The organism is Micromonospora sp. DT62, assembly GCF_049847285.1.
In the GTDB taxonomy this organism is placed as follows: Bacteria; Actinomycetota; Actinomycetes; order Mycobacteriales; family Micromonosporaceae; genus Micromonospora; species Micromonospora reichwaldensis.
The window spans coordinates 166222-278158 of record NZ_JBNCOB010000001.1 but is presented as its reverse complement, the minus strand read 5'-3'; the positions used below and the strand labels follow the sequence as shown (position 1 = coordinate 278158).

Sequence of the window (111937 nt, the reverse complement as noted above, 5' to 3'; positions counted from 1 at the left end):
GGGGGGGGGGGGGTGTGGGGGGGGGGGGGGGGGGGGGGGGGCCCCGCGGGCCCGGGCCCGGGGGGCCCTTTTTTTCCCCGGGCGCGGCCCCGGGGGCCCCACACCCCGTCGGTGCCCACTCTCGCGTCCGTCCGTCGGGCTCCTCCCGGAGATCTTGGTACGAAACGGCCCCTCCAGGGGCCCTCCCGTACCAAGATCTCCACCGGTGCCTCGGTGACCCGGTGTCCGGGGCGGCCCCGGTGACCCCAGTTACCGGACTCACTCTCAAGTGACTCATGTGACCCGGCTTATCCGGTTAGCCCCGGTGAGCACGTAAGCCGGGTGGCCGTGAGCCGGATGAGCCGGGTGACAGCCGAATGAGCCGGGTGAGCCGTGGACCCGGGTGTGACCGGGTGTCCGGTTTCGTGGTGGCTGTCCGGTGCGGCTTGAGCCGGTGAGTCGTCAGTGGTTGGCGTGACGGTGCCGGGTGTGCGGTTTGTGGGTGTGACCGGGGGCATCGTGGGGGCGGAATCGTGGCCGGGGCGGGGTCGTTACACCCTGCGTACGACCGAGCAAGGCCACCCCGCCAGGGCACGCCGCCCGATGGGATGGCGGGCCCGGGGCCCCGGAATGATGGCGGGCCGGCGGTGGTTACACATGGTCCGGCCGACGTGAGGGCGTCCCCCCGCCCCGCGCGACAGCCCGGCCCTCGCTGGATCCCCCTGAGTTCGCATGAGCGCCGACGGTGCTTGCACCCGCGTGAAGCCGATCCCCCTCGGTGTGCGGGTGCCAACCCCCGAATGGAGCGTTTCTGATGAACACGATCATGCGTAAGAGCGTTCTCGGTATCGCTGGTCTCGCGTTCGCCGGTGGCGTGGCCGCCGGTCCGATGACCGACACCGCCCACACCAGTGCCCCGTCCGTGGACGCCACGGCGGTCGCGGTGGCCGTGCAGGCCGACAAGCCGTCGGTCGACAAGGCCACGCTGATCCCGCACGGTGTGCAGGGCGCCCAGTCGCACGTCGACCTGTCCGACGAGCAGGTCGCCAACGTCAAGGCGATCATCGCCGCGACGAAGAAGGCCGGCATGGACGAGCGCGCCGCGGTGGTGTCGATCGCGACCGCGTTGCAGGAGTCGAAGCTGGAGAACCTGGGTCACCTGGGTGACCGCAACGACCACGACTCGCAGGGCCTGTTCCAGCAGCGTCCGTCCAGTGGGTGGGGCACGGTCGAGCAGATCACCGACCCCGAGTACTCCACGACGGCGTTCCTCAAGGGCCTCAAGCAGGTCGACGGGTGGCAGGACATGCCGCTGACCAAGGCCGCCCAGACGGTGCAGGTGTCGGCCTACCCCGACCACTACGCCCAGTGGGAGCAGCAGGCCGCCGACCTGGTGGCCGAGCACTGGAACAGCTGACAGCACTAGCCGACCGCCGCTGGCCGGCACCCGCAACCGGGGTGCCGGCCAGCGGCGTCTGTGGCGGGTGGACCCCGTCAGCGGGGAGTCGTGGCGTGGACCCGGATGATCACGACGGTGGCGTTGTCGTCGCCGCCGGCCTCCAGGGTGCCGTGGAGCAGGTCGCGCACCGCCTCCTCGGGTCGCGGTGCCGCCAGGAGTTCCCGCATCAGGTGATAGTCGACCTGGTCGCTGACGCCGTCGGTGCAGAGCAGCCAGACGTCGCCGGGGCGCAGTGACACCGCGAGCAGGTCCGCCTCCGGCTCGTCCGGGTGGCCGGCGTAGCGGGTGAGCTGGTAGCGGGCGCGATCGGCGGCGGGGGAGCCGACCGGGTACCAGCCGTGCAGTACGCCCAGCCAGGCCGCCGTGTGGTCGACGGTGAGGAGTTCCAGCAGGCCGTCGCGCAGGCGGTAGGCGCGGGAGTCGCCGAGCTGGACGAGCCAGCCCTGCCCGCCGTCGGGCTCCACGAGCAGGGCGGTCAGGGTGCAGCCGGTCAGCTCCGCCAACTGCGCGCCCGCGGCGCGTACGGCTGACTGGACGCGGGCCGCGGCGGCGCGCAACTGGCGGGCGTCGACCGCGGGCCAGGTGGCCCGGACCTGCGCGACGAGGGTGCCCATGGCCGTCGTGCCGGCCCGGCGGCTGCCCTCGCCGGCGCCCATGCCGTCGACCACCGCGGCGAAGGGCAGGGCGGGGTCGACGTGCAGCACGTCGAAGTTGGCCGGGTAGCGGTTGCCGACCACGCTGCCGCCGGCGAACTCCAGCGTCATCTCGCCGAGCGGGAGACGCTGCACGTCACCGGGCACGGTGACCTCGGCGCGGCGGCCGGCGGAGGAGGGGCACCGGCGGATCGTACTGGGGATCCCCGGCGCAGGTGGTCCGGGTCGCCCCGTTCGCGGGCACTCAGTCGAGACAGAACTCGTTGCCCTCGACGTCCTGCATCACGAGGCACGACTCGTCGTAGCCGTCGGCGGTCAGTAGTCGCACGCGCACCGCGCCGAGCGCGACCAGTCGTGCGCATTCGGCCTCAAGCGCGGCCACGCGCTCTGCGCCCACGAGCCCGGTGCCGACCCGTACGTCGAGATGCAGCCGATTCTTGACGACCTTGCCTTCGGGAACGCGCTGGAAGAACAGTCGCGGGCCCACCCCCGAGGGATCGCCGCACGCGAACGCGGATCCCTGGCGCTCAGGCGGCAGCGCGCGGTCGAAGTCGTCCCAGGTGGCGTACCCCTCCGGTGGCGGCGGTACGACGTATCCCAACGCCTCGCACCAGAAACGAGCGACGCGCTCAGGTTCTGCGCAGTCGAAGGTGACCTGGACCTGCTTGACCGACGCCATCGATCCACCATAGAGGCGGGGTCTTCCGTCGTCTCCCCGGTTTCGCTGCGGACCCACGCCTGGCAGCCGGCGGCTCGGACGAAGGTGTCAACATGGGTTGACACGGTGGCGATGTCAACGTAAGTTGACGACATGAGTCAGGCAACGGAACTCGCGGCGGCAGCCGGCAGCACCGACCCCCGGGTCGGGCTGCGCGCCGTCCGCGCGCTGCGCCGGTTGCTCGAACGGCTCGAGGTGGTCCAGGTGGACAACGCCCGTCGACAGGGCTGGTCCTGGCAGGAGATCGCCGACGAGCTCGAGGTCAGCCGGCAGGCGGTCCACAAGAAGCACGCCGGTCGTCCGGCGGTCGGATCTTCCTGGGAGGCGTGATGTTCGAACGGTTCACCGACCGGGCCCGCACGGTCGTGCGGTACGCCCGGGACGAGGCCCGGACCGAGGGCGAGCGGCCCGTCGGGACCGAGCACCTGCTGCTCGCCCTGCTCTCCGACGGCGACAACCTCGCCGCCCGGGTGCTCGCCGAGGCCGGCCTCCGCGCCGACGACCTGCGGGCCCGCGTCCGCCAGCACACCGTGCGGGGAGCCACCGGCCTCGCCGACGCCGACGCCGCGGCCCTGCACGAGATCGGCATCGACCTGGCCGCCATCGTGGCCCGGATCGAGGAGTCCTTCGGCCCGGACGCGCTGCGCGAGGCCGCGCCGGCGCCGCGCCGCCGCTGGGGTCGCCGGCGGTACGCGGGCGGCCCCTTCTCCCCGCGCGCCAAGAAGGTGCTGGAGCTGTCCCTGCGGGAGGCGTTGCGACTGCGCCACCGCCACATCGGCACTGAGCACATCCTGCTCGGCGTGCTCCGCGAGGGCCACGGGCTGGGCGCACGGGTGCTCACCGAGGCCGGCGCTGACCTCGACGACCTGCGCCGTCGCGTCGAGACCGCCCTCCGCACCCCCGCCTGACCAAACCCCCACCCCACTTCCGGCCCGGCCCACCCACGGCCCGGTGATCGTGAGGTTGGCGAGGATGTCGATCTCAAGCGCCGCCGTCGACCTCATGATCGGCCGGTCGACGGCGGGCCGCCAGCGGGGTGGGGAGGTGGGGGGACGGTCGGGGCGGGCGCAAACGCGTTTGCGCTGCGCGTAACATCACCGCGCCGCCGGGTCGCTGCCGTGCCGGATGTGCTGCACACTGGCGCCGTGGACCCTCGACAGGACAAGCGACGCGCGGCACCCGACGGCGGTGGCCTGCGCTCCGCCGTGGTGGTCAACCCGGTGAAGGTGGCCGACCTCGACGAACTGCGTCAGACGGTCCACGACGCCCTCGCCGCGGCCGGCTGGCCCGAGCCGCTGTGGTTCGAGACCACGGTCGAGGACCCGGGCCGCGGCCAGACGCAGGAGGCGGTCGAGGCCGGCGTGGACGTCGTCTTCGCGTGCGGCGGCGACGGCACCGTGATGGCCTGCGTCAGCGGCCTGGTCGGCACCGAGGTGGCGCTTGCCGTGCTGCCCCAGGGCACCGGCAACCTGCTCGCGGCCAACCTGGGCCTCTCGGGTGACCTGGCCGCCGGGCTGGAGGTCGCCGTCGAGCGTGGCCGCCGGCTGCTCGACGTCGGCGCGGTCGAGGACCACTACTTCACGGTGATGGCCGGCATGGGCTTCGACGCCCAGATGCTCGCCGACACCTCGGAGACCACCAAGAAGCGGATCGGCTGGCCGGCGTACGTCGTGGGGGCCGCCCGGCACCTGCGCGACCGGCCGATGCGGGTCTCCATCCGCATCGACGACCAGCAGCCGATCCGCCGCCGGGCCCGCTCCGTCCTCGTCGCCAACGTCGGTCGCCTCCAGGGCGGGGTGCGGCTGCTCACCGACGCCGAACCGGACGACGGCTACCTCGACGTCGCGGTGCTCACCCCGCGTACGCTGCGGCAATGGCTGGCGCTCGGCTGGGCGGTCGTACGCCGGCAGGACCGCGTCCCCCGCATGGAGGTCTTCAAGGCCAGGCGGGTGGAGATCACCAGCAACCGGGCCCAGCCCCGGGAGCTCGACGGCGATCTCATCGAGCCGGGTCGCACCCTGAAGGCCGAGATCCGGCGGCGGGCGCTGTGGCTCTGCGTACCGCAGCCGGCACAGGATCCCGACCTGACCGAGGACGCGCAGGCGGCCGCCGAGCGTGGTGAGCAGCTGATCGAGGAAGCCCGCCGTGAGTAGCACCCGGATCGTGCCGGAGACCCGGCTGATGTCCGACGAGGAACTCAACGCCGACGACGCCTGGCACACACTGCGCCGGCAGGGCGGCTGGCACCTGCTGCGCGACGCGTTCATCCGGTTCCGCTACGGCGACGGGTTCAGCCACTCGCGCGCCTTCGCGCTGCAACTCTGCCTCGCCGTGGTGCCGTTCCTGATCGCGCTGACCGGCCTGATCAGCGAACTCGGCGTCGAGGAGGGCGGCCGGGTGGTCGCCGACACCGTCCTGGCCCTCACCCCCGGGGCGAGCGAACCGATGGTGGCCGAGCTGCTCGGCGAGGGGGACCGCACCGAACGCGCCGGGGAGCTGGCGCTCGGCCTCGGCATGCTCACCGGCCTGGTCGCGCTGACCACCACCATGGCCCAGATCGAGCGCGGCGCCAACCGGATCTACGGCGTGGAACGGGACCGGCCCGCGCTGTGGAAGTACGTCCGCGCGAGCGTCCTCGCCCTCACCGCCGGCGTGCCGGCGCTCACCGGGTTCCTGATCCTCGTCGGCGGCGGCCCGATGGGCGACTCGGTGCAGCGCCACTACGCGTGGGGCGAGCTCGCCAACGGCATCTGGAACGTGGTGCGCTGGCCGCTCAGCCTGGGCCTGACCGTCCTCGCCGTCGCGGTGATCTTCCGGCACGCCCCCCGCCGCAAGCAGCCGGGCCTGTCCTGGCTCTTCTTCGGCGCCGGCATCGCCACCGCGCTGTGGTGGCTGGCCAGCCTGCTGCTCGCCGCGTACGTGCGGTTCAGCGGCGGGTTCGGCCAGACGTACGGGGCGCTGACCGGGATGATGGCGTTGCTGCTCTGGGCCAACCTGACCGGCATGGCGCTCTTCGGTGGACTCTCCTTCGCCGCCCAGCTGGAGGCGCTGCGCATCGGGGTGCGCGAGCCCGCCCAGCCCGACCTCTGGGAGCCCGAGGCCGAGCGCCAGGAGATCCACGACACCGGCGAGATGAGCTCCCTCTAGCTCCGCATCGGACATCCCTCGGTGTACGCGGAGCGCCGATCGGGTAATGCGGCACGCCAGAAGCGAGAGGGAGGCTGCCGTGGGCGCGGTCAAAGAGGCGTTGCGACGACCCTTGGGTCACTTCACCGAACGGACCCTTGCCGGCCTGGCGATCGTGCTCGGCGCCGGGGTCGGTTTCGGGGTGCTCCTCGTCCTGGTCCGGACCCGGTGGTCCCCGCTCTACGACGTCGACCACGGCATGGCCGCCTGGCTCAACGACCTGGTCGCCCCGCACGGGCCGCTGGTGACCGTGCTCAACGCGCTCACCGACCTCGGTGGACGGGCGGTCATCATCTGGCTGGTGTCGGTCGCCGTGGTCGGGCTGCTGATCCGCAAGCAGGGTCGGCTCGCGGTGTTCCTGATCGTCACCGGCGTCGGCGCGCTCGTCCTCGACCCGGCGCTCAAGACGCTGGTGGACCGGTTGCGCCCCGAGGTGGACGTGCCCATCGGCACGTACGCCGGGGACAGCTTCCCCAGCGGACACGCGCTCGGCTCGATGGTCGCGTACGGGGCGCTGCTGCTGGTCTTCCTGCCGGCCATGTCGCGCCGCTGGCGTAAGCCCGCGATCGCCCTGGTCGCCCTCGTCGTCTTCCTCATCGGACTGACCCGGATCGCGTTGGGCGTGCACTTCGTCTCGGACGTGCTGGGGGCCTGGCTGCTCGGCGCCGCCTGGCTCGGCGTCACCGCGTACGCCTTCCGGCTCTGGCGGTTGGAGCGCGGCCGGCCGGTCCCGGCGTTGACCGACGGGCTGGAGCCGGAGGCCGCGCACGACGTGGCGCCCGCCCCCGACGAGGCGCACCTGCTGCCGCACCCCCGGGCCGCCGTGTTCGAGCTGATCGTCGGCTGGGTGCTGATCCTCGGCGCGCTCTACGGCTTCGGCATGTTCGTCAGCTACCACGCCGGCGGCACCTTCTTCGCCACCCTGGACACGGACGTGCCGAGGTGGTTCGCCGAGCACCGCACCCCCGGCCGGGACGACTTCAGCTACTGGTGGAGCAAGGTCGGCGACACCCACGCCATCCTGCTCATCTCGCTGGTCTTCTGCCCGATCGTGCTGGCCGTGTGGCGGCGTTGGCGGCCGGTGCTCTTCGTGGCACTGACCATGTTCGGCGAGCTGAGCCTCTTCCTCGCCTCCGCCGCCGCGGTCGACCGGCCGCGCCCGCCCGTCGGCAACCTCGACGGACCGATGCCGACCTCCTCCTTCCCGTCCGGCCACATCGCCGCCACGCTCTGCGTCTGGGTGGCGATCGCGGTGATCGTCTTTCCGCGTACCGACCGGTGGTGGCGGTGGGTCTTCGTGGCGCTGGCGGTCGTGATGCCGGCCGGCGTGGCCATCAGCCGGATGTACCGGGGGATGCACCACCCCACCGACTTCATGGGCGCGATCATCCTCACCACCCTCTGGATCGGGCTGCTCTACTGGGTGATCCGCCCCAACGAGGACGTGCGCGAGGGCAACCGGCCCAGCATCGAGTCCGAGGACGTGCACACCCTCGACGACGAGCTGGCCAAGGCCGGTCGGACGGACTGACGCCGCCGATGCTGCGGGCGATGACCTGGAACATCCGGACCGGCGGACGGGACTCCGGCGGCGCCGACCGCCGGGACCTGCTGGTCCGGGTCGTCGCCGACCAGCGGCCGGACGTGCTGGCGTTGCAGGAACTGCGGCACTTCGACTCCGGCACCGTGCTCGCCGACTTCGCGGGCCGGGTGGGGATGCGACCCCACCTGGCCCGTTCCTGCTTCGGCCAGCCGGTGGCGGTGCTGCTGCGCCCGCCGCTGCGCGCCCTCGCCGCGACCCGGGTACGCCGGCCGTTCCACCATGCCGCGCAGCGGGTCACCGTGGCGACCACCGCCGGCCCGCTGACCGTGCTGAGCGTGCACCTGGACCCGTATTCGGGGCTGCGGCGGCGCGTCGAGGCGGGCTGGGCCGCCGCCGCGCTGCGCCGCGCGCCGGGGGAGCTGGCGCTGCTGGCCGGCGACCTCAACACCCTCGACCCGGTCGCCGAGCACACCGACCGCATCGCCCGGCTCCCGGCCGCGTACCGCCGCCGTCACCTGCGCCGGGACGGGCGGACGGTGGAGACCCGCGCGGTGGCCCGGCTGCTCGCCGCCGGCCTGGTCGATCTGTACGCGACGGCGGGGGCGCCCGACGGCGGGCTGACCGCGCCCACCCGGCACGGCGGCGGGGCGGAGTTCTCCGGCATGCGGCTGGACTACCTGTTCGGTACGGCGGCGCTCGCCGGCCGGGTGCGCGACTGCCGGGTGCTGCGGGGCGGCGAGACCGAGTACGCCTCCGACCACTATCCGGTCGTGACGGACCTGGACCTCGACCCCGCCTGACCGCCCTGCCCTCGCGTGCCCGCCCGGCCTGGCCGCTCTGCCCGCGCCTGACCGCCCGGTCTGGCCGTTCTGCCCTTGCGTGCCCGCCCGGCCCGACCGCTCTGCCCGCGCCTGCCCGCCCAGCTCGCCCTCACCGCCCGCCCCGTCCGATCGCCCGCCCCGCCCGGCCTGGCCGGGCGACCCCGGTCCGTCCCCGAGGGCCGGGGAGGCGGCGCGTTGCCGGTGCTGACTACCGTGAGCCGGTGATCGACTCGCCGAGCGCGGACCCGGGGAACGCCGGGTCCCCACCCACCCCGCTGCTGGTCGCCGTCGTCCGGGGAATCGCGCTGGTCGTGGTGGTGCCCGTCCGGCTGGCCTGGGAGGTGGTCGCCGCCGTCGGCCGGTGGCTGCACCGCTGGCTGCTCGCGCCGCTCGGTCGGTTCCTGGACCGCTGGCTGTTGCGCCCGCTGGGCTGGCTGCTGCGGATCCTGGTGTGGGTGCCGCTGAGCTGGCTCGGCCGTGGGCTGGCCTGGCTGCTGCGCTGGCTGGGCCTCGGCCTGTCCTGGCTGCTGCGCACGCTGGTCTGGGTGCCGTTGGTCTGGCTCGCCCGGGGCTTGGCCTGGCTGGCCCGGACGGTGGTGTGGATACCGCTGGCCTGGCTGGCGTACCACCTGATCTGGGTGCCGCTGCGCTGGCTGGCCCGGCTCCTCGCGCCGCTCGGACGCCTGCTGGCGGCGGGGCTCGTGGCGCTCGGCCGGTGGCTGGTGGCGGGGCTCGCGGCGGTCGGGCGGTGGTTGGCGGCGGTGGGGCGGGTGCTGCTCGGCGCGCTCGGCTGGGCGTGGTGGGCCGCCGGCCGGCTGCTCTGGTGGTGCTACGCGCTCACGCTGCGGCCCTTCGTGCTCGGGGCGGGCTGGCTGTGGCGGCACGCCGTCCGCCCGGTGGGCCGGGCGGTGGCCGCCGCGTGGCGGGCGACCGTGTCGCCGGCCATCCGCTGGGTGCGCCGCGCCGTCATGGACCCGGTTCGCCAGGCGACCCGTGAGGCGCTGACCGCCCTCGGCCTGCGCGGCTGACCCGCGGACGCCGCGACGACGGCGGAGGGCACCCGATCAGCGGTGCCCGACGCGCGCTGCCCGAAGCGCGGTGCCCGAAGCGGGGTGCCCGGGAGAGATCTTGGCAAGAAACGGCCCCTCCAGGGGCACTTCCCTACCAAGATCTCGAAGCCGAAGCCGAAGCCGAAGCCGAAGCCGAAGCCGAAGCCGAAGCCGAAGCCGAAGCCGAAGCGGGAGCCAGAGTCGGAGCCAGCGGGAGCCGGAGCGGGAATCGAGTCCGAGCCGAGCCGAGCCGAGCCGAACCCGGCAGGGTTACAGGAGCAGGTTGAGCACCACGGTCAGGACGACCGAGGCGACGATCGAGAAGAGGATCATCAGCAGGCAGCCCAGGCCACCGCCGGCCGGACGGATCTCCGTGTTGCCGATACGCATGTCGTCACCTGTTCGTGAGTGTGGGGGACAGCAGGGCGCGGACCGCGCCGGCGACCTGCGCCGGTGCGGTGGTCACGACGTTGTGCGCGGCGCCCGGCACGGTGACCGTACGGGCGTGTGGCACCAGCCGGCCCACCTGCGCGCGCCAGGCTGGCGGCACGACCGGGTCCCGGGAGCCGGCCACCACCAGGGTGGGCGCGGCGATGCGGACCAGGTCCGCCTCGATGCCGTTGCGCACCGAGTGCGACAGCGTCGCGTGGACCCGCCAGGGGCGGGCGTCGAGGACGTCCCGGAGCAGGATCGGCGCCTGCAACGGCGCCTCCCGCAGGGTGTCCACCAGCCAGCGCCCGAACTGTCCCCGCCGGGACCGGGCGGCCGGGTCGCTGGTCGGGCCGGCGAGCACCACCGCCGCGACCGCGTCGGGGTGCCGGGCGGCGAGCGCCGCGACGACCTCCGCGCCGAACGAGTGCCCGAGCAGGCAGACGGGCGGCATCCGGTACGCGGCCAGCCAGGCGGCCAGGTGCGCGGCGTGCTCACGGACGTCGTACGCGTGGCCGGGGCGCTCGGTCAGCCCGAAGCCGGGCAGGTCGGGCGCGTACACCGGGTGGGTGTCGGCCAGCGCGAGGGCGAGCGGGGTCAGGTAGCGGTGGGACACGGCCAGCCCGTGCACCAGCACGACCGGGGTGGCGGCGGTGCCGGGGTCGCCGGCGCGGCGGGTGTGCGTACGGATGTCGTCGACCAGCCGCCACTCGCTGGTCAGCCCGGCGGCCGGCTTCGGGGCGGCCAGCGCGAGGCGCAGCTCCGCCGGACCGAAGCGGCCCGGCGGGGTCACCCGGGGACGCCGGACCGGTGCCGCCCTCACAGCTCGCGCAGCCTCGGCAGGAGCTGCTCCTGCGCCCAGTCCAGGAACATCGGCTGCGTCTCGCCGCCCACCTGCACGATTGCGACGTGGGTGAAGCCGGCGTCGACGAACGTGCGGAACGCCTCGACGTGCCGGTCCACGTCGGGCCCGCAGGAGATCCCCTCGGCCACGTCCTCCTCGCGGACGAACTGGGTGGCGGCGGCGAACGACTCCGGTCCGGGCAGGTCGGCGTTGACCTTCCAGCCCATCCCGAACCAGCGGAACTGGTCGTGCACGATCTTGCGGCACTCCGCCTCGTCCGGGCCGTAGCAGATGGCCACCTGCCCGTAGCGGGGCTGCCCGGCGCCGCCGGCCTCGTCGTACATCTCGATGATGTGCGGGTCCGGTTCGGTCGTGACGAGGCCGTTGCCGTACTCGGCGGCGAGGGTGACCGACTGGCGGCCGGAGGCGGCGACGGCCATCGGCACCGGGCGGGCCGGCCGGTCCCACACGTAGGCGTCGGGTACGTCGTAGTGGTTGCCCGAGAAGGTCAGCGTCTCCCCGTTGAGCAGGGGCCGGATGATCTGGAGGGCCTCCTCGAACATCTCGTGCCGCTGCTGCACGTGCGGCCAGCCGCCCACCACGTGCTCGTTGAGGTTCTCGCCCGCGCCGAGGCCGAGGGTGAACCGGCCGTCCGAGAGCACCCCGATCGTGCTGGCCTTCTGCGCCACGACCGCCGGGTGGTAGCGGCGGATCGGGCAGGTGACGAAGGACATCAGCTCCGCCCGGCTGGTGGCGTGCGCGACCGCGCCGAGCACCGACCAGGCGTACGGGGAGTGGCCCTGGGACTCCAGCCAGGGGTAGTAGTGGTCGGAGATGACGAGCTGGTCGAAGCCGGCCGCCTCCGCCCGCACCGCGTGGTCGACCAGTTGCTTGGGACCGGCCTGCTCGCACATCAGGGTGTAGCCGACGTTGACCATGGGTGTCTCCTTCCGACCCGGGCGGATCATCCCCGGATACCCCTGCCAGGTCGGGTCAACCCTCGCGTCCGGTGCCGGCGGTCCGCTGCTTAACCGGTTCATTGCGTGACCGGCCCGACCGGCCTACGCTGATCCCTGCGCCGCCGGGAGCCGGGCGGCGGCTGTCGGGCTGCAGCCGCCATCCCCTGTGACGTCCCACCCCCACCTGGGCAGCGGGGGTCCTCCCTTTGAGGAAGGCCATGAAGAAGAGACTCTCCGCCGCCGGTGCGGCAGTGCTCGCGTTGCTGGTCGCCGTGTTGGCGTTCGGTCAGCCCGCGCGGGCCGCGACCGGCTTCTCCGTCGCCGACGGCAAGCTCTACGACGCCAACGGCAGCGAGTTCGTCATGCGTGGCGTGAACCACGCGCACACCTGGTACCAGCAGCAGACCAGCTCCTTCGCCAACATCAAGGCGCTGGGCGCGAACACCGTGCGGGTGGTGCTCGCCAGCGGCCAGCGGTGGGCCAAGAACGACACCGCCGACGTCGCCAACGTCATCTCGCTGTGCAAGGCCAACCGGCTGATCTGCGTGCTGGAGGTGCACGACACCACCGGCTACGGCGAGCAGAGCGGGGCGGCCACCCTGGCTCAGGCGGTCGACTACTGGCTCAGCGTCTCCAGCGCCCTCGCCGGCCAGGAGAAGTACGTCATCGTCAACATCGGCAACGAGCCGTACGGCAACCAGGGCTACGGCACCTGGGCGACCGACACCGCCAACGCCATCAAGCGCCTGCGTACGGGCGGCCTGACGCACACCATCATGGTCGACGCCCCCAACTGGGGTCAGGACTGGTCGTTCACCATGCGCGACAACGCGGCGTCGGTGTTCGCCGCCGACCCGCAGAAGAACACCGTCTTCTCCATCCACATGTACGGCGTCTTCGACACCGCCGCCGAGATCAGCGACTACCTCGGCCGGTTCCGCGCCGCCAAGCTGCCGATCGTGGTCGGCGAGTTCGGCTTCGACCACTCCGACGGCAACCCCGACGAGGACACGATCCTCTCCTACAGCCAGGCCAACGGGATCGGTTACCTGGGCTGGTCGTGGAGCGGCAACGGCGGTGGCGTCGAGTACCTCGACATGGTCACCAACTTCAACCCCGCCGCGCTGAGCACCTGGGGCCAGCGCATCTTCAACGGGGCGAACGGGATCAAGGCCACCGCCCGGGAGGCGACGGTCTACGCCAGCACCCCGCCACCGACCTCCCCGCCGCCGACGACGCCCCCGCCCACCACTCCGCCACCCACGACGCCCCCGCCGACGCCCCCGCCGCCGGGCGGCTGCACGGCGACGTACACGGTGACCAACCAGTGGCAGGGTGGCTTCCAGGGTGAGGTGAAGGTGACCGCCGGCTCGGCGGCGATCACCGGCTGGACGACGAAGTGGACGTTCGCCAACGGCCAGACCGTCAGCCAGTCCTGGAACGCCGCCCTGAGCAGCAGCGGATCGGCCGTCACGGCCCGCAACACCGACTGGAACGGCCGGCTGGGCGCCGGAGCCAGCACCAGCTTCGGCTTCATCGCCAGCTGGAACGGCACCAACGCCACGCCCGCGGTGACCTGCACCGTGAGCTGACAACTCACGTCCCACCGGTGGCCGGGCCCGCAGGGGGCCCGGCCACCGCTCGTGTCGCCCGTCGAAACGTCGCAACTCCGCCGCGCCCCCGACCGCGCCCGCGATCTTGCGCGTTGTGCTGTGGAAATACGAGGAAGGCCCTGTTTGCCGGGACGGAAATTGCAAGATCGCGGACCGAAGGGCTGGGCAGGGCAAGGGCTGGGCGGAGCTGCCCCATCTGTGCGGGCAGCTCGACAGTGTCCGCGCGAGCATGCCCCACGTCGCGTCGGGGCCCGTCAGGCTTCGGGCGCCCCGGTGGCCAGCCGGGCGGCGCGCATCGTCAGGTACCGCTGCTCGGGCACGCTCGTGGTCAGGTCGGCGGCGGCCCGGTACGCGGCCACCGCCCGCTCCCGGTCGCCGGCCATCTCGTGCAGGTGCGCGCGGGCGGCGGGCAGCCGGTGGTGCCCGGCGATCCGGGGGTCGGCGTCCAGCGCCGCCAACGCGGCCAGGCCGGCGGCCGGGCCGTGCACCATGGCGGTCGCCACCGCGCGGTTGAGGGAGACGACGGGACTGCCGGAGGCACGTTCCAGCACCTCGTACAGGGCGAGGATCTGCGGCCAGTCGGTCTCGGCGGTGCTGGGTGCCTCGTCGTGCAGCGCGGCGATGGCCGCCTGGAGCTGGTATGGCCCGACCGGCCCGCGGGGCAGCGCCCAGGTGACCAGGGCGACCCCCTCGTCGATGGCCGCGACGTCCCACCGGCTGCGGTCCTGGTCGGCCAGGGAGATCAGCTCACCCGAGGGCCCGGTGCGTGCGGCGGCGCGGGCGTCGGTGAGCAGCATCAACGCGAGCAGCCCGGCGACCTCGGTGTCGTCGGGCAGGAGCGCGCGCAGGGCCCGGGTCAGCCGGATCGCCTCCTCCGACAGGTCCACCCGGCGCAGGTCGTCGCCCAGGCTGGCGGTGTGCCCCTCGGTGAAGATCAGGTAGAGCACGTGCCGCACGGCGGCCAGCCGGGCCTCCCGGTCGGCGGGCTCGGGCATCCCGAATGGGACGCCCGAGGCGCGGATGCGCTGCTTGGCGCGGCTGATCCGCTGGGCCATGGTGGCCTCGGGCACGAGGAAGGCGCGACTGATCTCGGCCGTGGTCAGGCCGCCGACGGCGCGCAGGGTCAGCGCGATCGCCGACGCCGGCGTGAGCGTCGGGTGGCAGCAGAGGAAGAGCAGCGTCAGGGTGTCGTCCCGGTCGGCGGTCAGCTCCTCGTCCGGCGGCGGCGCGGCGCGTCGGTCGTCCGGCTCGCGGCGGGCAACGAGGTCCTCACGCCGCCGCCGGGCCGTCTCGCCGCGGATTAGTTCGATCATCCGCCGGTACGCGACCTGGATCAGCCAGCCGCGCGGGTTGCCGGGCGTCCCCTCGACCGGCCACTGGGTGGCGGCCGCCAGCAGCGCCTCCTGCACGGCGTCCTCGGCGGTGGTGAAGTCGCCGAAGCGGCGGGTGAGCACGCCGAGGACCTGCGGCGCCAGCTCGCGCAGCAGGTCCTCGACGGATGGGTCGACGGCGGCCAGTCGTCACATCTCCTGCGGCGGCGCCGACATCACGGGGCGCACCTCGATCGGCATGTTCAGCGGCCGACCGCCGGGGCCGGGCGCGGTGGAGATGTGCGCGGCGAGCGCGACGGCCCGCTCGGGGCTGTCGCAGTCGACGATCCAGAAGCCGGCGAGGAACTCCTTGGTCTCGGCGAACGGCCCCTCGGTGACCACGGGGGTCCCACCGGCGCCCGCTCGGACGATCTTCGCCTGGGCCGGAGCGGCGAGCCCTTCGGCGCCGACCAGTTCGCCGTCGGCGATCAGCTTCCCGTTGACCTCGCCCATGAACGCCACGTGCGCCCGGATCTCCTCGGGCGTCCACGTCTCGATCGGGGGGAAGTCCGTGCCGGCGGCGCTGAACTGCATGAGCAACATGTACTTCACGTCTGGCTCCTCACGACTGCGCACCATCATCGGTGCTCTCACCCGTCGGTAGAAGCCGGCACCCCGGTTCTCGACACCCCACCGGAGATTCCCCGGGAAATCTGCCCGCCCCTCAGTCGACGGCGGTGACCTCCAGCAGCAGGGTCTGCTCGGGATGCAGCGCGGGCATCTGGAGCCCGACGGTCGCCAGCACCGCGCCGCCGAGGGTCACGCCGCCGTCGGCCAGCCAACCCGGGGCGGCCCGCTGGATCGTGGCGGGCTCCGGCACTCCGGCGGCGGGCCGCACCGCGTACCGTCGGTCAGGGTCCAGGCCGGGGAGCCGGACCGGTCCGGGCGCCTGGGTCACCGAGGTGGCCAGCTGGGCCACGGCGTACAGCGCCTGGGAACCGTCGTGGGCGACGACGCCGTGCGCCCAGACGGCCGGGTCGGGATGGTCGACCCGGACCACCCGGCCGGCGTGCAGCAGCGGGCGGAGCCGCTTGTGCAGCGCGACCCAGGCGGCCAGTTCGCCGCGCTGTGCCGCGTCGATCGCGCCGATGTCCCACTCGATGCCGTGGTGGCCGAAGAGCGTGGTCGCCGCCCGGAAACCCAGGTCGTGCACGCGGTGGGTGGTGTGCGAGCGCTCCGGCCCGATGTGGCTGCCGACCAGCTCGGGCGGGAGCAGCAGCCCCGTCCAGCGCTGGATGGCCAGCCGCTCCAGGGCGTCGTTGCAGTCGCTGGCCCAGACCCGGTCGGTGCGTCGCAGGATCTCCAGGTCCACCCGGGCACCCCCGGACGCGCAGCTCTCGATCTCCACGCCCGGGTGGCGGCGGCGCAGCTCGTCCAGGAGCCGATACGCCGCGAGGGTCTGCCCGTGCACGCCGGGGCGGCCCTGGTGCCCCGCCTCGGTCAGGTCCCGGTTGTGGTCCCACTTGAGGTAGCCGATGCCGGGATACGCGGTGAGCAAAGCGTCCAGCCGTTCCAGCAGGTACGCGTACGTCGGGGGGTGGGCCAGGTCGAGCACCTGCTGGTGCCGCCAGGCGGGCGGCAGCCGGCCCGGCACCGACAGCACCCACTCCGGGTGGGCCCGGAACACCCCGGAGTCGGGGTTGACCATCTCCGGTTCCACCCAGAGCCCGAACTGCATCCCGTGCCCGCGTACGTGGTCGATGAGCGGGTGCAGGCTGTCCGGCCAGACGGTGTCGTCGACGTACCAGTCGCCGAGGCCGGCGCGGTCGTGGCGGCGGCCCCGGAACCAGCCGTCGTCGAGCACGAACCGTTCCACCCCGACCTCTGCGGCATGGTTGGCCAGGGCGCGCAGCCGGTCCAGGTCGTGGTCGAAGTAGACGGCCTCCCAGACGTTGAGGGTGACCGGGCGGGGCGTGGCCGGATGCTGCGGCCGGGCGCGCAGGTGGGTGTGCAGGACGTCGCTGAGTCCGTCCAGCCCGTCGGCGGAGAAGACCGCGTACAGCAGCGGGGTGGCGTACTCCCCGCCGGGACCGAGCACCACCTCGCCGGGGGTGAGCAGCTCGCCGCCGCCGAGGGTGGACTCGCCCGTCGGCCGCCGCTCGGCGACGGTCACGTGGTCGCCGCTCCACGCGGTGTGCACCGCCCACACCTCGCCGTGGCCGAACCCGAACCCGGCCGTGCCGGCGACCAGCAGCAGGGTGGCGTCGTGCCCGGTGCGGCCGTGCCGGCCCTCGCGTACCCAGGCGCCCATCGGCCACGGGTGCCGCTGCGGGGACCGCTCCCGGCACCACCGGCCGGTCAGGTCGAGCAGTTCGGTGGCGACCGCCGGCACCGGCAGGACCGGCGTCAGCTCCCGCAGCTCGTACGCCGTGTCGCCGTCGTTGCGCAGCCGGTGCCGCAGCAGCACCAGGCCGGTCGGGTCGAGTTCGATCTCGACGGTCAGCGACAGCCCGGCCCCGCCGTCGGCCGCTCGGACGGTGACCCGGGCGGAGCCGGTGCCGTCGTCGGCGACGTCGAGACCGGTGAGCCGGAAGGCGGTGGACCAGTCCCGGCGCTCGCGGTGCCCGGCGAGCGCCGGCCGGCCGCCCCAGCCGGCGGACGCCTCGGGCAGCAGGGACAGCACCGTCGGCGCGTCGAAGCTGCTCGGTACGACCGGCGCGACGGTGGCGTCGACCAGGGCGGGCAGGTCGCCGTCGGGGACGGGGCCGAGGTCGGTCCCCCAGTGCGCGACCCGTGGCAGCCCCGGGTCGCGCGCGTCGAGCACCAGGCTGGTCCGGGCGCGGCGTAGGTGGACGATGGTCATCCCTTCGACGCTCCCAGGGTCAGGCCCCGGACGAACTGCCGCTGGAGCAGGAAGAACACCACCAGGGTCGGGATGGCGACCAGCACCGAGCCGGCCGAGACGAGGTTGTTGTCGGTGAAGAACTCGCCGCGCAGGTTGTTCAGCGAGCTGGTGACCGGGAACTTGTCCCCGGTACGCATGAGCACGGTGGCCCAGAAGAACTCGTTGTAGATCCAGGTCACCTCCAGGGTGGCCAGCGCGGCCAGGGCCGGCCGGCACAGCGGCATGGTCACCTGCCAGTACTGCCGCCAGACGCTCGCCCCGTCGACCATCGCCGCCTCGTAGAGGTCGCGCGGCAGCGCCTTCATGTAGTTGCTGAGCACGAAGACGCAGAAGCCGCACTGGAAGGCGACGTTGACCAGGATCAGCCCCCAGTAGCTGTCGTAGAGCAGCTCCGAGTCGCTCATGAACGCCGGCAGCGGCACCTGCGTGAAGAGCCGGAACAGCGGGATGAGCAGGGCCTGCTGGGGCAGCAGGTTCGCCGCGGTGAACAGGCCGAGCAGGACGATGTTGGTCTTCCAGCTGAACCGGGCGATGACGAACGCCACGCACGAGGCGAGGAAGAGGGTCAGCAGCACCGCCGGCACCGTGATGTAGACGGAGTTGAGGAAGTGCTTGCCGAACTCGGCGGTCCGCCAGGCGGTGACGTAGTTGTCGAGGGTCCACCCGCCGAGCGAGACGTAGCCGTTGGTGGCCGTGTACTCGTAGGAGCGCAGCGAGGTCAGCACGGCCCAGAGGATCGGGAAGAGCCAACCGATCGCCACCGCCGCGAGGAACACGTGCAGCACCACCCGGGCCGGGCGCGGCGGCGGGCGGCGTTCGGGCGCGGGGGCGGTCCGGTCCTCCCGGGGCACGGTCGCGGTGCTCATCGGCGTCCCTCCCGCAGCACGGTCGCCAGGTAGACGGTGATGAAGACCAGCGAGACGACCAGCATGATGGTGGCCAGCGCCGAGCCGAAGCCGATCCGGCTCGCCTCGCCCACCACGTTCTGGGTGACCAGCGCCGAGATCAGTTCAAGGCCGTTGCGGCCCTTGTTGATGACCCAGACCAGGTCGAACGCGCGCAGCGACTCGATCACCGTCACCACCAGCACGATGATGTTGATGGGCCGCAGGACCGGGAAGATCACCTTGAAGAACGTCCGGCCCTCCGACGCGCCGTCCACCGCGGCGGCCTCCCGCAGCGACGGGTCGACGCCCTTCAGCCCGGCCAGGTAGAGCAGCATGATGTAGCCGACGTGCCGCCAGCCGGCCGCCACCAGCACGGCCCAGATGTTGACGTCCGGGTCGCCGTACCAGTCGACGTCGGTGCCGAGGACGGCGTTGACCAGGCCCTGGTCGCGGGAGTAGAGCAGCTGCCAGACGAAGCCGATCAGCGCCAGGGAGAGCACCACCGGCAGGTAGAGCGCCGTCTGGTAGAAGCGGGTGCCGCGCAACTCCTTTTCGAGCAGGACGGCCAGGAACATGCCGAACGGGGTGGCCACCACGAACAGCGCCGCCAGCCAGAGCAGGTTGTTCTGCACGGCCGGCACGAACGGCGGGTAGTTCTGGACCACGTCGGCGTAGTTGCGGCCGCCGACCCACTCGATCTCGGAGACCGGGCCGATGCCGTCCCAGTCGGTGCCGGAGAGCAGCACGGTGGCGCCCGCCGGCAGCCAGACCAGGCCGACGACGAGCAGCAGCGGTACGGCCACCATGAGCGCGACGACCACGCGGTCGGTGCGGGACAGCAGCCGTACGCGCCGGCGGCGACCACCCGTGGAGGTGGTCGCGGCCGGCGGCGGCGCGGCGCGATCCGCTTGGATCAGGGGCAGGTCGGACACGGTGCCCTCACCCTCTCGCCGTCAGTCGGTGAAGATCGACTTCTTCTGGTTCTCGATGCTCGACGTCAGCCCGTCGATGTCCTTCGGGTCCTTGATGAACTGCTGGAGCGCCGGGATGATCACCGTGGAGGCGAAGTCCGGGCGGGTGTCGCGGTCCAGGAACTGGGCGATCTCGGTGGCCGAGCCGACCAGCTCGGCGGCCTTCTTCTGCAGGGCGCTGTAGCCGCTGGTGTCGGCCTCGCTGTTGGCGACCAGCGTGCTCGGGTCGCTCTTGACGGTGGTGTCCGCGGCCGCCTTCGAACCGACGTACTCCAGCAGCTTCCTGGCGTTGGCCTCCTGCTTCGGCTTGCGGGCCAGCATGTAGCCGTCGATGGGCGCGTCCAGGGCCTTGGCGCCGATCGCCGGGTCGATCTCGGGGAAGGTGAAGAAGTCGAGATCGGCCAGGTCGGCGCCGTCGAACTGCTGGCCGACGAAGAGGCCGAGCAGGTACATGCCGCTCTTCTTCTGCTGCAACGACTGGGCGGCCTCCTGCCAGGTCCGGCCGAGGCTGTCGGGCTGGTGCAGGGGCAGCAGGCCGCGCCAGGTGTCGAAGACCTTCTTCACCTTGTCGGAGGTCCAGGACTCCTTGCCGGCCATCAGGTCGATGTGGAACTGGTAGCCGTTGATCCGCAGGTTGAGGATGTCGAAGGTGCCCATCGCCGGCCAGCCGTCCTTGTCGGCGAAGGCGATCGGGGTGAGCCCGTCCTTCTTCATCTCCCCGGCGAGCGCGGTCAGGTCGTCGAGGGTCTTCGGCACCTGGTAGCCGTTCTGCTGCCAGACCGACTTGCGGTAGAAGACGGCCCACGGGTAGTACGACGACGGCACGAAGTACTGCTTGCCGTCGTCGCCGGTCGACGCCTTACGGAAGGCGTCGGACATCCCGGAGAGCTTGCCCCAGACGTCGCTGAGGTCGCCGGCGAGGCCCCGGGCGGCGAAGAAGCGCATCCGGTAGCCGGCGAACCACATGAACACGTCGTCCGGCTTGCCCTGGAGATAGTTGTTGATGTTCTCCTGGAACGTGTTGTGGTCGACCGTGTTGACGGCGACCTCGAGGCCGGACGAGGTCCGGAAGCCGTCCATGACCTTCGCGACCACCTCCTTGGGCTTCGGGTCGGACTGGTTGGAGCCCAGCGACACCGTCTTGGCGCCGGAGCCGCCGGAGTCGGAACCGCAGCCGGCGAGCAGGCCCGTGCCGAGCAGCGCGGTGGTGCCGGCCGCGCCGGCCAGCAGCGAACGACGGTTGAGGCCGGCCACAGAGGGGGGTACGAGCCGGGCGAGGTATTCGGCTCGGGTGCGGGGACGGGACATGGTGCCTCCTGCGGATGAAGAGGTGCCCGAGGGCCGTCGGTGGCGGTGTCCCGGCAACCGTGAACACACACCCGGATCCATCGCGAATCCACATTGGCGAACACGAATTGCCAGTGGCGCCTCAAGCTACTCGTCCTCCGGACGGTGTCAAGGGGGCGGCAAACTCCCGACAACCCGGTCGTGACAAGGCCGTTGGGAGGTAAACGTTGTAAAGATGATCGATGTTGGAACGTGTTGACTTGGCTGCCTCGGCCGGGCACGCTCTGCATCCATGCGGCGATGGCAGGGTGACGACATCTGGTTCGGTGCCGACTACAACCCCGAGCAGTGGCCCGAGTCCACCTGGGCCGAGGACGTCGCGCTGATGCGCCGGGCCGGGGTCAACCTGGTGTCGGTGGGGATCTTCTCCTGGGCGCTGCTGGAGCCCGCCCCCGGCGCGTACGAGTTCGGCTGGCTGGACCGGGCGATCGACGTGCTGCACGGCGGCGGGATCTCGGTCGACCTGGCCACCGCCACCGCCAGCCCGCCCCCGTGGCTGGCCCACCGGCACCCGGAGACGCTGCCCCGGCGCGCCGACGGCGCGATCCTCTGGCCGGGCGGCCGGCAGGCGTACTGCCCCAGCTCGCCCGTGTTCCGCGAGCGGTCGCTGGCCCTGGTCGAGGCCCTCGCCACCCGGTACGCCGACCACCCCGCCGTGGTCATGTGGCACGTCTCCAACGAGCTGGGCTGCCACAACGTGCACTGCTACTGCGACGTCAGCGCCGAGGCGTTCCGCCGCTGGCTGCGCGAGCGCTACGGCGACCTGGACGGGCTCAACGACGCCTGGGGCACCGCCTTCTGGAGCCAGCGCTACGGCGACTGGGCCGAGATCAACCCGCCGCGCACCGCACCGACCTTCGCCAACCCCACCCAGCAACTGGACTTCCTGCGCTTCTCCTCCGACGAGCAGCGCGCCCAACTGCGCGCCGAGCGCGAGGTGCTCACGCGCCTGGTCCGCCAGCCGGTCACCACGAACTTCATGATCGGCACCGGCATCAAGTACCTCGACTACCACTCCTGGGCGTCCGACGTGGACGTCGTCGCCAACGACCACTACCTCACCGCCGCCGACCCGCGCGCCCACGTCGGGCTCGCCCTCGCCGCCGACCACACCCGGGGCGTCGCCGGCGGCGACCCGTGGCTGCTGATGGAGCACTCCACCAGCGCCGTCAACTGGCAGCCGCGCAACGTCGCCAAGGCCCCCGGCCAGTTGCGCCGCAACAGCCTGGCGCACGTGGCGCGCGGCGCCGACGGGGTGCTCTTCTTCCAGTGGCGGGCCTCCCGCGCCGGGGCGGAGAAGTTCCACTCCGCGCTGCTGCCGCACGCCGGCCCGGAGACCAAGGTGTTCCGCGAGGTGTGCCGCCTCGGCGCGGACCTGCGGGCCCTCGCCGAGGTGCGCGGCAGCCGCGTCGACGCCGAGGTGGCGATCCTGTTCGACTACGAGGCGTGGTGGGGCGCCGAGCTCGACTCGCACCCCACCGTCGACGTCACGTACGCCGACCGCCTCGGCGCGCTGCACGACGCGCTGTGGCGGGCCGGGATCACCGCCGACGTCGTGCACCCGTCGGCCGACCTGTCCCGCTACCGGCTGGTGCTGGTGCCCACCCTCTACCTGGTGCGCGACGCGCACGCCGCGGCGCTGCGCGCGTACGTCGAGGCCGGCGGGACCGCCCTGGTCACGTACTTCAGCGGCATCGTCGACGAGCACGACCACATCCGCCTCGGCGGCTACCCGGGGGCGTTCCGGGAACTGCTGGGCGTCCGCGTCGAGGAGTTCTTCCCGCTGCGGGCGGGGGAGCGGGTCACCCTCGACGACGGCTCGGTCGCCGACGTGTGGACGGAGTGGCTGCATCCCGAGGGCGCGCAGGTGCTCGCCGCGTACGCCGACGGGCCCCTGCCGGGCGTGCCGGCGCTGACCCGGCACCCGGTCGGCGCGGGCGCGGCCTGGTACGTCGGCACCCGGCTGGACCCGGCGGCGACGGACCGGCTGATGGCCCGGCTGGTGGCCGAGTCGGGGGTACGCCCGGCGGCGCGGGTCCCCGCCGAGGTGGAGGTGGTCCGGCGCCGCGCCGGCGACCGCACCTGGCTCTTCGTCATCAACCACACCGGCGCCGACGCCCGGCTCGACGCCACCGGCGTGGAACTGCTGACCGGCGCGCGCTGCTCCGGCGACCTGGTCGTGCCGGCCGGCGAGGTGGCCGTCATCCGCGAGACGCCGGCCGCCGCCGCCACCCGCACGTCCGCCGACCCGGCCCGCTCGTCCGACGACCCGGCGGCCCGCTCGTCCGCGGCGTGACAGCGCGAAGGAGGTCCTCCGGATGCTGGCCCGACAGCGACAGGCCGCGATCCTCGAGATGATCCGGCAGCGCGGCGGCGTGCGGGTCAGCCAGCTGGTGAGCCGGTTCGGCGTCTCCGACATGACGATCCGGCGCGACCTGGAGGTGCTGGCCGAGCGGGGGCTGGTCGACAAGGTCCACGGCGGCGCGACCCTGGTCGGCCCCGGACCCGGCGACGAGCCCGGCTTCGCCGCGAAGTCGCTGCGGCAGCGGGCCGAGAAGCGGGCCATCGCCGAACGGGCCGCCGCCCTGGTCGAGCCCGGCATGGCCGTCGCGCTCTCCGCCGGCACCACGACCGCCGCGCTGGCCACCCTGCTGGCCGACGTACGCGGCCTGACCGTGGTGACCAACTCCATCCCCGTCTGCGAGGCCCTGCACCAGCACCCGGGCGCCGACCAGACGGTCGTGCTGACCGGCGGGATCCGTACCCCGTCGGACGCCCTGACCGGGCCGGTGGCCGAGGCGGCGATCAGCGCCCTCAACGTCGACGTGCTCTTCCTCGGCGTACACGGGATGAGCCCGCGCACCGGATTCACCACGCCGAACCTGCTGGAGGCGGGCACCGACCGTTGCCTGGTCGGCGCGGCCCGGCGCCTGGTGGTGCTGGCCGACCACACCAAGTGGGAGACGATCGGGATGGCCACCATCGCCCCGCTCTCCGAGGCCGACGTGCTCGTCACCGACGCCGGGCTGCCCGAGGAGGCGCGCGACCAGCTCGCCGGCCAGGTGGGCGAGCTGATCGTCGTCGGAGTCGACTGACCGGCCCGAGCCCGTGGTCACGGCACGGCCTTGCGGTTCGCGCGCTCGATGCCGCGCCGGACGAGACCGCGCACACCCGGCAGGGTCATCGCCCGGATGGTCACGTCGCCCATCCACACGTGGAACCGGCTCGGCGGCGCGTACTGGAGCATTCCGCGACGGGCGAGCGCCTGCCGTCTGGTGGCTTCCGGGCGCAGTCCCGCCTCCCACTCGGTCAGTGCCGCCGGCACGTCGTCGTGCCGTTGCAGGGCGGCGCCGAGCTGGTCCGCGCCGGCGAGCGCGAGGGTCGCCCCGTGTCCGGCGAAGAGCGTGACGCACCAGGCCGCGTCCCCGAGCAGCACGATCCGGCCGGTGCTCCAGCGTGGCATCACCACCTGGCTGATCGCGTCGAAGTAGGCGCCGGCCGGGTCCTTCCCGAGGTGGCGGATCGCGTCGGGGACACCCCCGCCGAGATCCCCGAACGCCGCGTCGAGCGCCTCCACCGCTCCGCGCCGCAGGTCGGCGGCCGGGTCCGCGCTGCGGTACGTGAAGAACGCCGACGACCGCCGCGGGCCCAGGTTGACGATCGCCGCCGTGCGTCCCGGGCCGATGAACGTGGTGGCTGAGGAGTCCGGCACGCCCGCCACCGGGTGGGCCAGGGGAAAGGCGCCCACGACGTACGGCAGATCGACCTGGAAGCCGGAGCCGAACGCGGCCGTCCGCGTGGCGGAGTGCACCCCGTCGGCACCGATGAGCAGGTCGGCGTGTTCCACGGTGCCGTCGCTCAGCACCACCCGTACCCGCTCGGGGTCCTGCTCCAGGGACGTGACGGTGGTGCCGAAGCGGATGTCGGCGCGGTCGCGCACCGCCTCGTACAGCGTCGACTCCAGGTCGCCGCGGAACACCGACACGGCCCGGTTGCCGAGGGCGGCCTCGGCGAGGCTGGACGGCACCGTGAACTTGGGCCGTCCGTCGGCGCGGACGAGCACGGTGGTGAACAGACCCAGGTCGTACGCGGACAGCGCGGTGAGCAGGCCGAGGCGCTCGGCGGCGTCGTAGCCCGGGCCGATCAGGTTGACCATGTAGCCGCTGCTGCGTCGGGCGGAAGCGCGTTCCACCACGACCGTGTGCCACCCGTCCCGTCCGAGTTGCAGCGCGGTGGCCAGCCCGGCTATGCCCGCTCCCACGATCACTGCACGTTTCATCCAGTACTCCCGGGTCAGAATGAGCGTTTGCTCAAACTAGTATGAGCGCCTGTTCATCCTGGCGCAACGAGGGGCGGCGGCACCGCCTAGACTTCAGACATGCCGCGCGGAGTAGCCATCCCGGAGATTCGGCAGCAGCTCTTCGCCGCCGTCGAGCGGCTGATCGTGCGAGACGGACCGAGCCGCCTCACCAGCAGGGCCGTGACGCGCGAGGCCGGCGTCGCCACCGGGCTGCTCTACGCGCACTTCGCGAACTTCGACGACTTCCTGGTCGGGTACTGGATCGACCGGTCCTTCGTGGTCTCCGGCGAGGTGGCCGGCCTCCCGGAGCGCGCCGGGTCCGGCACGGTCGCCGGCAACCTCAACCAGGCCATCCTGGCTACGCCGATGGAGACGCTGCTGGCACTGGCCCGGCTGATGGCCTTCCGGCCCGACCTGGTGACACAGGTCGAGACGGTGTTGGGCGGTGGGACCGCCGGCCTGCAGGCGGTCGAGCACGCCGTCGCCGGCTACCTCGCCGCCGAGCGGCAACTAGGACGGGTGGCCGTTGGCGCCGACGTGGAGGCGCTGGCCCTGGCGGTGGTCGGCGTGCTGCACCACGTCGCCCTCACGGGCGGCACCGATCCAGCGGCCCCGCTTCGGATCCAGCGGGCAGTGGCCGCACTCACCGGAGACCTTCCCGCCATCGCCGCCTCGAAGGCATGATCCGCATCTGTCATCCCAGATCCGCACCCTGACCGTCCCGCTCCTGCGGCTGCGCGGGCCACCAGACGGCCCGGCGCTGTCGAGCTGAGCCGGCTACGACATCAGCGCGACGCGCTCCGCTGCGCGGGGAGCTGAATCAGCGGGCCACGCCCGCGAGCAACCAGCGTCGTACGGGGATCTCCAGCAACACCCGGAAGCTCTCCGGGGCGACCGGCTTACGGATGTCCCACCCTCCGTACTTGGTCGCGAAAGCCTCGACGATCGGGTCCGGAAAGTCGGTTCGGCGCACCCGGGCGAGACCCTCGGCCACGACGGGGGCCTCCCCGCCCTCCAGGGCCAGCGACACCCGTGGATCGGCCACCACGTTGCGGGCCTTGACGCTCCCGCCACCGCAACCGATCCACCACGTGTCATCGACGTGGACGAACCAGACCGGCGTCACGTGCGGCGAACCGTCGCGCCGCAGGGTGCACAGCCAGACTCTCAACTCCCGGACCAGGCGAGCCGCGACCTCCGGTGGGACCGCTGCCTGCGGCTCAGGCAGACCCGTACGCCCGATGCTCGCCCCCACGCCCGAGACCTCCACGCCCAACCCCCTGCCCCCACCCGCCGCATGCCCGAAACGTGCCTGACCCCGACGGCCTCTCGCGGCGGGGCTGTGATGCCGCACTGCCGCCCCCGTCCACGACGTACTGCTCGAATTGTCCGGCCAGTCGTTGACGCAACCCCCAACGCCGCCACCCACCACGGCCCGTCCAATGATGATCAGGGCGCCATGGACGTTATCCCGCCGTTTTAGGGTCCATGGCGTCCTGATCACCGGGACGCTCGTGTCGTCACCGTGCCGGGCGGCCGTCGGGCGCTGTGGCGCCAGGCGTGCGGGTGGGTGGTGGGCGATGGGCGGTAACAGACGGTCGGTCACTCGTCGGGCTTTGGTCTTCTCGAACTGCGACGAGTCTTCATGCTGAAGCGGGCTTGAGGTCAAGCTGTCCCCGGCAGCTGGTTCCTGGCACGCTGGGCCCGGCATGCCGTCACCGGCTGGGCCCGGCATGCCGTTACCGGCTGGGCCGGCGGCGACCAACGAGCGGTCGTCCGGCGGGACGCCGGTCCACCAACGACCCGGTCGTCCGCGGGGATGCCGGCCCACCTGCGCCGTTCCGCCGTTGTGGTGCACTCTCACAGGCACTTCACAGCGCTTCCGCGTAGGGTCCCGACCAGTCAGCGACCGGCTCCAGGGTGGAGTGCGGTGTCTTTGCACGGGAGTTCCGATGGTCTTCAAGAAGATGTTGAGCGCGTTCGGAGTGGGCGGGCCGAGCGTCGACACCGTCCTGACCAACCCGAACACCCGCCCCGGTCTGACCCTCGAGGGGCAGGTCAACCTGCAGGGCGGGGACGCCCCGGCCAATGTCGAGCAGGTCGTCGTCAGCCTGGTCACCCGGGTCGAGATCGAGGGCGGTGACACCGAGTACGCCGGCGTGATGGAGTTCCACCGGCTGCCGGTCAGTGGCGCGTTCCAGCTCGCCCCGAAGCAGCAGCTCTCCCTGCCGTTCCAGCTCCCGGTCCCGTGGGAGACGCCGATCACCGACGTCTACGGCCAGCGGCTGCGCGGCATGACGATGGGGCTGCGCACCGAGCTGGCGATCGCCCGGGCGGTCGACAAGGGCGACCTGGACCAGGTCAACGTGCACCCGCTGCCGGTGCAGGAGCGGATCCTGGAGGCGTTCCAGCGGCTCGGCTTCCGGTTCAAGCACGCCGACCTGGAGCGCGGCCACATCCGGGGTACGCAGCAGACGCTGCCGTTCTACCAGGAGATCGAGTTCTTCGCCTCGCCCCAGTACGCGAGCACCATCAACGAGGTCGAGTTGACCTTCGTGACCAGCCCGCACGGCGTCGAGGTCATCCTGGAGTGCGACAAGCGCGGCGGGTTCCTGACCCCCGGGCACGACGCCTTTGGCCACTACCGGCTCTCGCACGCCGACGCCGACACGACGGACTGGGTCCAGGTCGTCGACGGCTGGCTGCGGGAGACCACGTCCCGCTACGGCAGCCTGCGCGGCGCCCACGGCTTCGGCGGCCACGGTCACGGCCACGGTCACGGGCACGGCCACGGCCGCGGCGTCGGCATGGGCGGCGTCGTCGCCGGTGCCGCGATGGGAGCCGTCGGAGGCATGATCGTCGGTGACATGATCGGCGACGCCTTCGAGGGTGACGGCGAGGACTTCGGCGGTTTCGAGGAGTAGGACCACACACGACGGTGGCCCCCGGGACCGTAGTCCCGGGGGCCACCGTTGCCGTGGTGCGTAGCCCGGTCAGTGCCGGGCCTTGCGCTCCTCAGCACTGCGCCAGTTGCTGCCGGCCTTGGCCAGACCACGGCTACCCAGGTACCCGATGGTCAGCAGCGTGATCATGAACCAGGCGTTGTTGGCCCGGAAGATGTCCACGCCGGCCGAGTTCCGGCCGACCAGCTGCGAGGCGGCCAGCACGCCGATCACGGCCGCGATGTAGACCCAGAACTCGGTCGTACGCAGCGCCGGCTTGGTCTCCGTGCCGGGTGCCTGCATGGCCTCCCGGTGCCCGTCGTGCATCATCGGCATCGGGCGGGTGGGTGTCTCCTGCATCGCCCGGTCCTGCATGGCCCGGTCCTGCATCGCCCGGTTGGGCGCGTCCTGCGTCGGCCGGTTCATCGGCCTGGTGGAAGCAGCCTGCGTGCTCATCTTGTCCTCCTCAGGATGCGATGAGTCGTACCTGCGTTCCCTCGCCCCGCTACCGCGTGTCGGCCACGGCACGGTTCGCGTGCATGGCGGGGGCACCCGCCGTCTACCCGACCCGACGGGGGCAGTAACACCCCCGGCACCCCGGATACTTGCCCCCGCTCCGTGCACCCCCCACCGCCGGGTGCGGGCGGGACGGCGGGGCGGCGGGTGGGGCGGGTTTGTTGGTCAGGGTGGCGGGCACGCATGTCGGACCGACCACTCCTGTGAGGTGATGGACATGCGTGAGGACGACGTGCGACAGGACGCCGCCCGGCAGGCCGAGGAGCGGATCGCCGGTGGCGTGTACGGCGAGGGCGTTCTCGACGAGGTGACCGTGCCCCCTACCGACGTGCAGCGGGTCATCCAGGACGAGGACCCGGACGACCCGGCGCACGTTCCGGTCGACCCGGAGGTGCTGCGCGACGGTGGACCGACCCGGGGGCAGGGCGCCGTCACCACGACCGGCGGCACCGCCGGCCCGGCCAGCGTGCGCCGAGTGGCACGCCAGCCGGAGCGGCACCCCGGCAAGGTGGCCCCGACCACCACGGGCGACGCCACCACCGGCGGCCTGAGCACCCCGGCGGGCGGCTCCACCAGCGACCAGTCCGGCACCGCCAGCCAGGTCGGCGACTTCACCCCGGAATGACCCGCCGACCAGGCCGCAGGGGGCCGGCGGGCGCAACGGTGCCGGCGGGTCAGGTGGGGCGGAGGATGCCCAGGCGTTGGGTGGCGCGGGTGAGGGCGACGTAGAGGTCGCTGCGGCCCCGGGGCGACTCCGCCACGATGCGGTCGGGGTCGACCAGGAGGACCGAGTCGAATTCGAGGCCCTTGGCCTGGCCGACGGTGAGCACCACCACGCGGCTCTCCAGCTCCGGGTCCTCGCCGATGGCCGCCTCGGGCAGTGCGGCGGTGAGCGCGGCGCCCAGCTCGTCGACCAGACCGGCCGGCACGATCACCCCGAGCCGACCGTCGTCCAGGCCGGCGGCCTCCCGGGTGGTGGCGACGACCAGCTCCGCAGCCAGGCGCTCCGCCGCCACCGCGTGGTCCCACGGCGGCACACCGCTGGAGCGTACGGAGCGGGGTGGGCGCAGCGCCGGGTCGATCTCGGTGAGCACGTCGGCGGCGACCGCCATGATCTCGGCCGGGGTGCGGTAGCTGACGGTCAGCTCCTCCAGCCGCCAGCGCTGCGCCACGTACGGCTCCAGCGCGTCGGCCCAGGACGGGGTGCCGGACAGCGCACCGGTCTGCGCCACGTCGCCGACGATGGTCATCGAGCGGCTCGGGCAGCGGCGCATCAGCAGCCGCCAGGCCATGGGCGACAGCTCCTGCGCCTCGTCGACGATCACGTGCCCGAACGCCCAGCCCCGGTCGGCGGCGGCCCGCTGGGCGGTGGTCAGCCGGTCCGCCTCCTCCTGCCGCTCCAGCAGCCGGTCAGCGTCGATCAGGTCGGTGACGCCGAGGATCTCACCGCCGTCGGCCTCGTCCTCCACGTCGATGGAGCGGGAGCCCCGGGCGATCTCCAGCACGCCTTCGGCGTACTCCCGTTGCAGGGCCCGGATCCGCTCCCGGCGGGCGGCGGCGGCGCGCTCGTCCTCGCCGAGCAGCTCGGCCGCCTCGTCGAGCAGCGGCACGTCGGCCGGCGTCCAGCCGCCCGGCTCGCGGTGCAGCATGGCCCGCTCGGCCTCGGTGAGCATGGGCGCGGCGACGGCGATCCGGTCGGGGGAGGCGTACAGGTCGGCGAGCAGGCGCTGCGGGGTGAGCACCGGCCAGAGCCGGTCCAGCGCGGCCCGCACCTCGGGCTCCTCGCGCAGCTCGCGGCGGATCTCCGCCACGTCGGCCTCGTCGAGCAGGTTCTCCCCGCCCAGCGGGTCCGCGCCGATCCGCTCGGCGACCTGGGCCGCGAGGGCGTGGACGATCTCGACGTCGAAGAGCGCCCGGGCCAGGTTGTGCGGCCGCTCGGAGCGGCGGACCCGGTCCCGGGCGGCACGGACGGTCTCCGGGTCGAGCAGCAGCACCTCCTGCTGCGGCAGCTCGATCTCCAGCGGCTCGTCGGGCACCCACTGCCGGTCCCGTACGGCGGCGGCCAGCACCTCGACCAGCACCGCGCGGCCCTTCAGGGCGGCGGTCGTGGCGGGCTCGGCCCGGCGGGCGCTGACCCCCGGGAAGAGGTCGCCCTGCGTCCGCAGGAGCACGCCGGTCTCGGCCAGCGCCGGGAGCACCTGGGAGATGTAGCGCAGGAACGTGGCGTTCGGGCCGACCATGAGCACGCCCCGGGTGGAGAGCTGCTCGCGGTGGGTGTAGAGCAGGTACGCCGCGCGGTGCAGCGCGACGGCGGTCTTGCCGGTGCCGGGGCCACCCTGCACGACCAGTACGCCCGGCAGGTCGGCGCGGATGATCCGGTCCTGCTCGGCCTGGATGGTCTCGACGATGTCGCGCATCCGGCCGGTGCGCCCGGCGTTGAGCGCGGCGAGCAGCGACGCCTCGCCGGTCAGCTCCTCGTGCGCGGTGGGGGAGGCGGTGTCCAGGTCCAGCACCTCGTCGTTGAGGGCGATCACCTTGCGTTCCCGGGTGCGCAGGTGCCGGCGGCGGCGCACTCCCTGGGAGTTGGCCGCAGTGGCGAGGTAGAAGGCGCGGGCCGCCGGGGCACGCCAGTCCATCAGCAGCGGGTCGTAGTCGCCGCCGGTGTCGAAGATGCCGATCCGGCCGATGTAGTGCGGGCCGCCGTCGTCGGTGTCGAGCCGGCCGAAGCAGAGGCCGCTCTCGACGGCGGAGAGCTGCTCGACCTGGTCGGCGTACATCCGCACCGCGCTGTCGCGCTGGGAGCGGGCCTGGAGGGTGCCACCGGTCGCCCGCAGCTCCTCGGTCAACCGTTGGGACGCCTGCTCGCGCTGCTCGTCCAGCCGGCGGTAGAGCATCGAGACGTATTCCTGTTCGCGGCCGATTTCGTCATCGGACTGCAATTCGGCGGAATCGGCGGAATGCCTTGACAAGCCGTCTCCCATTTGGTTAGCATCTCTCTCGGAACGGCTTTCGATGGCCGTTCTTTTTTGTTGCCTGAACTGAGAAAGATACCGTGCGCCGGCCGTCGCGACCAAGCGCGCCGGGCCATGCCACAGGCCGCCCCGCACAGACAGCGGGGGCCCGCCGCGTGGCGGGCCCCCGGACTGCCGGTCCTCAGCCCCTGGCGACCTCGTAGAGCCGCTCCGGCGTCACCGCTCCGGCGATGAGCCGACCGTCGTCGGTGAGCAGCGCGCTGAACAGCTTCCCGGTCAGCAGCCGGCCGCTGCCCCAGTCGCCGCTGACCTTCGGCAGCGTGCCGAGCAGCGCCGCCGGGTCGCCGGTCGACCCGTTCCCGGACCGGTCGGCGGGCGCGCCGGCGCCGCCGAGCCGCGCGACCACCACCGTGGCCCAGCTCTCGCCGACGGTACGCACGTCCGGCCGCTCGCCGTGCGCCGGCCGCTCGCCGTGCGCCGGCCGCTCGCCGTGCGCCGGCCGCTCGCCGTGCGCCGGCCGCTTACCGGCCGCGTCGGCGGGCTGCCTACCGGCGGTCTCCTCGGTCATCTTCACCCCGGGCGGCGGGTTGAAGGTGAACTGCTCGGCGTCCGGCCGGGCGTACGACACCTGGGTGAAGGCCATCTCGAAGGCCGGCTTGTCGCTGCCGTCGGCGAAGACCTCGAAGCGCAGCGGCACGTGCTGGCGCGCGTCGATGGCGATGCGCACCTGGTGCACCAGCGAGGCGGCGTCGCGCGGGGCGAGCACCAGCTCGTACGCGTCCCGGCCGGCGACCGTGGCGGACCGGCCGACGCTCACCTCGGTGCTCGGGGCGATCGCCGCCAGGGCCCGGTCGGCCGCCTCCCCGGGGGTGACCGGCAACTCCGGGGTCTCGGCCCCGGCGGCACCCTCGGGCAGCGTGCGGTGGGTGGCGGTGTTGGACCGGCTGTTCCAGACCCACACGTCGCGGCCGTTGCGGATGACGTCCCGCTCGCCGAGCGTGTCCACGAGGGCGATGCGCTGCCGATCGGGCCCGGAGTGCCAGACCCGCAGCGTGTGCGTGCCGGTCAGCAGGCTGGCCGGGCCGTCGCCGGCGACCAGACCGGCCAGCGGCGGCAGGCCCAGGTCGGCGCGCTGCACGACCGTGCCGGAGAGCCCCTCCAGCCGGGAGGTCTGCAGGTCGACCAGGAGTTGGGCGGCGGTACGCGGCGGCAGGCTCGGCTCGGCCTGGGCGGCGAACGTGCCGAGCGCGGCGCCGCCACCGATGACGGTCACGACGGCGGTCACCGGGACCAGCCAGCGCAGGACGGGACGGCTCTTCAGGACGGACATGTGACACCTCCTGCCGACATCCTGCCTCCTCGACGCTGTGAGGGCGCTGAGGACGACCGTACGACCGCCCGCACGGGTGGCACCCTTGACTCCGTGCGGTTGCTGGTGGTGGAGGACGAGTCGCGGCTGGCATCCGCCCTGCAACGGGGTCTGCAGGCCGAGGGGTTCGCGGTGGACGTGGCGGCGACCGGTCCGGCGGGGCTCGACGCGGCCCGGCACGGCGGGTACGACGCGATGATCCTCGACGTGATGCTGCCCGGCCTCTCCGGCTACGAGCTGGTGCGCCGGCTGCGCGCCGAGGAGCACTGGCTGCCGGTGCTCATGCTCTCGGCGAAGGACGGCGAGTACGACCAGGCCGACGGGCTGGACTGCGGGGCCGACGACTACCTCACCAAGCCCTTCTCGTACGTCGTGCTGCTGGCCCGGCTGCGGGCCCTGTTGCGTCGCGGCGCCCCCGAACGCCCCACGGTCCTCGCGGTAGGCGACCTCCGGCTCGACCCGGCCCGGCGGCGGGTGACCCGGGCCGACGCCGAGGTCGCGCTGACCAGCCGTGAGTTCGCGCTGCTCGACTACCTGATGCGCCGCCCCGGCGAGGTGGTCTCCAAGACGGAGCTGCTCGACCACGTCTGGGACGCCAGCGTCGAGACGGCGCCCAACGCCGTCGAGGTCTACATCGGGTACCTGCGGCGCAAGATCGGCCGGGAGCGTCTGGAGACGGTCCGGGGCGCCGGCTACCGGCTCGCCCCGTGACGCGGGGGGCGCGCGGGCGCCTGCGTGCCGCGCTCGGGCTGCGCGGGCGCCTGATGGTGGTCGGGGTGCTCGGGGTGTCGGGGGGACTGGCCGTGGGCGGGCTCGTCCTGCTCGCCGTGCTGGGCTGGGCCCTGCAACGCGCCGTGGACACCGAGGCGTTCCAGACCGCCGACGCGGTCGCGCTGCTCGCCGCCGAGGAGGTCCTGCCCGATCCGCTGCCGGTGGCCGGCGGACAGGTCCGGGTGCAGGTGATCGACGCCGAGGGCCGGGTCCGGGCCGCCTCGATCGACGCCGACCGGTTGGTGCCGATGGTGTCGCCGGAACGGATCGACGCCGGCGCGCGGCAGCGGCTGACGGTGTCGGGGGAGCGGGTCGGCCTGGCCGGGCCGGTGCGGGTGGTCACCGTACCGGCGGGCACCGCCGCCGACCCGCGCACCGTCCTGGTGGCCCGGTCGCTGGCGGACGTACGGCACAGCGCGCACGTCGTACGGACCATCCTGCTGGTGAGCTTCCCGCTGCTGGTGGCGGTGCTGGCCGCCGTGGCCTGGCGGGTGGTCGGCGCGACCCTGCGCCCGGTGGAGGCGCTACGCCGGAGCGCCGAGGAGATCACCGGGCGGGACGGGGGCGGGCGACTGCCCGTACCGGCGTCGCAGGACGAGATCCACCGGCTGGCGGTCACGCTCAACGGGATGCTGGGCCGGCTGGAGTCCGCCCGGGACCGGCAGCGGGCGTTCGTCGCCGACGCCGCCCACGAGCTGCGCAGCCCGCTGGCGAACATCCGTACCGAGCTGGAGGTCGCCCGGCGGCTCGCCGACCGGACGGACTGGACGGCGGTGTCGGCGAACCTGCTCGCCGACACCGAGCGGCTCGGCCGGCTCGTCGACGACCTGCTGCTGCTGGCCCGGCTCGACGAGCGGCCGACGGCGCGGGCCACCGGGCCGGTCGAGTTGGGGGCCCTGCTGGCGGCGGTGGCCGCCCGGTACCCGTCGCCGCCGGTGCGCCTCGACGCGCCGGCGGCGCCGCTGTGGACCGAGGGCGACCCCGACGAGCTGCGCCGGATCCTCACCAACCTGGTCGACAACGCGGTCCGGCACGCCCACGGCGAGGTGGTGCTGACCGCCGGCCCGGGCGCCGGCGAGGCGGGCGGCGCCGGCGGGACGGCCGACGGGAGCCGGGGCGGCGGCGGGACGGTCGGGCGGGGAGCGGGCGGCGGCGGGACGGTCGGGCGGGAAGCGGCGGACGGCGGGCTGGCCGGCCGGGGAGCGGCGGACGGCGGGACCGCCGGCCGGAGAGCGGGCGGCAGCGGTGCTGGCGCCGGGGCGTACCACCTGGTGACGGTGACCGACGACGGGCCCGGGATCCCGGCCGCGGACCGGGAGCGGGTCTTCGGGCGGTTCACCCGGCTGGACGACGCCCGCGCCCGGGACGACGGTGGCGCCGGCCTCGGGCTGGCCATCGTGCGCGAGCTGGTCCGCCGGGCCGGCGGCGGCATCGTCCTGACCGACGCCCACCCCGGCCGGGACGACGGTCCGGGGCTGCGGGTACGGCTGCTGCTGCCGGCCCTGCCCGACCCGGAGCGGCCCTGACGGACCGGGCCACGCCGGGCGGTGGCCCGGCCGGACCGCCCGCCGCACCCGCGATCGGCGCCGCGCCACCCGGGACCCGCGACGACCCGTCAGTCGCAACGGCCCGTCAGTCGCAACGGCCCGTCAGTCGCGACGGGCCGTCAGCCGCGGCGGGTGCAGACCTGCCGGGCGCGGGCGATCGTGTCGGTCGACCACACGACCGCGACCGTGAAGCAGTAGTCGGTGCTGCGGTTCAGTCCGTAGACGACGAAGGCGGTGGTGCCGGCGGGCAGGTTGGCGAAGGCCGTCTGCGCCTGGCCGACCCGGCCGCCCGAGATGACCACCGGGCCCTCCCCACCGGCCGGGTACGCCCAGCGCAGCGCCACGTTGTCGCGGTTGTCCCGCAGCGTCACCGAGCCCGGCGGGCTGCCGGGGGAGGCCACGGCCCCGGCCGTCGGGCCGGCGGCCGACGGGGCGCCCGTGCCGGTCGACCCGCCGGCCGGCGTGGAGGCCGGTGCGCCGGTGGCCGCCGGGGGCGCCGGGTCGGGAGCACCGTCCATCCCGGCCACCCCGGTGATCACCGCGACCGTGCCCAGCAGCACCACCGCGACGCCACCGACGGCGAGCGGCAGCAGCCGGTTGGCGCGCCGGGCCGGCGCGCGGTGCACCGGCACCGGCAGCAGCCGCGACGGCTGGTAGGGCTCCTCGGGCGCGGCGAGCTGGCGGACCCGGTGCACCCCCTCGGTCTCCTCGGTGGCGCCGCCGGCCAAAGGGACGACCGCCGGCGGCACGGCGCTGTCGGCCGGCCCGTCCCCGGCGTCGGCCTCGGGGGGCCACCAGCCGGGCGGCGGGTCCTCCGTCGGCTGCCGGGGCGTCGGCACCACGTGCGGCGGCCCGGCGTACGGGTCCGGCTCCGCCGGGCGGTAGCCCGCCTGCGAGGGATGCTGTGCCGTCGCCGGCCCGTCGCCCGGGGGCGGGGTGCGTGCGGACGGCACGATCGGACCGTCCCGGCCGACGGGTGCGGTGTCGGCGCAGACGTGGTCCGGGTTGGCAGCCGCCCTGGACAGCCCCGCCACCTGCGCGGCCAGCGGGTCGTCCGCCGGCAGGTGCTGTCGGCACAGCTCCCGGGCCAGCGCCAGGTTGTCGTGCGCCTCGGCGAACTGCCCGCAGTCGCGCCGCATCGCCCCGAGCCGGGCCAGCATCTTGATGCCGCTGGGGTGCCCGTCGCCGTAGACCTCGCGGTGCAGCTCCCAGGCGTCCAGCAGCCGGTCGCGGGCCACCTGGCACTGGCCGCGCGCGTACTCCACGGTGGCCAGGTCGGCGTGGGCGGCGAGCACCCGCAGCGACTCGGGACCGTCGAGCGCGGTCAGTTCGATGATCACTTCCTGGTAGAGCCGGGCGGCGCGGGACCAGCTGCCGACCCGGTGCAGCACCGCCGCGAGGGTGGCCGCGGCGGCCACCGTGCGCTGGTCGGAGCGCCCGTGCAGCCGGGTGGCGGCCGCGTACGCGAAGGCGGCCCAGCCCCGGGCCGAGTGCGGCTCGCCGAGGGCGACCAGCACGCGGGCCTGGAGGCTGGCGGCCTCGGCCAGCTCGGGTGTGGCGTTGGCCGGACGCGGGTCGGCGTCGGTCAGCGCGTCGGCGAGCAGCCGTTGGGCACCGGCGAGGTCGCCGGAGGACACCAGGTAATGCGCCTGGTCAGTCAGTTCACCGAAGCCGGAAGGCACGCCCCATCGTGCTCATCCGACGACGGTAAGTACAAGACCCGAGCGGGAGTGTATTGGTCAAGAACCGGTCAGGTGTGCGGCGAGCGTCTCGCTGATCCGGCGCAACTGGTCCACCTGGGCCGGGCTCAACGCGTCGAACAGGTGCCGGCGTACCCCCTCGACGTGGCCGGGCGCGGCGGCGGCGAGGGTGGCGAATCCCTTGTCGGTGAGGACGGCGATCTGCCCGCGCCGGTCGGTGGGGCACTCCTCGCGGCGGACCCAGCCGGCCGCCTCCAGCCGGGCCACGGCGTGCGAGAGCCGGCTGCGCGAGGAGCCGCTGGCCTCGGCGAGGTCGCTCATCCGCAGCCGCCGCTGCGGCGCCTCGGAGAGCCGGACCAGGATCTCGTAGTAGGCGTGCGGCATCCCGGCGTCGCGTTGCAGCTCCCGGTCCAGCGCCTCCATCAGCGCCCGGGAAGCGGTCAGGTACGCGCGCCAGGTGCGCTGCTCGTCGGGGTCCAGCCAGCGGGTCATGACGCCCATCATACGCCAGATAGTTGAACGTTCAACAAAACCGCGCTAGCGTTGGTGGCATGGGAATCCACCGCCTCAACCACGCCGTGCTCTACGTCAGTGACCTCGCCCGCAGCGTCGCCTTCTACCGCGACGTGCTGGGCTTCCGGCCGATCCCGATGACGCCGGACGGCTTCCGGGGCGCCGCCTTCCTCCAGGCGCCCGGCTCCACCAACGATCACGACCTCGGCCTGTTCGAGGTCGGCGCGGGCGCCGGCCCCTCCACCGCCGGCCGCGGCACCGTCGGGCTCTACCACCTGGCCTGGGAGGTCGACACCCTCGACGAGCTGGAGGTGACCGCCCAACGGCTCGCTGCCGCCGGCGCCCTGAGTGGCGCGTCCGACCACGGCACCACCAAGAGCCTCTACGGCCAGGACCCGGACGGGCTGGAGTTCGAGATCGTCTGGCTGGTGCCCGCCGACCGGCTCGACGACGCCGCCCTGGCCGCCCGCAAGCGGATCGGCCGGCTCGACCTGGACGCCGAGCGGCGGCGCTACGGCGGCCAGACCCGTGGCGGCGTGGGCGTCTCCGTTCCGGCCTGACCCGAGCGGGATCCGAAGGCGTCCCGTCCCGTCCTGACCGGCCCGGGGACGGGACGCCGCCCCGACCGCGCGCCGCGCCGTCCCGTCCGGATGGGGGGAGCTGTGCCCGGCCCGGGACGGGCGTGCGGTAGAACGGCAGCATGCCGACCGACGCCGTCCTGCGCGAGCTGCTCGTCCGACACCTGGAGACCTGGCTGCCGGGGGCGCTGCACCGCGCCCGGCGGGCCACCGTGGCCCTGGCGTACGCCGGCGGCGACGCCGGCTCCGCGGAGGCCGCGCTGCGGGTGGTCGCCCGGCACGCCGACCGGCTGCGGGGTCGTCAGCTCACCGTGCTGGTGCTCGCCGCCGGCACCGAGGAACTGCCGGCCCGGCTCGGCGCCGTGGAGGCGGAGCTGCCGTCGGGCGTCGCCGTGCACCTCGTGCCCGGCGGCCCGGCCCGGCTGCCGGTGGCGGTCAAGGCGGCCGGTGCGGCCGGCGCGCCCCTGCTGTCCGTCGTGGACGACGACGCCGCCGATCCCGCCGTGCTGACCGCGGCGGCGATCGGCAAGCCGGCGGACGTGCTGCTCGCCACCGCCGCCGGCACCCCCGCACGCGCCGCCCTCGCCGACGCCGGGTTCCCGCTGACGACCGAGCTGGAGCTGGTGCCCGCCGACGGGGCCCCGGCGCGGCTGCTCGCCTTCGCGACGGGGTCGGACAAGAGCCTGGAGGCGTTCAAGGAGGCGCTCTGGGCGGTCGACGGCGCCGCCGGCGTGCGCTACCGCGACCCGGCGGGGCGGCTGCTCGACGTCGTCGCGGCCCCGGAGCCCGGTCCGCTGCGCCGCGAACTGCTGGCGGAGCTGGCGCGCTCCGGCCCGCGTACGGTCACCGAGCTGCGCCGGCACGCCCTCACGGCGACCGTCTACCGGTCGTCCGACGCCGTCCGGGCGCTGACCGGCCTGCTCGACGCGGGGGAGGCGACCCGCGACCCGGAGCACGGCCGGCTCGGCGGCGACGTGGTCGTCTCGGCGCGCGGGGACGGGCCGGCGTCCTGACGCGAACGTCGAGCGGGGTGCCGGTGGATCACCGGCACCCCGCTCGACCTCGGGACCTCACGCCCGGGACTTGTCCTGCTTCCAGGACAGCGGACCCGGCAGGTCGACCCGGTGCGCCTTGGCCCGCGAGTTCCAGGACCAGCGACCGATCTTGATGCTCCAGGAGGAGAAACCGTTCTCGGTGAAGTTCAGGATGATCGGACCGTACTTCTTGCGCTTGCGGAACATCAGACCCATCGTCGGGCTCCCTTCGAATCCCTTCCCTGCCCTGTCGAACCCGAACATGCCCGGATCGCCGAATCGTGAAACCCCCCGCCCGTCCGCTCTGGACGGTGTCGAGGGGCGGTGACGATCCCTTGCGTCCGAGGGGGCCGAACCCCACCCACCGGCATAGGGGTTCGGGGCCGTGTCGGCCGACGTCGATCCCGCCCCCGATAGGGGCATTGACCGGGACCCCGGCCCCCGGCAGCATGGGGCGATGACGCAGCGGGACGATCTTCTCCACTCGGCTCGCCTGCCCGTCGAGGGAGGGCTGCCCCGCACCTCCGGCGCCCACCCGACCCCGCAGCCGGCGTGACCACCGTGGAGTGGTCCCGGCAGGGCGATGCCGACCTGCTGCCGGTGGACCGGGACCTGTTCCGGGCGCTGCTGCGCCGGCAGGCCGCCACCGTCACCGTCGTCACCGCCGTCGCCCCGGGCGCCGCGCCGGGCCACCCGGACGCCTCCGGCGGGCCCGTCCGGGCCGGCTTCACCGCCACGTCGTTCACGTCGGTCTCGCTGGACCCGCCGCTGGTCTCGTTCTGCCTCGGGACCGCCTCGTCGAGCTGGCCCGTCTTCGCCCGGGCCGAGCACGTCGCCGTGCACCTGCTCGGCGCCCACCAGCGGGAGGCCGCCCGGGTCTTCGCCACCGGCGGGATCGACCGGTTCGCCGCCTATCCGCACTGGACGCCGGGGCCGTTCGACGTGCCGCTGCTGACCGGAGCGCTGGCCCGGCTGCTCTGCCGGGTCGCGCACCGGGTGCCGGTCGGCGACCACACCCTCTTCGTGGTCGAGCCGCTCGCGCTCGGCGGCGGCGAGGACGGGGACCCGCTGGTCCACCACCGGGGCGGCTACACCACGACGGGCCCGCTGGCGCGGCCCTGACCAGGCCGGGCCCCGCCCCACGGTGCGCTCGGCGGCGCCGGTGACCGGGGGCGGCGTTCAGGCAGGGGAGCGGTCGACGACGAGCACGCGGGTCACGCTGCCGTCGTCCTCGGCGATGTCGCGTTCGTGGACGAAGCCGATCCTGCCCAGCAGCGACAGCGAGGCGTGGTTGGCGTCGGCGACCGTCGCGTACACGCGGGGCAGGCCGAGGGTGTCGAACCCGTAGCGGACCAGAGCCCGGGCCAGCTCCGTGCCGAGACCGGCGCCCCAGGCCGGCTTCGCCAGCGCGTAGATGATCTCGTGACCGTCGACCTGGTCCGTCCGCTTGATCTCGGCGTGCCCGACGTAGCGACCGTCCCGGCGCACCGCCCAGACGTCGAAGAGGTCCTCCGCGTAGACCTTCGTGAAGACCCGCCCGAAGAGGGCGCCGGCCGCCTCGGCGCTCAGCGGGCCGTCGCCCATGAACCGGCCCACCTCCGGGTCGGCGAGCAGGGACACGGCGTCCTCGGCGTCGTCCGGCCGGTAGGGCTCCAGCAGCAGACGGTCGGTGTGCAGGACGGGGGTGGGCATCAGCGCGGCTCCCAGGCGTCGGGCAGAGCCGTCAACCTACGGACGTGGGCGGGCAGCCGGCCACTGACTATCTCCGCGAGGCTCACCTCGTCGACCACCCGTCGCACGGCGGCCCGCACCGCGACCCAGAGCCCGGGCAGGTTCTCCGCCGCGCCCTCGTAGCTGGTCTCCTCCGGGCGCAGCCCGCGCACCCCGGCCAGCGGACCCTCCACGGCGCGCAGCACCGCGCCGACGGTCACCTCGCGCGGCGGCCGGGCCAGGGTGTAGCCGCCCTCGGCGCCGCGCTGCGCCCGGACGATGCCGGCCCGCCGCAGGTCGGCCAGGACGGCCTCCAGGAACTTGCGCGGCATGTCCTGCTCCGTGGCGATGGCCTGGGTGGACAGCAGCCCAGGGTACGCGGTGGCGAGGCTCAGGGCCGCCCGTACCGCGTAGTCGCCGCGCGCGGAGATCTGCACCCCGACATCATGCCCCGCGCGGTCGGCCGGTCGCGTCGGCGGGCGGGCGGGGCCGGACCACCGGCCCGGGTACCGGCCGCTCGCGGGCCGCACGGAACGCGCCCGGGCTCACCCCGACCTCCCGGGTGAAGAACCGGCCGAAGTTCGTCGGCTCGGAGAAGCCCAGCCGCCGGCCGATGCGGGCGATCGGCTCGTCGGTGGCGGCCAGCAGCCGGCTCGCCTGGAGGGCCACCCGCTCGTCGACCACCTGCTTGGCGCTGCGCCCGGTCACCGCCAGGCAGGCCCGGGTGAGCGTACGCACCGAGCAGCCCAGCCGGGCGGCGTAGTCCTCGACCCGGCGGGTGTGCTGGTAGCCGCGTTCGACCTCGCGGCACAGCCGATGGAAGGTGGCGGCCTCCGCCCGGGTCGCCGGGTGGGCGCGTTCGGGCAGCATCGACAGCCGGAGCAGCAGCACGGCGAGCTGGTGGCGGAGCAGTCCGCGCGCGACGGCCAACCCCCGGTGCCGCTGGCAGTCCACCGCCAGCTGGCTCACCTCGTTGATCACCGCGTCCTCGTCCTCGCCGGCGAGCTGGAGCCAGGCCGGGACGGCGTCCGGGTCGACGTCGAGCCCGCGCAGCGCCGCCGGATCCCAGCGCACCACCGTCGCGTCGAGCTGCGGGCCGGCGCAGCGCAGCACCTGGCCGGCGCGCACCCGCAGCAGCGTGCCGGGGCGGCAGGGCAGGGCGCGGAAGTCCAGCTCGGCCGTGCCGTGTCCGCCCGTGGTCAGCACGAGCAGGTCCTTCTCCAGCAGCACCGGACGACGCCAGCGCGGCTCGGGGGCGAGGTCACCGAGGGCGACCGTGTCGATCTCGGCGGGGGCGGTCGCCGGGTTGCCGGGCGGAGCGGGGGAGAGCTGACCGGAAGAGACCATCGCCTGCGACGGTAGCCCGGGGCGACGGTCGACGCATCCCGGAAAGGCCGCCCAGGCCAGCGACCGGCCGGTCGCACCGTGGCTCGGCCCCGCCGGCCGGGCGGTGCGCCGGGCCGCGCGGGCGCCCGGCGGGGGTTGTCGAGGTCGTCGGGGGCGGGCTACGTTACCGAACGGTAGCGCCGTCCGGTGGAGGCACGGCCGGAGCCGGTCCGCGCCGGCCGGGCCGCCCCCGCCCCGGCGGCCCCGGCCGACTCGCGATGGGATGGGCATGACGGATCTGTTCTCGGTCGAAGGCAAGACGGTCCTGGTCACCGGCGGCTCGCGGGGGATCGGCCTGATGATCGCCCAGGGCTTCGTCCGGGCCGGCGCACACGTGATCATCTCGTCCCGCAAGGCGGACGTCTGCGAGGCCGTGGCCAGGGAACTCTCCGCCGAGGGGCGCTGCGAGGCCATCCCCGCCGACCTCGGCGACGACGCCGGCGCCGGCGCCGAGAGCCTGGCCGCCGCCGTCCGGGAGCGGTTCGACCGGCTCGACGTGCTGGTCAACAACGCGGGCGCGACGTGGGGCGCGCCGCTGGAGTCGTACCCGGAGAGCGCGTTCGACAAGCTCTGGGCGGTCAACGTCAAGGCCGTCTTCCGGCTCACCACCGCGCTGCTGCCCGCGCTGCGCGCGTCGGCCAGCGCCGACGACCCGGCCCGCGTGATCAACATCGGCTCCATCGACGGCATCCGGGTGCCGATGATGGAGGTGTACGCGTACTCGGCGACCAAGGCCGCCGTGCACATGCTCACCCGCAGCCTGGCCCACCAGCTCGCCGGCGAGCAGATCACCGTCAACGCGATCGCGCCGGGGCCGTTCGAGAGCAAAATGATGGCGTTCGCGCTGGACGACCCCGCGTCCCGGGCCGCCATCGAGGGGCAGGTGCCGCTGGGTCGGATCGGTCGGCCGGAGGACATGGCCGGCACCGCGATCTACCTGTCGTCCCGCGCCGGCGCGTACCTGACGGGTGCGGTGATCCCGGTCGACGGTGGCATCACCACCCACGGCTGAACTCGGCGAAGGGCGGGAGGCGGTGCGCGTACCCCCTGGTGGGCCGGAGCCGCGCGGACTCGGCAGATCCGCGCGGCCCCGGACGGCCGGTGTGGCCGGTGGTTCAGCGGCCGGCGAGCAGCCGGGTCACCGCGGTGTCGACGTCCAGGTGCTCGGCCTCGCGGCCGCGCGGGACGACGACGTAGGTCCGCCGCAGGAAGCGCACCAGGACGCTGCGCGGCACCTCGAACAGGGCGTTGCCGTCGGGCGACGACAGCGCCAGCGCGACGAAGTCCCCACGCGGGGTGGCCCAGGGCCAGACCCGCACGTCGCCGATGCCGGCCGGCTCGTCGAGGCCCGTGACCAGCAGCTCCCGGGCGAACGACCAGCTGACCGCCTCTCCGCCGGCGGATTCGGCGTGGAACAGGACATGGACCGCATACGGATCAGCAGGGTCGTAACGCAGACTGGCACGCACCGGCAAGGCGGTGGCGTCAGGTGCGACGAGCCTTAGCGACGTCTCGACCTCTACGGTCGTCGGTCGGATGACACTCATGGACGATCTCCCCCCGGCACCGCTGCGGAACGCGCGTGTCCCGCTTTTCCCATACTCAGGTGCTACTCCTGGCTACGCTCCGCCATACGCTGACTTCACCCAGTGGTGGGAAGGGGGTCGGAAAGGCCGCGTGAATGTGAATATTCATCTAGGATTTCCGGTTCTGCCCAGTGCGTGATCCCGCCCGGCATCGGGTGGTTCAGTCGTCGACTTACTCCGGTAACGTCCAGTCGGCCGTTGCAGTGACGGGCGCGAGCCACACTGGGGGAGGAAATGGTTACGAAACGATCCTCAGTGGATCCGATGGCAGTGCCGGGCCCGCCGAACGTCGCGGCCCGAGCAGCCGAAAGGCGGGGGTGCGGGGTGCCGACGGAGCAGCACGACCGGCCCGGTCCGCCGACGACCGGCCGGGATGGCGCAGGCGGCACGACGCTGGCCGAGCGGCGGCAGCGACCCCGCTGGCGGCAGCGGCTGAGCACCACCCTCGACCTGATCCGGGCCAACCCGACCGGACGGGTCACCCTCAAGATCTTCATTGCCATCGCCGGCGCCCTCGTCGTCACCATCGGCATCGCCCTCATCCCGCTGCCCGGGCCGGGCTGGCTGCTGGTGATCGCCGGCCTCGGCATCTGGGCCGTCGAGTTCCACTGGGCCCGCCGGCTGCTCGGCTTCACCCGTCACCACGTGCACAGCTGGACCCAGTGGGTGAAGGACCGCTCACTGGCCGTACGCTTCGTGCTCGGCTCCGTCGGCCTGGTCTTCGTCGGCTCGGTGGTCTGGCTGTCCTTGAAGTACAGCTTCGGCATCGACGTGGTCGCCGAGGCGCTGCACTACCTGGCGACCCACTGACCCGGACCGACCCGGCGCTCTGCCGGTCGACCGACCGCGGCGCGGCGCGCGGACCCCGGATTTCCGGTCCGGTCCCTCGATCAGGTAGAGTCAGCGGCGCTGAGGGCGATTAGCTCAGCGGGAGAGCGCTTCGTTCACACCGAAGAGGTCACTGGTTCGATCCCAGTATCGCCCACCATCGAAGTAACGCAGAAGAGCCACCCTCGGATGAGGGTGGCTCTTCCTGATTCCATCGTCAGTCGTCGCTGGGCGTCAGCGGATCGTCAGCGAACGCCTCGCGGATGCGTAGATCCCGCCCGTCGGATCCGCCAGCCACCGACCCCAGGCAAGCCGAGCTCACCACAAGCTGTACGGGTGCGCGCGGATCGCGGTGCCAGATGAGTTATGCGTTTCAAGGCTGCTCGGGCAGGAACGGCGCGAAGTGCTCGGCCACCAGGTCGGCCACCGCTTCGGCGTCGCGGGATCCGTCGACCTCGATGACGCGGACCCCCAATCGGTGCGCGTTGCGGACCGCGTCCGCGGCTATCAACCGATCTCGCTCGACGCGGTTGCGTTGAGCGAGTTGCGGGTCACTGACCTGATGACCGACGGCGCCTGCACGGGGTAGCCGGGCGATCTGGCGTTGCCTGAACTCCTCGGTCGCGACCATGACCACCATCTGGCCGATAGAACCGGCGACCGGCGCGACCAGTTCTGGGCGTAGCCCCCAGCCCTCAGCAAGGATGGGCCGAGGGGAGACGAGGGCACGCAGGTCGTCTTGCACCCATTGGAAACGGTCCGGGAAGTCGGCGATGACCTGATTGGCCATCTCATCTGGCGTTGCTTGGATCCAGATTGCCTCCCAGTCCGGTCCGGTTGGGGACTCGCCGCGGCGGATCCGCTGTGCTACCCGCCGATCATCATGACCGCGAGCGTCGTGGTAGTCGTAGTGGTAATGGGTGAGGCCGCAGCGCTCAGCGAGAATGCCAGCGACAGTGGATTTGCCGGCCCACTGACCGCCTCCGATCCACAGGGCGCGTTGGAGGGTGATGAAGGGGTCCCATGTCATGTGTCACAGCGTGGAACCCCCGCGCTACAAGATCAAGTCTTGTTCTTCGTCCGAGGACCTGATTATCTGAAGATAGGCCGGGCGGCACTTGATGCCACGTGACGGAAGAGTCGACAGCGTTTCCCTGCCATCCCAGCGACATCCGCGAGCGCTGAACCCTCCGGCCGAGAGTCGAGGCGAGCAGATCCAGGCGGCGGAGCGAGAGGCTGCCCGAGAACGGATCCTCGCGCAGGCTGAGGCGGATCGAATACCGGCCGAGGAGACGACCCGGGCGGTACCGGAGCGACGGTGGCGTCGTGGACAGCAGTGAATTGTTGCCGGTCGGTCGGCGGGTGGCGTACTGGCGGGGGCGGCGTGATGTGCCACCTGTGCTGCTAGCTTGGCCGCGGCGGCGGGTTGCAGCCGGTCAAGGCGAAGGCTTGGATGAAGGCTCGCAGGGAGGCCGCCGCCGCCGTGGCGGCGTAGGCACAGCGAAGCGCCCCCGCCGTCGGGGGCGCCAGCCGGAAGCGTCGGCCATCCGACGACCGGTCGGCGAGATCCCCGCCCGGCAATACGGTGCCTGGCATGCGCTTCACCCGCCACCTCACCGCCGGCCTGGTGCTGGCCGCCACCGCGCTGACCGGCTGCGGCAGCCACCCCGAGCCGGCCGCCGCGCCGACAACGCCCGCCCCGGCCACCAGCGCCGCTCCCACCCTGACGCCGAGCGCCAGCCCAAGCCCGTCCGTCGACCAGGACGCGCCCCTGCCGTTCGGTAAGAGCATCCGCACCGGTGGCGGCTACGTCACCGCGACCGTGTTCGGCTACCGGCACAACGTCGCGAAGACCGCGCCCCGCCCCGACGAGCAGGCCGGCTACGTGTGGGGCGCCGCAGACGTGAAGGTGTGCGCGAACAAGGACATCGACGAGCCGTCGGTGGGTGTGTCGAACGGGCCGTGGGTGCTGGTGTTCGCCGACGACTCGGTGATCCAGCCGTCGAGCACCGGCTACGGCTCGTTCCCGGAGCCGGAGTACCCGTGGTCGGAAAAGGCGCTCGCACCGGGCCGGTGCGTACGCGGCTGCATCACGTTCCCGGTGCCAGGCAAGACGCGGCCGGTGTTCGTCGAGTACGCGCCGGAGGGCGAGCACGTGACGCCGCGCTGGGCGGTGAGGTAGTCCAGGCAGCACGAAGTGGCCCGCCCACCCGGAGGTGAGCAGGGCCGCTGGGTGGGCGGGCTAACAGGATGAAACACAACGCGTTCCCCGGAGCCGGGCGAGACTACCCCCGAAGGCTCCTGACTTGGATACTCAGCGGGTGCAGTTGATCTGCGCCAGCACCGAGTAGAGGCCCGGCCACGGCTGCGTCGTAAAGCTTCCACCGTGGCTGCACTGCGTGTCCGGGTCGAAGCCGTCGGCGCTGGCAAGGGAGCGCGCAGCGTTGTTGGCGTTGGCCAGCGCCGTGAAGTAGTTGTTGTTCATTCCCCTGCCGTAAAAGGACTTGGTTTCGGCGGCGACCGCAGGCCCGGAGAGCAGGACGGACGCGGACACCGCCCCGACCAGCGCTGTGGCTGCGACGACCCGACGAAGTGCAGACATGCGAGCTCCACTCTGTTCGATCCGAATGCCGAGCCTGCCAGAGAAATTGACGTACATCAACTACAGCACAAAACGGGTCCCCCGGCCCTCCCGGAGGAGAGCGAGGGCCGCTCGCGCGTCGATGGTGCTGACCGGGGCACCGCGCCAACGAGCCTATTGGCGGCGAGCCAGCAGCCGGGGAGCGGCGGTGACATCGCAAAGGCTTCCGGCAGCGGCTCGGTCCACTACTGACCTGCAGACCTGTTGAGGATGCGCGGAGGCGACTTGCCTCCGCGCATCGTTGCGTCGGCGGAACGCGTCAGGGGGCGGATGGCGTCATGATCGACAATCTGGTCAGGTTGGCAAGGTCGGCTGTTGGCGTAAGCTCCACCGTGGTCGCGCCTGCCGCCTTGTCCGCAGACGCTCGCCCGATCGTGACAGCGCCAACCTGACTGCTCCGCTGGGACGGATCCGGCATCAAGACACGGTTGGTCTGGTAAACCTCACCGTCTGCGGGAACGCCTTCCATGACCAGCTTTCCGCCGGTGCCACGTACGAAACCCGGAACATTACTGATATTCGTGTACACCTGGCCGGTGAAGCCGGTGCTGGTGACGAGGTCGACAGTGGCTTCGCCGCGGGCGGTATCGACTGCCGCTACGCGGCCGACCAAACCTTCGGCGGTGACGGCTAGTTGTCCTTGCCGGACTCCCTGGTTCTCTGGGAGCGCCACGATTATCTGTTGGCCGTTCCTGCCGAGTACCTCAGCGGGTACGGCCCGCGCGTCGCCGTCCACACCGTCCTCACCAGGTACCTCGAACACCTTCGTGAGGCTGGCGAACGGTCGCTTCGGCTTGACGAACCCCGCGATCGCCGTCGTCTGCGCGGTCGCAGAGATCGGGAGTTCTTTCACCACAAGGCGACTGGTGGGTCCGTCCGGTTCTTGGATCATTTCATTATCGACTGCGGTACTCGACACCCGCACCGCTGTCACGCCCGGCATGGCGAGGGCAATGGCATAGGTACCCCAGGGGTCATCACTGACCTCGCCGGCGGCTCCGGACAACCGCGAACTGACCAGACTTATCACCTGAGTCTTCACCGGGTCGGGCACCGGCCGATCAACCCGCATCCGCAAGGCGTCCGCCGCACCAAGATCACCAGTGAAGAACGCCAACCGCGCGCCGCCCTGCTTGTCGTACCCCTGCAGCACGACCACCGTCGAGCGCAGGCGTTGATGGCGCGTCGCGACAAGGGCCCGCACATCAGTGTGCGGGCCTGCCGAGTTGGCACGGTCCCAGACGCTGGTGGCCTCACGCACCAGGCCAGCGTCCACGTCTCCCACCGGGGACCACCCCAGAAACGGGCCATCCGGCGGCGGTGCAGCGAGTTGCGGTGCGGGCCCGAATCCGACAACCCGAAACATCGTGACCAGCACCGCCACGCACACCGCAGCCGCGGCTGCGGCGGCGATACGCCGCCGCCCGCGACGCCGGCCTGCCCGCCGCATGATCTCGCCTTCATAGCCCTCGGTCGGTGCCACCGACTCGGCCAGATCCGCCAGGCCGTCACGCAACTCGGTCGTGTCACGCATAGCGCACCTCTTCATCAGCAACAGCGTCGGCCTCAACCCACTGCTTACGCAGAGCCTGCAGACCCCTTGATGAAAGACTCTTGACCGTGCCAACCGAACAACCCAGTACGTGCGCCGTGTCCTGCTCGGACAGGTCCTCGTAGAAGCGCAGTACGACGGCGGCACGCTGTCGTGCCGGCAGCCCGTCCAACGCCCGGCGAATCAAGTCCCGCTGTTCCACCCCCACGTACTCGTCGCGCGCCTGACTCTCCACCAGCCGACCCAAGGGCTGCTCCCACCAGGATCGGCGCCGCCTCCAGGACACGAACGTGTTGACTAGAACGCGCCGAACGTAGTGATCGACGCCTTCCGAGCGTTGCAGTCGAGACCACGCCACAACCGTCTTGGCCAACGTCGTCTGGACCAGATCCTCAGCTTTCCCTCGGTCCCCGCACAGCAGGAAGGCGGTCCGGAGCAGCGATCCGTAACGCGCCCGCACAAAGGCTGTCACCTCCCTATCCTCGCGATCATGCATCAGCCACCCGCACCCTCAGTTCCAATCTCACGGCCACTACTTACGCTCTCGACCCCAGCAAACGTTGCCGTGACTCCGGAACTTTTTGACGATCGACTAACTCGACCCGCGGGTCGGTAAGGGTGACGATCAGCCCGGCTTCCTTGGTCAGCTCCCGGGCCCGCCGCGTCGGCCGCGGTCTTCGCGCCCGGCTCGATGTGGCCGTCGGGCAGCGCCCACCCGCAGCCGTCGCGGCGCTCGATAATAAAGATCAAGCGGCGAGCTGGTCCCGCCGTGCCTGCAGTTGCTTGAGGGTCAGGGCGAGGGTCACCATGCGGATGCCGCCGCCGGCTTCCGGGCTGAAGCCGTGCTCGTACTCGAAGTCGGACCAGGCGATGTACCGCTCGTCGTTCTCCTTGGGTCGGTAGGCGCCGGGCGCGTCGGCGAAGTCGTCAGCGGTGATGGTGGCGGTGAGCGCGTCGTGCAGCTCCCGCATCTGGGTGGGGTTGAGGTCGAAGTCCACCGTGTCGGCGCCGTCGCCGATCTCCAGGTTCCGCCCGCGCCGGAGGTCTGCACCGAGTCCAGGTACCGGGCGTCATCGCCGTCACGGGGGTGCAGCGCCCCTCGGGCCGCATCCCGGGCGCCGGTGGGGAAGCCCGACGGCTACGAGTGTCAGTGTTCCCGTCGACGGCGGATCTTGATGTTGTCGAGGTCGGTCGACACCGACTTGAGGTCTCGGTAGTCGGCACCGATTCCCGAGACGGCGGCTGCCGCGAGCGCTTCCGCCTTGCCAATCACGATCGCTTCCTTGTCCTCCTCGGTGGCCGAGACCAGGCAGCGGAAGGTGAAGGCGAGTAGGGACCGCTCGTAGGTAATGGTCCCTTCCTCGGTGAACTTCGCCCGGAACACGTCGTGTTCGTCAGCCTTGGCGAGCAGCGCGGCCCGCTGCTCGTCATCGAGTGGCGCGAACTTGCCACGCACGATGACTTGATATGTCTTGCGGGCCATTGCTGGGGCCTCCGATTTTGGCTGAGATCACGACATCGGTCGGCGGGCCGGTGCGGCCGGAAGGGCAGATCGCGGTCGCCAGGCCGCTGGCCGACCACTGCGGCGGTGGCGACCCTACCCGGAGGAACACTGAGACGCATGGGCATTTCACAGCGGGTGAGAGACCGTCAGGGTTTCCGGGTGTAGCTGACGGTCGGAGCTTGCGTCTTGTCGCGCGCGCCGAGGACCTCGTTGACGAAGTCGTCCTTGTTGCGTGCGTAGGCCATCAGGTCAGCGCCGTGAGCGTGCGCAAGATCGCGCTTGAGGCGCTCGTACCGGGACCGGTAATCAGCTCTGCACCGCAGCGCATCGCGGAACACGACTCGTCGCCGCCACAGCAGGGAGGTCGGCTCGGTGAGATGAAGCTGGTAGGTGCGCTCCCACCTGCCTCTCATCGTCCCTTCTCCTCATAGAACCCCGTCTCGACGGCTGTCAGCCATCCTGCTACGACCGGGTCAGGCCGTCTGAACGCCCCTTCCCGGAGCGCCCCTCTTCCGCCTCGCTGGCCGCGATCGTGGATCGCGGCCCCGCGAGGGATCTACTCACCGCGGACCTGCACGTCATGGTGCGGTACGGCATCGAGGAAGCGTCGGGCCGCGGCGGGGGTCCGGATGCCGAGGATGCACCCACATGCCGCGGCACACGTTCGTGACGACGACGCGTGACGCCAACGTCAGCCTCCGCGACGTGCAGATCGCCGCCTGCCGCGCCGACCGAGAACCACGATGCGCTACGCCCGAGCACGCAAGAACCTCGACCGCCACCCCAACTACGTCCTCGCCGCGTACATGGCCTTCGGGACAGCGCTCACGGATCTGCCGAGTTAAGTGCATTTGATCAAGCCAGAAGGCGGTAGACGGCAACGAACGGATGTGGTCAAAAGTGGGGACATGGCGAGCCGCCCTATGTCCCCACTTCTGATTCCCGCTGTATGCGTATGTTGCCTGGTAGGGCTGTGACTCCCGCCGTTGAGAGTGCAGATCAGTTCATCGAGTCCCCCATCACCACGACGAAAGTGAATCCGGCGCTCGTCGGACGGCGCAGGGAAATGTCACACTTGATCCGGCGCAGTACCTCGTTTCTGCTGAGGCGGAGCCCTTGCGCGATGAGCCGCTCCGGGCGGACCGGCACCGGATCCTCGAAGTCAACCTTCACCTGCAGTGGCCACGCCTCGTCGAGCTGGGCCGGCGGGGTGTCCAGATGCCAGGCCCCCTGCCAGTTCAGGGTGTACCGGTTGCGCCGGGCGAGCAGCGGATCCAGCAGCGTGGCCGCCACGAGCTCCGGATCGTTGGCGTGGTAGCCGTCGAGTAATACCGGATCGAAGGATTTGACCGGCGCTCGCTCGTGCACGGTGAGTTTGCTCGTCCGATTGCAGGACACGCAACGGACCAGCAGCCACACGTCCAGCAGCTTGCCGTTGGCGTTGACGCGGAACCTGCCTTCGCCGGTGGTGGCTGACTCCGACCGGCAGTCCACGCACCGCAACGACAGCAGAGGCAGCCTGGTCCGGCGAACGATCCAGGGCAGCACAGTATGAGGTTGTGAAGACACGATGATCTCTCTGAAGACCTGACACGAGGCCGATTGCGCGCGGCCTCAAACGCTGCATGAACGGGCGCACGCGGGCAGCCCGGCAGAACCGACGGGAGGGTCGGCCTGTAGATGCGCGGAAGAAGGCGTCAGGTCTAAAGAGCGGGCGGGGTCACGCGGTTTGTCCTCTTGTCCTCGCTGCGACGGGGCATCGGCAACCTACGGGAACGCGGAAGTAGGGCTCAAACGGTTTTCCGGCTCGAAGAGTGATCCGCCTGCGGGGGGCACGTCGGGATCTCGTTGGACCAGGAGCGTGCCTTGCTCACGGTGGCGGAGAGCGGCGACAGCGAAGCCGTGGCCGAGGTCGTCGAGGAGCGTTTCCGCGGACAGCCTGAAGGCCAGGTCGGCCGTCCGCTCATGCTGCGATCAGCGCGCCGCGCCAGACCAGCGCGGCGCCAGGGAAGGGGCGCGCCGGGACCGCGCGGCAAGGCCCGAGCATGGGGGCGGTGTCCGCCGAGGGGTGCGGTCCGTGACACGGGAGCCGACTCAGTCTGTTCCGACAGCGGCCGTACGAGCAGTCGAGGCCCGCTTGACGTGGCGGGACGAGCAGCCGGCCTGCTCCCTCGAAGGGCGGGTCGGTGGTCGAGATGAAGCTGCCTACTTCACCGTCTTCATCGGCTGCCCGGTCAAGGCGCTGTAGCCGACAGCAACCAAGATCATTACTCCGGCCACTGCGAACACCACGCCCACCACCCGTTCCAGCAGGATGAAGCGCGCTAGACGCTCCTCGTGCGGGACGTCGGGTAGCGAGCGCCACGGTGGAACTTGCCGCAGCACGCTCGCCGCGGACATCGATCGCCGCACATGCCACTCCGTCACCCCGCGAAAGTTGGTGGCCAGGGCGGCGCCTACGAGGCTCACAGCCGGGCCGATGATGACAGCCGCCAGGACACGCCAGGTCTCCATCTGCCCCCTCTCGGTGTGTGACGGCGGGCGTGGGCGGCGCCGGACGCCTTTGGACGCCGGTGGGCCGTTCGAACAGCTCAGCCCTGCTGGTGACGCAGCTCAACGACGGCCAGTGCTTCCTGGGGACAAAGCAGCCACGAGAGTCTACGCGGGGCAGCAGGACTGGCGGCCCGGATCGCACCCCGGGTCCGCCCATTACCGTGCGTTCGCCCCTGCCGCCTGCCGGCCAGTCATCCACGCCTGGTGTCTCCTGTTGCTGTCGACCGCATCGGTGACAGCAACCAGCCGGGACGAGGGCAGCCGCTGGCGGCCGAGCGCGATCCATCGCCCGAGGGCGCGTACGCGGATGGACGTTGACGCACGGAGCTCACAGGACTTACCTGCGAGGAGCAATTGTCAAATCCTGTGGTTGACCCGAACTGCGTGTAGCCATTGATCGAGGGCTGCGAAGTCGTCGTCGGTGAGGCCTCGCGATGCCACGACGTGATGGAGGAGGGCTTGGCCGGAATGGTGCGCGGACACCCAGTCCCGATCGGCGTCGCTGATCTCGTCGTCGACCCAGGCGAACGGGCGTCCATCCGCCCACGCCACCACGGTCCGGGTCTTCCAGTGAAGTCCGAACCACTGGTCCTCACGCTCGTGCTCGTCGGAGGCCTCCGGCCAACGCACGACTGGTAGGCGTGGCAACCCGATCCGGGGCGCGATCTCGGTGTTCGCCTCCTCCTCCCAGGTCGTGGCCCAGACCAACGCACATGGCAGCGCCGCCAGACGCTGCCCGACTTGTGGATCGAGCCGCGCCAGATGCGAGGTCGACACGGCGCCTGACAGTTCGCGCTGCGGACCGTCCCCGAACGGAAGGAGCGGCCCATCGACATCGAGGAACAGCAGTGGACTCTCCGCATGGTCGGTCATGCAGCGGCGAGCTGTTCGCGCTCGACGAGCACGCCCTTGTCGAATCGGGTCCCGGCGCGCACGAGAGCGACCAGGTGAGGAGCGTCGACCGCGCGCCAGCGTTGCTGGGCGGATGCGATGAGCTTGAAGGTCATCGCAAGGGCGGCTGCGCGGGATCCGGCACCGCGTGACCTTGGTGTGCAGCCGCACGCCGATGGGGTGTCGGCCGCGGGGCAGGGAGTCCCGGCCGTCACCACTCTGATCATGTCACCGCAGTTCACGCGACTGCCCGTCCATGCCCGCCCCTGTTCGGCGTCGATGAACACCAGGTCAGAAGCCGTCGGTGCCGCCAGACACCAAAGAGGTCACCGGTTCGCTCGGTATCGTCCACCGCATTTATACAGGTCAGAAGCCCGTCGCTGGTTCAACCGGTGACGGGCTTCTCTGCTATTGCCCCATGACGGCCGCTGCACGGCAGATCCGGATGCCGGTGGACGTCACCGGCCCGACGCTTCGTCGATGCCGTACCGAACCATGACGTGCAGGTCCTCGGTGGGTAGATCCCTCGCGAGGCCACGATCCATGAACGCTGCTAACGAACGGCCGATCTCGTCTCCTGCCACGTCGGCCAGTTCCTCATCGTGTGCGGCGCGTCGGAGGGCATCCAGCGCGCGCGGGTCGTTCCAGTTCGCGAGGTCGACCGCGGCCTGGCACCGGAGATCTGGGTCTCCCGACTGGTCCAGCAGCACCGCGTGTAGGCGCTCGGCGCGCCAGTCCCACCGCGGTCGCTCGGCTGCCTGTAAGCCGTCGCACAGCTCCCTGGGTGGCCGGTATCCGTGCTCCTCAACGTAATGCAGGATCATCATCGGCGCGGCGTAGATCTTCCCATCGGGCAGATAGTAGCGATACTCGCCGTTGCCCTTGAAGGCCCCGCAGAAGTCGCAGTCGTGCCAGCCGAGCGTGATGCTGCCGAGCCGCTGGGAGGCGGCCCTGAGCCGCTCCAACTGGGCACCAGTCATCGGCGTCGCGCTGGCGCCCTGCACTCCGTGGCGGCGCCCCAGCCACCCGACGGCCCGCATCGGCAGTGGAAAGCCGAGGTAGTCGTACGGCGACAGGTCAAGGTATTCCACGCCACGATCATCCGGCACGTGGGACCGAGACCGGCCCCGAGCACAGGGGCGACGGCACGTGACGGTGACTCACAGAACGCGCCGTCCGATCGCCGCCAGACGGCGGGTCTCCTGTCGGCCAGGCTGCTGTCATGAACAACGCACTTGAGGGCAAGGTAGCTCTGGTTACTGGTGGTGGTCGTGGCATCGGCGCCGCGGTGGCGTTGCGCCTGGCGGAGGACGGCGCCGATGTGGCGTTGACGTTCCAGCAGAATCAGCAGCGCGCCGATGACGTGGTGGACCAGATCAAGGCTGCGGGACGGCGGGCCATCGCCGTGCGGGCGGACAGCGCCGACCCGGCGGCGGTGGTCGGCGCGGTCGACCGGGTCGCCGGCGAGCTGGGTCGGTTGGACATCCTGGTCAACAACGCCGGTGCGTTCCTGCTCGGACCGCTGGAACAACTCAGCCTGGAGGAGTTCGAACAGACTGTCGCGGTCAACGTCCGGGCACCGTTCGTCGCCTCCCAGGCCGCGGTGCGCCACATGTCGGCCGGTGGGCGGATCATCAACATCGGCAGCAACATGGCCGAGCGGGCGGTCTTCCCCGGCTTCTCGCTGTACGCGATGAGCAAGACCGCCCTGATCGGCCTGACCAAGGCACTCGGACGCGAGCTTGGCGGCAGAGCGATCACCGTGAATCTGGTCAACCCTGGGGCCACCGACACCGAACTGAACCCGGCCGACGGCCCCAACGCCGACACGATCAACGGGTTCACCGCCCTCGGTCACTACGCGGACCCGGCCGATGTGGCTGCTGCGGTGGCGTTCCTCGCCAGCGCCGACGGGCGCTACGTCACCGGGGCGACGATCAACGTGGACGGCGGCTTCACCATCTGATCACCACCTTCCCAGCCACCCTTACAACACCGCTACGGCCCGTTCCTCCGTCGGGGGACGGGCCGTAGCCATTGCCGGTCGTTCAGCGCCCGAGCCGGACCACCTCGATTCGGCACGTAGGAAGCCGTACACCGGTGAGCCGATCAGTGTGCGCCGGATCTGCGCCTCGCACCCGCAAGCCGTAGGTCGGCGGTTCAGGCCACGAGCAGGCGGAGGCCGAGCTCTGCCGTGTCGAGGGCGAGGAGATCGCGGTTGCGCTCGGCCCACCGGCCTGAGGCGAGGTCTTCGCGGAGATTGCGGACTGCCCGTTGCTCAGCCTGCGGTCCGACTCTGGTCCACACCGAGACCGCGCGGCGGACATGTTCGTCAAGGTACGCCTCGGGCCGGCGCCAGTGTGCCTCGAAGAAGCCGTCGGCGCAGTCCCACGGGACGAGCAACGGCTCCGCGCGGCCTCCGATCGCGCTGGTCAGGTCGGCCAGTGAGGGCCAGCCGACGAGAAGGTTCGCGAACTCGGGCAGGTAGTCGCGGGTGAGCCAGAACCGTTCACGCCAGCCGGTGTCATCGGCGTCGTACGTGAACACCACCACGCGGCGGGCCACCCGCCGCATCTCACGCAGCCCGGCGACGGGGTCCGGCCAGTGGTGGACGGTGCTGACGGCCATCGCGGCGTCGAAGGACTGGTCCTCGAACGGCAGGTTCTCCGCATGGGCGGCCACGCACGGCGCCGCACCCACGGGACGCTGCGCCCGCATGACCGCCGACGGTTCCACCGCCGTGACGTCCCGGTCGGGTGGTTCGTAGGAGCCGGTGCCAGCCCCGACGTTCAGCACCGTTCGTGCGTCCCCCAGCGCATCCCAGATGCGTGCGGCGATCCGCGGCTCGGTGCGCCGCGTCGCCGGGTAGGCAGATCCGATGGCGTCGTACAACTGTGCGCCGAACACCTTCAGCTGCTCCTCCGGCGTCGTCCTGATCCCCATCGCCCGTGCCTCCAGTTCCCTGTCAATGGCCGTCACCATGGCGGCAGCGCGGTCGCGCTGGTCCACCAGCAGGCCGCGCAGCCGGCACAGGTGCGCGACCGCGTCGGTGGCCGGGTCGTCGACCAGATCCGCGATCTCCCGCAACCCGAAGCCGAGCCGCCGGTAGGCGAGCACCTCCCGCAGCCGCTCCACGTCACCCGCCGAGTAGGCCCGGTGCCCGGCGGTGGTCCGCGTGGACGGCTCCAGGAGGCCGATCTCGTCGTAGTGATGCAGGGTGCGGACGCTGACCCCGGCCAACTCCGCCACACGCCCCACCGTCAGGTGCTCCGCCACGCCCCCGACTATGTGGCATGACGTCGCGTGAGGAGCAAGCGCTTCGCCGCCGGCGCGTGGTGGGCGGCGACTTGCACGTCGCGGCCACCGCCGCATCCGGAACGACCGCCACCACCTCGACGACCTCGCCCAGCTCCGTGCCGTTCTGCCTCGGCGGTGAGTCCCGACGGGATCGCGGAAATTCGCGGCGTCCTTGCCCGACTGTCGGGCCAAGATGGAGGGCTTGTGCCCGCCGCCGTGGCGCGGAACGGCGCAGTCCGTCCGGTCTGAGGAGGCCCCTTCTTGTTCACCCTTCCATCGACGCGCGTGTTACGGGAGCGCGACTTCCGGCTGCTGCTCGGCGGGCGCATCACCTCGCAGCTCGGCAACCAGATCACCGTCGTGGCCCTGGCCTTCGGGGTGCTCGACCTGACCGGTTCCGCCTCCGACCTGGGGCTCGTGCTCGCCGTGGAGGCGTTCTCCCTGGCGCTGTTCCTCGTGATCGGCGGCGCGGTCGCGGACCGGATGTCCCGGCGCCGGCTCATGATCACCGCCGACCTGGTGCGGTTCGCGTCGCAGGGCCTGATGGCGGCGCTGCTGATCTCCGGCCACGCCAGGATCTGGCACCTCCTGCTGTTGCAGGTGGTGTCCGGAATCGTCTCGGCGTTCTTCATCCCGGCCGTCAGCGCCCTGCAACCTGAGACGGTGCCGGCGGAGCACCACCGGGAGGCCAACGCGCTGCGGGGGCTGATGATCGCGGCTGCGGGGGTGGTGGGGCCGGCTCTGGGCGGGCTGCTGGTGGTGGCGGTCGGCGCCGGTTACGCGCTGGCGTTGGACTCGCTCTCCTTCCTGCTCAGCGCCGTGCTCATCAGCGCGATCCGGGCCGGCGCCGCGCCCGTCGCCAACTCGGGCAAGAGCGTGCTGCGTGACGTTCGGGACGGCTGGCAGGACTTCCGGTCGCGCAGATGGCTCTGGCCGGTGACGCTCCAGAGCGCGCTTGTGCGGATGCTCGGCTTGGCACCGTTCATGGTGCTCGGCCCGCTGATCGCGAAGGACGAACTCGGCGGGCCGGCCAGCTGGGGCCTCATCCTGGGCGCGCTCAGCCTCGGGGCGTTCGTCGGTGGATTCGTCGCCATGTCGGCCCACCCCCGGCGGCCGTTGATCCCGGCGGTGGCCGGAGCGTTCCTCTTCGTACCCATGCTCCTGCTGCTCTCCGTCGCGGCTTCCCCGGTCGCCATCGCCGCGGTCGCGTTCCTCGGTGGGATCGCCCAGTCCGTCTTCTGGACGTACTGGCAGACGGCCATGCACGAGAACGTCCCGCCGGAGACCCTGTCGCGGATCAGCTCGTACGACTGGCTGGGCGCCTACACCTTCGAACCGATCGGTTACGCCCTGGCCGGCCCGGCGAGCGCCCTGATCGGGGCCGGCGCGACGCTGGTCGCCGGGGCCGGCGCCGTCGCGGTCGGCACGGCAGCGACGCTCGCGGTGCCGGAGGTACGCCGGATGCGGGCGCGGTCGGCCGGCACGGGGGACCCGCAGCCGGCCAGCGCGACGGGCGGATCCGCCGAACCGACGCCCGACCCGGCGCGGGCACAGGGTCCTGCAGCGTAGGCCCGCCGGCGGCCAGCGGAGCCCAACACGCAGACGAAGCGTCCGCAGGAACTCGCGTGCCGGCTCTGGGCGACGGACGACACCGCGGCGAGGCTGCTGGCGATCCTGATCTGCCGCCCGAAGGCGTTCGGGCGTGACGAGTTGGACGTCATGTTGCGCGGGACGCGCACACCCAAGGTGCACGACTGGCTCGTGAACTACGTGGTGAAGAAGAACCCGCACTCCGAAGAGCTGCGCCTGGCGTGGTCCGCCGATCCTGATCCAGTGGTGGCGAGTGCCGGCTGGGCCCTGACCGCCGAACGCGTGACGAAGAGGCCCGAAGGCTTCGACCTCGGAGGACTGCTCGACGTCATCGAGGCGGAGATGGGAGACGCGCCGGATCGCCTGCAGTGGGCGTTGAACGAGTGCCTGGCTCGTATCGGGATCGAGCACGCCGGGCACCGCGCCCGTGCGATCGAGATCGGCGAGCGCCTGGGGGTGCTCAAGGACTACCCGACCTCCCCGGGCTGTACGTCTCCGTTCGCGCCCGTCTGGATCACCGAGATGGTGAGCCGGCAGCAGGGCAGTGCGTGAGGAACCGGTGACGAGCGCAGCGTACTGACGGGCAGATCCCGTCGGCGTGGGAACGACAAAGGCCGCGCGTGCGGGCCGGAGAACAATAAAGGCAAGGAGGAGAACTCCTTGCCACCATTAACATATACCGCACCCCAGGGCTTGCGGCAAGACCCCGGTCGTGGCGCAGAATCGTCGGCCGAGCGCAGGAATCGGCACACCATGGGGGATTCATGTTCGATGTGATCATTGTTGGCGGCGGGCCGACCGGCATGATGCTGGCGAGTGAACTGCGTCTTCGGGGCGTCCACGTGCTCGTGCTGGAGAAGGACGCCGAGCCGCCGCCGTTCGTGCGGTCGCTCGGGCTGCACGCGCGCAGTATCGAGGTGATGGATCAGCGGGGGCTGTTGGAGCGGTTCCTCGAAAACGGCAGGCAGTATCCGCTCAGGGGATTCTTCGCGGGCATCGAAAAGCCCGCCCCGACCGGGCTGGACACCGCCCACGGATACGTGCTCGGCATTCCGCAGACGCTCACCGACCGGCTGCTCGCCGAGCATGCGGCCGAAGTCGGGGCCGAGATCCGGCGCGGTGGTGCGGTGGTCGGGCTGGCGCAGGACGACGACGGCGTGACCGTACACCTTGGGAATGAAACCGCGACCGAGCTGCGGGCGCGGTTCGTCGTCGGCTGTGACGGTGGGCGCAGCACGGTTCGGAAACTGCTCGGGGTCGGATTCCCCGGCGAGCCGTCGAAGATCGACACCTTGCTGGGCGAGATGGAGGTGACGGCGTCCCCGGAACACCTCACCGAGGTGATGACCGAGGTGCGCAAGACCGAGAAGCGGTTCGGGATCGGGCCGTCGGGCAAGCCGGGCGTGTTCCGGGCGGTCGTACCGGCGGAGGGCGTGGCCGAGGACCGTTCGGTGCCGCCGACGTTCGAGGAGTTCAAGCGACAGCTACGCAGGTACGCCGGCACCGACTTCGGCGCGCACTCCCCGCGCTGGCTGTCGCGCTTCGGCGACGCGACCCGTCAGGCCGAGCGCTACCGGGTCGGCCGGGTGTTCCTGGCCGGGGACGCCGCGCACGTCCACCCGCCCATGGGCGGGCAGGGGCTCAATCTCGGCATCCAGGACTCGTTCAACCTGGGGTGGAAGCTGGCGGCGGCCGTCAACGGCTGGGCGCCGGACGACCTGCTGGACAGCTACGAGTCCGAGCGGCATCCGGTGGCCGCCGACGTGCTGGACAACACCCGCGCGCAGATGCAGCTGACGACCAACGAACCCGGACCGCAGGCGGTTCGGCGGTTGTTGGCGCAGCTCATGGACTTCAACGACGTCAACCGGTTCCTGATCGAGAAGATCACGGCGATCGACATCCGGTACGACTTCGGTGCGGGCCATGACCTGCTCGGGCGGCGGCTGCGCGACGTCGGGTTGAAGCCCGGGCGGCTGTTCGAGCTGTTGCGCACCGGCAACGGGCTGCTGCTCGACCAGACGGGGCGGCTTTCGGCGGACGGCTGGGCCGACCGGGTCGACCACGTCGCCGACACCAGCGAAGAGTGGGACGTGCCGGCGGTACTGCTCCGGCCGGACGGGCACGTCGCGTGGGTCGGCGAGGACCAGCAGACGCTCGACGTCGCGCTCACCAGGTGGTTCGGCGGCGCGGGAACTCCCACGGCCGGGTGAGGGACGCAGGCACGTCGAAGGTGGACAACGGCGATCGCCGTACGGGGATAGGGTGCTCGCGACCGGCCCTCACGATCGGACACCCGGATGACGCTCTCCAGGACGACGGCCACGCCGCAGTGCGACCGCCGATGATCGACCCGCGACAAGCCCACGACGTGGCCCACGCGATCGCCACGGCGGCCCTGGGCCGCGACCCCGGCCCCATGACCGTCGCCGACAGCCTCTCGCACCACGTCTACCTGGGGGCGGACGTCGTCGTCAAGGTCGTCGACGCCGGTCGCCACTCGCGACTGGACCGGGAGATCGCCCTCGCGCCCCACCTGCCCGCCGGCATCACGGCGCCGCTGCTCGACAGCGGGCGCTACGAGCTGGAGACCCGCGAGGTCCGCTACGCCTGCTACGCCCGCGCGCCCGGGGCGACGCCCGGCATGGACATGCCCGGCGTGGACGAGGTGACCGCGCGCCTGCTGGCGGCGGAGGCGGTGCAGCGGCTGCACGCACTGCACCGCTGGACGCCTGCGGCCCCCGCCCGGCAGACGCTGGCAGAGACGCTCGACCACGGCGGGTTCGTCAGCCAGGCCGCGCTCTTCGCCGAGGTGGAGAATCTCGGCGCCCTGAACCGGGACGGGATCATCCCTCGCCGGGTGCTCGACGGTCTGGCGGCGATAGCGGAGGGCGCGCCGGCGCAGGCGAGCGTGACCGTCCCGGTCCACGCGGACTGCCACTGGGGGAACTGGCTCGCTCGCGACCGCAGGGTGACGGCGCTGCTGGACTTCGAGTGGGCGCGCTTCGGTGAACCGATGGATGACTGGTTCTTCCTGGTCCGGTTCAGCGGCCCGCACATGGAGGCCGTCCTCGACGTCGTCGCCGACGCGACGGGGACGTCCCCGGCCACCCTCCGTCGGGAGTGCGAGGTGCGCGAGGCGTGCTACCTCGCCGCGGACCTCCGCGTCTCGCTTCAACGCCCGGACATTCCCGCGCAGACGGTTGCCGAGAACGTTCGTGACCTCGAGGAACTCGTTCTCGAGAACCCCTGGTGGCGCCACGCCCCGTGACGCCGGCGGCGGCGTGGGTGGGTGTCCGCGCGTCCTGCGGCAGCTCTGACGCCCGGCGACGTGCCGTCCACGGGGCGGTGCCGGGGCGGGCGTCGTGCGATCATGATCCACAACGGAAGGCAGTCGACTGTGGATTGGGCCTTGGTGACCATGAAGAGAGTGTTCTCGACCCTGATGGCACTGGTGACCGTCGCGTCGGTCATGACGATCGGCGCGCCCGCCGCCCAGGCGGCCGGCTCCTGCTCGGGCACGATCATCTACAGCCAGGTGCAGTCCTCGGGCTACGGCGAACTGGTGATCTACTACCACAGCAGCAACGGGGGCACCAACAGCGCGTGCTTCTACCACCGGGGCGCGGCCTACGGGAAGTCGGCACCCACCTTCGTGCAGATCTACCGCTGCGCCGAGCGTTCCGGTGAGGGCGCGCACTGCACCCGCTCGGGCAGCGCGGACACCGACTCCGGTGACTTCAGCTACCACGCCGGCCCGGTCGGCGTCACCGGCACGGCGTCCTACTGCGTCGAGGCGGTCGGCTACATCGGCTGGGCCGGCCAGCGCCACCAGATCTACAGCCGCCGGCAGGGCTGCTGACCGAACCCGCCCGGTCGGCCAGCGGATCAGGTGTCGGCCGTCGCAGAGGGGCGCCTCCCGGAGACGGGAGGGCGCCCCTCTGCCGCTCGCGGCGGCGACCTTGCCGGCAAGGATTGAATGGTGGTTCAATCCTTGCGTGGTCTACCGGAGCACCGAACGCGTGAAGGCCCGGCTCAGCGCGTCCCGGGAGCGGATCATCGCCGCCGCGCTGGAGATCATGGCCGAGCACGGGTACGCCGGCTGCTCGGTCGCCGCCGTCGCCGAGCGGGCCGGGATGGCGACCGGCAGCGTCTACCGGCACTTCCCCACCAAGGCCGACCTGGTCGCCGAGGTGTTCCGCGTGGCCTCGCAGCGGGAGGTCGACGCGGTGGCGCGCGCGGCGGCGCTGGAGGGCACCGTCGCCGAGCGGGTCACCGCCGTCATCGAGACGTTCTCCGGCCGGGCGCTGCGGTCGCCACGGTTGGCGTACGCCCTGCTCGCCGAGCCGGCCGACCCGGCGGTCGACGCCGAGCGGCTCGTCTTCCGCCGCGCGTACGCCGAGCTGATCGCCGGTCACGTCGCCCAGGGGGTGGCGAGCGGCGAACTTCCCCCGCAGGATTCCGAGCTGACCGCCACCGCGCTGGTCGGCGCCCTGGCCGAGGCGATGGTCGGCCCCCTCGCGGCCGGGGTCGCCGGGCCACGCACCATCGAACACCTGATCACGTTCCTCCACCGCGCGCTGGGAGTGTCGCCGTGACGACGCACGAGGTCCTCAACCAGGTTCCGCCGCTGGTCGGTCACGACGCGGCCGACGACGCGGCGCTGCTCGACGGGCTCGAACGCGAGGGCGCCGGCTGGGCCGCCGCCGAGCTGCACGAGCTCGGCCGCCTCGGCGGCGGCGAGCAGGCGATCGAGCACGGGCGGCTGGCGAACGAGCACCCGCCGGTCCTGCGCACCCACGACCGGCACGGCCACCGCGTCGACGAGGTGGAGTTCCACCCGGCCTGGCACGAGCTGATGCGTACCGCGGTCACGCACGGCCTGCACGCCGCGCCGTGGGCGGACGACCGGCCGGGCGCGCACGTGGCCCGCGCGGCCAAGTTCTACACCTGGCGCCCCGACGCCGGGCACGGCTGCCCGATCTCGATGACCTACGCCGCCGTGCCGGCGCTGCGGCACGCCCCGGAGCTGGCCGCGCGCTACGAGCCACTGCTCACCGCCACGTCGTACGACTTCGGGCTGCGCCCGCCGCTGGCCAAGCGGGGACTGCTGGCCGGCATGTCGATGACGGAGAAGCAGGGCGGCTCGGACGTACGCGCCAACACCACCACCGCCCGCCCCGAGCCGGACGGCACCTACCGCCTGCTCGGGCACAAGTGGTTCACGTCGGCGCCGATGTGCGACGTCTTCCTCACCCTCGCCCAGGCGCCGGGCGGGCTCACCTGCTTCCTCGTCCCGCGCGTCCTGCCCGACGGCACGCGCAACCCGATGCGGCTGATGCGCCTCAAGGACAAGCTCGGCAACCGCTCCAACGCCTCCGCCGAGGTCGAGTACGAGCACGCGGTCGCCTGGCGGGTCGGCGACGAGGGCCGTGGCGTGCGCACCATCATCGACATGGTCAACCTGACCCGCCTCGACTGTGTCATCGGCGCGGCGGCCGGCATGCGCCAGGGCGTGATCACCGCCGCCCACCACGCCACCCACCGGCAGGCCTTCGGCCGGTACCTCGTCGAGGCGCCCCTGATGCGCAACGTGCTCGCCGACCTCGCGGTCGAGTCCGAGGCCGCCACCGTCCTGATGATGCGCCTCGCCGGGGCCACCGACCGGTCCGCGCGCGGCGACGCCGGCGAGACCGCGTTCAAGCGGCTCGCCCTCGCCGTCGGCAAGTACTGGGTGTGCAAGCGCTGGCCGGCGCACGCCGCCGAGGCCCTCGAATGTCTGGGCGGCAACGGCTACGTCGAGGAGTCGGGCATGCCGAGGCTGTTCCGCGAGTCCCCGCTGAACTCGATCTGGGAGGGCTCCGGCAACGTCGCCGCGCTGGACGTGCTGCGCGCCCTCGCCAGGGAACCCGAGGTCATGGCCGCGTTCCAGGCCGAGGTCACCGCTGCGGCCGGCGCCGACGCCCGGCTCGACGCCGCCGTACGCGAGGTGCAGGCCGAGCTGTCCGACCACGACGACGCCGAGCTGCGGGCCCGCCGGATCGTCGAACGGCTCGCCCTGGTCCTGCAGGGCTCGCTGCTGGTGCGGCACGGCCACCCCGCCGTCGCCGACGCCTTCTGCGCCTCCCGGCTCGGCGGCGATCACGGCCAGGCGTACGGCACGCTGCCCCGCGGCGTCGACTTCGCCGCGATCATCGCCCGCGCCGTGCCCAAGGTGGGCTGACCGGGGGCGGCGGGGCCCACCGGGCCGGACCCGCACGCGGGAAGGGCGGTCGACCCGCTTGCCACCGTGGCGTCGCCCACATTCTGCCGGTCGGAAATCGTACGCCGATCGTCGGTGCCGCTCGTTAGTCTGCGTGCGGACACTGCCGGTACGTGGCAGGTCGAGGCACGGCTCGCGCCGGCCCCACGGGGACTCCAGGAGAATCAGTGACACAGCAATCCATCGCGACATCGGACAAACTCGACGCCTCGGTGCTCAAGGTGGCCGGGGTCGTCGTCATCGGCGCGATCATGTCGATCCTCGACGTGACGGTCGTCGGCGTCGCCCTGCCGACCTTCCAGCGCGAGTTCGACGCGTCGTACGCCGAGGTCGCCTGGACGATGACCGCCTACACGCTGGCGCTGGCCACGGTGATCCCGCTCAGCGGCTGGGCCGCCGACCGGTTCGGCACCAAGCGGCTCTACATGATCGCGCTGGCGCTGTTCACGATCGGGTCGGGGCTGTGCGCCAACGCCGACACGCTCGGGCAGCTGATCGGCTACCGCGTGCTCCAGGGCCTCGGCGGCGGCATGCTGATGCCGCTGGGCATGACGATCATGACCCGGGCGGCCGGGCCGCACCGGATCGGCCGGCTGATGGCGGTCCTGGGCATCCCGATGCTGCTCGGGCCCATCGGCGGCCCGATCCTCGGCGGCTGGCTGATCGACGTCGCGAGCTGGCACTGGATCTTCCTGATCAACCTGCCGATCGGCGTTGTGGCGCTCGTCTACGCCGCCCTGGCGCTGCCGAAGGACGCCCCCGAGCCCGCCGAGTCGTTCGACTTCCTCGGCATGCTGATGCTCTCGCCGGGGCTCGCCCTCTTCCTCTACGGCGTCTCCACGCTGCCCGAGACCGGCACGTTCGCCGACACCGAGGTGTGGGCGCCGATGCTGGTCGGCGGCGCGCTCCTCGTCGCCTTCGTCCTCTACTCCTTCCGGACCCGGCACCCCCTGCTCGACCTGCGGCTGTTCGCCAACCGCAACCTCACCGTCGCGACGGTGACCATGTTCGTGTTCATCATCGCGTTCATGGGCGCCGGCCTGCTGTTCCCGAGCTACTTCCTGCAGATCCGTGGCGAGTCGACGCTGACCGCCGGCCTGCTGATGGCACCGCAGGGCCTCGGCGCGATGGTGACCATGCCGGTGGCCGGGATGCTGGCCGACAAGATGCCTGTCGGCCGTACCGTGCCGTTCGCGCTGGCACTCATCGCCCTCGGGTTCTTCACCTTCACCCAGGTCGACCCGCAGACCTCGTACGTGCTGCTCTGCGGGTCGCTGTTCGTCATGGGCCTGGGCATGGGCGGCACCATGATGCCGATCATGACCTCGGCGCTGAAGACCCTCAAGGCGCACGAGGTGGCCCGCGGCTCCACCCTGGTCAACATCCTCCAGCAGATCGGCGGGTCCGTGGGCGCCGCCATGATGTCGGTGATCCTCACCAGCGAGCTGAACGGCTCCCGGCCGATCCCCGGGGCGACCGACCCGAGCGGGAAACCGGTGACGGAGGCCGGCCTCGCCATCGCCGTCCAGCAGCAGCCGGAGCTGGCCGAGCAGTTCCCGGTCGACCCGTCGCTGATCCAGCGTGGCCTCGACTTCGCGGCCAGCTCCTTCGCCACCACGTTCTGGGTCGCGTTCGGGCTGGTGCTGCTCACGTTCATCCCGGTGGCGTTCCTGCCGCGCCGGCGCGAGCCGTCGCACCTGCTCGACGGCCAGCAGGAGGGGCAGCCGAAGGCTCCCGTCATCATCCACTGACGCCACGCGCCCGCCCCCGGGACACCACCGGGGGCGGGCGCCCGTCGGTCAGCGCTGCCGTGGCGCGGGGGTGTGCTCGTCGTGGGTGCCCTGGTAGCCGGCGGCCTGGAGGGCGAACAGTTCGGCGTACCGGCCGTCGGCGGCGACGAGTTCGGCGTGACTGCCGGCCTCGACCAGCGCGCCGTCGTGCAGGACGAAGATCCGGTCGGCGTGCCGGACGTTGGCCAGCCGGTGGGTGATGAGGATGGTGGTCGCCCGACCCTGCCGGTCCCGGATGGCCTGGAACAGGGCGTCCTCGGCGCGCGGGTCGAGGGCGGAGGACGGCTCGTCCATGATCAGCAGCTCGGCGTCCCGGAGGAAGCCCCGGGCCGCCGTGATGCGCTGCCACTGGCCGCCGGAGAGGTCCTGACCGTTGGCGAAGGTCCGGTCGAGCAGCGTCTCGTACCCGTGGGGCAGCTCCCGGATCATGTCGTGCGCGACGGCACGGGCGGCGGCGGCCTCGATCCGGTCCTGCCGGGCCTCGCTGTCGACGTCGCCGATGGCGATGTTCGTCGCGGCGGTGAACGGCCACTTGTGGTACTCCTGCGTGACGACGGCGATGCGGGCCCGCAACCCGTCGGGGTCCAGATCGGCCAGGGGCCGCCCGTTCCAGCAGATGACCCCCTCGCCGGGGGCGCGCAGGGTGGCGATCATCGCGGCGAGGGTGGTCTTGCCCGAGCCGTTCTCGCCGACGAAGGCCACCGTCTGCCCCGCCGTGATGGTCAGCGTGACCCCGTCGACGGCGGGGGTGTCCCGGTCGGGGTAGCGCAGGCTGACCCCGCGCACGGCCAGCTCGCGCAACGGGTCCGGTGTGACTCCCGTGCCGGCCGTGGCCGGGTCGGGCAGGTAGTCGACGGCGCGGGCCATGAACCCGGTGTAGTCGCTGAAGTGCTGTCCCTCGGTGTAGACACGGTCGATCTGGAACGTGACGACTGACAGCGAGCGTTGCGCCGACTGCACCGCGATCACGCAGGTGGCCGCCGCCGCGAGCGGAATCTGGCCGTCGACGAGCAGCAGCCCGAGCAGGACGTAGACGACGCCGGTGGCGAGCCCGCCGATCATCGCCCCGATGGTGGTGGTCGTGGTGACCCGGCGGGCGAGGGTGAGCTGGATGGCGGTCTCCACCCCCATCACCCGGTCGTACTGGTCCAGCAGGAACCGGCGCAGCGTGTAGGAGCGCAGCTCCGGTGCGGAGTCCCGCACGGCCATCAACTGGTGCAGCAGCCAGAGCCGCCGTCGCCGCACCGAGCCGGCGATGTAGGTGCGGTACCGCAGGTGCCCGGCCCGTAGCGACGCCCAGGCGTTGGGCACCGTCGCGACCAGCAACGCCAGCAGCAGCAACGGGTGGATCACCACGACCGCGACGGCCACCGCCAGGACCCCGGCCAGGCCGGCCATCAGGTTCATCGACGCCTGCACCAGCCCGGTCGTGGAATCCGCGCCCCGGGAGGCCCGCTCCATGTCGTCGGCGAACGCATCGGCGTCGAACGCCTCCAGCCGCACCGCGGTCGTCACCTCGAACAGGCCCCGCTCCACCTCCTGGTCGACCTTCGGGGTCAGGCCGTTCTGCGCGTACCCCATGGCGGTGGCCATGCCGGCGCGCAGCGCGGTCGCCCCCGCCAGCACGGCGAGCGCGGGCAACGCGGCGACCACCTTGCCGGCGGTCGGCCCGCCGGCGAACAGCTCCACCAGCACCCGCTGGGTGGCCAGCAGCCCGAAGGCGACCATCACCCCGGCCCCGAGCGTGGCCGCGGCCACGACCGAGGTGCGGATCCGGTCGGCCCGCCAGCTGATCCGCAGCGCCGCCCAGACCAGGCGGGGCAGTTCGGCGACCACGGCGAACAGGCCCGCCTCCGCGCGTGCCCGCAGGCCCGTCTCCCACCACATCGTCCGCAGCTCCGGCAGGACCGACTCCGTCCGTGCCGGGTCCGGCTGTTCCGGCGTGGTGTGCTGTTCGGTGCGGGTGGCGGCTCCGGTCACGGGCGTGTCTCCTCGCTGCGCGGTGACGTGGACGGCGGTCGCGGGTCGGGTGGCGGTGGGGGAGCGGAGCACCCAACCCACAGTATTTACACAGCTACCAATGGTCACTGTCGACGACGCGCTGGTCCAGCCCGTCGGCCTCCCGCCGGTCACACCACGACCAACTCCGCAGTTCGGCGGGCGGTAACACGATCCGGGCGGCCTGCGACGAGGTCAGCCCGGCCCCCGTCGTAGAAGGACCCGGCCGGCGGAGTCGGTCATGAGCAGACCGGCGCCCATGCGCTTGCGGGGCAGCCCGGCCGTGAAGTCGGGACCTTCCCGCGTCATGACCGGACACCAGGGGAAACCCGGTGACGCGCGCGAACGGCGGCACGGAGCGCCGCCGCCCGCGCGGTGTGCCTCAATGCTCGCTCACGCCGTCGGGGCGGGCAGGCGGGTCGGATCGTCAGCGGCCCGGGACCGGCGGGCGGCGACGAAGCCGAAGGCGGTGGCGGTGAAGAACATCAGGATGCCGTAGATCGCCGGTGGCATACCGATGTCGGTGTTGTTGAGCAGGGCCGGGCTGAGCGCGATCGTGATGGCCAGGGTGGCGTTGTGGACGCCGATCTCGAACGACGACGCGACGGAATCCCGGTGCCCGACCCGCAGCAGGCGCGGCGCCGCGTACCCGATGGCCAGGCTGAGCAGGTTGAACAGCAGGGCGATGAGGCCGACCGCGCCGATGGTGGCGGCGAGTTCGTCCTTGACGCCGAGGACCGCGCCGACGATCACCACCATGAGGACCACGATGGAGAGGATCTTCACCGGTCGCTGCATACGCGCGGCGAACGCGGGCCGCCGCTGCCGGACGACCATGCCGATCGCGATCGGGATGAGCACCAGGGCGAACACCTGGAGCACCTTGTCGAACTGGAGGCCGAGCGAGCTGTCCGAGCCCATGAACGCGGCGACGGAGAGGTTGACGATCACCGGCAGCGTGAACAGGGCGAGCACCGAGTTGATGGCGGTCAGGGTGACGTTCAGCGCGACGTTGCCCTGGAACAGGTGGCTGAAGAGGCTGGCGGTGCTGCCGCCGGGGGAGGCGGCGAGCAGCATCATCCCGACGGCCAATTCCGGGCGCAGGTCGGCGGCGAGCACCAGGCCCAGGCAGACGGCCGGCAGGACCAGCATCTGGCAGACCAGGGAGACGACCACGGCCCGGGGATAGGCGACGACGCGACGGAAGTCGGCCATGGTCAGGGTGAGGCCGAGGCCGAGCATGACGATGCCCAGCGCGATGGGGAAGAGCACGAGCGACAGACCGGTATTCACAGTGCTGGGCCTCCTGATCGCGGTACGCCAGGGATCACCGGAGCTTCACACCACGACGGGTGCGCCCGCATCTTGCAACGTGCCTAGACGTCCGTCAATGGGTGTCGTCCACCGGCCGTGCCCCGGCGCCGGCCCCGGGGACGGGGCCGACGCCGCGACGCGGGTCAGAAGGGCCACTGGTCGCGGGACCCCGCCTCGATGAGCGGAATCATCGCGAACGCGGCGTCGGAGAGGCCGCCGAACGTGTGCCGGTCACCGGCAGCCGGCGTGTGCCCGACCCGGTGCCCGGCCAGGTTCCAGGTGTACACCGGTACCCGCGCGGGCACGGCGGCCGTGACGTCCGCCGCGCCGTGCCAGTGCGCCTGCTCGTCGGTGAGGATGACCACCCGGTCGTGCCCGTCGTAGTGGTCGCGCACCGCCTTCTCGGTCCGGGTCCCGGCGCCGTGGAAGTAGCCACCCTCCTTGAACCGGCGCACCGCCGCCAGCACCGACTCGCCGGCGACGGCCGGGAACACCGTGCTGGCGTTGGAGAACGACACCACCGTGGCGTCCCGCGCGCGGGCGGCCAGCGCGAGGCCGAACACGGTGGCCGCGTCCCAGCAGCGCAGCGTGCCGTCCTTGCTGAACGCGCTGTTCATCGATCCCGACGTGTCGATCAGAACCAGTGTCCGCCCGTCCAGGGCGGGCACGTGCGCCAGCGCCTGCTGCAACGCCCGCTCCAGGGGGTACGCCCACCGCAGGCTCGGTGCCGCGTTGTACGCCGACAGGTACCGCATCGGCAGCACACGCGACCGGGCGACCTCGCCCGGATCGGCCAGCCTGGCCGCCACGGCCTCGGCGACGGTGTCGCTGACGCCGGCCCGGTCGAAGTTGCGCAGGTTGCGCAGCAGCGCCAGGTAGCCCATGGTCGGGATGATCGCCTCCCACGCCGCGGCGTCCATCGCGGTCTGCCGCCAGCCCGCGAGGGACTCCCAGGTCATGCCGGCCGCGCCCAGCACCGCCGGGTCGGTGATCTCGACGCGCCGCTCGACCGGCAACGCCATGAGCTCGGCCCGCGCCGCCAGCATCGTGAGGGACCCGGGCAGCGGGTTGTCGCGCTTGTGCCGGCGGTCCAGCGCGTGCCGGAAGAGGTCGCCCTGTCGCGCGTCCCGCGCCGTCGGGTGGGTCAGGTCGATGACGTCGCCGAACCGCACCGGGCTGCCGTCGGCGTCGTACTTGAGCAGGCTCCGCTCGTGGTACAGCCGCGTCACCGCGTCGGCGATGCCCCGCTTGACCGGCTTGGGCATCGTCCGGCCGTGGCGACCCAGCCAGTACGCGAGGGCCTCGCCCGGCTCGTCGGCCCGCTGCAACGCGGAGTCCACCACGGCCCGGGAACCGGGGATGCCGGCGGCGACCTGTGCGCGGGCGCCCTCCAAGGCGGCCACGATGGACGCGGAACGCAGCATCGCGCCGGTACGCAGCCACCGCACGAAGCGCGCGAACCAGTCGGGGTCGGCGACGGCCACGGCGGCGACCAGCTCGCGGAACCGGGAGTCCCGGTCGGCGGCGCCCTCGTAGAAGGTGTCCTCGCCGACCATGTTCGACACGCCCAGCAGGAACAGCTCGGCCCGTGGCTCGCGGGCGAAGCCGGGCGCGCCCTCGGCGGTGACGGGCAGCTTGTCGCGCCGCAGCTTCAGGTTGAACTTGGCCATCGCGTACCCCGTGTGGGTGGAGCGGAAGGCGCGACCGCACCGCACACCCGAGATCAGGAGTCGGCGACGGACCTGTCCGCCGCTCTGCCGCTTGAGCTAGCCACCCGAAGGCGGCGGAGGACTCGAACCTCCAACCTGCGGATCCCTGAAGTAACCGTCACCTGCGCACCGGGCGTGCGGCGTGGTCGCACCTCCCGAGATCGAAGCGGCAACGGAGACTGGCCCTCGCGGGCCAAGGTGACCTGGGCTGCTGGTCGACACCGCCTTTCGGCGGCGGCGGGATTCGCACCCGCGTCTCCCCGTTGGAAGCGGAAGTAGCCGTTGCCTGCGCACCGGGAGGTGCCCGACGACGGTAGGCGACCCGTGCGTACGGCGGCAAGCCACTTTGGCCGGCTGTCATCGAGTATGTGGACGGCGATGCGCTGAGCGGAGTGCTCGCCAAGGGTGATCATGGTCGAGCGGGGACAGCAGCGCGGTACGGCCGCTGAGGGGACGCGAGCCGGCAGGGCCGGTCGAGGCGGTGTGCCCCGGCCGACCCTGCCGGCGTCCGCGTGCTGCCCGAGGGATCAGACGCGGGACCACTTCTGGTTGGCGTCGCCCGTGCAGTCCCACAGTTGGAGCTTGCCCCCGTTGCTGGGGTTGCGGTCCCGTACGTCGATGCAGCGGTTCGCGCTGAGGTTGACCAGATCACCGGCGGCGTTCAGCGTGAAGCGTTGCGCCGGGTTGCCGTTGCAGGTGACGAGGTTGACCTCGGTGCCGTTCGCCGTGCCGGCCCAGGCCGGGTCCATGCACTTGCCCATGGCCCGGATCGTGCCGTCGGAGGCGAACGTCCAGGCCTGCGCGGCGGTGCCGTTGCAGTCCCAGATCTGGAGCTTGGCCCCGTCGACCGGGTTGGCGCTCGGGATGTCGATGCACCGACCGCTCAGCGCGCCCCGGATGGCGTTGGTGCCCGTCGGCGGGTTGCCGCCCGAGGTGTAGCCCGAGACGCGTACGTAGTCCACGAGCATCTGCTGCGGGAACTGCGTGGAGGCGTCGGGGTAGCCCGGCCAGTTACCGCCCACCGCCACGTTGAGGATCATGAAGAAGGGGTGGTCGAAGACCCAGCGGTTGCCGCCCAGCCGACCCGGGTCGACCCGGTGGAACTCAACGCCGTCCAGGTACCAGATGATGGAGTTCGGCTCCCAGTCCACCCGGTAGGTGTGGAAGGCGTCGGCCAGCGGCTGGCCGATGGTGCGGCTGCCGGTGATGCCGCCGCCACCCGAGTAGCCCGGGCCGTGGATGGTGCCGTAGACGGTGTTCGGCTCCCGGCCGATGTTCTCCATGATGTCGATCTCGCCCGCGTTCGGCCAGCCCACGCCGCCCATGTCGTTGCCGAGCATCCAGAACGCCGGCCAGATGCCCTGACCGCGAGGGATCTTGATGCGGGCCTCGAAGCGGCCGTACGCCTGGGTGAACGTGGCCGCCGTGAGCAGCCGGGCCGAGGTGTACTCGCACCGGCCGTAGTGGCACTGGTAGTTGGCGGGGTTCTCCCGGCGGGCGGTGATCACCAGGTTGCCCTGGCCGTCGTGCACGGCGTTGCTCGTGCTGTTGGTGTAGTACTGCCGTTCGTTGTTGCCCCAGCCGCCGCCGCCGATGTCGAAGCGCCACTTGCTCTGGTCGACGGGCGTGCCGGCGGAGGCGTTGAACTCGTCCTGCCAGGTGATTCCCCCGATGGCGGCCTGCGCCGGTTCGGGGTGGACCGGCACGGAGAGGGCCGTCGTGGCGGCGATGATCGCGGTCGCGGCGAGGGCGAGCGCCCACGGCCGGCGGCGGGTACGGACTCTGAACATGTGGGACCTCCTTGGAGGATGCCGGCGCGATGTCTCGCGCGGACGATCGGCCGTTCGGCGTGGGCGCGACGGCGGACGGGGCGCCGGTCAGCCGCGACGCCACTTCTGGTTGGCGGCGCCGAGGCAGTCCCACAGGTGCAGGCGGGCGCCGTCGGAGTTGTTCCACTCCTTGATGTCGACGCACTTGTTGGCCTGCGGGTTGACCAGGTCGCCGGCCGCCGAGAGGACGAACTGCTGGGCGGGGTTGCCGCTGCAGTTGGCGATCTGGATGACCGCGCCGTTGGCGGTGGACCCCCACGCCACGTCCATGCACTTGTTGTTCTGGGTGCGCAGCGTGCCGCCGGTGAAGGTCCACGACTGCGCGCCGGTGCCGTTGCAGGTCCAGGTCTGCAGGGGAACGCCGTCGGAGAAGTTGGAGTTCGGCACGTCGATGCAGCGGTTGTTCCAGTTGCTGATCAGCCGGCTTCCGCCGCCGCCACCGGTGGTCACCAGGGACAGCCCGTAGACGCCGAGGATCTCGTTGACCGGCTGGAACCAGGTCGTGCCGCCCGTGGAGCAGTTGCCGGAACCGCCGGAGGTGACGCCCTGGGCCTGGTTGCCGGAGATCCAGGCCCCGCCGGAGTCGCCGCCCTCGGCGCAGGCGTTGCTGCGGGTCAGGCCCGACACCGCACCCTGCGGGTAGTTGACGGTCTCGTTGCGGCCCAGGATGGTCCCGCAGCGCCAGCCGGTGGTACGCCCGGAGCGGCAGACCGAGCTGCCGATCGCCGCGTCCTGCGAGCCTGCGACCGTCACGTTGCCCCCGGCGTAGTTGTTCACCCAGGGCTGCGGCGTCCAGGAGCCGTTGGTGCGTACCCATCCGTAGTCGTTGCCGGGGAACGACGACCCCGCGAACGTGCCCTGGGAGACGTTGTTGAAGCCGAGGGTGGGGCTGCCGACGCCCCCGCAGTGGCCCGCGGTGACGAAGCCGCCGACGACCGCGAAGCCGACCGAGCAGAGGGTGTTGCCGTTGATCACGTACTGGTCGCCGCCGCGGATGTCGTAGAGCGGGCGGGGCGCGTCGGCGGAGGTGACGACCTGGATCGCGTCCGCGGGCACGCCGGCGGCCTTGGCGTACGCGATCGCCTTGGCGGTGGCGCCCGGGCGGGCCGTCACGACCACGCTGTTGCGGGCGACGTCGACGCGCCAGCCGTGGACATCGCGCGGATCGGCGGCGGCGGTGCGCCGGTCGAGGGCGCGCTTGACCGTGTCGAGGGTGCGCTCGCTGCGGGCGACGACCGTGACGTCGGCGCCCTCGGCGCGGACGGCCGGAGCGAGCGCGCGGTCCGTGACGGCGACGGTGAGGCGCTGCCCGCCGGGCGGGATCCACGCGCCGGCGAACGCCGAGCCGAGCGTCGCCCGTAGGCGCCGCTCGACCACCGGCGCCGCGGCCTCGGTGCGCAGGCGTTCGTCGACCTGCGCGGCGGTGAGGCCGAGGTCGCGGCGCATCGCCTCGACCAGGGCGGGGCCGGGGCCGGCCGGGGCCGCCGTGGCGCGGTCCGGGGCGGCGGGGGACGTGTCGCTGGCGTGACCCGCCGCCGGGGTCAGGCCGAGGAGCAGGAGGCCGGCGGCGGCGGGGACGAGCATGCGCAGTCTTCGAGACAAGGGGGTTCCTCCCGGTGCGGCGAGGGCGGCAGACGAAACAAGAGAGCGCTCTCTGAAAGAAGTCTGTCGATATCTCGACACATCTGTCAAGAAGGTTGCCAGTTGTGGCCCGCGCGTCGCCCTCGGCGACGGCCGGTGCGCGCCCGCCCGGGCCAGGCCGGCGGGCGGTGGGGGTGTCGAAGCGGCGTCGGGTCAGGCGGTGGAGAGCAGGCCGCGCGCCGCCTGGACCTGGTCGACGGCCCGGCGGAGCGCGGCCACGATCCGGTCCTCGCCGGCGGCGCCCAGCCGGGCCACCGGCACCGACAGGCTGATCGCGTCGGTGGCCGGCGCCGCCAGGGGTACGGCCGTCGCGAAGCAGACGATGCCCTCGGTGTTCTCCTCGCGGTCCACCGCGTAGCCGTGTTCCCGGACGGCGGCCAGCTCGGCGCGCAGCGCGTCGGGGTCGGTGACGGTGTGCGGGGTGAGCGCGGGCAGCGGCCAGGTCAGCAGCCCGTCGAGCGCGTCGTCCGGGCGCTCGGCGAGCAGCGCCTTGCCCAGGGCGGTGGCGTGGGCCGGCAGTTGCCGGCCGATCGCGCTGTAGAGCCGCAGCGGGTGCACCGACTCGCGTTTGGCGAGGTAGACGATGTGCGCGCCGTCCAGCCGTCCCAGGTGGACGGTCTCGCCGAACTGCCGCGACAGGTCGTCGAGCACTCCGCCGAGCAGGCCCATGGTGTCGTCGCTGGTGAGGTACGCGGCGCCGACCTGGAGCGCGCGCACCCCGAGCCCGAAGCGGGTGCCGGTCGGGTCGCTCTCGACCCAGCCGCGCTGGGCCATGGTGCGCAGGATGCCGTGCAGGCTGCTCTTCGGGATGTCCAGCGCGCGGGCCAGGTCGACCAGCGAGCGCCGCTGCGGCGAGGCGGCCAGCGCCTCCAACACCTCCAGGGTCCGGGTGGAGGACTTCACGGGCTGGAACCCGCCGGGCAGCGTCATGGGCGCCACTCTAGCGGGGTTGACAGGCCGGGCGGCAGCGCTAGGGTCACATATGTGACTGGCGTACAGAATGATGAACAGAGACCTGCGGTCGTGGCGGCCGTCGGCGCGGCCCGGATCCTGCCGGTCGTCGTGCTCGACGCCGCCCGCGACGCCGCCCCGTTGGCCGAGGCGCTGGTGCGCGGCGGGCTGCCCTGCGCCGAGGTGACCTTCCGCACCGACGCGGCGGCCGAGTCGATCCGCGTCATGTCCGAGCGAGGCGACCTGCTCGTCGGCGCCGGCACGGTGCTGACCCCGGCCCAGGTCGACCGGGCCGTCGAGGCGGGCGCCCGGTTCGTCGTCACCCCCGGGTTCTCCCCGGCGGTCGTCCGGCGCTGCCAGGAGGCGGGCGTGCCCGTCTTCCCCGGCGTCGCCACCGGCACCGAGATCCAGATGGCCCTCGACGCCGGGCTCGACACGGTCAAGTTCTTCCCCGCCGAGCAGCTCGGCGGCGTCGCGATGATCAAGGCGCTCGCCGCGCCGTACCGCTCGGTGCGGTTCGTCCCGACCGGCGGGGTCAACACCGCCAACCTCTCCGACTACCTCGCCCTGCCCGCCGTCCTGGCGGTCGGTGGCACCTGGATGGTCGCCCCCGACCTGATCGCCGCCGGGCGTTGGGACGAGGTCGCCGCCCGCACCGCCGCGGCCGTCGAGGCCGCCCGACCCGCCGTGGAGGCCTGAGCCGTGCTCTCCATCCGTCCGGCCGGCGAGTGCCGGTACGACCTGGTCTCCCTCGGCGAGATCATGCTGCGGCTCGACCCGGGCGAGGGCCGGGTCCGCACGGCCCGCACCTTCCGGGCCTGGGAGGGCGGCGGCGAGTACAACGTGGCGCGCGGCCTGCGCCGCTGCTTCGGCCTGCGGACCGCCGTGGTCACCGCGTTCGCCGACAACGAGGTGGGCCGGCTGCTGGAGGACCTCGTGCTCCAGGGCGGGGTGGACACGTCCCTGGTGACCTGGCTGCCCTACGACGGGGTCGGCCGCGCCGTGCGCAACGGGCTCAACTTCACCGAGCGCGGCTTCGGCGTCCGGGGCGCCGTCGGCACCTCCGATCGCGGCCACAGCGCCGCCAGTCAGCTCCGGCCCGACCAGGTGGACTGGGACCACCTGTTCGGCACGCTGGGGGTGCGGTGGCTGCACACTGGCGGCATCTACGCCGCCCTGTCCGAGACCACCCCGGAGACCATGGAGGCGGCGATGGCCGCCGCCGCCCGGCACGGCACCGTCGTGTCGTACGACCTGAACTACCGGCCCAGCCTCTGGAAGGCGGTCGGCGGGCAGGCCCGCGCCCAGGAGGTGAACCGCCGGCTGGCCCGCTACGTCGACGTGATGATCGGCAACGAGGAGGACTTCACCGCCTCGCTGGGCTTCGAGGTGCCCGACACCGACGCCTCGCTGTCGGAGCTGGACGTGGCCAACTTCCAGCGGATGATCGAGGCGGCCACCAGGGAGTACGACAACTTCAAGGTCGTCGCCACCACCCTGCGTACGGTGCGTACCGCCACCGTCAACGACTGGGGCGCGATCGCCTGGGCCGACGGGCGGTTCGTCGAGGCGACCCACCGGCCCGGCCTGGAGATCATGGACCGCGTCGGTGGGGGCGACAGCTTCGCCTCCGGCCTCATCTACGGGCTGCTGGAGAAGGGCGACCTGACCACGGCCGTCGAGTACGGCGCGGCGCACGGCGCGCTGGCGATGACCACGCCCGGCGACACCTCGATGGCCAGCCTCCGGGAGGTCGAGGCGCTCGTGCGGGGCGCCGGCGCGCGCGTGCAGCGCTGACCCGCCGACGGCCGACCGGCCCGGGAGCGACGCGGCTCCCCGGCCCCGGCGGCGGGCCGCCGCGCACGACGCGCCCGGCCGACGGCCAGCACCCGCGGCGGCACGCCGGCCGCCGGTCCGCTCACTCCCCGGTGAAGTGCGGTTCGCGCCGGTCGAGGAAGGCCCGGACCGCCTCGTCGTGGTCCCGGGTCTGGTGCGCCAGCGCCTGCATCGCGGCGGAGAGCTCCAGCACGCTGTCGAGGCTCTGGTGCTGGGCCTCGCGCAGCAGCTTCTTGGCCATCCGTACGGCGTGCGGAGGGTTCGCGGCCACCCGGTCGGCGAGCCGGCGTGCCTCGGCGAGCAGTTCCTCGTGCGGCACGACCCGGGAGACCAGCCCCCACTCCAGGGCGGTGGCGGCGTCGACCCGGTCCCCGGTCAGCGTCATCTCGGCGGCCCGGGCGGCGCCCACGGCCCGGGGCAGCAGCCAGGCGCCGCCGTCGCCGGGGATGATGCCCAGCTTGACGAAGCTCTCCGCGAAGAACGCCCGCTCCGAGGCGATCCGCAGGTCGCACATGAGCGCCAGGTCGCAGCCCGCGCCGACCGCCGCTCCGTTCACCGCCGCGATCAGCGGCACGTCGCACGCGTACATCGCCCGGGGGATCCGCTGGATGCCGCGGCGGTAGCCGTCGCGCAGCTCGTGCGGGGCGCCGCCGAAGAGGCCGACCCGGTCCGCCATGTCCTTGACGTTGCCGCCGGCGGAGAAGGCGCTGCCGGCGCCGGTGAGGATGACCGCCCGGACCGCCCGGTCGGCGTTGACCGCGTCGACCCGGGCGACCAACGCGTCGATCACGTCGTCGCCGGAGATGGGGTTGCGGGCCTCCGGCAGGTTGATCGTCCACGTCTCCACGGGACCGTCCCGCTCGACGAGAACCGGGTCGTCCACGCGTGTCTCCTCGGTGTGCCGCTGATCTGGTCTGCCCCGAAACCAACCACACGCCCGCCCGGCCGGCAAGGCGGGGTGCCCCGAACGGCTCTGCGTCACGGCGGTCAGACAGCCGCCGTCGGCGATGCGGGCACCGGTCCTTCGACGTATTGAGATGCCCGTACCCGCAATGGCATGATCCTCGCTCCATACACGATCATGAGCGGGGCGGATCTCGACAGGTGCCAGCAACGGAGGAACCTTCCGCTCGCCCGCTTCGTCTCGTCATCGCCGCGCACGCCGTGTCCACGTACGGCAGCTTCCTGAACATGGTGGCGCTGGGTCTGTTCACCCTGGAGATCACGGGCTCCGCCGTGTCCACCGGGATCTTCATGGCGGTCCGCCTGTGCGCCGGCGTCCTGATGGGGCTGGTCGCCGGCACGCTGGTCAGCCGGTACGCGCGGGCCAGGCTCATGATCGGCGGCGACCTGCTGTCGGCCGGCGCGCTGGTGCTGCTGGTCGCGATGCCGTCCGCTGCGCAACCGACCATGCTGCACGCGCTGGCCGTGCTCCTCGGCGGGAGCCAGACGCTGTGGGTGGTCGCGCTGCGCAGCGGGTTGCCCGCGCTGGTCGGCCCGGACGACCTGGCCCGGGCCAACGCGAACCTGGTGGCGGCCCGCTCGGTGGCCATGCTGCTGGGCTTCGGCAGCGCGGGCATCCTCGTGACCCTGTTCGGCTACCACGCCGCGTTCCTGCTCGACGCCACCTCGTTCGCGCTGTCCGCACTGCTGCTCTCCGCGGTCCGCGCCTGGCGCGTGGTGGGCCGCCCCGCCGGGCCGCCCGCCAAGGGCTCCCGCCGCGGGGCGGGGCTCCGGCGCCTCCTGCCCTCGGTTGCCCCCGTGATCCTGGCCATGATCGCGGTGCGGTCCGTCGACGCGTTCGGGTCCGCCTCCCACAACGTGGGCCTGCCGGTGTACGCGAACCTGGCCTGGCCCGACGCCCCCGCCGCGTTCGCCGCCCTGTTCACCACGCCCTGGGCGGTTGGCAGTCTCGTCGCCGGCCGGTGGTACGCCCGGCGGGCCGCCGGCACCTCCCGCCCGGGATCGCCGAGGGCCTTCGGCGTCGCCACGTGCGCGATGTCGCTGCTGTTCGTGCTCGCCTTCGCGGGGCCCCCGATCTGGCTGGTGGCCGTCCTGGCGCTGGCCGCCGGCATGGCGGACGGCTACGCCGAGATCAGCTACACCACCCGGTTGCAGACCGTCGAGCCCTCCCGTCTGCCGCAACTCATGGGCCTGGCCAGCACGGCGCAGAACGCGGGGTTCGGCATCGGCATGATCGTCAGCGCCTTCGCGCTCGACCGCCTGACGCCCCTGCCGGTGGTCGCGCTGGCGCACGGCCTGGCCCTCGCCGCCGCCGGTGCCTTCCTCATCTCCCACGCCCGTACGCCGGCGCACCGTCCGTACCGAACGCAAGAAGTCGAGGTAGCACCGTGAAGTCGACGTCCGCCGAACGGCCCGCCGCCGTCAGCCACGGCGGGGACCTGCCCGGCCCCGTCGACCATCCCCGGACCTTGGACGAGGCGCTGCTGCGGGCGGCCCGGAACCATCCGGACGCGGGCATCCGGATCGTGGGTCCCGACGGACGCGAGGAGTTCCTCGACCACCGGCGGCTGCTCGCCGGGGCGCGCGCGGCGCTGCCCGGTCTGCGGGCCCACGGCCTGGGTCGGGGGTCCCACGTCGTCCTGCGCATCACCTCGGGTGAGCAGTACTGGCCGACGTTCTTCGGCTGCGTCCTCGGCGGGATCGTGCCGCTCACCGTCGGCGCGCCCACCGGGTACGACGCGGACAACCCCACCGCCGCCGCCCTCGTGCACGCCTGGCGGGTGCTGGGGGAGCCCGTGGTGCTGGTCGGGCCGGAGGACCTGGACGTGCTGGCCCGGCTGCCGCTGCGGGACCGGGTGGTCGCGGTGCCGGAGCTGACCGCGACGACCGCTCCCGACGGTCCCGCCCCCTGCGGAGCGGATCCGGAGGCGGCGGACACCGACCCCGGGTCGGTGGCGCTGCTGCAGCTCTCCTCGGGCAGCACCGGCCGGCCGAAGGTGATCCCGTTGACGCACCGGGGGCTCTCGGAATATGCCGTCGGTGCCCGGACGATGCTCGACATCGGCCCGCGGGACGTCCTGCTCAACTGGCTTCCCCTGGACCACGTCGCCGGCCTGCTGCTCTACCACCTCGGCGGCGTCTTCCTCGGCGCCACGTCCGTCCACGTCGCCACCGAACGGGTGCTCGACGATCCGCTGCGGTGGCTGGAGCTGATGCGGCGGCACCGGGTCACGCACAGCTGGTCGCCGAACTTCGGCCTGCGGTTGGTGGCCGACGCGGTCGCCCGGGCCCCCGGCCGACCGTGGGACCTCGGCGGCGTACGCCGCATGGTCAGCGGCGGGGAGCAGTGCCTGCCGGAGACCTTCGAGGCGTTCGTCGCCGCGACCGGGGTGCCGGCGGAGGCGATGACGCCGGCCTGGGGCATGTCGGAGACCAGCACCGGAATCACCTTCGCCTCCTTCACCGAGCCCGGCACCCGCCTCCGGATCCGTACGGCGAGCCTGAGCGGCGACCTGGAGTACGCCGAGGACGACGACCCGGCCGACGTCACCGAGTTCCTCTCCGTCGGGCCGCCCGCGCCGGGTGCCACCCTGCGGATCGTCGACGCCGCCGGCGCGGTGCTTCCCGAGGGCCGCATCGGCCGGCTCCAGGTCTCGTCGGCGCGGGTCACGCCCGGGTACCTCGCCGACCCGGAGGCGACCCGCCTGGCCTTCCCCGACGGCGACGGCTGGCTGGAGACCGGCGACCTCGCCTTCATGCGGGACGGGCGGATCACCATCACCGGCCGGGCGAAGGACATGATCATCCTCAACGGGCACAACCTGCCCTGCCACGAGGTCGAGCAGGTGGCGGGGGAGGTGGCCGGGGTACGGCGCGGCCTGGTGGCCGCCGTCGGCGTACCGGAGCCCCGCACCGGCACCGAGTCGCTGGTGATCTTCTACGTGCCCGACGACGACGTGCCCGCGACGGGGGTGGCCGAGGCGGTGCGGGCGGCGGTGGCCCGACGCTGGCAGGTCGTACCCGAGCGGGTGCTGTCGCTCCCCGCCGAGCAGTTCCCGCGTACCACTGGGGGGAAGATCCGGCGCGCGGAGCTGGTCCGGCGCTGCCTGGCCGACCGGTCGCCGCGCCGGCCGCACGACGGGCGGCGGGCGACCACCGACTCCACCGGGGCCCCGGCGGCGCGCGCGGCCGGACCGGGCCGGGCGGAGGTGCGCGCCCTGCTGATCGGCATCCTCGGCGACCTGACGGGTGGCCAGGTCGACCCGGCGCGTCCGTTCTACGAGCTCGGCATCGGCTCGGTCGAGATCGTCCGCCTCCGGGCCCGCCTGGAGCGGGCACTGGAGCGCCCGGTCCCGCAGCCGGTGCTCTTCGCCCACCCGACGGTCGACGCGCTCAGCGCGCACCTCGCCGCCCCGGCGGTCACGCCCACGGCGGAGCCCGTCGGCAGGCCGGTACGGGACCGGCGGATCGCGGTGATCGGCATGGCGGTCCGCTTCCCCGGAGCGCGCACGGTCGACGAGTACTGGGCGAACCTGAACGCCGGGGTGGAGAGCGTGCGTGCCTTCACACCGGACGAACTCGTCGCGGCGGGAATCCCACGCGACACCGTCGACGCCCCCGACTTCGTGGCGGCCAGCGGGGTCCTCGACGACGACATCGCCGGCTTCGACGCGGGCTTCTTCTCGATCAGCGCCCGGGAGGCGGAGCTGCTCGACCCGCAACACCGGCTGTTCCTGGAGACCTGTCACCACGCGTTGGAGGACGCCGGGCACCCGGGCGACGCGCGGGGACTGCGGACCGGCCTCTACGCCGGCAGCGGAATGAACCTCTATCCGCACCACACCTACCTCCGCCAGCTCGGCCACCGGACGGTCTCCGCCGATCCGGCCGACTCGATCGGCGTCGCCCTCGGCAACCAGCCGGACTTCCTGGCCACCCGGGTGGCGTACCGGCTGGGGCTGACGGGGCCGGCCATCAACGTGCAGAACGCCTGCTCGACCTCGCTCGTGGCGGTGCACCTGGCGGTGCGGGCACTGCTCGACGGCGAGGTGGACCAGGCGGTCGCGGGCGCCGTGGCCGTCCACGTGCCGCAGGTGACGGGCTACCGGCACACCCCGGGATCGATCCTGTCGGCGAGCGGTCGGTGCCGACCCTTCGACGCCGACGCGGACGGAACGGTCGGCGGCAACGGCGTCGCCGCCGTGGTGCTGAAGCCGCTCGACCGGGCCCTGGCCGACGGCGACCGCGTGCACGCCGTGATCATCGGCTCGGCCGTGAACAACGACGGCGCCGGCAAGGTGGGCTTCACGGCGCCCGGGGTGGCCGGGCAGGTCGACGTCGCCCGGCGGGCGCTGGCCGCCGCGCGGGTCCCGGCGGAGTCGATCGGGTACGTCGAGGCACACGGTACGGGCACGGCCCTGGGCGACCCGGTGGAGCACCACGCCCTCGCCGAGGTGTACGCCGGCGGTCGACCGTTCCTCGGCTCGGTCAAGGCGAACATCGGTCACCTGGACAGTTGCGCGGGCATGGCCGGACTGATCAAGACGATCCTGACCGTGCGTTCCGGCCGGGTCGCCCCACAGATCAACTTCCGTAAGCCGAATCCGGCGATCGACCTCGCCGCCGGCCCCTTCACGGTGACCACCCGTGGCACGCGGTGGCCGGCGGACCTGCGGCCGCGCCGGGCGGCCGTCAGCGCGTTGGGGGTGGGCGGCACCAACGCCCACGTGATCGTCGAGGAGCCGCCCCAGGTGGACCGACGTCGGCCGGACGAGCCGCCGGCCCACCCCGCGCCGGGACTGCTGCCCCTGTCGGCGGCCGACCCGTCGGCGCTGGTGGAGCTGGCCGCCCGCCACCGCGACCTGCTCCGCGAGGACCCCGGCCTGGCGTTGGCCGACGTGGTCACCAGCGCCGGGCGGCGCAGACGCCACCTCCGGCACCGGCTGGTCGCGCTCGGCACCTCGGCCGCCGAGCTGGCCGACGGCCTCGACCGGTACGTCGAGGCGGGCGTGGCGGGCGACGTGCTGACCGGCCGGGCGGAGCCGGAGAGCGTCACTCCGGTCGCGCTGGCCTTTCCCGGGCAGGGCGACCGTCGCTGCGTCGTCCTCGATCTCGCCGAGCGGTTCCCGGTCGCGCGGGACGTGTTGGCCGAGGGGGCCGACGCGTACCGCCGGGCGACCGGTGGCGACCTCGTCGCCCGGCTGCGGGAACACCCCGTCGGAACGGGTCGCCCGACGGACGTGGCGCAGCCGGCGCTGGTGGTCACCGCGGTGGCGTTCGCCGAGCTGTGGCGGTCGTGGGGGCTCACGCCGGACGTCGTCCTCGGGCACAGCGTGGGCGAGTACGCCGCACTGGTCGTGGCCGGTGCGCTGTCCCTGCGCGACGCGGTCGGGCTGGCCGCGCACCGGGGCGTCCTGATGCGCGACGCGCTGCCACCCGGCGCGATGTGCGCGGTGCTGGCCGACCAAGCGACGGTCGATGAGCTGCTGCGTGGGTCGACGGCGGAGATCGCCGCCCGCAACGGCGCGGAGCACCACGTGCTCGCGGGTTCCCCCGAGGCCCTGGCGGCGGTCGTCCGGGAAGCCGAACGGCGCGGCGTGCCGACCCGCCCGCTCCCGGTCGACCGGGCGTTCCACTCGACCGGCGTGGACGCGGTCCTCGACCGGCTCCGCCAGATGATCGGGGAGGTGGAGCTCGCACCGACCCGCCTGCCCCTGATCAGCAGCCGGGACGGCCGGGTACGCCCGCCCGGCTGGCTGCCGGACGCCGACCACCTGTGCCGGCAGGCGCGCGAGCCGGTCGCCTGGAGCGCCGCCGTGGCCACCCTCGCCGAGCAGGGCGTGCGATCGGTCGTCGAAGCGGGCGCGGACGGGGCGCTGACCGGCATCGCCCGCGGCACGGGATCCGACCTGCGGTGGGTGCCGTCGCAACGTCGTGGCACCCCACCGGTCGACGGGCTGTGGCGGGCCGTCGCGGAGTTGCACGTGGCGGGGTTCCCGGTCGACTGGGCCGCGCTCACCGCCGACTGCGGTGGCCGGGCGGTGCCACTGCCGGCCTATCCGTTCCAGCGCCGGCGATTCTGGGTCTCCGCTCCCGAGGCGGCCGACACTTCTGCCGCGACCGACGTGCAGGTCGCGACCGGCACCTCTGCCGCGCCTGACGTGCGGGTCGTGGCCGGTGGGTCCGCCGCGAGCGGCGCGGCCGGGTCGTCGGCGAGCGCCGAGCCGGGGCCGCCCCGGCCGTCGGCCGGGCACGACGTCGGGGCCGAGCACGTGCTCGCGCGCATCCGGGCCCTGACGGCCGAGCGGCTCGGACTAAACGTGGGAGAGGTCGACCCGGACGAGACCTTCCTCGACCTCGGTGCCGACTCGCTGCTCCTGATCACCATGTCCCGGGAGATCGACCACGCGTTCGGGGTGCGGGTTCCCGTCCGGGACCTGTTCGCCGCCGTGGACACCCCCCGCCGGCTCGCCGAGGCGGTGACGCGCGGCGCCTCGGCCGGCGTGCTCCCTCCGGCGGCCCCGACGGCCGGCCCGACGACCGCGTCGCCCTCCGTCCCTGCCGCGCCGGTTCCCGTGCCCGCCGTTTCGGGTTCCGTGCCCGCCGCGTCGGTTCCCGTGCCTGTCGCGCCGGTTCCCGCACCTGTAACGCTGGTTGCCGCCGGGCCGGCTTCCGTGTCTGTCACACCGGGTCCCGCGCCTGCTGCGCCGGTTCCCGCCGGGCCGGTGCCCGTGCCCGTCGCTTCGGCGGCACCGACCCACCAGGGCGACGCCCCCCGGGACGTACCGGCCGACCTCGTCACGATCGTGCACCGCCAGCTGGACCTGATGCGCGACCAGCTCGCTCTTCTCGGCGCCGCCACCGGCACCGGCACCAACGGCGCCACCGCCACCGGCGCCAACGCCAGCACCAGCGGCGGCGCGGCCGTCGCCCCCGAGCCGGCGCCGGCCGCGTCGGTCGCCGGCACGCCGGACACCGTCGACTTCAGCCTGTACTTCTTCGGCGACTACCCCGACTCGGCCCGGGACGACGCCTACGGAACCATCATCGAGGCCGCCGAGTTCGCCGACACCCACGACTTCCACGCGGTGTGGTTGCCCGAACGGCACTTCCACTCCTTCGGCGGGCTCTTTCCCAACCCGTCGGTGCTCGCCGCGGCCCTCGCGACCCGGACCCGCCGGCTGCGCCTCAACGCCGGCTCGGTGGTGCTGCCCCTGCACCATCCCGTCCGGGTCGCCGAGGAATGGTCCATGGTGGACAACCTGTCCGGGGGGCGGGTCGGGTTGGGGTGCGCGCCCGGATGGCACGCCAACGACTTCGTCTTCTACCCGGACAACTACCGTCACCACAAGCAGGTGATGTACGACAATCTCGACACCGTACGGCGGCTCTGGCGGGGTGAGGCGATCACCGCGCGGTCGGGCAGCGGGGAAGACGTCGACATCCGCCTGTTCCCCCGCCCGGTGCAGGCGGAACCGCCGACCTTCACGGCGATCGTCGGCAACCCGGACAGCTACCGGGAGGCGGCCCGCCGCGGCCTCGGCGTGGTCACCAACCTGATGACCCAGGACGTCGGGCGGCTGGCCGAGAACGTCGCGCTGTACCGGCGTACCCGGGCCGAACACGGTCTCGATCCCGCTGCGGGGCGGGTGGTGGTGCTGCTGCACACCTTCCTCGGCGACGACGCCGAGCAGGCGCGGGCCATGGCGTTCGAGCCGTTCTGTGCCTACCTGCGCTCCTCGTTCAGCCTGCTCGGCCAGGTGGTCAACAGCCTGGGCATGAACGTCGACCTCGCCGACACCCCCGACGACGACGTCCGGTTCGTGTTGTCCCGTGCCTACCAGCGGTACTGCGAGCAGCGAGCCCTGATCGGCTCGCCGGAGAGTTGCCGGCCGGTGCTCGACGCGGTCCTCGACGCCGGCGCCGACGAGATCGCCTGCTTCGTCGACTTCGGCCTGCCGGCGGGGGCCGTGCGGGACGGCCTGCCGGCCATCGACGCGCTGCGGCGGGCCACGCCCCGTCGACCGGCCCCGGCTGCGGCTCCGGCCTCGGCCCCGGCCCCGGCTGCGGCGCCGGCCCCGGCACCGGCCGCGGCCCCGGCCCCGGCCCCGGCCCCGGCCCCGGCTGCGGCCCCGGCTGCGGCACCGGCCGCGGTGGTCGTCGGGACGGCGGCGCCGGAGGCCGTCGGGATCGCCGCGCCACCGACCGTCGAGATCGCGCCGTTGACGCCCGGCCAGCGGCGGCTGTGGCTGGTCGAGCAGGCGTACCCGGGCACCCCGGCCTACACGGAGGGCGCGGCCGTGCGGCTGTGCGGCGCGCTCGACACGGGGGCGCTGCGCGGGGCGTTGCAGGACGTCGTGGACCGGCACGCGCCACTGCGGACGACCTACCGCGAGGTCGACGGGCAACCCTGTCAGGTGGTCCGGCCGACGGCGACGGTCGACCTCCCGGTGCGGGAGCATTCCGGTGCCGACGAGGACGCCGTGGTGCGGGCGGCGATGGCCCGGGAGAGCGCGCGGGTGTTCGACCTCGTCGAGGGGCCGGTCTTCGCGTTCGAGCTGCTGCGCTTCTCCCCGACACACCACGTGCTGGTGATGTCGTTCCACCACCTGGCCACCGACGGCGGCTCGTACGCGGTCCTGACCCGCGAGGTCGGTGCGTGCTACCGGGCCCGGTCGACCGGTACGACGGCCGTGCTGCCCCCGCTGCCGGTCACCTACCCGGAGTTGGCCCGGGCGCGTGCCCGGTCGGCCCGGGACGGCGTGGACAAGAGCCTGGCGTACTGGCTCGACCTGCTCGATCCGCTGCCACCCACCCTCGTGCTGCCCTCGGACCGGCAGCGACCGGCCACCGTCTCGGCCGCCGGTGAGAGTCTCCTCGCGGAGATCCCGGTGGAGCTGACCGAACGGGTCCGGCAGCTCAGCCGTGTCGAGCGGGTCACCCCGTTCACCACGCTGCTCAGCGCGATCGGGGTGGCGCTGTTCCGCTTCAGCGGCCAACCGGACCTGGTGATCGGCACCGGCATGAGCGGCCGCGACGAGGATTCCGAGGACCTGATCGGGTTCTTCGTCGACACGATGCCGCTGCGGCTGGACCTCGCCGGTGACCCCACCTTCCGGGAGTTGCTCGCCCGGGTCCAGTACCGCTCGGCGGACGGGTACGAACACGCGGGTGTGCCCTTCGACGACCTCGTCAGCGCGCTCGCCCCGGCCCGGGAGGCCGGCCGACACCCGCTCTTCGACGTGGTCGTGGAGTACGAGCGCGGCGCCCCGGCGTTCCTGTTCGACCTGCCGGGAGTCACCGCCGAGCCGATCCCGGTGGGCCTGGACAAGGCCCCGGTCGACCTGGTCGTCTACCTGTCACACGGCGACACCGTGCGCTGCCACGTCGAGTACCGGACCGACGTGCTCGACCGGGCGACGGTGCGTCGCCTACTGGACTACGTCGAGCGGCTGCTCGACCGGGCGACCCGGGAGCCCGACGAGCCGCTGTCGGGCCTGGCGGCGTACCTGGACGACTCCGCCGACCGCCTGCACGGGCCGCGGACACCCGTCGGCGACGCCCGGCTGCACGAGTTGTTCCTGCGGCAGGCGGCCCGCACCCCGCACGCCGTGGCGGTCGTGTGCGGGACGACCCGGTGGACGTACCGCGAACTGCGCGAGCGGGCCGACCTGCTCGCCCGCCGGATCGCCGCCGCCGGCGTCGGGCCCGACGACCTCGTCGCGGTGCTCCTGCCGCGCCGACCGGAGCTGATCGCCGCCCAGCTCGCCGTGCTGATCGCCGGCGCGGGCTTCCTCCCCCTCGATCCAGGGCTGCCCGCCGCCCGGGTGGCCACCCTGTTCGCCGACAGTGGCGCCCGGCTGCTGGTCACCACGAGGGACGTGGACGCGCCGACGGACGCGGTCTGCCTGCGGGTCGAGGATCCCGGTGACCCGGACCTGCCGGCTCCGAGCCGGGTGCCGACGGCGGAACAGGTGGCCTGGTGCGTCCACACGTCCGGCTCGACCGGCCGGCCGAAGGGCGTCCTGGTGCCGCACCGGGCCGCCGTGGACACCATCGACTGGCACGTGCGGGCCCTCACCCTCACCGGAGCCGACACCGTCGCCCACGGGCTCGGGCTCGGCTTCGACGCGAACCTCGCCGAGATCCATCCGGCGCTCGCCGCCGGCGCCACCGTGCATCTCGTACCGGAGGAGGCACGCTCCGACCCCGCGGCCCTCGTCGAGGAGTGGTCCCGCGGCGGCGTCACGGTGGCCTTCCTGCCGGCGCCGCTCGCCGAGCTGGTCTTCGCCCTTCCGCTGCCCGCGCACGCCCCGCGGACGCTCGTCGTGGGCGGCAGCCAGCTCCGGCGCCGACCGCCCGCCGGCTTCCCGGCCGAGGTGATCAACGCCTACGGTCCGACCGAGTGCAGCATCGTCGCCACGGCGGGTCCGGTGCGGGCGGACGTCCCGGGGCCGGTCGACATCGGCACCCCGGTCGACAACCATCGGCTGTACCTGCTGGACGAGCGCGGTGTGCCGGTGCCACGGGGGGCGGTGGGGGAGCTGCACGTCGGCGGAACCGGCGTGGCCCGGGGCTACCTCGACCGACCCGCGGCGACCGCCGCCGCCTTCCTGCCCGATCCTGGCCTGCCCGGGGCACGGGTCTACCGGACCAGGGACCTGGTCCGGGAACGGGGCGACGGGACCCTCGAGTTCGTCGGCAGGGTGGACGACCAGGTCAAGATCGCCGGACAGCGGACGGAGCCCGGCGAGGCCGCTGCGGAGCTGGCTGTGCTGCCGGGGGTGCGCCAGGCCACCGTCATCGCGCGGCAGGACCGGGGCGACGAGCCGTACCTCGCCGCGTACGTCGTGGGGGACGACGACGGGGAACCGGCCGCGACCCGCGCGGAGCGACTCGCCGCCGTGCTGGCCGAGCGCCTGCCCGCACACCTCGTGCCGCGGGCCTGGGTGCTGCTGGACGCCCTGCCCACCACGGACAACGGCAAGGTGGACCGGTCGCGGCTGCCGGCACCCGCCGTGGCCGGCGCCGCCGACCGGCCCCGCACCGCCATGGAGCAGCTCGTCCACGACGCCTGGTGCGCCGAGCTCGGGGTGGCCCGGCTGCCGGTGGACGTCCCCTTCTTCGCCGCGGGCGGTCACTCCCTGGCGGCCGTACGGTTGGCGAACCGGCTGACGGACCTGCTGGACCTGAAGGTCGGCACGCACCGGGTGCTGCGCAGCCCGGGCATCCGGGCGATGGCGCGGGACCTGACGACCGCGGAGGTTGGCTCCGAGGTCGTGGACCGGGCGCCGGCGACCCACCCGCAGGAACTGATGTGGCACCGCCAGCGGCAGGCCCCCGACCCGCCGGCCGTGCACATGGCGGTACGGGTGACCCTCGCCGGTCGGCTCGACGTGCCGGCCCTGCAACGGGCGGTCGACGGCCTGGTCGCCCGGCACGAGGCGCTGCGCACCCGCCTGGTGGAACGTGCCGGTGAGCTGGTCCAGGAGGTGCTCCCGGCCCGGCCGGGGACCCTGCCGGTGCGCGACCTCGCCGCCGACGAGGTCGAGCAGTGGTGCGTGCGGACCGGCCGCGAACCCTTCCCGGAGGACACGGGACCATGGCTGCGGGCCCGGTTGGCGCGGCTGGGCGACGACGCGTGGGTGCTGATGCTGGTCGTGCACCATCTGTGCGGTGACGGCTGGTCGATGCTCCAACTGCTCGACGAGATGGGGAGGGGCTACGCCGCAGAGATCGGGCAGGGTACGGCCCCCGCCGCGCCGACGGCGCGCTACGTCGACCACGCGCGACGGCAACGGGCGACCGCCGTCGCGCCGGACGTCCTGCGGTACTGGCGGGACCAGCTCGCCGGAGTGCCCCGCGCGGTGTCGTTCCCGGCCGACCGCCCACGGCCGGCGCGGCTGTCCGGCCGGGGCAGCGAGTTCGCCTTCGACGTCCCGGCCGAGCTGACCGACCGCCTGACCGGCCTTGCCGAGCGCTGCGGCACGACCCTGTTCCCGGTCCTGGCCAGCGGGTACGCGCTGCTCGTGCGCGAACTCACCGGCGCGCGTGACGTGGTCCTCGCCTGCCCGTACGTCCACCGCTACCACCGCGAGGACGAGTCGGTCGTGGGGCTGTTCACCAGCCCGCTGCTGATGCGGCCCCCGCTGGCGGGCGCGGCGTCCTTCGCGGAGCTGGCGGCCGGCACCGACCAGGTGTTCCTCGACGCGATCCGGCACCAGCCGGCGCCCCTGGCCGAGGTGTACGCGGCCCTCGACCCGCACTGGCGGGTCGGCATGCCGCCACCGGTCGCCACGACGCTGTTCGGCTGGAACCCTGGGATGCCGGAGGTGCGGCTGCCGGGGCTCGTGGCGCACGCCACCGACCAGGGGCTCGGCTGCGCCCGCCGTGACTACGCCACGGTAGTCACCCCGCACGGGGGCGGCCTGCGGGGCGTCGTGGAGTACTCCACGGACCTGTTCGACCGGGCGACGGTGGCGGCCTGGTGCGACCGCTTCGTCGCCATCCTCGTCGCGGCCGCCGACGAGGGGCCGGGGCCTGCGGGGCGCTGATCGATAGCGGTCACCTCCGCCGTTCTCGTCGTTCTGCCGCCCCGCTGCGACGGTGGGGCGGCAGAACGGCGGAGCTCATTCCGCCGGGTCCCGGGGGCCCGGCTCGCCCTCCTCCAGGGTGGTCAGGGTGCGGATGCGGCTGGCCCAGACGGCGAGCGGCATCCCGGCGGCGGCCACGCACACCACGACCAGGCCGGCGCGTGGGCTCCACAGCTCCGACACGGCACCCGCGACGAGGGCGCCGATCGGGATCGCCCCCCAGGAGATGAAGCGGACCGACGCCATCACCCGCGACAACAGGTGGCGCGGCGAGAACATCTGCCGGTGCGTCCTGGTCACGACGCTCAGCATCGTCACGCCGGCGGCGAGGCCGAGCATCCCGACGACGAACGGCACGACGCCCCACTTCTCGTCGTCGGAGATCAGCATTGCCAGGGCCAGCACGGCCCCCACCGTCGGCGCGATCAGAAGCGTGCGGGCGTCACCCAGCCGGTCGACGAGCCGGGCGACGTACGCCGCGGCGAGCAGGGCGCCCACGCCGTCCGCCGCGAGGACGACGCCGACGGCGCCGGCGGGAAGATCCAGCGTGTGGATGAGGAAGATCGGGGTCACGGCCAGCAGGGCGCCGTTGGCGAAGTTCGCCGCCGTGGCACCCAGCAACGAGGGACGCATCACCGGGTGCCGCCAGACGAACGCCAGGCCCGCCTTGATCTGTCCGCCGAAGCTCTGCTGCCCGGAGCTGGGCTCGACCGTCCTGGGCCGGACGGGGATCCGGCCGAGCAGGACGGCCGAGGCGAGGTAGCTCACGGCGTCGATCACGATGGCGTAGGCGGCGCCGACGGTCTGCACGAGCACGCCGCCGAGTGCCGGGCCGCCCAGCTGCGAGGCGGCCGACGTCCCGGAGATCAGACCGTTGCGGCGGGTCAGTTCCTCCCTGGGCACGACCTCGGGCAGGAAGGTGGAGTTCGCCACCACGAAGAAGTTGGTGGCCAGGCCGATCACGAACGCCACCGACAGCAGGTGGGTCAGCGTGAGCGCGTCGAACCACACGGCGACCGGGATCGTGACCAGGGCCAGCGCCCTCGCCAGATCCGTCGTGATCTGGACCCGGCGCAGATCGAGACGCTGCACGATGACGCCGGCCGGCAGCCCGACCAGGATGATCGCCGCGTAGTTCGCCGCGGTCAGCAGGCCGACCTCGAAGTTGGAGGCGTGCAGGGCGCTGATCGCCAGCAACGGCAGCGCGACGGCGCTGATCCCGGATCCCACCTCACTGGTCGCGCTCGCCGCCCAGTAGTGCCAGAACGCCCTGCGGCCGTCGGCGGGGGAGTCTGTCGTCCGCCGTTGCGGCGATGCAGCCACCATGGTTTCTCCACAGATGATCGTTGGCGGACACCCGGCGTCGAAGGCGACGGGTGCCCGGGGCCCGCCGGGGGGTGCCCTTTCCCCGGGGCCGGGCAGCTCCCGCCATGCTGTCCGTGGCGCCGGCCGGCCCGTTCGGGGCGCCCCGGCACGCCCTGACGCTACCGGCACCCATCGACGCCGGCCTCTCCCGTCGCGGCCGCGCCCGGTCGTCCGGCGTGGACAAGCGGGCCGAAGTGTGCCAGCCAGCCGGAGCGACCAGGCATCTGAACGATCGTTTGTGGTGAAACTAACAGCCCGCTTGCCACGATCAGATGAAGATCATAGCCTTCCGTCACTGTGTTGGCGGTCACAAGAGACGGTCGACAAGGGACTGCCCTCGTGGTCCGTCGAGGGTTGAAACGGGAGGTCAACCGCTAGACAGGGAACGCTGGAAGACCGATCCGTCCTGCTGTCCGCCTAAGTGGGCACTCAGCCCGTTCCGTGCGGTCGCATGTGGTGCCGGGGGCGCCGCGGGGCGGTAGAGGCGAGGGCCTTCCCAGCTCCGATCTGCATGCCGAAACGGGGGGACACATGATTTCGGTGGTGATACCGGCGCTCGACCGCGCGCACATGTTGCCCGCGACACTCGCTCCGTGGCGCACCCGGGGGGACTGCCAGCTCATCGTCGTCGACGACGGCTCGACGGACGAGTCGGCCTCCGTCGCCGCGGCGCACGGCGCGGAGGTGGTCCGGATGCCGGAGAGCCTGGGGCCGGCGGCGGCGCGCAACGCGGGCCTCGACCGGGCACGCGGCGACCACGTGGTCTTCCTGGACGCGGACATCGTCGTGCCCGAGCGCTTCGCCGAAGAGGTGGCGAGGGCGCACGCGTACGCCAGCGACCTGGTGGTGCTGGGCCTGCGCCGGCAGCAGCCGCCCCCGGACCGTCCCGACGCGTCCCCCCGGCGCGACAGCCGTCAGCTCCTGGCGGACCTGTACTCCTACAATCTCGCGCGGCACCCGCAGCCGTGGGCCCTGGCGTTCTCGTGCGTGCTCTCCGCGCCGCGGGCGCTCCTGGACCGTGCGGCGCTGCCCCCGCCGGGAGGCGTGTTCGACCCCGACTTCCGGCAGTGGGGCCTGGAGGACCTCGAGCTGGGGTTGCGGCTCGCCGCCGCCGGTGCGCGGTGGGCCTTCGCGCTCGGGGTCGACAGTGATCACCAGTACCACGACCGGGAGATGACCGCCGAGCGGTTCGCGGGGTGGCGCACGAACCTGTCGAGGATGGTGCAACGGCACCCGGCGGCGGGCCGGTACACCGCGATGAGCCGCATGTTCGACCCGGCGGTCAGGGCCGACTTCCTCGACACCTTCCAGTCGTTCGCGGGTCCACCGCCGTCGGCCACCGACGCCCTGGTGCTGCGTGTGCGGGCGGACGCCCCGCTGCCGGTCCTCCTGGACAGGGTGGCGCGCACCGACGAGGACAGCACGGTCTTCCTCGTCGCGCAGCAGCCGTCGAGCCGGCTGGCCGCCGCCTGCGCGACCGTCCCGCAGTCGGCACGGATCGCGCTGTACCCGGAGGAGGCGTGGGACCAGGTGGCGCCCGTCGCGCTCGCCGGCTGCCGGAAAGTGATCACGGAGGAGTTTCGGTCCAGATGAACGGTTCCCCGATCGACCCGAAGATCGTCGGCTGTGTGATCGTCAAGGACGAGCAGCGCTTCCTGGCGGACTGCCTGACGTCCATGCGCCAGTTCTGCGACGAGATCGTCGTCGTCGACACCGGATCGCGTGACAGGACGCCGGACATCGCCCGGGCGCACGCGGACCGGGTCTCGTCGTACCCCTTCTCGGGGAACTTCTCCGACGCCCGCAACCACGCCCTGGACCTGGTCGACGGCGCCGACTGGGTGCTGTTCCTGGACGCCGACGAGCGCATCCACCCCCGACAGGCCGAGGCGCTGCGGTCGACGCTGGGCGCGGCCGACGCCGGTGTGGGCGGGATCAGCATGCTGCGCTACAACTTCTTCCCCTCCGGCGGCTTCTACAGCGGCAACGTGCTCAAGCTCTTCCGGGCCGACCCGCGGATCCGGTACGAGCGCCGCGTCAACGAGTCGGTGAAGGGCTCGCTCGCCCGGGCCGGATACAAGGTAGCGGACAGCCCCGCCCTGCTGACGCACATCGGCCACATGCGGTCCCGGGTGGAGCGCGACCGCAAGGCCGAGCTGTACATGCGGCTCATGCGGGAGCAGCTCGCCGCCGCGCCCGACGACGCCATCCTCACCGGCTACATCGGTCTGAACCTGCGGATCCTCGGGCGGTTCTCCGAGGCGCTCGACCTGAGCGCGCAGGCGCTGGCCATCGACGACGGCAACGCCACCGTGTGGGCGTTCCGGGGACACGTCCTGCGGTCCACCGGCGAGACGTCCGAGGCCCGGCAGGCGTACGCCCGCGCCCTGGAACTGCGACCGTCGGACGGCGGGATGCAGAACATGATCGGCTGCTGCGAGGCCTCCGCAGGGCGCCTCGACGAGGCCGACGAGTTGTTCGCCGCCGCTTTCCGGACGGATCCACGGCTGGTGCACACGGTGCTCAACCGTGGGCTGGTGGCGCAGGCCCGGGGCGACTTCCCGACTGCGGAGGCCCGGCTGCTGGAGGCGGCCGGACTGTTCCCCCCGCTGCTGACGGAGGACCCGGTCGGCCGGATGGAGACCGACCCCCTGCACACCCTCTACTTCGAGACCATGACCGGGTACGCGGGGCTGGCCCACCACCTCGCGTACGTCCGTGGCTGTCGCGAGGGCTGGCTCTCCCCGATCCGGGTCAGCGCCCGTGCCGAGGACTGAGCCGATCCGCCTGGCCTTCTCCGGCCGGAGCGGGAGCGGCAAGGACAGCGTGGCGGAACAGGTCTTCGCCCTGGCCGAGGTCGACGTGGTGCGGCTGGCCTTCGGCGACCACGTCAAGGACGAGGCGGCCGTGCTGACCGGGGCCGTGGCGGCGCACCCGACGGATCCGGCGCTCGCGGCGACGGCCGTCGCGCAGGCGCTCGACGTCGACCGGGGCACCGCCGAGGCGGCGGTGGCCCGGGTCGCGGCCTACCACCGCGCCGTGGCGGCCGGCGTCTCCGAGCGGGCCGCTGTCCGCCCGCTCCTGCAGTGGTGGGGAGCCGACGTGCGGCGGGTGCGGGACCCCCTGCACTGGGTGCGGCAGGTGGTCCGCCGGATCGCCGCCATGCCCGACGCGACCCACATGTACATCACGGACTGCCGGTTCCCCCAGGAACTGGCGCACATGCGCGACGCGGGGTTCGTGACGGTACGCGTCACGTGCGCCGAACAGCTCCGGCTCGCACGCCTGATCGCCCGTGACGGCGCGTCGAGCCGGGCGGTCGACGGTCACCCGACCGAGACCGCTCTCGACGACGACACACCGCACGACCTCGTCGTCGCCAACGACGGCGACCTGGCCGACGCGGCGCGGAAGGTGCTCGACGGCATCCGACCGGCTCGGCAGGGCTGACCACCCGTCAGCGAGCCTCACCCAGGAGGAAACCATGTCCACTCCCAAGCACTCCCTCCCGATCCTCAACGCGCCGCAGTTCCTGACCGACCCGGTCATGACCTACGAGCCGGGCGCGCCGGCGTGGGCGAACGAGATCCCCACGTCGATCAACGACACCTACGGCGACCCGTTCATCCCCGAGCAGATCGACAACACGGTCGCGAAGCTGCACGAGTTGCGGTCCCACCGGGCGCCGTTGGCCATCTTCACCAAGGCCGGCCCGGACGAGGACGTCCTGCGCAAGCTCGAAACCGTCTCCGACCTCGACCAGGTGGTCGTCTACTACTCGCTGACCGCGCTCGACGAGGGTGGCATCTCCTTCCCGGACCGGGTACGGATGATCAAGGAGTTGAAGGGGATCTTCCCCAACACCCTGGTGTTCACCCGGCCGATCATCCGGGGGCAGAACGACGATCCGGCGACGCTGCGCCGCTTCGTGGAGGTCGCCGCGGAGCACACCGGGCTGCTCGTGCTCGGCGGGCTGCACGACCCGTACAAGAAGAAGCGGATCGAGATGCCGGTCGAGGACCGCCTGGTCGGGTACTGCGACGAGGCGGACGTCCGGTGTTTCCACAAGACCAGTTGCGCCGCGGCCCACCTGCACGACACCTCCTGCTGGGTCCACGACCTCGGCGCCCCGCAGCACCTGGAGGTGGTCGCCGAACTCGGCTACGAGTTCGCGATCGACGGCGACCGGATCGTCCTCGCCGAGGGCACGACCGGCGACATCAACTTCCTCCGGATGCTGACCCGCGCGGAGATCTACGTCGAGGACCTGAAGAGCAACTACAACCTGCTGACGATCCCCACCGGCGAGCGCAAGCTCGAGGCCACGTCCTCGTGGTTCGCCTGGTCGGAGAACATCGACGTCTGCCTCGACTGCAACTACTGCATCATCAAGCAGATCGAGTACCTCAAGAAGATGAAGGTGCAGATCGGCGTCCACCCCACGCGACTGACGCAGATCGTGGAGCGCGCCGGTCGCCGGATCGACCTGACCAGCTTCCGCAAGACGAAGCTCAAGGCCTCCCAGCCCGCCGACGCGCGCCATCTCTACGAGAACGTCCGGGTCGCGAAGCCGTGCTTCACCCACCGGTACGACGCGCAGCGGGAGAGGTCCGCAAGCCGCGAGGCACTGCCGGCGGCAGGCTGAGCGGAGACAGCGACGGCGTCCCGTCGCCGGTGCCGGGCCGCGCCGGCGACGTGGACGCGCGCCGGCGCCGGCTCCGCGGCGACGGTGCTCTGACGGACGGTGGAAGCGCAATGAACCCTGATCGGAGCGGCATGCTCATCACCATCGACGGGATCGACGGTTCGGGAAAGTCGACCCTGGCATCCGCGCTGGCCGCGCACCTGAGCGCGGCGGGACGACCGGCCGTCGTGCACCGCCCGGTGAACGCCGGACAGGACGGGCTGCCCGCGCTGCGGCGCGTCGCCTCGTTCGCCGGGACCCGGGACGCGGGGGTCGCCGCCGGACTCGACATCTACGCCCTGCACCTCACCTACGCGTTCGTGGCGTACGCGGTCGACGAGGTCGTACCCGCCCTCGCGGCCGGAACGACGGTGATCTGCGACCGGTACGTCACCTCGCACCGGGCGAACCAGGCGGTGTTCGGTGTCGACCTGTCCAGCGTCGAGCCCCTGCTGCGGTCCCTGCCGGCCCCCGACCACGAGTTCCACCTCCGGCTGGCCCCCGAGGACGCGAAGAGACGGATCGCCCTGCGGGCCGGCGCGGCGGGTGTGTTCGACGGCGGCGATCTCCTGGCCCGGGCCGCCGAGGCGTTCGACGCGGCGGCGGACGGCAAGGCCCACCGCATCGACGCCTCGGCGGATCCCGACGCGATCCTCCGTACGGTGGTCGCGATCCTGGACGGGGGAGCATGACGGTCTCCACCGCGCCGGTGCCGGTCTTCGTCGCGCTGCCCGACTGCGACCAGCCGCGGTTGTGGATCCCGGGATCCTCGGTGGCCGGGGTGCTGATCGTCCCTGGCATCGGTGAGCCGCGTGCCGGCATCAACTACCTGTGGGCGGAACTGGCCGCCGCCCTGCACGCCGTCGGGGTCGGGTCCGTGCGCATGGAGCTCGACGGCTGCGGCGAGGTTGCCGGTGTCCGCTCACCGGCCCGTTGGGTCCGGCAGGTCGGCTCGGCCGTCGGCTTCCTGCGTGAGCGCACCGACCGGGTCGTCGTCGTCGCGCGGGGTGCCGGCACGCTGGTCGTCGGCACCGGCCCGGACCACCTCCTGGCCGTCCGACCCACACCGATGGCCACGCTGTCCCGGCTGCGGGAGCGCCCTTCGGCCGGCCCGGTGCCGGCAGCCGCGGACGCCGCCGGGCCGCGGGACGAGGACCTCGAGGACCTCGGGTACGAGTCCCGCTGCCCGCCCGCCGGGCAGCTGACCGGCAGCGAGCTCGCGGAACTGTACGACGTGGGGCGGGAGGCGCGGGCACCGGACGAGACCTGGTTCGCCGACGCGCCCACCCACCTGACGACGGAGCAGCGGCGGCAGCTGATCGCACGTGTCCTGTCCATCGTTGACTGATCACCTGACCTGGAGGCCGCCGATGTGGCGACAAGACGACCTGGACTCCTTCGCCAGCCAGCTCTATCCGGACGACGAGGTGGCGCAGGCACGGGCGAGGGAGGAGCTGCTGAGCGCGGCGGCGTCGCTCCGGGACGCCCAGGACGAGCTGCGGCGTTCGATCGCCGAGACGTCGATCGCGTGCCTGCGCGGATTCCTGGGCGACCAGGTGTGCGAGGACCTCGACCGCCACCTGCGCGAGCAGACCCCGATCGTGATCGAGAAGGTCCACGCCGAGCAGGGCCGCTGGCAGATCGACCTCATCGACAACGAGTACATCCCGATCGCCGAGACCAAGGCGGGGGACCCGTTCTCGGTGCTCTGCCTGTCTCCCGGCTTCATCGCCGCCATCGCCGAGATGTCCGGGTTCGGGGAGACCGTCGTGACCACGCGCAGGTGGGTCAACAGGTACGGCGCCGGTGACTCGATAACCCCGCACGACGACACCACCGGCGACTTCCAGGTGATGATCTGCACCACCGCCCCGCCCGGCGAGTACGGTGGCGCCCTGGTGTTCGAGAACGGCACCGAGGCGACGCTCCAGCGGGGTGACCTGCTCGTCATGCGCCACGCCGACCTGGTGCACTGGACGACGCCCCTGCGCGACGACGTGCCTTCCCCCCGGGCCACGGCGACCTGCCGCTACTACGTCGAGGGCGGTCGCCTGCCGCGCAGCAGGGTCTACGACCACTCGCTCGTCGGCCCGAAGACGGGGAACCGGAAGGACGCTTGAGACGCGCGTGACGGCCGAGCAGCGACGAGAGGAACAGGGATGCTGGAGGACGCCGAGGTCGCCCGGCTGGCGGGCATGTCCATCTGGGAGCAGCTCGACGAGCTGATCACCGCTGGGACGATCACGATCGACCGGCCGCGAGGCACCCCGCACCCGAAGGTCCCCGAGTACGTCTACCCGATGGACTACGGGTACGTGGACGGCACCGACGGCGGGGACGGCTCGGGGATCGACGTGTGGGTGGGGCGGTCCCCCGGTCTCCGCGCCACCGCGCTGATCTGCACGTACGACGCCGTGAAGCGGAACTCGGAGCTGAAGGTCGCCTGGGACTGCGTCGGATCGGAGATCGACGTGATCGAGGCGTTCTACGCCCCCCAGCCGCAGGCGGTCCTCGTCGTCCGGCGCGGCGACGAGGGCGCGTCCGGTCCCCGGGAGCCGTGATGTCGACCCGTACCGACTTCACCGTCGCCATGGGCGCGGACGAGTGGGTGGTGTGCGCACTCGAAGAACCGGCGGAACCCTGGTGCCTCGTGCTGATCTGCCACGGGCTCACCGGCGACATGTTCGGTCCCGGCGGTATCCAGCGGGACCTGGCCGCCACGCTCGTCGCCGACGGAGCGGCGGTGGTGCGGTTGGAGACCCGGGGAGCCGGTGACGCCTCCCGGTCCGCGGACCATCCGGTCATGTCCAGCATGGTCGAGGACATCGGGGCCGTCCTGGACGCGGCACCGCTGCGGCACCTGCGGCGGTTACCCCTGGTCCTGTGCGGCATGAGCCTGGGGGCGCTGGCCGTCGCGGAGGCCGCCCGCGGCCTCGAATCCGCCCGGGGCGTCGTCAGCATCTCCAGCGACCTGGCCGACGGCGACCGGCGGCCGTGGCCGGTGAACTGGTCGCGGGCGGCCGAGCACGCCCTGCCGGGCGCCTTCATGGCCGACCTCGCCGGGTTTCGGCCCCGGGGCGCGCTGCTCGCCCGGCGGGTGCCGGTCGCCGTCGTCGTGGGCGGGCAGGACCGGGGCGCCGAGACCGTCCCGGAGCTGCGCGCCGAGGGCGTCGAGGTGGACCTCGTGCCCGGTGCCGACCACCTGTTCCGGGACGCCGCGGCGCGGGCCCGGCTGTTCCGCAGCGTGTCCGCCCGTGTCAGACAGTTCGCCGCCCGAGACTAAGGATCAGATCGATGTTGGACATGCGCCTCGACTCCATCCGCGGCTGGTTTCCGGAGACCGACCAGATCCTGTTCGACTGGCTGCTGGAGCACCAACTCCGTCACGGCGTGCGCGGGCATCTCGCCGAGATCGGGGTGTACCTCGGCCGCACCGCGATCCACCTGGGGCGCCACCTGCGGCAGGACGAGACCCTCACCGTGTGCGACCTGTTCGAGTCACCGGCTCCCGACGAGGAGAACCAGCGGGAGATCGACGACTACGGTCACTACGGCGACACGGTGTCGGTGGCGGCGTTCCTGGCCAACTACGGCGCGTTCCACGCGAAGCCGCCGGTCGTGATCAAGGACGATTCGGCCCGGATCTGCGACGCGGTGGAGGCCGCCGCCTTCAGATTCGTCCACGTGGACGCCTCGCACCTCTACGTCCACGTCCGCCAGGACATCGCGTCCGCGCGGCAGATGCTCACCGCAGCCGGCGTCGTCGTCGTCGACGACTATCGCGCCCGGCATTCCCCCGGGGTCGGCGCCGCGGTGTGGGAGGCCGTCCTGCTGCACGGCCTGCACCCGCTCATGGTCACCGAACGCAAGTTCTACGGGACCTGGTGGCCCAACGAGCCGCTCCAGGAGTCGCTCCTGGAGTTCGTCTCCTCGCACCCGACCATCACCGCGGACATCCAGCAGGTGGCGGGCCACCGCCTCATCCGCCTGATCCACCCGGAGGCACCGGCCTGACGACGGCGTCGCCGTCCCGGTCGTCGACGAGCATCGCGAACGGGAACCGGTCATGCTGCAGGCACAGCGGAAGGTCGTCGGCGTGGGTGCCCGGGTAACCCCGTCGGACGCCCTCCACCAGGTCGGCCGCTGCCACGGAGCGCGCGGCCCGGTGGACGAACGGGGCGGCGTCCACCGTCGGGTCCTCCACCAGCGCGGCGATGTACTCGGCACAGGCACGGTCCTCGTCGGCGTGCCCGCCGTCGCCGGTGACGAGGTACGTGACGTCGGCGGGTCGGTGACGGCGCAGCTCACGGGCCGTCGCCCCGGCCACGACGAAGCTGGCGCAGATCACCCGTGCGGCGTGCCTGGCGGCGAGGGCACCCACCGTGCCGGAGGTCGTCGTCTGGATGACGGTCCGCCCGGCGAGGTCGAGCCTCGACACGAGACCCGGCGAGTTGACCGTCCCGAACCCGGGGGCCGGAGGACCGTCCTTCACCGCGAGGGCACCGGGGTAGCGCTCCTTGAGGGCCAGGGCCCGGTCGGCGTCCGCCGCCAGCACGATCCGCTCGGCGCCTCGCGCGAACGCCCACGCCGCCACGGTGAACGCCCGGATGACATCGACGACGACCACGGTGTCCAGGGTGTCGGCCAACTCCTGGACGCCGACGAGACGCGACGTGCCCGGCGGACTCACGTACCGTCTCCTCCCGTCGGTGGCGCGGCCACCATACCGACCGTCGACGACCCGGCCGTCGGGTGCCCGTCGGGACGCGACCATCGAGGAGTCGGAGGCGAGCGTTCCGGCCCCGGCGCGGGGCTGACTACGGGAACAGCCACGTCATCGCCTCCAGGCCCTTGCTCACGTATGCGTCCTGCCCGGTGTCGATTCCGTGGAACATTTCCTCGAACAGGGTGCACCGGGCGTAGAAGACTGCCCGGTCGTGCAGCCCCAGGCGGTCGGGCCCAGGCGCGTCGTACCTGGTCAGGGCGAGGTCGAGTGCGGGTGGGCCAAGGTCACGACAGATCAGGCCGAAGTCGTACGCAGGGTCGGCGACGGCGGCGTCACCCCAGTCGATGATGCCGGTGACCGTACCGTTGTCGGGATCGACCAGGACATGTTCGATGCCGAGATCGTTGTGGCTGAACGTGAGGGTGTGCGGCTCCGCCGGTGGGGTTGACTCGAGGAATGCCTCGACGACCGGACGATGTCGAGGCGGGACGTGTTCGCCGACAGTCGTGTAGAACTCCGCGGCCTCGCGGCGCCACTCGGTCAGCGGCGTGTCGTCGCTGTCGACCAGTCCGGCGACATGGTCGGCTGGGATGGCGTGGAGAACGCGGAGAAGGTCGCCCAGGGCGATCGCGACCGACGGAATCAGCGCTGCGCGCGATGCCTGAGGAATCGACAGAAGTGGGCGGCCGTGCAGTTTGGGGTACGCCAGGACGCCGAGTTCGGGCGCCGCGAACAAGGGTCGGGGTACAGGTAGCGGTGAGTCGGGTGCGACCGTCTTCAGTAACTGACATTCACGGGTCACGCGGCCCTTGCGCTCGTTGGCGTCGGGGTCCCTGGAGATTCGGACCACGAGGTCGTCGTTCACCTCGTACGTGATGTTGTCCAGGCCCGCCCCGAGGAGGACGACTGACCTGACGTGCATGTCGGGCAGGTGGGCGGACACCAACTTCCGCACGGTCTGGGGATCGTCCCGCCCCGATGTGGACTCGGCGGCGGCCGGTCTCGCTGGTGTGGCCGGCTCCATCACCGGCCCGACCGGCGCACGTCGACGAACCTCTCGGCGACGAGCTGTTCGAGCAGCTCCACGACACCCTCCCGCACCTCGTCGGGCGGCGCGTCGTAGTCGGTCGCCAACCGGTCGACGATTTCTCCCACGGTCCGTGTCCCGTCGAGCAGCTGCCAGACCTCGGCGGCCACGTCCGACAACTGGAGTTGCCGGACGCGTCTGGCCACCACCAGCACCCCGCCCACGTTGCGGACGCGTACGTCGAGGCGGCGGGCGAGAACGTCGTCGGTCCCGGGGATCCGACGCGGGTCGCTCACAGTTCGACACCCATGCTGATCCGCTGGCAGAGCTCAAGCACCGAGTTGATCCACTTCTCCGGGGCGGCCAGGTCGTAGTCCCGCATCGTCTCGAACGCGAGGTACTCGTCGTAGCGCAGCAGCGGCGGGTCGACCAGGGCCATCCGGCGGGCACGCCACTTGGGCTCGTCGACGTCCCCGCCGGCGCAGAGCAGGGCCTGCACGGCGTGCGCGAAGGCCCACTTCGCGGCGATCGTGGCGCTGCCGGTGTCGCCGGACTCCAGCATCCCGACGGCGTCCTCGGTGGCGCTGTCCATGGCGTCCAACGCCTCGGTCACGACCATGAGTCGCAGGGCCGAAGCGGCGAGCTGCGCCCGACGCTCGGCGACCCAGTCCGCGCCCGCGAGGACCACCGCGTGTTGCAGGCGGATGGGGAAGGAGATCTCGGCCCAGGTGTCACCGGCGTGCGCCCTGCCGTCGCGGAACAGCTCCGGGTCGAGCCGTGCGATCAGTTGGTCGACCTGCCGCTCCTGCCAGTAGCGGACCTCGAGGGGGATGTCCCCGAAGGCGGTGATGGCCGCCGGGACGCTGGGCGGGTCGAGCCCCACCCGCACCTCCTGGTCGCACTGCCCGCCCCACCGCTCCCCGGTCACCACGTAGAGGTCGATGTCGCTGTTGTTGTGGGTGAAGCCTCTGGCTCGGGAGCCCATCACGAACGCCGCCAGCAGGTCGTGCGGGAGCAGTTCCGCCTGCGCCAGCTGGTCGAGCAGCCCCTCGTAGTCGTTCATGATGCGCCTCTCCTCGTGATGGTGGGGTTGCGGCCGGGCCGCCCGGTGGACCGGGCCGGGGTGTCTGGTGCCGCCGCCGAGCCGTCGGCTCAGGGCGTCGGAGCGTACGCCCGATGGTGCAGGAGCCCGCTGGCGGCGAAGGCGTCGGCGATCTCGACGTGCGCGAACGCGTCCAGCTCGGCGAGGTAGCGCACCGTCGTCGCGGCGGCCCGGCCGACGTCCTCGGCGACCGCAGCGGTGGGGTAGGACTCCACGACCACCTGCTCGACCTCGGTGGGGGAGAGGCCGACGGCGAGCAACGCGTCCACCGTGGCCCGGTGGTCCGGTGCGAGGAACGCGTGGATGATCTCGGGCAGCAGCCGGCCGATGCGGACGTGCTCCGAGGCGGACAGCGAGCGCCAGAAGACGGTCAGCACGTCCCGGAAGTAGCTGTGGTGGCGTCCCTCGTCCTCGGCGTGGTCCCGGACGATCTGCCGCACCACGGGAGCGACCCGCCGGTCGTTCGGGATGATCGACAGGATGGCGGAGATCAGGGTCTCGCTGACGACCGCGAACATCAGTGCCTCGGCGCCGCGCAGCCCCGGATCGAGCCGGGACCTGACCCGGTCGAGCCGCTCCACGAACGCCGGCGTGGCCCGGTCGTCCGGGGGTACGCCGGTGCGGGCGGCGATCTCCTCCTGCAGGGTGTAGGAGAACTGCGCGTGCCACGCCTCGTCGGTCACGATCTTGTAGGCGTCCGCCCGCATCTCGGCCGGAAGCACCAGGCCGGAGCGGCCCCGGCTGATGCTCGACGCGACCGGGATCACGGCCAGCTGCTCCAACTCCACCGTGAAGTGCAGGTACTCGTGCAGGCGCCGGACCAGTAGCTCCTGCGCGACCTGCGGACCCTTCGCCGCGACGAGCGGGTGGTCGAGGACGGGCACGTGCTCGGGCGGGAAGTAGACGCTGTCGTCCGGCGCCTGTTCCGTCCTTGGCCAGGGCTTCACCCGCACACTGGCCCGCTCGTCCCACCTGCCGAACCGGCTCCGGTAGCGGAAGTCCGGCGCCGGGTGCTCGCCGCGCGGCCCGTGGAGCGTGACCAGCTCGGCGAGCGCCTGGCGGCGGTAGGTGGTGAGCGGATCCAACTAGATCACCGCCTGCGCGGCGATCCGCCGGCAGAGCGCGAGAACCTGGTTGGCGTACACGTTCGGCTGACCCACGTCGTAGCTGCGCATCGTCTCGAGGTCCCAGTACTCCTCGAAGGACACGACGTCCTGGGTGGACTGCGCGAACGCGCGGGCCCGCCACTTCTCGTAGACGCCGAGGTGACCGTGCATGGCGAGCAGGGCGTCGACGTGGGCGCCGAGCGCCATCCGCGCGGACAGCACGGCGCTGTACGAGTCGCCGGCCTCCAACTGCCCGACCACGTCCTCCACGAGCCGCTCGCCGATGGCCAGCGCCCGGGTCACCACGACGGACCGGAACGCCGACGCGGTCACCTGGCGCTGCCGCCGGGACAGCCACTCGGGTGGGGTCAACGAGATCCCGTGGGTGATCCGGGCCGCGAACTCGACCTCCCAGTGCGTCAGCAGCTCCGAGTCGGCGTGGCTGCGGTCGAGCGACCGCCAGGACAGCTTGTGCATGAGCTGGTCGACCTGGAGGTCGAGCCAGTACTCCACGTCCCACCGCCAGCCCCGCACGTAGAGGTGCTTGACGGGCACGGCGCAGGGATCGAGAGCGACGGGAACGCGGGAACTCGGTGGGATCTCGACCGGGGCGTCGGTGACGACGTAGATGTCGAGGTCGCTGCCGGGATTGCCCCACCCGCGCACCACCGAACCCGCGACGAAGGCGGCCCGGGCCCCGTCGGGCAGCACCTTGTGCTCACGCAGCGTCCGCAGGATGTCCTCCGGCGCCGGCGGACGGGTGGCGGTGCTCACGAGCGCAGGCCGGGGGCGACCGGTACGAGTGTCTCGGGCTCCCGGGCGCTCTCGGGGGCGGGCTCGATCAGCCCGGCGTTCAGCGCCTCGACGAGCAGTGGGCGCATCTCGTCGAACGACCACCCGGTGGCGGCGGCGAGCTCGCCGAGGCTCCGGCTGCCGTCCATCGCGTTGAGCGTGTCGATCCACTGCTGGTACTCGCCAGCGTCGAGTTCGTACTCGATCACCCCGTTGCGCGCCAGGTACCACTCGCCGGGGTGCCGGCCGCTGCGCAGCAGGAGCGCGTCCGGGCTGAGGCGGAAGGTGGCGAACGGGCCGAGCTCGACCGGTGCCAGCAGGGTGGCCTCCAGCCGGGGCGCCTGGGCGTCCCAGTCGTCGATCTCGACCGACGGTCGGGGCGGCGACGGCGGGCGCCACTCGACGACCGGCGGGGGCAGCTCGTGGGTCATGGCGTCGAGCAGACCCAGGTTGACCAGGCGCAGCAGCAGCTCGACGTTGCCCGCTACGGGGTCGGACTCGGCGTCGGCCAGCGCCGCCCGTAGCGCCACCGGGTCGATCAGCTGCCTGGCGGTGGGCGAGGACAGCGCGTGCTCCACCAGGGCGCCGCCGTCCTGCCGGAGCATCCGCTGCAGCATCCGGTAGGTGTGCGCGGTGCCCGGGCCGTAGAAGAAGGGCACCTTGGGGCGGTTGACGATCTCGGGCGGCAGGACGTCGCGCAGCCCGTGGCGCAGGATCGTCTTGTCCCAGAGCAGGGCGCGTCGCCGCGCCACCGGGATGGACGTCACGAGTTCCACCAGCCGGTGGTCGAGGAAGGGCACCCGCGCCTCGACGCCGCTTCCCGCCGCCGTGCGGTCCTCGTGCCAGCAGTTGTACTGGTTGATCTTCCGGTGCTCGTGGTGGAGGTAGTCCCGGTACGGATCGTCGACGCGGGACCCGGTGAACAGCTCCACCGCCCCGTCGGTCAGCAACGGTGCGGAGAACATGCTCCACCATGGGGTCAGCTCGGGGCGGTGGAGCAGTGCCCCGTTGCCCCGCATGCGTCGCAGACTGCCGGCGAAGACGTCCCAGTCGCCGTCCTCGCCGGTGAACTCCATGCTGTAGCCGCCGTTGAACTCGTCGCTCGCCGCGCCCAGCAGCATGCCGCGCAGCTCCGGGCGGACGGCCTTGGCGTAGCGGTGCAGCTCGTGCTTGTAGTAGACCTCCGGCCCGCACGTCGGCGACTCCGCGAGCCACACCAGCCGGCGCCAGTCGTCCGGCTGCGGCACGTGGTCCTCGGCGAAGAGGACCTGGTGGTGGGGCAGCCCGATGTCACGGGCGACCCGCGTGGCGTGCTCGGCGTCGCCGTTGAGCAGCGTCGACCCGCTGAGCACGGAGAACGTGTGCATCTGGGTCGTACGGGCGGCCAGCGCGGCGACCGCGGCCGAGTCGATCCCGCCGCTGAGGAACAGCCCGAGTTCGCTGTCGGACGTGGCGCAGTAGGCCACCGACTCCGTCAGCAGCTCCACGTACGACGCCGCGAGTTCGTCGTCCGAGGCGTCCATCCGCTCGTGCGCCGCGGGCAGGGTCCAGTACCGGTGCGTCGAGCGACTGCCGGTGGTGAGGTCGATCGTCACGATCGTGCCGGGGGCGACGGACTCCACGTCGCGGAAGAACGTGGCGGGGGCGCCGGGGGCCAGCGCCGGGTTCGCCGTCACGAACGGGCTGGTCAGCGCCTCCTCCCAGTTGACCTGCCGAGGGGTCGCCGGGTCGGCGAAGAGGGCCTTGATCTCCGAGGCCAGCACGATGCGGTCGGCCGTCTGGTGGAAGTACAGCGGCTTGATGCCGAAACGGTCGCGGGCCAGGACGAGCTGGTTCCGGCGGCGGTCCCAGAGGATGATCGCGAACATTCCGCGCGTCTCGTCGAGGAAGGAGAGTCCGCGCTCGGCGTACAGGTGGGCGAGGACCTCACAGTCCGACGCGGTGCGCAGGCGCGGCCGCTCGCGCAGCGAGGCGACGAGGTCCCGGTGGTTGTACACCTCGCCGTTGGCGATCAGTACGACCTGCTCGTCCTCGCTGTACAGGGGCTGGTCGCCGTTGTCGACCCCGGTCAACGACAGCCGGGTGAACGCCATGCTCACCGGGCTGTCCAGCAAGAGGTCGGACGCGTCGGGACCGCGGTGGGCCACCCTGCGTCCCATCGCCCGCAGGGTGGCGTGGTCGGTAGGGGTCACCGGGGCGCCGCCGAATCGGGCGATGCCAGCAAGTCCGCACATGGGGGGTCCTCGTCACGATGCCAGGTGGTCGACGTGGTGGGGGCGGTGTCCGCGGGACGCGGACACCGCCCCGGCTCATCAGGCGTTGGCCCGGAGCATGCTGTTCACGGTGACCGTACCAGCGGTCGGGCGGGTGAACTTCTTCATGATGTTTCCTCCTCTCGGACGTCCATTGCGGACCAACGTAGGAGGCTGGGTGTGGCGGCGGAAGTCATTCGGCCACCGCCGAATCTGTGAGGGAATCGACAGGCCCTTGCCGATGTCACCATCGGTGTGATCATGATGAATCGATGTTCGGCCACCACGTGTGTCCTGGCCGGGCCGGTGCCGCCCGCCCGCGCCCGTCGTCCACAGGGGGGATACGCCTGTGGTGACGATCGAGGTCGGCGCCGAGGCCCTCGGCGGGATCCGGCTTGCCGGAAGTCCACTGTGGGAGACCATCGGCAGCCTCGTCCTCCTCGGCAGGCACCGTGACGAGGTGCCCTGGCCGTACGGCGCCTGGGCGCGGCGGTGCCGGATCGACCCCGAGGTCATGGCCCTGGCCGGATCGCTGGCGTCCGTGTCCCCGCCGCTGCCGAGCTTCCTGACGCCGCCGCCCCGACCGGGGATCTCCGACATCGCCGAGGAGCTGGATCGGCTCCGGACGGTGCCGCCCGCCGAGATCGAGGCGGACGCCGGTGAACTTCCCGCCGCGGATCCCTTCGTCCGGCAGTTCGCCAGGGATCCGGAACGCTGCCGCGACCGCTACGCGGATCTCCTGCAGGCGCACTGGGAGACGAACCTCGGCGAGGTGTGGGGCGCGATGCGTACCCTCGTCGAGGAGGAGGCCCTCACCCGTGGTCAGTGCCTGGTGACGGACGGGCCCCGCCGTGTCCTCGGTACGCTCCACGACCGCATCCGGTGGCAGGACGACACGACGCTGACGGTCGCCGGCGGCCCGGAACAGGCCTTCACCGCCGTCGCGGAGCAGATGGTGATCGTGCCGCTGACGTTCGGGCGCCACGCGGCCATGTTCTTCGTCCACGATCCGCGACGCGTGGTGATCGCCTACCAGGTGCGCGGCGCGTCGGTCCTGTCGTTGGCCCAGGAGCCCCGACGCCCCGTCGAGCACCCGGCGGGCGACCCGCTGGGCCTGCTGATCGGGCACAGCCGGGCGGCGCTCATGCGCGCGGTCGAGGTGGCGGCCTCGACCACGGCGCTCGCGGCCCGGCTCGGCCTGGCCGCGAGCACGGTGTCCCAACACCTCTCGACGCTGATGGCCTCCGGGATGGTGGACCGCCGCCGCCAGGGCAACCGCGTGCTCTACCAGGCGAGTCCGCTGGGCGCGGCGCTGGTCAGAGAGGCCACCGGGCCGGGCGGCCCGGGCGGCCGGGCCGCCGGTCAGGTGTAGGTCCCGGCCGAACTATGGTCGGGACCATGACTCCGGACACCGGCAACCGCGACGACTGGACCACGCCCGGGACGTTCGAGGTCGCCCCCGGCGTCCACCGCGTGCCGCTGCCGCTGCCGAACGACGGCCTGCGCGCGGTGAACGTGTACGTCCTGCGCGACGACGACGGTCTCGTGCTCGTCGACTCCGGGTGGGCGATCGCCGAGGCGCGCTCCGCGCTCGACGCGGCGCTGAAGGAGCTGGACTGCTCGCTGGGGGACGTGCGCCGGTTCCTCGTCACGCACGTGCACCGGGACCACTACACGCAGGCCGTGCACCTGCGCCGCGAGTACGGCATGCGGGTGAGCCTCGGCGCCGGCGAACGCGAGAGCCTTGCGGTGTCCATGACGCCGCACCGGAACCCGCTCGCCGAGCAGCTCGGCCGCCTGCGGCTGCTGGGCGCCGGCGAGCTGGCCGACACCCTGGCGGGGCTGACCGGGACGCGGCTGAGCACCGAGGACTGGGAACTGCCGGACGACTGGTTCCACGACGGTCAGCAGATCAGGCACGGCGAGCGCACCCTGCACGTCGTCGAGACGCCGGGCCACACGCGCGGGCACGTCGTCTTCCACGACACCGGCTCGCACCTGTTGTTCGCCGGTGACCACGTGCTGCCCACCATCACCCCCTCGATCGGCTTCGAGGCCGCACTGTCCGCGAACCCGCTCGGCGACTTCCTGGCATCGCTCGCGCTGGTGCGCCGCCGACCGGACGCGCGGCTGCTCCCGGCGCACGGGCCGGTGACCCCGAGCGTGCACGCGCGGGTCGACGAACTCGTCGCGCACCACGGCGCGCGGCTCGACGAGACGGAGGCCGCCGTGGCCCGGGGGGCGAGTTCGGCGTACGAGGTCGCCGCGCGGCTGCGCTGGACCCGGCGGGAGCGCCGGCTGGCTGACCTCGACGTGTTCAACGCGATGCTCGCCGTCACCGAGACGGCGGCGCACCTGGAACTCCTGGTCGCCCAGGGCCGCCTGACCCGGTCCGACGTCGACGGGCTGCGCCGCTACGGCACCGCCTGACCCCGCCGGGCCCGCCCGTGCCGGGCGCGTGGCGTGCGGCCGGGTCAGCGCGGCGCACGGGGGTGCCCCTACGATGCGGCGTATGGCGCTGTTGCACCGGGCGGAGATGCGCCCCACGAAGTTCGCACTCCTGGCGGCGTGGCTGCCCGGCCGACCGTGGTACCAGGGGCCGGCCGGCGCCGACGTCGAGCGCGTGGCGGCCTACCGGTTCGACGATCCGGCCGGCGCCGTCGGCGTCGAGACGCTGCTCGTCAGGGCCGGCGACGGGCCGATCCACCAGGTCCCGCTGACCTACCGCGACGCGCCCCTCGACGGCGGCGACGACTGGCTCGTCGGCACCACCGAACACTCCGTGCTCGGCCGCCGCTGGGTGTACGACGCGTGCGCCGACCCCGTCTACGCCGCGACGCTGGCGGCGGCCGTCCTCGCCGACGCCGGGCAGGCGGAGGAGTTCTTCGAGGCCGACGGCCAGCGGGAGTACCGCGAGCTGTCGATGACCATCGCCGGCAGCGGCACCCGGGGCGCCGAGGTCCCGCCCGTCGGCGCCGTGCGGCGCGTGGTGGAGGAGGACCTCACCCTCATCGTCACCGACTCCGTGGAGTTGGCCGTCGTGCGCCGCCCCGACGGCGGCACCGCGTCGGAGGGCGCCGTGCTGACCGGCACGTGGAGCGGCCAGCCGAGCCCCCTGCCGCTGGCGTACGCCCGCCGGCGCTGACGGGACGCACCGCCGGCTCGGGGCAGCGCGCCGCGTACTGCCGATCCTGCGCGCGCGGGCTGTGGCGGCACCCGGCCGGCGAGGCCCAGCCGGTGCAGCCGAGGAGCCTGCCGTTCGTGCCGGAACCCGCCGGCGCGCGGTGACGACCCCGCCCCAGGCGGACCGGCCGGCGGATCCGGCCGGGCCCGCCGGCCTGTCCGGTCCGTCCGGGGCGCGGGCGGACGGATCAGGCGCGGGCGCGGCCCGTGGAACGACGGGACAGGGAACTCGGCGCGTTGACGCCGGCGTTGTCGCTGACCCCGATGCCCAGCCGCTCGACCAGCTCGCCGCCGAGCCAGGCCGTCATCCCGGACAGGAGGATGCCCGCGAAGCTGCAGATCAGGGCCAGGGCGTTCGGCT

The 111937-nt window shown here is 72.6% G+C and carries 97 protein-coding genes, 1 tRNA gene and 2 pseudogenes (1 of these 100 cut by a window edge); 49 read left to right on the top strand and 51 right to left on the bottom strand.

Translation table 11 applies throughout. The features are described from left to right. Positions 1-793 precede the first annotated feature (793 nt). Positions 794-1396 carry a hypothetical protein gene (locus ACPXCB_RS01225; RefSeq protein ID WP_425871366.1) on the top strand — a complete coding sequence of 201 codons (603 nt, stop codon included), beginning with the start codon at positions 794-796 and terminating at the stop codon, positions 1394-1396. A 77-nt stretch (positions 1397-1473) separates the two neighbouring features. Here ACPXCB_RS01225 and ACPXCB_RS01220 read toward each other — a convergent pair whose 3' ends face one another. Then, entirely contained in the window at positions 1474-2226 is a 753-nt protein-coding gene (locus ACPXCB_RS01220) for a PP2C family protein-serine/threonine phosphatase (protein ID WP_425871364.1), read from the bottom strand. A 109-nt stretch (positions 2227-2335) separates the two neighbouring features. Then, on the bottom strand, positions 2336-2770 hold the full coding sequence (locus ACPXCB_RS01215) for a VOC family protein (RefSeq protein WP_425871362.1): 435 nt from the start codon (positions 2768-2770) through the stop codon (positions 2336-2338). A 132-nt stretch (positions 2771-2902) separates the two neighbouring features. On the opposite strand from ACPXCB_RS01215, the gene ACPXCB_RS01210 reads away from it, so the two are divergent. The 7 genes from ACPXCB_RS01210 (at position 2903) to ACPXCB_RS01180 (ending at position 9387) form a co-directional block, all read left to right on the top strand. Continuing rightward, a complete protein-coding gene (locus ACPXCB_RS01210; protein ID WP_089001290.1) occupies positions 2903-3139 on the top strand; it encodes an HTH domain-containing protein in 237 nt (78 codons plus the stop codon). Beyond that, on the top strand, positions 3139-3717 hold the full coding sequence (locus tag ACPXCB_RS01205) for a Clp protease N-terminal domain-containing protein (RefSeq protein WP_425871360.1): 579 nt from the start codon (positions 3139-3141) through the stop codon (positions 3715-3717). Before ACPXCB_RS01210 ends, ACPXCB_RS01205 begins: the two co-directional genes overlap by 1 nt. A 237-nt stretch (positions 3718-3954) precedes the next feature. Continuing rightward, the gene (locus ACPXCB_RS01200; protein ID WP_425871358.1) at positions 3955-4962 is read left to right on the top strand and encodes a diacylglycerol/lipid kinase family protein; all 1008 of its coding nucleotides are present in this window, start codon (positions 3955-3957) and stop codon (positions 4960-4962) included. Next, positions 4955-5956, top strand: a complete 1002-nt coding sequence (locus tag ACPXCB_RS01195) for a YihY/virulence factor BrkB family protein (RefSeq protein ID WP_425871357.1) — start codon at positions 4955-4957, stop codon at positions 5954-5956. Before ACPXCB_RS01200 ends, ACPXCB_RS01195 begins: the two co-directional genes overlap by 8 nt. A gap of 79 nt (positions 5957-6035) precedes the next feature. Then, positions 6036-7526, top strand: coding sequence for a phosphatase PAP2 family protein (locus tag ACPXCB_RS01190; protein ID WP_425871356.1), 1491 nt, complete (start codon positions 6036-6038; stop codon positions 7524-7526). A gap of 8 nt (positions 7527-7534) precedes the next feature. Then, on the top strand, positions 7535-8338 hold the full coding sequence (locus ACPXCB_RS01185; RefSeq protein ID WP_425871354.1) for an endonuclease/exonuclease/phosphatase family protein: 804 nt from the start codon (positions 7535-7537) through the stop codon (positions 8336-8338). 242 nt (positions 8339-8580) lie between these two features. Beyond that, positions 8581-9387 (top strand): hypothetical protein, encoded by an 807-nt coding sequence (locus tag ACPXCB_RS01180; RefSeq protein WP_425871352.1) that lies wholly within the window; start codon positions 8581-8583, stop codon positions 9385-9387. Positions 9388-9802: 415 nt separating this feature from the next. On the opposite strand, the gene ACPXCB_RS01175 is transcribed toward ACPXCB_RS01180, so the two are convergent. Both ACPXCB_RS01175 and ACPXCB_RS01170 read right to left on the bottom strand, forming a co-directional pair. Beyond that, positions 9803-10630: an alpha/beta fold hydrolase gene (locus tag ACPXCB_RS01175; RefSeq protein ID WP_425871351.1), complete on the bottom strand. Its 828-nt coding sequence runs from the start codon at positions 10628-10630 to the stop codon at positions 9803-9805. Between the two features lie 26 nt (positions 10631-10656). After that, positions 10657-11619, bottom strand: coding sequence for a TIGR03557 family F420-dependent LLM class oxidoreductase (locus ACPXCB_RS01170; protein ID WP_425871349.1), 963 nt, complete (start codon positions 11617-11619; stop codon positions 10657-10659). A gap of 239 nt (positions 11620-11858) precedes the next feature. Between ACPXCB_RS01170 and ACPXCB_RS01165 the strand changes: the two genes are divergently transcribed. Next, on the top strand, positions 11859-13232 hold the full coding sequence (locus tag ACPXCB_RS01165) for a cellulase family glycosylhydrolase (protein ID WP_425871348.1): 1374 nt from the start codon (positions 11859-11861) through the stop codon (positions 13230-13232). Between the two features lie 275 nt (positions 13233-13507). On the opposite strand, the gene ACPXCB_RS01160 is transcribed toward ACPXCB_RS01165, so the two are convergent. From ACPXCB_RS01160 to ACPXCB_RS01135, 6 genes are all read right to left on the bottom strand, one after another. Continuing rightward, entirely contained in the window at positions 13508-14770 is a 1263-nt protein-coding gene (locus ACPXCB_RS01160) for an RNA polymerase sigma factor (protein WP_425872109.1), read from the bottom strand. 3 nt (positions 14771-14773) lie between these two features. Then, positions 14774-15166: a YciI family protein gene (locus ACPXCB_RS01155; RefSeq protein ID WP_425872107.1), complete on the bottom strand. Its 393-nt coding sequence runs from the start codon at positions 15164-15166 to the stop codon at positions 14774-14776. A gap of 121 nt (positions 15167-15287) precedes the next feature. Then, positions 15288-17426, bottom strand: a complete 2139-nt coding sequence (locus ACPXCB_RS01150) for an alpha-galactosidase (protein WP_425871347.1) — start codon at positions 17424-17426, stop codon at positions 15288-15290. Next, a complete protein-coding gene (locus tag ACPXCB_RS01145; RefSeq protein ID WP_425871344.1) occupies positions 17423-18334 on the bottom strand; it encodes a carbohydrate ABC transporter permease in 912 nt (303 codons plus the stop codon). The genes ACPXCB_RS01150 and ACPXCB_RS01145 overlap by 4 nt, the downstream gene beginning before the upstream one ends. Next, positions 18331-19287 (bottom strand): carbohydrate ABC transporter permease, encoded by a 957-nt coding sequence (locus tag ACPXCB_RS01140; RefSeq protein ID WP_425871342.1) that lies wholly within the window; start codon positions 19285-19287, stop codon positions 18331-18333. Before ACPXCB_RS01140 ends, ACPXCB_RS01145 begins: the two co-directional genes overlap by 4 nt. 21 nt (positions 19288-19308) lie before the next feature. Continuing rightward, positions 19309-20634 (bottom strand): ABC transporter substrate-binding protein, encoded by a 1326-nt coding sequence (locus ACPXCB_RS01135; protein ID WP_425871340.1) that lies wholly within the window; start codon positions 20632-20634, stop codon positions 19309-19311. Between the two features lie 271 nt (positions 20635-20905). Here ACPXCB_RS01135 and ACPXCB_RS01130 point away from each other — a divergent pair, with 271 nt between their 5' ends. Together ACPXCB_RS01130 and ACPXCB_RS01125 are read left to right on the top strand one after the other, a co-directional pair. Continuing rightward, a complete protein-coding gene (locus tag ACPXCB_RS01130; protein WP_425871338.1) occupies positions 20906-22969 on the top strand; it encodes a beta-galactosidase in 2064 nt (687 codons plus the stop codon). 22 nt (positions 22970-22991) lie between these two features. Beyond that, positions 22992-23768 (top strand): DeoR/GlpR family DNA-binding transcription regulator, encoded by a 777-nt coding sequence (locus ACPXCB_RS01125; protein ID WP_425871336.1) that lies wholly within the window; start codon positions 22992-22994, stop codon positions 23766-23768. 17 nt (positions 23769-23785) lie between these two features. Here the strand turns inward: ACPXCB_RS01125 and ACPXCB_RS01120 are convergent, their stop codons facing one another. Then, positions 23786-24952: an FAD-dependent oxidoreductase gene (locus tag ACPXCB_RS01120; RefSeq protein WP_425871334.1), complete on the bottom strand. Its 1167-nt coding sequence runs from the start codon at positions 24950-24952 to the stop codon at positions 23786-23788. A 99-nt stretch (positions 24953-25051) separates the two neighbouring features. On the opposite strand from ACPXCB_RS01120, the gene ACPXCB_RS01115 reads away from it, so the two are divergent. After that, positions 25052-25657 (top strand): TetR/AcrR family transcriptional regulator, encoded by a 606-nt coding sequence (locus ACPXCB_RS01115; protein WP_425871332.1) that lies wholly within the window; start codon positions 25052-25054, stop codon positions 25655-25657. 136 nt (positions 25658-25793) lie between these two features. On the opposite strand, the gene ACPXCB_RS01110 is transcribed toward ACPXCB_RS01115, so the two are convergent. Beyond that, positions 25794-26243: a nitroreductase/quinone reductase family protein gene (locus ACPXCB_RS01110; protein ID WP_425871331.1), complete on the bottom strand. Its 450-nt coding sequence runs from the start codon at positions 26241-26243 to the stop codon at positions 25794-25796. Between the two features lie 682 nt (positions 26244-26925). On the opposite strand from ACPXCB_RS01110, the gene ACPXCB_RS01105 reads away from it, so the two are divergent. Beyond that, complete coding sequence (locus tag ACPXCB_RS01105) at positions 26926-27897, top strand: sporulation protein (protein ID WP_425871330.1); 972 nt, start codon at positions 26926-26928, stop codon at positions 27895-27897. A 69-nt stretch (positions 27898-27966) separates the two neighbouring features. Here ACPXCB_RS01105 and ACPXCB_RS01100 read toward each other — a convergent pair whose 3' ends face one another. Next, positions 27967-28371, bottom strand: coding sequence for a hypothetical protein (locus ACPXCB_RS01100; RefSeq protein ID WP_425871328.1), 405 nt, complete (start codon positions 28369-28371; stop codon positions 27967-27969). Positions 28372-28648: 277 nt separating this feature from the next. On the opposite strand from ACPXCB_RS01100, the gene ACPXCB_RS01095 reads away from it, so the two are divergent. Further along, positions 28649-29056, top strand: a complete 408-nt coding sequence (locus ACPXCB_RS01095) for a hypothetical protein (protein ID WP_311411449.1) — start codon at positions 28649-28651, stop codon at positions 29054-29056. 49 nt (positions 29057-29105) lie between these two features. Here ACPXCB_RS01095 and ACPXCB_RS01090 read toward each other — a convergent pair whose 3' ends face one another. Continuing rightward, positions 29106-31325 (bottom strand): HelD family protein, encoded by a 2220-nt coding sequence (locus ACPXCB_RS01090; RefSeq protein WP_425872105.1) that lies wholly within the window; start codon positions 31323-31325, stop codon positions 29106-29108. A gap of 259 nt (positions 31326-31584) precedes the next feature. Continuing rightward, positions 31585-32733 (bottom strand): LolA family protein, encoded by a 1149-nt coding sequence (locus tag ACPXCB_RS01085; protein ID WP_425871326.1) that lies wholly within the window; start codon positions 32731-32733, stop codon positions 31585-31587. A gap of 93 nt (positions 32734-32826) precedes the next feature. On the opposite strand from ACPXCB_RS01085, the gene ACPXCB_RS01080 reads away from it, so the two are divergent. After that, the gene (locus ACPXCB_RS01080) at positions 32827-33483 is read left to right on the top strand and encodes a response regulator transcription factor (protein WP_425871324.1); all 657 of its coding nucleotides are present in this window, start codon (positions 32827-32829) and stop codon (positions 33481-33483) included. 53 nt (positions 33484-33536) lie between these two features. Then, complete coding sequence (locus ACPXCB_RS01075) at positions 33537-35069, top strand: sensor histidine kinase (RefSeq protein ID WP_425872103.1); 1533 nt, start codon at positions 33537-33539, stop codon at positions 35067-35069. Between the two features lie 140 nt (positions 35070-35209). On the opposite strand, the gene ACPXCB_RS01070 is transcribed toward ACPXCB_RS01075, so the two are convergent. Both ACPXCB_RS01070 and ACPXCB_RS01065 read right to left on the bottom strand, forming a co-directional pair. Beyond that, the gene (locus ACPXCB_RS01070; protein ID WP_425871322.1) at positions 35210-36772 is read right to left on the bottom strand and encodes a tetratricopeptide repeat protein; all 1563 of its coding nucleotides are present in this window, start codon (positions 36770-36772) and stop codon (positions 35210-35212) included. A gap of 57 nt (positions 36773-36829) precedes the next feature. Continuing rightward, positions 36830-37291: a MarR family winged helix-turn-helix transcriptional regulator gene (locus ACPXCB_RS01065; protein ID WP_425872101.1), complete on the bottom strand. Its 462-nt coding sequence runs from the start codon at positions 37289-37291 to the stop codon at positions 36830-36832. 50 nt (positions 37292-37341) lie between these two features. Between ACPXCB_RS01065 and ACPXCB_RS01060 the strand changes: the two genes are divergently transcribed. Next, positions 37342-37863, top strand: coding sequence for a VOC family protein (locus ACPXCB_RS01060; RefSeq protein WP_425871320.1), 522 nt, complete (start codon positions 37342-37344; stop codon positions 37861-37863). A gap of 140 nt (positions 37864-38003) precedes the next feature. After that, entirely contained in the window at positions 38004-38894 is an 891-nt protein-coding gene (locus ACPXCB_RS01055; protein WP_425871319.1) for a hypothetical protein, read from the top strand. 57 nt (positions 38895-38951) lie between these two features. Here ACPXCB_RS01055 and ACPXCB_RS01050 read toward each other — a convergent pair whose 3' ends face one another. Further along, positions 38952-39131 carry a DUF4236 domain-containing protein gene (locus ACPXCB_RS01050; RefSeq protein WP_007075522.1) on the bottom strand — a complete coding sequence of 60 codons (180 nt, stop codon included), beginning with the start codon at positions 39129-39131 and terminating at the stop codon, positions 38952-38954. 336 nt (positions 39132-39467) lie between these two features. Between ACPXCB_RS01050 and ACPXCB_RS01045 the strand changes: the two genes are divergently transcribed. Next, positions 39468-40037 (top strand): flavin reductase family protein, encoded by a 570-nt coding sequence (locus ACPXCB_RS01045; RefSeq protein WP_425871317.1) that lies wholly within the window; start codon positions 39468-39470, stop codon positions 40035-40037. Between the two features lie 57 nt (positions 40038-40094). Here the strand turns inward: ACPXCB_RS01045 and ACPXCB_RS01040 are convergent, their stop codons facing one another. Genes ACPXCB_RS01040 through ACPXCB_RS01030 form a run of 3 tightly spaced genes read right to left on the bottom strand, consistent with a single transcriptional unit; the run spans position 40095 to position 41972 of the window. After that, positions 40095-40607 carry a GNAT family N-acetyltransferase gene (locus ACPXCB_RS01040; RefSeq protein ID WP_425871315.1) on the bottom strand — a complete coding sequence of 171 codons (513 nt, stop codon included), beginning with the start codon at positions 40605-40607 and terminating at the stop codon, positions 40095-40097. Beyond that, positions 40607-41062: an RrF2 family transcriptional regulator gene (locus ACPXCB_RS01035; protein ID WP_425871314.1), complete on the bottom strand. Its 456-nt coding sequence runs from the start codon at positions 41060-41062 to the stop codon at positions 40607-40609. Before ACPXCB_RS01035 ends, ACPXCB_RS01040 begins: the two co-directional genes overlap by 1 nt. A gap of 7 nt (positions 41063-41069) precedes the next feature. Beyond that, complete coding sequence (locus ACPXCB_RS01030; protein WP_425871312.1) at positions 41070-41972, bottom strand: helix-turn-helix transcriptional regulator; 903 nt, start codon at positions 41970-41972, stop codon at positions 41070-41072. A 268-nt stretch (positions 41973-42240) separates the two neighbouring features. Between ACPXCB_RS01030 and ACPXCB_RS01025 the strand changes: the two genes are divergently transcribed. After that, positions 42241-43023, top strand: a complete 783-nt coding sequence (locus ACPXCB_RS01025; RefSeq protein WP_425871310.1) for an SDR family oxidoreductase — start codon at positions 42241-42243, stop codon at positions 43021-43023. A gap of 103 nt (positions 43024-43126) precedes the next feature. Here the strand turns inward: ACPXCB_RS01025 and ACPXCB_RS01020 are convergent, their stop codons facing one another. Beyond that, a complete protein-coding gene (locus ACPXCB_RS01020; RefSeq protein WP_053653619.1) occupies positions 43127-43558 on the bottom strand; it encodes an SsgA family sporulation/cell division regulator in 432 nt (143 codons plus the stop codon). Between the two features lie 303 nt (positions 43559-43861). Here ACPXCB_RS01020 and ACPXCB_RS01015 point away from each other — a divergent pair, with 303 nt between their 5' ends. Then, entirely contained in the window at positions 43862-44407 is a 546-nt protein-coding gene (locus tag ACPXCB_RS01015; RefSeq protein ID WP_425872099.1) for a TIGR02611 family protein, read from the top strand. 103 nt (positions 44408-44510) lie between these two features. Further along, positions 44511-44585 (top strand) — tRNA-Val (locus ACPXCB_RS01010). Between the two features lie 213 nt (positions 44586-44798). Here ACPXCB_RS01010 and ACPXCB_RS01005 read toward each other — a convergent pair. Beyond that, positions 44799-45455, bottom strand: a complete 657-nt coding sequence (locus tag ACPXCB_RS01005; protein ID WP_425871308.1) for a hypothetical protein — start codon at positions 45453-45455, stop codon at positions 44799-44801. 564 nt (positions 45456-46019) lie between these two features. On the opposite strand from ACPXCB_RS01005, the gene ACPXCB_RS01000 reads away from it, so the two are divergent. Then, positions 46020-46607, top strand: coding sequence for a hypothetical protein (locus ACPXCB_RS01000; protein WP_425871306.1), 588 nt, complete (start codon positions 46020-46022; stop codon positions 46605-46607). Positions 46608-46739: 132 nt separating this feature from the next. Here the strand turns inward: ACPXCB_RS01000 and ACPXCB_RS00995 are convergent, their stop codons facing one another. The 11 genes and pseudogenes from ACPXCB_RS00995 to ACPXCB_RS00945 form a co-directional block, all read right to left on the bottom strand. Next, positions 46740-47084 (bottom strand): hypothetical protein, encoded by a 345-nt coding sequence (locus tag ACPXCB_RS00995; RefSeq protein WP_425871304.1) that lies wholly within the window; start codon positions 47082-47084, stop codon positions 46740-46742. Between the two features lie 241 nt (positions 47085-47325). Then, positions 47326-48600 carry a rod shape-determining protein MreC gene (locus tag ACPXCB_RS00990; protein WP_425871302.1) on the bottom strand — a complete coding sequence of 425 codons (1275 nt, stop codon included), beginning with the start codon at positions 48598-48600 and terminating at the stop codon, positions 47326-47328. After that, positions 48593-49114 (bottom strand): SigE family RNA polymerase sigma factor, encoded by a 522-nt coding sequence (locus ACPXCB_RS00985; protein ID WP_425871300.1) that lies wholly within the window; start codon positions 49112-49114, stop codon positions 48593-48595. The genes ACPXCB_RS00990 and ACPXCB_RS00985 overlap by 8 nt, the downstream gene beginning before the upstream one ends. 250 nt (positions 49115-49364) lie before the next feature. Continuing rightward, positions 49365-49616, bottom strand: coding sequence for a hypothetical protein (locus ACPXCB_RS00980; protein ID WP_425871298.1), 252 nt, complete (start codon positions 49614-49616; stop codon positions 49365-49367). 149 nt (positions 49617-49765) lie between these two features. Beyond that, entirely contained in the window at positions 49766-50101 is a 336-nt protein-coding gene (locus tag ACPXCB_RS00975; RefSeq protein WP_425871297.1) for a DUF6204 family protein, read from the bottom strand. 167 nt (positions 50102-50268) lie between these two features. Continuing rightward, positions 50269-50535 carry a GrpB family protein gene (locus tag ACPXCB_RS00970; protein ID WP_425871295.1) on the bottom strand — a complete coding sequence of 89 codons (267 nt, stop codon included), beginning with the start codon at positions 50533-50535 and terminating at the stop codon, positions 50269-50271. Between the two features lie 586 nt (positions 50536-51121). Continuing rightward, positions 51122-51670 carry a DUF1062 domain-containing protein gene (locus ACPXCB_RS00965; RefSeq protein WP_425871293.1) on the bottom strand — a complete coding sequence of 183 codons (549 nt, stop codon included), beginning with the start codon at positions 51668-51670 and terminating at the stop codon, positions 51122-51124. A 657-nt stretch (positions 51671-52327) separates the two neighbouring features. Further along, complete coding sequence (locus ACPXCB_RS00960; protein WP_425871292.1) at positions 52328-52636, bottom strand: hypothetical protein; 309 nt, start codon at positions 52634-52636, stop codon at positions 52328-52330. A 396-nt stretch (positions 52637-53032) separates the two neighbouring features. Beyond that, a complete protein-coding gene (locus tag ACPXCB_RS00955; protein ID WP_425871290.1) occupies positions 53033-53548 on the bottom strand; it encodes an HAD domain-containing protein in 516 nt (171 codons plus the stop codon). Next, positions 53545-53737: pseudogene (locus ACPXCB_RS00950) on the bottom strand (IS256 family transposase); the annotation flags it as partial. The pseudogene ACPXCB_RS00950 and the gene ACPXCB_RS00955, both read right to left, overlap by 4 nt. A 287-nt stretch (positions 53738-54024) precedes the next feature. Continuing rightward, on the bottom strand, positions 54025-54657 hold the full coding sequence (locus ACPXCB_RS00945) for a HEAT repeat domain-containing protein (protein ID WP_425871288.1): 633 nt from the start codon (positions 54655-54657) through the stop codon (positions 54025-54027). Positions 54658-54788: 131 nt separating this feature from the next. On the opposite strand from ACPXCB_RS00945, the gene ACPXCB_RS00940 reads away from it, so the two are divergent. Next, positions 54789-55532, top strand: a complete 744-nt coding sequence (locus tag ACPXCB_RS00940) for an SDR family NAD(P)-dependent oxidoreductase (RefSeq protein ID WP_425871286.1) — start codon at positions 54789-54791, stop codon at positions 55530-55532. Positions 55533-55726: 194 nt separating this feature from the next. On the opposite strand, the gene ACPXCB_RS00935 is transcribed toward ACPXCB_RS00940, so the two are convergent. After that, entirely contained in the window at positions 55727-56842 is a 1116-nt protein-coding gene (locus ACPXCB_RS00935; RefSeq protein WP_425871284.1) for a MerR family transcriptional regulator, read from the bottom strand. Positions 56843-57148: 306 nt separating this feature from the next. Here ACPXCB_RS00935 and ACPXCB_RS00930 point away from each other — a divergent pair, with 306 nt between their 5' ends. The 8 genes and pseudogenes from ACPXCB_RS00930 to ACPXCB_RS00895 all read left to right on the top strand — a co-directional run bounded on the left by ACPXCB_RS00930 (position 57149) and on the right by ACPXCB_RS00895 (position 66466). Beyond that, complete coding sequence (locus ACPXCB_RS00930) at positions 57149-58432, top strand: MFS transporter (RefSeq protein ID WP_425871282.1); 1284 nt, start codon at positions 57149-57151, stop codon at positions 58430-58432. A 42-nt stretch (positions 58433-58474) separates the two neighbouring features. Then, positions 58475-59005: pseudogene (locus ACPXCB_RS00925) on the top strand (DNA alkylation repair protein); the annotation flags it as partial. Between the two features lie 212 nt (positions 59006-59217). Next, positions 59218-60666 (top strand): rifampin monooxygenase, encoded by a 1449-nt coding sequence (gene rox, locus ACPXCB_RS00920; protein ID WP_425871280.1) that lies wholly within the window; start codon positions 59218-59220, stop codon positions 60664-60666. Positions 60667-60797: 131 nt separating this feature from the next. Continuing rightward, positions 60798-61724, top strand: a complete 927-nt coding sequence (locus tag ACPXCB_RS00915; protein WP_425871278.1) for a phosphotransferase — start codon at positions 60798-60800, stop codon at positions 61722-61724. Between the two features lie 150 nt (positions 61725-61874). After that, on the top strand, positions 61875-62315 hold the full coding sequence (locus ACPXCB_RS00910; RefSeq protein ID WP_425872097.1) for a hypothetical protein: 441 nt from the start codon (positions 61875-61877) through the stop codon (positions 62313-62315). 136 nt (positions 62316-62451) lie between these two features. Next, positions 62452-63051 (top strand): TetR/AcrR family transcriptional regulator, encoded by a 600-nt coding sequence (locus tag ACPXCB_RS00905; RefSeq protein WP_425871276.1) that lies wholly within the window; start codon positions 62452-62454, stop codon positions 63049-63051. Beyond that, positions 63048-64676 carry an isovaleryl-CoA dehydrogenase gene (locus tag ACPXCB_RS00900; RefSeq protein ID WP_425871274.1) on the top strand — a complete coding sequence of 543 codons (1629 nt, stop codon included), beginning with the start codon at positions 63048-63050 and terminating at the stop codon, positions 64674-64676. Before ACPXCB_RS00905 ends, ACPXCB_RS00900 begins: the two co-directional genes overlap by 4 nt. A gap of 206 nt (positions 64677-64882) precedes the next feature. Beyond that, on the top strand, positions 64883-66466 hold the full coding sequence (locus ACPXCB_RS00895; RefSeq protein ID WP_425871272.1) for a DHA2 family efflux MFS transporter permease subunit: 1584 nt from the start codon (positions 64883-64885) through the stop codon (positions 66464-66466). 48 nt (positions 66467-66514) lie between these two features. On the opposite strand, the gene ACPXCB_RS00890 is transcribed toward ACPXCB_RS00895, so the two are convergent. The 6 genes from ACPXCB_RS00890 to ACPXCB_RS00865 form a co-directional block, all read right to left on the bottom strand. Further along, positions 66515-68410, bottom strand: coding sequence for an ABC transporter ATP-binding protein (locus ACPXCB_RS00890; protein WP_425872095.1), 1896 nt, complete (start codon positions 68408-68410; stop codon positions 66515-66517). Positions 68411-68896: 486 nt separating this feature from the next. Next, positions 68897-69796: a bile acid:sodium symporter family protein gene (locus tag ACPXCB_RS00885; protein WP_425871270.1), complete on the bottom strand. Its 900-nt coding sequence runs from the start codon at positions 69794-69796 to the stop codon at positions 68897-68899. 164 nt (positions 69797-69960) lie between these two features. Next, complete coding sequence (locus ACPXCB_RS00880; protein ID WP_425871268.1) at positions 69961-71487, bottom strand: TROVE domain-containing protein; 1527 nt, start codon at positions 71485-71487, stop codon at positions 69961-69963. A gap of 566 nt (positions 71488-72053) precedes the next feature. Further along, on the bottom strand, positions 72054-73316 hold the full coding sequence (locus ACPXCB_RS00875; RefSeq protein ID WP_425871266.1) for a ricin-type beta-trefoil lectin domain protein: 1263 nt from the start codon (positions 73314-73316) through the stop codon (positions 72054-72056). Between the two features lie 87 nt (positions 73317-73403). After that, positions 73404-74957 carry a ricin-type beta-trefoil lectin domain protein gene (locus ACPXCB_RS00870; protein WP_425871264.1) on the bottom strand — a complete coding sequence of 518 codons (1554 nt, stop codon included), beginning with the start codon at positions 74955-74957 and terminating at the stop codon, positions 73404-73406. Between the two features lie 192 nt (positions 74958-75149). Next, the gene (locus ACPXCB_RS00865; protein WP_425871262.1) at positions 75150-75926 is read right to left on the bottom strand and encodes an IclR family transcriptional regulator; all 777 of its coding nucleotides are present in this window, start codon (positions 75924-75926) and stop codon (positions 75150-75152) included. 54 nt (positions 75927-75980) lie between these two features. On the opposite strand from ACPXCB_RS00865, the gene eda reads away from it, so the two are divergent. Both eda and ACPXCB_RS00855 read left to right on the top strand, forming a co-directional pair. Then, on the top strand, positions 75981-76646 hold the full coding sequence (gene eda, locus ACPXCB_RS00860; protein WP_425871260.1) for a bifunctional 4-hydroxy-2-oxoglutarate aldolase/2-dehydro-3-deoxy-phosphogluconate aldolase: 666 nt from the start codon (positions 75981-75983) through the stop codon (positions 76644-76646). 3 nt (positions 76647-76649) lie between these two features. Next, on the top strand, positions 76650-77744 hold the full coding sequence (locus ACPXCB_RS00855) for a sugar kinase (protein WP_425871258.1): 1095 nt from the start codon (positions 76650-76652) through the stop codon (positions 77742-77744). A gap of 121 nt (positions 77745-77865) precedes the next feature. Here the strand turns inward: ACPXCB_RS00855 and ACPXCB_RS00850 are convergent, their stop codons facing one another. Beyond that, positions 77866-78666 (bottom strand): crotonase/enoyl-CoA hydratase family protein, encoded by an 801-nt coding sequence (locus ACPXCB_RS00850; RefSeq protein ID WP_425871256.1) that lies wholly within the window; start codon positions 78664-78666, stop codon positions 77866-77868. Positions 78667-78887: 221 nt separating this feature from the next. Here ACPXCB_RS00850 and ACPXCB_RS00845 point away from each other — a divergent pair, with 221 nt between their 5' ends. Together ACPXCB_RS00845 and ACPXCB_RS00840 are read left to right on the top strand one after the other, a co-directional pair. Then, positions 78888-80138: an MFS transporter gene (locus ACPXCB_RS00845; protein WP_425871254.1), complete on the top strand. Its 1251-nt coding sequence runs from the start codon at positions 78888-78890 to the stop codon at positions 80136-80138. Then, complete coding sequence (locus ACPXCB_RS00840) at positions 80135-91300, top strand: MupA/Atu3671 family FMN-dependent luciferase-like monooxygenase (RefSeq protein WP_425871252.1); 11166 nt, start codon at positions 80135-80137, stop codon at positions 91298-91300. Before ACPXCB_RS00845 ends, ACPXCB_RS00840 begins: the two co-directional genes overlap by 4 nt. Before the next feature lie 75 nt (positions 91301-91375). On the opposite strand, the gene ACPXCB_RS00835 is transcribed toward ACPXCB_RS00840, so the two are convergent. After that, on the bottom strand, positions 91376-92665 hold the full coding sequence (locus tag ACPXCB_RS00835; protein WP_425871250.1) for an MFS transporter: 1290 nt from the start codon (positions 92663-92665) through the stop codon (positions 91376-91378). Between the two features lie 570 nt (positions 92666-93235). On the opposite strand from ACPXCB_RS00835, the gene ACPXCB_RS00830 reads away from it, so the two are divergent. The 10 genes from ACPXCB_RS00830 (at position 93236) to ACPXCB_RS00785 (ending at position 101402) form a co-directional block, all read left to right on the top strand. Beyond that, on the top strand, positions 93236-94297 hold the full coding sequence (locus tag ACPXCB_RS00830) for a glycosyltransferase family 2 protein (protein ID WP_425871249.1): 1062 nt from the start codon (positions 93236-93238) through the stop codon (positions 94295-94297). Then, the gene (locus ACPXCB_RS00825; RefSeq protein WP_425871247.1) at positions 94294-95481 is read left to right on the top strand and encodes a glycosyltransferase; all 1188 of its coding nucleotides are present in this window, start codon (positions 94294-94296) and stop codon (positions 95479-95481) included. The genes ACPXCB_RS00830 and ACPXCB_RS00825 overlap by 4 nt, the downstream gene beginning before the upstream one ends. Further along, complete coding sequence (locus tag ACPXCB_RS00820) at positions 95468-96154, top strand: hypothetical protein (protein ID WP_425871245.1); 687 nt, start codon at positions 95468-95470, stop codon at positions 96152-96154. Before ACPXCB_RS00825 ends, ACPXCB_RS00820 begins: the two co-directional genes overlap by 14 nt. Positions 96155-96188: 34 nt before the next feature. Next, positions 96189-97349, top strand: coding sequence for a hypothetical protein (locus ACPXCB_RS00815; RefSeq protein ID WP_425871243.1), 1161 nt, complete (start codon positions 96189-96191; stop codon positions 97347-97349). Positions 97350-97459: 110 nt separating this feature from the next. Beyond that, entirely contained in the window at positions 97460-98080 is a 621-nt protein-coding gene (locus tag ACPXCB_RS00810) for a dTMP kinase (RefSeq protein ID WP_425871241.1), read from the top strand. Next, positions 98077-98736: a hypothetical protein gene (locus ACPXCB_RS00805; RefSeq protein ID WP_425871239.1), complete on the top strand. Its 660-nt coding sequence runs from the start codon at positions 98077-98079 to the stop codon at positions 98734-98736. The genes ACPXCB_RS00810 and ACPXCB_RS00805 overlap by 4 nt, the downstream gene beginning before the upstream one ends. Before the next feature lie 22 nt (positions 98737-98758). Next, on the top strand, positions 98759-99508 hold the full coding sequence (locus ACPXCB_RS00800) for a 2OG-Fe(II) oxygenase (RefSeq protein ID WP_425871237.1): 750 nt from the start codon (positions 98759-98761) through the stop codon (positions 99506-99508). A gap of 39 nt (positions 99509-99547) precedes the next feature. Continuing rightward, on the top strand, positions 99548-99949 hold the full coding sequence (locus tag ACPXCB_RS00795) for a hypothetical protein (RefSeq protein WP_425871235.1): 402 nt from the start codon (positions 99548-99550) through the stop codon (positions 99947-99949). After that, a complete protein-coding gene (locus ACPXCB_RS00790; protein ID WP_425871233.1) occupies positions 99949-100671 on the top strand; it encodes an alpha/beta hydrolase in 723 nt (240 codons plus the stop codon). The genes ACPXCB_RS00795 and ACPXCB_RS00790 overlap by 1 nt, the downstream gene beginning before the upstream one ends. Before the next feature lie 11 nt (positions 100672-100682). Then, positions 100683-101402: a class I SAM-dependent methyltransferase gene (locus tag ACPXCB_RS00785; RefSeq protein ID WP_425871232.1), complete on the top strand. Its 720-nt coding sequence runs from the start codon at positions 100683-100685 to the stop codon at positions 101400-101402. Here the strand turns inward: ACPXCB_RS00785 and ACPXCB_RS00780 are convergent. The 7 genes from ACPXCB_RS00780 to asnB all read right to left on the bottom strand — a co-directional run bounded on the left by ACPXCB_RS00780 (position 101368) and on the right by asnB (position 108375). Continuing rightward, positions 101368-102078, bottom strand: a complete 711-nt coding sequence (locus ACPXCB_RS00780) for a 2-phosphosulfolactate phosphatase (protein ID WP_425871230.1) — start codon at positions 102076-102078, stop codon at positions 101368-101370. The genes ACPXCB_RS00785 and ACPXCB_RS00780 overlap by 35 nt on opposite strands. Positions 102079-102205: 127 nt before the next feature. Further along, entirely contained in the window at positions 102206-103069 is an 864-nt protein-coding gene (locus ACPXCB_RS00775) for a phosphotransferase family protein (protein ID WP_425871228.1), read from the bottom strand. 68 nt (positions 103070-103137) lie between these two features. Further along, positions 103138-103437, bottom strand: coding sequence for a PqqD family protein (locus ACPXCB_RS00770; RefSeq protein ID WP_425871226.1), 300 nt, complete (start codon positions 103435-103437; stop codon positions 103138-103140). Then, the gene (locus ACPXCB_RS00765) at positions 103434-104204 is read right to left on the bottom strand and encodes a nucleotidyltransferase domain-containing protein (protein ID WP_425871225.1); all 771 of its coding nucleotides are present in this window, start codon (positions 104202-104204) and stop codon (positions 103434-103436) included. The genes ACPXCB_RS00770 and ACPXCB_RS00765 overlap by 4 nt, the downstream gene beginning before the upstream one ends. Before the next feature lie 89 nt (positions 104205-104293). Next, entirely contained in the window at positions 104294-105328 is a 1035-nt protein-coding gene (locus ACPXCB_RS00760) for a diiron oxygenase (protein ID WP_425871224.1), read from the bottom strand. Then, the gene (locus tag ACPXCB_RS00755) at positions 105329-106123 is read right to left on the bottom strand and encodes a nucleotidyltransferase domain-containing protein (RefSeq protein WP_425871222.1); all 795 of its coding nucleotides are present in this window, start codon (positions 106121-106123) and stop codon (positions 105329-105331) included. Beyond that, on the bottom strand, positions 106120-108375 hold the full coding sequence (gene asnB, locus ACPXCB_RS00750; protein ID WP_425871220.1) for an asparagine synthase (glutamine-hydrolyzing): 2256 nt from the start codon (positions 108373-108375) through the stop codon (positions 106120-106122). The genes ACPXCB_RS00755 and asnB overlap by 4 nt, the downstream gene beginning before the upstream one ends. A 367-nt stretch (positions 108376-108742) precedes the next feature. On the opposite strand from asnB, the gene ACPXCB_RS00745 reads away from it, so the two are divergent. The 3 genes from ACPXCB_RS00745 (at position 108743) to ACPXCB_RS00735 (ending at position 111538) form a co-directional block, all read left to right on the top strand. Next, positions 108743-109765, top strand: a complete 1023-nt coding sequence (locus ACPXCB_RS00745) for a helix-turn-helix domain-containing protein (RefSeq protein WP_425871218.1) — start codon at positions 108743-108745, stop codon at positions 109763-109765. 26 nt (positions 109766-109791) lie between these two features. Then, on the top strand, positions 109792-110823 hold the full coding sequence (locus ACPXCB_RS00740; RefSeq protein ID WP_425871216.1) for an MBL fold metallo-hydrolase: 1032 nt from the start codon (positions 109792-109794) through the stop codon (positions 110821-110823). 82 nt (positions 110824-110905) lie between these two features. Further along, positions 110906-111538: a CG0192-related protein gene (locus ACPXCB_RS00735; protein ID WP_425871214.1), complete on the top strand. Its 633-nt coding sequence runs from the start codon at positions 110906-110908 to the stop codon at positions 111536-111538. A gap of 226 nt (positions 111539-111764) precedes the next feature. Here the strand turns inward: ACPXCB_RS00735 and ACPXCB_RS00730 are convergent, their stop codons facing one another. Continuing rightward, positions 111765-111937, bottom strand: partial view of a DUF2231 domain-containing protein gene (locus ACPXCB_RS00730; protein WP_425871212.1) — the 3' end only. Its footprint extends 325 nt past the window's final position; only the last 173 of its 498 coding nucleotides appear in the window; its start codon lies beyond the right edge, outside the window — the gene reads right to left on this strand; the stop codon is at positions 111765-111767.

Coding starts and splice junctions, on each gene's coding strand:
- ACPXCB_RS00800 (WP_425871237.1), top strand. CDS start 98,759: ATGTGGCGACAAGACGACCTGGACTCCTTCGCCAGCCAGCTCTATCCG.
- ACPXCB_RS01105 (WP_425871330.1), top strand. CDS start 26,926: ATGGTCTTCAAGAAGATGTTGAGCGCGTTCGGAGTGGGCGGGCCGAGC.
- ACPXCB_RS01095 (WP_311411449.1), top strand. CDS start 28,649: ATGCGTGAGGACGACGTGCGACAGGACGCCGCCCGGCAGGCCGAGGAG.
- asnB (WP_425871220.1), bottom strand. CDS start 108,375: ATGTGCGGACTTGCTGGCATCGCCCGATTCGGCGGCGCCCCGGTGACC.
- ACPXCB_RS00795 (WP_425871235.1), top strand. CDS start 99,548: ATGCTGGAGGACGCCGAGGTCGCCCGGCTGGCGGGCATGTCCATCTGG.
- ACPXCB_RS01085 (WP_425871326.1), bottom strand. CDS start 32,733: ATGTCCGTCCTGAAGAGCCGTCCCGTCCTGCGCTGGCTGGTCCCGGTG.
- ACPXCB_RS01210 (WP_089001290.1), top strand. CDS start 2,903: ATGAGTCAGGCAACGGAACTCGCGGCGGCAGCCGGCAGCACCGACCCC.
- ACPXCB_RS00940 (WP_425871286.1), top strand. CDS start 54,789: ATGAACAACGCACTTGAGGGCAAGGTAGCTCTGGTTACTGGTGGTGGT.
- ACPXCB_RS00825 (WP_425871247.1), top strand. CDS start 94,294: ATGAACGGTTCCCCGATCGACCCGAAGATCGTCGGCTGTGTGATCGTC.
- ACPXCB_RS00975 (WP_425871297.1), bottom strand. CDS start 50,101: ATGGCCCGCAAGACATATCAAGTCATCGTGCGTGGCAAGTTCGCGCCA.
- ACPXCB_RS00985 (WP_425871300.1), bottom strand. CDS start 49,114: ATGCATGATCGCGAGGATAGGGAGGTGACAGCCTTTGTGCGGGCGCGT.
- ACPXCB_RS00810 (WP_425871241.1), top strand. CDS start 97,460: ATGAACCCTGATCGGAGCGGCATGCTCATCACCATCGACGGGATCGAC.
- ACPXCB_RS00835 (WP_425871250.1), bottom strand. CDS start 92,665: ATGGTGGCTGCATCGCCGCAACGGCGGACGACAGACTCCCCCGCCGAC.
- ACPXCB_RS01065 (WP_425872101.1), bottom strand. CDS start 37,291: ATGGGCGTCATGACCCGCTGGCTGGACCCCGACGAGCAGCGCACCTGG.
- ACPXCB_RS01100 (WP_425871328.1), bottom strand. CDS start 28,371: ATGAGCACGCAGGCTGCTTCCACCAGGCCGATGAACCGGCCGACGCAG.
- ACPXCB_RS01125 (WP_425871336.1), top strand. CDS start 22,992: ATGCTGGCCCGACAGCGACAGGCCGCGATCCTCGAGATGATCCGGCAG.
- ACPXCB_RS01050 (WP_007075522.1), bottom strand. CDS start 39,131: ATGGGTCTGATGTTCCGCAAGCGCAAGAAGTACGGTCCGATCATCCTG.
- ACPXCB_RS01215 (WP_425871362.1), bottom strand. CDS start 2,770: ATGGCGTCGGTCAAGCAGGTCCAGGTCACCTTCGACTGCGCAGAACCT.
- ACPXCB_RS01030 (WP_425871312.1), bottom strand. CDS start 41,972: ATGGTCTCTTCCGGTCAGCTCTCCCCCGCTCCGCCCGGCAACCCGGCG.
- rox (WP_425871280.1), top strand. CDS start 59,218: ATGTTCGATGTGATCATTGTTGGCGGCGGGCCGACCGGCATGATGCTG.
- ACPXCB_RS01115 (WP_425871332.1), top strand. CDS start 25,052: ATGCCGCGCGGAGTAGCCATCCCGGAGATTCGGCAGCAGCTCTTCGCC.
- ACPXCB_RS00970 (WP_425871295.1), bottom strand. CDS start 50,535: ATGAGAGGCAGGTGGGAGCGCACCTACCAGCTTCATCTCACCGAGCCG.
- ACPXCB_RS01020 (WP_053653619.1), bottom strand. CDS start 43,558: ATGAGTGTCATCCGACCGACGACCGTAGAGGTCGAGACGTCGCTAAGG.
- ACPXCB_RS00785 (WP_425871232.1), top strand. CDS start 100,683: ATGTTGGACATGCGCCTCGACTCCATCCGCGGCTGGTTTCCGGAGACC.
- ACPXCB_RS00955 (WP_425871290.1), bottom strand. CDS start 53,548: ATGACCGACCATGCGGAGAGTCCACTGCTGTTCCTCGATGTCGATGGG.
- ACPXCB_RS00805 (WP_425871239.1), top strand. CDS start 98,077: ATGACGGTCTCCACCGCGCCGGTGCCGGTCTTCGTCGCGCTGCCCGAC.
- ACPXCB_RS01055 (WP_425871319.1), top strand. CDS start 38,004: ATGCCGACCGACGCCGTCCTGCGCGAGCTGCTCGTCCGACACCTGGAG.
- ACPXCB_RS01005 (WP_425871308.1), bottom strand. CDS start 45,455: ATGACATGGGACCCCTTCATCACCCTCCAACGCGCCCTGTGGATCGGA.
- ACPXCB_RS01040 (WP_425871315.1), bottom strand. CDS start 40,607: ATGCCCACCCCCGTCCTGCACACCGACCGTCTGCTGCTGGAGCCCTAC.
- ACPXCB_RS01155 (WP_425872107.1), bottom strand. CDS start 15,166: ATGTTGCTCATGCAGTTCAGCGCCGCCGGCACGGACTTCCCCCCGATC.
- ACPXCB_RS00815 (WP_425871243.1), top strand. CDS start 96,189: ATGTCCACTCCCAAGCACTCCCTCCCGATCCTCAACGCGCCGCAGTTC.
- ACPXCB_RS01075 (WP_425872103.1), top strand. CDS start 33,537: ATGGTGGTCGGGGTGCTCGGGGTGTCGGGGGGACTGGCCGTGGGCGGG.
- ACPXCB_RS01205 (WP_425871360.1), top strand. CDS start 3,139: ATGTTCGAACGGTTCACCGACCGGGCCCGCACGGTCGTGCGGTACGCC.
- ACPXCB_RS00990 (WP_425871302.1), bottom strand. CDS start 48,600: ATGCGTGACACGACCGAGTTGCGTGACGGCCTGGCGGATCTGGCCGAG.
- ACPXCB_RS00830 (WP_425871249.1), top strand. CDS start 93,236: ATGATTTCGGTGGTGATACCGGCGCTCGACCGCGCGCACATGTTGCCC.
- ACPXCB_RS00995 (WP_425871304.1), bottom strand. CDS start 47,084: ATGTACGTCAATTTCTCTGGCAGGCTCGGCATTCGGATCGAACAGAGT.
- ACPXCB_RS01130 (WP_425871338.1), top strand. CDS start 20,906: ATGCGGCGATGGCAGGGTGACGACATCTGGTTCGGTGCCGACTACAAC.
- ACPXCB_RS01165 (WP_425871348.1), top strand. CDS start 11,859: ATGAAGAAGAGACTCTCCGCCGCCGGTGCGGCAGTGCTCGCGTTGCTG.
- ACPXCB_RS01150 (WP_425871347.1), bottom strand. CDS start 17,426: ATGACCATCGTCCACCTACGCCGCGCCCGGACCAGCCTGGTGCTCGAC.
- ACPXCB_RS01135 (WP_425871340.1), bottom strand. CDS start 20,634: ATGTCCCGTCCCCGCACCCGAGCCGAATACCTCGCCCGGCTCGTACCC.
- ACPXCB_RS00960 (WP_425871292.1), bottom strand. CDS start 52,636: ATGGAGACCTGGCGTGTCCTGGCGGCTGTCATCATCGGCCCGGCTGTG.
- ACPXCB_RS00880 (WP_425871268.1), bottom strand. CDS start 71,487: ATGGCCAAGTTCAACCTGAAGCTGCGGCGCGACAAGCTGCCCGTCACC.
- ACPXCB_RS01000 (WP_425871306.1), top strand. CDS start 46,020: ATGCGCTTCACCCGCCACCTCACCGCCGGCCTGGTGCTGGCCGCCACC.
- ACPXCB_RS00910 (WP_425872097.1), top strand. CDS start 61,875: ATGAAGAGAGTGTTCTCGACCCTGATGGCACTGGTGACCGTCGCGTCG.
- ACPXCB_RS01120 (WP_425871334.1), bottom strand. CDS start 24,952: ATGAAACGTGCAGTGATCGTGGGAGCGGGCATAGCCGGGCTGGCCACC.
- ACPXCB_RS00865 (WP_425871262.1), bottom strand. CDS start 75,926: ATGACGCTGCCCGGCGGGTTCCAGCCCGTGAAGTCCTCCACCCGGACC.
- ACPXCB_RS01025 (WP_425871310.1), top strand. CDS start 42,241: ATGACGGATCTGTTCTCGGTCGAAGGCAAGACGGTCCTGGTCACCGGC.
- ACPXCB_RS01145 (WP_425871344.1), bottom strand. CDS start 18,334: ATGAGCACCGCGACCGTGCCCCGGGAGGACCGGACCGCCCCCGCGCCC.
- ACPXCB_RS01185 (WP_425871354.1), top strand. CDS start 7,535: ATGCTGCGGGCGATGACCTGGAACATCCGGACCGGCGGACGGGACTCC.
- ACPXCB_RS00765 (WP_425871225.1), bottom strand. CDS start 104,204: ATGAACGACTACGAGGGGCTGCTCGACCAGCTGGCGCAGGCGGAACTG.
- ACPXCB_RS00740 (WP_425871216.1), top strand. CDS start 109,792: ATGACTCCGGACACCGGCAACCGCGACGACTGGACCACGCCCGGGACG.
- ACPXCB_RS00790 (WP_425871233.1), top strand. CDS start 99,949: ATGTCGACCCGTACCGACTTCACCGTCGCCATGGGCGCGGACGAGTGG.
- ACPXCB_RS00915 (WP_425871278.1), top strand. CDS start 60,798: ATGATCGACCCGCGACAAGCCCACGACGTGGCCCACGCGATCGCCACG.
- ACPXCB_RS00875 (WP_425871266.1), bottom strand. CDS start 73,316: ATGTTCAGAGTCCGTACCCGCCGCCGGCCGTGGGCGCTCGCCCTCGCC.
- ACPXCB_RS01170 (WP_425871349.1), bottom strand. CDS start 11,619: ATGGTCAACGTCGGCTACACCCTGATGTGCGAGCAGGCCGGTCCCAAG.
- ACPXCB_RS00735 (WP_425871214.1), top strand. CDS start 110,906: ATGGCGCTGTTGCACCGGGCGGAGATGCGCCCCACGAAGTTCGCACTC.
- ACPXCB_RS01060 (WP_425871320.1), top strand. CDS start 37,342: ATGGGAATCCACCGCCTCAACCACGCCGTGCTCTACGTCAGTGACCTC.
- ACPXCB_RS01015 (WP_425872099.1), top strand. CDS start 43,862: ATGGCAGTGCCGGGCCCGCCGAACGTCGCGGCCCGAGCAGCCGAAAGG.
- ACPXCB_RS01090 (WP_425872105.1), bottom strand. CDS start 31,325: ATGCTCTACCGCCGGCTGGACGAGCAGCGCGAGCAGGCGTCCCAACGG.
- ACPXCB_RS01225 (WP_425871366.1), top strand. CDS start 794: ATGAACACGATCATGCGTAAGAGCGTTCTCGGTATCGCTGGTCTCGCG.